This window comes from Haliea salexigens DSM 19537 (assembly GCF_000423125.1).
Taxonomy (GTDB): domain Bacteria; phylum Pseudomonadota; class Gammaproteobacteria; order Pseudomonadales; family Halieaceae; genus Haliea; species Haliea salexigens.
Genome location: NZ_AUHJ01000003.1, coordinates 1 through 115,343 on the forward strand (window position 1 = coordinate 1; position 115,343 = coordinate 115,343).

General features: G+C 54.8%; 114 protein-coding genes (1 of these 114 running past the window's edge). 18 read left to right on the forward strand and 96 right to left on the reverse strand.

Annotation, left to right across the window (positions count from 1 at the left end; genetic code table 11):
- Window positions 1–16: 16 nt before the first annotated feature.
- The 49 genes from tnpC to G533_RS24445 all read right to left on the reverse strand — a co-directional run bounded on the left by tnpC (window position 17) and on the right by G533_RS24445 (window position 49,837).
- Window positions 17–1,597 (reverse strand): IS66 family transposase, encoded by a 1,581-nt coding sequence (gene tnpC / locus G533_RS0104205; RefSeq protein ID WP_027948883.1) that lies wholly within the window; start codon window positions 1,595–1,597, stop codon window positions 17–19.
- An 89-nt stretch (window positions 1,598–1,686) separates the two neighbouring features.
- On the reverse strand, window positions 1,687–2,022 hold the full coding sequence (gene tnpB, locus G533_RS0104210; protein ID WP_027948884.1) for an IS66 family insertion sequence element accessory protein TnpB: 336 nt from the start codon (window positions 2,020–2,022) through the stop codon (window positions 1,687–1,689).
- Complete coding sequence (gene tnpA / locus G533_RS0104215; protein ID WP_035526448.1) at window positions 2,019–2,384, reverse strand: IS66-like element accessory protein TnpA; 366 nt, start codon at window positions 2,382–2,384, stop codon at window positions 2,019–2,021. Before tnpA ends, tnpB begins: the two co-directional genes overlap by 4 nt.
- A gap of 36 nt (window positions 2,385–2,420) precedes the next feature.
- On the reverse strand, window positions 2,421–3,251 hold the full coding sequence (locus G533_RS20475) for an ABC transporter permease (RefSeq protein WP_051229961.1): 831 nt from the start codon (window positions 3,249–3,251) through the stop codon (window positions 2,421–2,423).
- A 1-nt stretch (window position 3,252) separates the two neighbouring features.
- Entirely contained in the window at window positions 3,253–4,347 is a 1,095-nt protein-coding gene (locus tag G533_RS0104225; RefSeq protein ID WP_027948886.1) for an ABC transporter permease, read from the reverse strand.
- Window positions 4,344–6,143, reverse strand: a complete 1,800-nt coding sequence (locus G533_RS0104230; RefSeq protein WP_051229962.1) for an ATP-binding cassette domain-containing protein — start codon at window positions 6,141–6,143, stop codon at window positions 4,344–4,346. The genes G533_RS0104225 and G533_RS0104230 overlap by 4 nt, the downstream gene beginning before the upstream one ends.
- A gap of 6 nt (window positions 6,144–6,149) precedes the next feature.
- On the reverse strand, window positions 6,150–7,112 hold the full coding sequence (locus G533_RS0104235) for an HlyD family secretion protein (RefSeq protein ID WP_027948888.1): 963 nt from the start codon (window positions 7,110–7,112) through the stop codon (window positions 6,150–6,152).
- A gap of 80 nt (window positions 7,113–7,192) precedes the next feature.
- The gene (locus tag G533_RS0104240; protein ID WP_240472366.1) at window positions 7,193–7,597 is read right to left on the reverse strand and encodes an ion channel; all 405 of its coding nucleotides are present in this window, start codon (window positions 7,595–7,597) and stop codon (window positions 7,193–7,195) included.
- Between the two features lie 70 nt (window positions 7,598–7,667).
- Window positions 7,668–8,369: a lycopene cyclase domain-containing protein gene (locus G533_RS0104245; RefSeq protein ID WP_027948890.1), complete on the reverse strand. Its 702-nt coding sequence runs from the start codon at window positions 8,367–8,369 to the stop codon at window positions 7,668–7,670.
- Entirely contained in the window at window positions 8,366–9,553 is a 1,188-nt protein-coding gene (locus G533_RS0104250) for a cation:proton antiporter (RefSeq protein ID WP_027948891.1), read from the reverse strand. Before G533_RS0104250 ends, G533_RS0104245 begins: the two co-directional genes overlap by 4 nt.
- 35 nt (window positions 9,554–9,588) lie before the next feature.
- On the reverse strand, window positions 9,589–11,883 hold the full coding sequence (locus tag G533_RS20480) for a fatty acid cis/trans isomerase (RefSeq protein ID WP_084638795.1): 2,295 nt from the start codon (window positions 11,881–11,883) through the stop codon (window positions 9,589–9,591).
- A 14-nt stretch (window positions 11,884–11,897) separates the two neighbouring features.
- Complete coding sequence (locus G533_RS0104260) at window positions 11,898–13,052, reverse strand: phospholipase D-like domain-containing protein (protein WP_205622542.1); 1,155 nt, start codon at window positions 13,050–13,052, stop codon at window positions 11,898–11,900.
- Window positions 13,045–13,704 (reverse strand): methyltransferase family protein, encoded by a 660-nt coding sequence (locus tag G533_RS0104265; RefSeq protein WP_027948893.1) that lies wholly within the window; start codon window positions 13,702–13,704, stop codon window positions 13,045–13,047. The genes G533_RS0104260 and G533_RS0104265 overlap by 8 nt, the downstream gene beginning before the upstream one ends.
- 197 nt (window positions 13,705–13,901) lie before the next feature.
- Complete coding sequence (locus tag G533_RS20485; protein WP_051229965.1) at window positions 13,902–15,140, reverse strand: SAM-dependent methyltransferase; 1,239 nt, start codon at window positions 15,138–15,140, stop codon at window positions 13,902–13,904.
- 11 nt (window positions 15,141–15,151) lie between these two features.
- A complete protein-coding gene (locus tag G533_RS0104275) occupies window positions 15,152–16,147 on the reverse strand; it encodes a type I glyceraldehyde-3-phosphate dehydrogenase (RefSeq protein ID WP_027948894.1) in 996 nt (331 codons plus the stop codon).
- A 46-nt stretch (window positions 16,148–16,193) separates the two neighbouring features.
- Window positions 16,194–16,811 carry a TPM domain-containing protein gene (locus G533_RS0104280; RefSeq protein ID WP_027948895.1) on the reverse strand — a complete coding sequence of 206 codons (618 nt, stop codon included), beginning with the start codon at window positions 16,809–16,811 and terminating at the stop codon, window positions 16,194–16,196.
- Window positions 16,811–17,500, reverse strand: coding sequence for a TPM domain-containing protein (locus tag G533_RS25225; RefSeq protein ID WP_027948896.1), 690 nt, complete (start codon window positions 17,498–17,500; stop codon window positions 16,811–16,813). The genes G533_RS0104280 and G533_RS25225 overlap by 1 nt, the downstream gene beginning before the upstream one ends.
- On the reverse strand, window positions 17,493–18,125 hold the full coding sequence (locus tag G533_RS0104290) for a LemA family protein (protein ID WP_051229966.1): 633 nt from the start codon (window positions 18,123–18,125) through the stop codon (window positions 17,493–17,495). The genes G533_RS25225 and G533_RS0104290 overlap by 8 nt, the downstream gene beginning before the upstream one ends.
- Before the next feature lie 29 nt (window positions 18,126–18,154).
- Window positions 18,155–18,880, reverse strand: a complete 726-nt coding sequence (locus G533_RS23310) for a DUF4010 domain-containing protein (RefSeq protein WP_051229967.1) — start codon at window positions 18,878–18,880, stop codon at window positions 18,155–18,157.
- 12 nt (window positions 18,881–18,892) lie between these two features.
- Window positions 18,893–19,414 (reverse strand): MgtC/SapB family protein, encoded by a 522-nt coding sequence (locus G533_RS23315; RefSeq protein WP_051229968.1) that lies wholly within the window; start codon window positions 19,412–19,414, stop codon window positions 18,893–18,895.
- A gap of 32 nt (window positions 19,415–19,446) precedes the next feature.
- The gene (locus tag G533_RS0104300) at window positions 19,447–20,796 is read right to left on the reverse strand and encodes an NAD(P)/FAD-dependent oxidoreductase (RefSeq protein WP_205622543.1); all 1,350 of its coding nucleotides are present in this window, start codon (window positions 20,794–20,796) and stop codon (window positions 19,447–19,449) included.
- 76 nt (window positions 20,797–20,872) lie between these two features.
- A complete protein-coding gene (gene ftsH, locus G533_RS0104310) occupies window positions 20,873–22,735 on the reverse strand; it encodes an ATP-dependent zinc metalloprotease FtsH (RefSeq protein ID WP_027948899.1) in 1,863 nt (620 codons plus the stop codon).
- A gap of 10 nt (window positions 22,736–22,745) precedes the next feature.
- On the reverse strand, window positions 22,746–23,243 hold the full coding sequence (locus tag G533_RS0104315) for a YHS domain-containing protein (RefSeq protein WP_051229969.1): 498 nt from the start codon (window positions 23,241–23,243) through the stop codon (window positions 22,746–22,748).
- A gap of 10 nt (window positions 23,244–23,253) precedes the next feature.
- Window positions 23,254–24,207, reverse strand: a complete 954-nt coding sequence (hflC, locus tag G533_RS0104320; RefSeq protein WP_027948901.1) for a protease modulator HflC — start codon at window positions 24,205–24,207, stop codon at window positions 23,254–23,256.
- Window positions 24,204–25,184: an FtsH protease activity modulator HflK gene (gene hflK / locus G533_RS0104325; RefSeq protein WP_027948902.1), complete on the reverse strand. Its 981-nt coding sequence runs from the start codon at window positions 25,182–25,184 to the stop codon at window positions 24,204–24,206. Before hflK ends, hflC begins: the two co-directional genes overlap by 4 nt.
- A 53-nt stretch (window positions 25,185–25,237) precedes the next feature.
- The gene (petA, locus tag G533_RS0104330) at window positions 25,238–25,819 is read right to left on the reverse strand and encodes a ubiquinol-cytochrome c reductase iron-sulfur subunit (RefSeq protein ID WP_027948903.1); all 582 of its coding nucleotides are present in this window, start codon (window positions 25,817–25,819) and stop codon (window positions 25,238–25,240) included.
- Window position 25,820: 1 nt separating this feature from the next.
- Window positions 25,821–28,187, reverse strand: a complete 2,367-nt coding sequence (locus G533_RS0104335; RefSeq protein WP_027948904.1) for a phosphoketolase family protein — start codon at window positions 28,185–28,187, stop codon at window positions 25,821–25,823.
- A 9-nt stretch (window positions 28,188–28,196) separates the two neighbouring features.
- Window positions 28,197–29,366, reverse strand: a complete 1,170-nt coding sequence (locus tag G533_RS20495) for an acetate/propionate family kinase (protein ID WP_051229970.1) — start codon at window positions 29,364–29,366, stop codon at window positions 28,197–28,199.
- Window positions 29,367–29,377: 11 nt separating this feature from the next.
- Complete coding sequence (locus G533_RS0104345; protein WP_027948905.1) at window positions 29,378–29,641, reverse strand: DUF5676 family membrane protein; 264 nt, start codon at window positions 29,639–29,641, stop codon at window positions 29,378–29,380.
- A gap of 47 nt (window positions 29,642–29,688) precedes the next feature.
- Window positions 29,689–30,147: a hypothetical protein gene (locus G533_RS0104350; protein WP_027948906.1), complete on the reverse strand. Its 459-nt coding sequence runs from the start codon at window positions 30,145–30,147 to the stop codon at window positions 29,689–29,691.
- Between the two features lie 34 nt (window positions 30,148–30,181).
- On the reverse strand, window positions 30,182–31,537 hold the full coding sequence (locus G533_RS0104355) for an MBL fold metallo-hydrolase (protein WP_027948907.1): 1,356 nt from the start codon (window positions 31,535–31,537) through the stop codon (window positions 30,182–30,184).
- Complete coding sequence (locus tag G533_RS0104360; RefSeq protein ID WP_027948908.1) at window positions 31,534–32,460, reverse strand: ribose-phosphate diphosphokinase; 927 nt, start codon at window positions 32,458–32,460, stop codon at window positions 31,534–31,536. Before G533_RS0104360 ends, G533_RS0104355 begins: the two co-directional genes overlap by 4 nt.
- Window positions 32,457–33,965 (reverse strand): thymidine phosphorylase family protein, encoded by a 1,509-nt coding sequence (locus G533_RS0104365; protein ID WP_051230004.1) that lies wholly within the window; start codon window positions 33,963–33,965, stop codon window positions 32,457–32,459. The genes G533_RS0104360 and G533_RS0104365 overlap by 4 nt, the downstream gene beginning before the upstream one ends.
- 74 nt (window positions 33,966–34,039) lie before the next feature.
- Complete coding sequence (locus G533_RS0104370) at window positions 34,040–35,392, reverse strand: APC family permease (protein WP_027948910.1); 1,353 nt, start codon at window positions 35,390–35,392, stop codon at window positions 34,040–34,042.
- A 111-nt stretch (window positions 35,393–35,503) separates the two neighbouring features.
- Complete coding sequence (locus G533_RS23855; protein ID WP_027948911.1) at window positions 35,504–35,872, reverse strand: hypothetical protein; 369 nt, start codon at window positions 35,870–35,872, stop codon at window positions 35,504–35,506.
- Between the two features lie 12 nt (window positions 35,873–35,884).
- Entirely contained in the window at window positions 35,885–36,232 is a 348-nt protein-coding gene (locus G533_RS0104380) for a hypothetical protein (RefSeq protein ID WP_027948912.1), read from the reverse strand.
- A gap of 47 nt (window positions 36,233–36,279) precedes the next feature.
- A complete protein-coding gene (locus tag G533_RS0104385) occupies window positions 36,280–36,705 on the reverse strand; it encodes a hypothetical protein (protein WP_027948913.1) in 426 nt (141 codons plus the stop codon).
- A gap of 10 nt (window positions 36,706–36,715) precedes the next feature.
- On the reverse strand, window positions 36,716–37,366 hold the full coding sequence (locus G533_RS0104390) for a methyltransferase family protein (protein ID WP_027948914.1): 651 nt from the start codon (window positions 37,364–37,366) through the stop codon (window positions 36,716–36,718).
- A 25-nt stretch (window positions 37,367–37,391) separates the two neighbouring features.
- Entirely contained in the window at window positions 37,392–37,685 is a 294-nt protein-coding gene (locus G533_RS0104395) for a DUF2933 domain-containing protein (RefSeq protein WP_027948915.1), read from the reverse strand.
- 8 nt (window positions 37,686–37,693) lie between these two features.
- Entirely contained in the window at window positions 37,694–38,032 is a 339-nt protein-coding gene (locus G533_RS0104400; protein WP_027948916.1) for a P-II family nitrogen regulator, read from the reverse strand.
- 13 nt (window positions 38,033–38,045) lie between these two features.
- The gene (locus G533_RS0104405; RefSeq protein ID WP_027948917.1) at window positions 38,046–38,399 is read right to left on the reverse strand and encodes a cupredoxin domain-containing protein; all 354 of its coding nucleotides are present in this window, start codon (window positions 38,397–38,399) and stop codon (window positions 38,046–38,048) included.
- Window positions 38,400–38,423: 24 nt separating this feature from the next.
- Window positions 38,424–40,769: a heavy metal translocating P-type ATPase gene (locus tag G533_RS0104410; RefSeq protein ID WP_027948918.1), complete on the reverse strand. Its 2,346-nt coding sequence runs from the start codon at window positions 40,767–40,769 to the stop codon at window positions 38,424–38,426.
- Between the two features lie 15 nt (window positions 40,770–40,784).
- Complete coding sequence (locus tag G533_RS24970) at window positions 40,785–41,102, reverse strand: heavy-metal-associated domain-containing protein (RefSeq protein ID WP_205622544.1); 318 nt, start codon at window positions 41,100–41,102, stop codon at window positions 40,785–40,787.
- Between the two features lie 20 nt (window positions 41,103–41,122).
- Entirely contained in the window at window positions 41,123–41,527 is a 405-nt protein-coding gene (locus G533_RS0104415; protein WP_027948919.1) for a MerR family transcriptional regulator, read from the reverse strand.
- A 1,260-nt stretch (window positions 41,528–42,787) separates the two neighbouring features.
- The gene (locus tag G533_RS0104420) at window positions 42,788–45,916 is read right to left on the reverse strand and encodes an efflux RND transporter permease subunit (protein WP_027948920.1); all 3,129 of its coding nucleotides are present in this window, start codon (window positions 45,914–45,916) and stop codon (window positions 42,788–42,790) included.
- The gene (locus tag G533_RS0104425; RefSeq protein WP_027948921.1) at window positions 45,913–47,505 is read right to left on the reverse strand and encodes an efflux RND transporter periplasmic adaptor subunit; all 1,593 of its coding nucleotides are present in this window, start codon (window positions 47,503–47,505) and stop codon (window positions 45,913–45,915) included. Before G533_RS0104425 ends, G533_RS0104420 begins: the two co-directional genes overlap by 4 nt.
- Entirely contained in the window at window positions 47,502–48,839 is a 1,338-nt protein-coding gene (locus tag G533_RS0104430; RefSeq protein ID WP_027948922.1) for a TolC family protein, read from the reverse strand. Before G533_RS0104430 ends, G533_RS0104425 begins: the two co-directional genes overlap by 4 nt.
- A gap of 11 nt (window positions 48,840–48,850) precedes the next feature.
- Complete coding sequence (locus tag G533_RS20505; protein WP_023659436.1) at window positions 48,851–49,351, reverse strand: DUF411 domain-containing protein; 501 nt, start codon at window positions 49,349–49,351, stop codon at window positions 48,851–48,853.
- 132 nt (window positions 49,352–49,483) lie between these two features.
- Window positions 49,484–49,837 (reverse strand): hypothetical protein, encoded by a 354-nt coding sequence (locus tag G533_RS24445; protein WP_144079790.1) that lies wholly within the window; start codon window positions 49,835–49,837, stop codon window positions 49,484–49,486.
- A gap of 263 nt (window positions 49,838–50,100) precedes the next feature.
- Between G533_RS24445 and G533_RS0104440 the strand changes: the two genes are divergently transcribed.
- A complete protein-coding gene (locus G533_RS0104440; protein WP_027948923.1) occupies window positions 50,101–50,310 on the forward strand; it encodes a hypothetical protein in 210 nt (69 codons plus the stop codon).
- Between the two features lie 7 nt (window positions 50,311–50,317).
- Here the strand turns inward: G533_RS0104440 and G533_RS0104445 are convergent, their stop codons facing one another.
- Genes G533_RS0104445 through G533_RS0104465 form a run of 5 tightly spaced genes read right to left on the reverse strand, consistent with a single transcriptional unit; the run spans window position 50,318 to window position 55,057 of the window.
- Complete coding sequence (locus tag G533_RS0104445) at window positions 50,318–51,886, reverse strand: conjugal transfer protein TraG N-terminal domain-containing protein (protein ID WP_027948924.1); 1,569 nt, start codon at window positions 51,884–51,886, stop codon at window positions 50,318–50,320.
- Window positions 51,887–51,902: 16 nt separating this feature from the next.
- A complete protein-coding gene (locus G533_RS0104450; RefSeq protein WP_027948925.1) occupies window positions 51,903–52,220 on the reverse strand; it encodes a hypothetical protein in 318 nt (105 codons plus the stop codon).
- Between the two features lie 40 nt (window positions 52,221–52,260).
- Window positions 52,261–53,601, reverse strand: a complete 1,341-nt coding sequence (locus G533_RS0104455) for an integrating conjugative element protein (protein ID WP_027948926.1) — start codon at window positions 53,599–53,601, stop codon at window positions 52,261–52,263.
- The gene (locus G533_RS0104460; RefSeq protein ID WP_035526455.1) at window positions 53,598–54,623 is read right to left on the reverse strand and encodes a TIGR03756 family integrating conjugative element protein; all 1,026 of its coding nucleotides are present in this window, start codon (window positions 54,621–54,623) and stop codon (window positions 53,598–53,600) included. Before G533_RS0104460 ends, G533_RS0104455 begins: the two co-directional genes overlap by 4 nt.
- On the reverse strand, window positions 54,620–55,057 hold the full coding sequence (locus tag G533_RS0104465) for a TIGR03757 family integrating conjugative element protein (protein ID WP_240472367.1): 438 nt from the start codon (window positions 55,055–55,057) through the stop codon (window positions 54,620–54,622). The genes G533_RS0104460 and G533_RS0104465 overlap by 4 nt, the downstream gene beginning before the upstream one ends.
- A 162-nt stretch (window positions 55,058–55,219) precedes the next feature.
- Between G533_RS0104465 and G533_RS0104470 the strand changes: the two genes are divergently transcribed.
- The gene (locus G533_RS0104470) at window positions 55,220–56,047 is read left to right on the forward strand and encodes a nuclease-related domain-containing protein (protein WP_027948929.1); all 828 of its coding nucleotides are present in this window, start codon (window positions 55,220–55,222) and stop codon (window positions 56,045–56,047) included.
- 14 nt (window positions 56,048–56,061) lie between these two features.
- Here the strand turns inward: G533_RS0104470 and G533_RS0104475 are convergent, their stop codons facing one another.
- The 24 genes from G533_RS0104475 to G533_RS0104590 form a co-directional block, all read right to left on the reverse strand.
- Window positions 56,062–58,785, reverse strand: coding sequence for a conjugative transfer ATPase (locus G533_RS0104475; RefSeq protein ID WP_027948930.1), 2,724 nt, complete (start codon window positions 58,783–58,785; stop codon window positions 56,062–56,064).
- 8 nt (window positions 58,786–58,793) lie between these two features.
- Window positions 58,794–59,264 (reverse strand): TIGR03751 family conjugal transfer lipoprotein, encoded by a 471-nt coding sequence (locus G533_RS0104480; protein ID WP_144079792.1) that lies wholly within the window; start codon window positions 59,262–59,264, stop codon window positions 58,794–58,796.
- The gene (locus G533_RS0104485) at window positions 59,209–60,645 is read right to left on the reverse strand and encodes a TIGR03752 family integrating conjugative element protein (RefSeq protein ID WP_027948932.1); all 1,437 of its coding nucleotides are present in this window, start codon (window positions 60,643–60,645) and stop codon (window positions 59,209–59,211) included. Before G533_RS0104485 ends, G533_RS0104480 begins: the two co-directional genes overlap by 56 nt.
- A gap of 32 nt (window positions 60,646–60,677) precedes the next feature.
- The gene (locus G533_RS0104490; protein WP_035526461.1) at window positions 60,678–61,511 is read right to left on the reverse strand and encodes a TIGR03749 family integrating conjugative element protein; all 834 of its coding nucleotides are present in this window, start codon (window positions 61,509–61,511) and stop codon (window positions 60,678–60,680) included.
- Window positions 61,508–62,185 carry a PFL_4703 family integrating conjugative element protein gene (locus G533_RS0104495; protein ID WP_027948934.1) on the reverse strand — a complete coding sequence of 226 codons (678 nt, stop codon included), beginning with the start codon at window positions 62,183–62,185 and terminating at the stop codon, window positions 61,508–61,510. The genes G533_RS0104490 and G533_RS0104495 overlap by 4 nt, the downstream gene beginning before the upstream one ends.
- On the reverse strand, window positions 62,157–62,537 hold the full coding sequence (locus G533_RS0104500; protein WP_014704110.1) for a TIGR03750 family conjugal transfer protein: 381 nt from the start codon (window positions 62,535–62,537) through the stop codon (window positions 62,157–62,159). The genes G533_RS0104495 and G533_RS0104500 overlap by 29 nt, the downstream gene beginning before the upstream one ends.
- 38 nt (window positions 62,538–62,575) lie before the next feature.
- Complete coding sequence (locus G533_RS0104505) at window positions 62,576–62,953, reverse strand: TIGR03745 family integrating conjugative element membrane protein (RefSeq protein WP_027948935.1); 378 nt, start codon at window positions 62,951–62,953, stop codon at window positions 62,576–62,578.
- Window positions 62,954–63,064: 111 nt separating this feature from the next.
- Window positions 63,065–63,295, reverse strand: coding sequence for a TIGR03758 family integrating conjugative element protein (locus G533_RS0104510; RefSeq protein WP_027948936.1), 231 nt, complete (start codon window positions 63,293–63,295; stop codon window positions 63,065–63,067).
- Window positions 63,296–63,303: 8 nt separating this feature from the next.
- Window positions 63,304–63,606 (reverse strand): integrative conjugative element protein, RAQPRD family, encoded by a 303-nt coding sequence (locus G533_RS0104515; protein WP_035526468.1) that lies wholly within the window; start codon window positions 63,604–63,606, stop codon window positions 63,304–63,306.
- Between the two features lie 525 nt (window positions 63,607–64,131).
- Window positions 64,132–67,143 (reverse strand): DEAD/DEAH box helicase, encoded by a 3,012-nt coding sequence (locus tag G533_RS0104520; RefSeq protein WP_027948938.1) that lies wholly within the window; start codon window positions 67,141–67,143, stop codon window positions 64,132–64,134.
- 4 nt (window positions 67,144–67,147) lie between these two features.
- Window positions 67,148–68,632 (reverse strand): EH signature domain-containing protein, encoded by a 1,485-nt coding sequence (locus G533_RS0104525; protein WP_027948939.1) that lies wholly within the window; start codon window positions 68,630–68,632, stop codon window positions 67,148–67,150.
- Between the two features lie 2 nt (window positions 68,633–68,634).
- The gene (locus tag G533_RS0104530) at window positions 68,635–69,426 is read right to left on the reverse strand and encodes an OmpA/MotB family protein (RefSeq protein ID WP_027948940.1); all 792 of its coding nucleotides are present in this window, start codon (window positions 69,424–69,426) and stop codon (window positions 68,635–68,637) included.
- The gene (gene zorA / locus G533_RS0104535; protein WP_027948941.1) at window positions 69,423–71,435 is read right to left on the reverse strand and encodes an anti-phage ZorAB system protein ZorA; all 2,013 of its coding nucleotides are present in this window, start codon (window positions 71,433–71,435) and stop codon (window positions 69,423–69,425) included. Before zorA ends, G533_RS0104530 begins: the two co-directional genes overlap by 4 nt.
- A 63-nt stretch (window positions 71,436–71,498) precedes the next feature.
- Window positions 71,499–72,089: a 3'-5' exonuclease gene (locus G533_RS0104540; protein WP_027948942.1), complete on the reverse strand. Its 591-nt coding sequence runs from the start codon at window positions 72,087–72,089 to the stop codon at window positions 71,499–71,501.
- A 5-nt stretch (window positions 72,090–72,094) separates the two neighbouring features.
- Window positions 72,095–72,799: an RES family NAD+ phosphorylase gene (locus G533_RS0104545; RefSeq protein WP_027948943.1), complete on the reverse strand. Its 705-nt coding sequence runs from the start codon at window positions 72,797–72,799 to the stop codon at window positions 72,095–72,097.
- On the reverse strand, window positions 72,796–73,197 hold the full coding sequence (locus G533_RS0104550) for an MbcA/ParS/Xre antitoxin family protein (RefSeq protein WP_027948944.1): 402 nt from the start codon (window positions 73,195–73,197) through the stop codon (window positions 72,796–72,798). Before G533_RS0104550 ends, G533_RS0104545 begins: the two co-directional genes overlap by 4 nt.
- Before the next feature lie 98 nt (window positions 73,198–73,295).
- Entirely contained in the window at window positions 73,296–74,024 is a 729-nt protein-coding gene (locus G533_RS0104555; RefSeq protein WP_144079800.1) for a TIGR03747 family integrating conjugative element membrane protein, read from the reverse strand.
- Between the two features lie 5 nt (window positions 74,025–74,029).
- Window positions 74,030–76,159, reverse strand: a complete 2,130-nt coding sequence (gene traD / locus G533_RS0104560) for a type IV conjugative transfer system coupling protein TraD (RefSeq protein ID WP_205622546.1) — start codon at window positions 76,157–76,159, stop codon at window positions 74,030–74,032.
- A complete protein-coding gene (locus G533_RS0104565; protein ID WP_051230006.1) occupies window positions 76,156–76,674 on the reverse strand; it encodes an integrating conjugative element protein in 519 nt (172 codons plus the stop codon). The genes traD and G533_RS0104565 overlap by 4 nt, the downstream gene beginning before the upstream one ends.
- Before the next feature lie 37 nt (window positions 76,675–76,711).
- A complete protein-coding gene (locus G533_RS0104570; RefSeq protein WP_027948948.1) occupies window positions 76,712–77,272 on the reverse strand; it encodes a lytic transglycosylase domain-containing protein in 561 nt (186 codons plus the stop codon).
- A 12-nt stretch (window positions 77,273–77,284) separates the two neighbouring features.
- The gene (locus G533_RS0104575) at window positions 77,285–78,103 is read right to left on the reverse strand and encodes a TIGR03759 family integrating conjugative element protein (protein WP_027948949.1); all 819 of its coding nucleotides are present in this window, start codon (window positions 78,101–78,103) and stop codon (window positions 77,285–77,287) included.
- The gene (locus G533_RS0104580; RefSeq protein ID WP_027948950.1) at window positions 78,093–78,320 is read right to left on the reverse strand and encodes a hypothetical protein; all 228 of its coding nucleotides are present in this window, start codon (window positions 78,318–78,320) and stop codon (window positions 78,093–78,095) included. Before G533_RS0104580 ends, G533_RS0104575 begins: the two co-directional genes overlap by 11 nt.
- On the reverse strand, window positions 78,320–78,727 hold the full coding sequence (gene pilL2 / locus G533_RS0104585; protein ID WP_035526475.1) for a PFGI-1 class ICE element type IV pilus protein PilL2: 408 nt from the start codon (window positions 78,725–78,727) through the stop codon (window positions 78,320–78,322). The genes G533_RS0104580 and pilL2 overlap by 1 nt, the downstream gene beginning before the upstream one ends.
- A gap of 201 nt (window positions 78,728–78,928) precedes the next feature.
- Entirely contained in the window at window positions 78,929–79,795 is an 867-nt protein-coding gene (locus G533_RS0104590; RefSeq protein ID WP_027948952.1) for a phage integrase N-terminal domain-containing protein, read from the reverse strand.
- An 866-nt stretch (window positions 79,796–80,661) separates the two neighbouring features.
- On the opposite strand from G533_RS0104590, the gene G533_RS20510 reads away from it, so the two are divergent.
- Entirely contained in the window at window positions 80,662–80,946 is a 285-nt protein-coding gene (locus G533_RS20510) for a helix-turn-helix domain-containing protein (protein WP_035526478.1), read from the forward strand.
- Window positions 80,939–82,189: a type II toxin-antitoxin system HipA family toxin gene (locus G533_RS20515; RefSeq protein ID WP_051229972.1), complete on the forward strand. Its 1,251-nt coding sequence runs from the start codon at window positions 80,939–80,941 to the stop codon at window positions 82,187–82,189. Before G533_RS20510 ends, G533_RS20515 begins: the two co-directional genes overlap by 8 nt.
- A gap of 114 nt (window positions 82,190–82,303) precedes the next feature.
- Here the strand turns inward: G533_RS20515 and G533_RS0104605 are convergent, their stop codons facing one another.
- The 9 genes from G533_RS0104605 to G533_RS0104645 all read right to left on the reverse strand — a co-directional run bounded on the left by G533_RS0104605 (window position 82,304) and on the right by G533_RS0104645 (window position 90,158).
- The gene (locus tag G533_RS0104605) at window positions 82,304–82,729 is read right to left on the reverse strand and encodes a DUF6573 family protein (RefSeq protein ID WP_027948953.1); all 426 of its coding nucleotides are present in this window, start codon (window positions 82,727–82,729) and stop codon (window positions 82,304–82,306) included.
- A gap of 93 nt (window positions 82,730–82,822) precedes the next feature.
- Window positions 82,823–83,338, reverse strand: a complete 516-nt coding sequence (locus tag G533_RS0104610) for a JAB domain-containing protein (protein WP_027948954.1) — start codon at window positions 83,336–83,338, stop codon at window positions 82,823–82,825.
- Between the two features lie 104 nt (window positions 83,339–83,442).
- Window positions 83,443–83,871 carry a DUF3577 domain-containing protein gene (locus tag G533_RS0104615; RefSeq protein WP_027948955.1) on the reverse strand — a complete coding sequence of 143 codons (429 nt, stop codon included), beginning with the start codon at window positions 83,869–83,871 and terminating at the stop codon, window positions 83,443–83,445.
- A gap of 189 nt (window positions 83,872–84,060) precedes the next feature.
- Entirely contained in the window at window positions 84,061–85,167 is a 1,107-nt protein-coding gene (gene parM / locus G533_RS0104620) for a ParM/StbA family protein (protein ID WP_027948956.1), read from the reverse strand.
- 433 nt (window positions 85,168–85,600) lie between these two features.
- Complete coding sequence (locus G533_RS0104625) at window positions 85,601–86,350, reverse strand: PFL_4669 family integrating conjugative element protein (RefSeq protein ID WP_027948957.1); 750 nt, start codon at window positions 86,348–86,350, stop codon at window positions 85,601–85,603.
- Between the two features lie 178 nt (window positions 86,351–86,528).
- Window positions 86,529–87,785 (reverse strand): STY4528 family pathogenicity island replication protein, encoded by a 1,257-nt coding sequence (locus tag G533_RS0104630; RefSeq protein WP_027948958.1) that lies wholly within the window; start codon window positions 87,783–87,785, stop codon window positions 86,529–86,531.
- On the reverse strand, window positions 87,775–88,377 hold the full coding sequence (locus G533_RS0104635; RefSeq protein ID WP_014704087.1) for a DUF2857 domain-containing protein: 603 nt from the start codon (window positions 88,375–88,377) through the stop codon (window positions 87,775–87,777). Before G533_RS0104635 ends, G533_RS0104630 begins: the two co-directional genes overlap by 11 nt.
- Complete coding sequence (locus G533_RS20520) at window positions 88,364–89,881, reverse strand: ParB family protein (RefSeq protein WP_051229973.1); 1,518 nt, start codon at window positions 89,879–89,881, stop codon at window positions 88,364–88,366. The genes G533_RS0104635 and G533_RS20520 overlap by 14 nt, the downstream gene beginning before the upstream one ends.
- Window positions 89,871–90,158 carry a hypothetical protein gene (locus G533_RS0104645; RefSeq protein WP_240472369.1) on the reverse strand — a complete coding sequence of 96 codons (288 nt, stop codon included), beginning with the start codon at window positions 90,156–90,158 and terminating at the stop codon, window positions 89,871–89,873. The genes G533_RS20520 and G533_RS0104645 overlap by 11 nt, the downstream gene beginning before the upstream one ends.
- Before the next feature lie 29 nt (window positions 90,159–90,187).
- Here G533_RS0104645 and G533_RS0104650 point away from each other — a divergent pair, with 29 nt between their 5' ends.
- The 3 genes from G533_RS0104650 to G533_RS23865 all read left to right on the forward strand — a co-directional run bounded on the left by G533_RS0104650 (window position 90,188) and on the right by G533_RS23865 (window position 91,595).
- On the forward strand, window positions 90,188–90,928 hold the full coding sequence (locus G533_RS0104650) for a LexA family protein (protein WP_240472370.1): 741 nt from the start codon (window positions 90,188–90,190) through the stop codon (window positions 90,926–90,928).
- 46 nt (window positions 90,929–90,974) lie between these two features.
- Window positions 90,975–91,238 (forward strand): helix-turn-helix transcriptional regulator, encoded by a 264-nt coding sequence (locus G533_RS23860; RefSeq protein WP_035526484.1) that lies wholly within the window; start codon window positions 90,975–90,977, stop codon window positions 91,236–91,238.
- Window positions 91,239–91,370: 132 nt separating this feature from the next.
- A complete protein-coding gene (locus G533_RS23865; protein ID WP_084638797.1) occupies window positions 91,371–91,595 on the forward strand; it encodes a helix-turn-helix domain-containing protein in 225 nt (74 codons plus the stop codon).
- 110 nt (window positions 91,596–91,705) lie between these two features.
- Here the strand turns inward: G533_RS23865 and G533_RS0104660 are convergent, their stop codons facing one another.
- Entirely contained in the window at window positions 91,706–93,067 is a 1,362-nt protein-coding gene (locus G533_RS0104660) for a tyrosine-type recombinase/integrase (RefSeq protein WP_027948963.1), read from the reverse strand.
- Between the two features lie 558 nt (window positions 93,068–93,625).
- Here G533_RS0104660 and G533_RS20525 point away from each other — a divergent pair.
- Both G533_RS20525 and G533_RS0104670 read left to right on the forward strand, forming a co-directional pair.
- Window positions 93,626–94,108: a DUF4112 domain-containing protein gene (locus tag G533_RS20525; RefSeq protein ID WP_240472371.1), complete on the forward strand. Its 483-nt coding sequence runs from the start codon at window positions 93,626–93,628 to the stop codon at window positions 94,106–94,108.
- A 38-nt stretch (window positions 94,109–94,146) separates the two neighbouring features.
- The gene (locus tag G533_RS0104670; RefSeq protein ID WP_027948964.1) at window positions 94,147–94,545 is read left to right on the forward strand and encodes a DUF2177 family protein; all 399 of its coding nucleotides are present in this window, start codon (window positions 94,147–94,149) and stop codon (window positions 94,543–94,545) included.
- A gap of 41 nt (window positions 94,546–94,586) precedes the next feature.
- On the opposite strand, the gene G533_RS0104675 is transcribed toward G533_RS0104670, so the two are convergent.
- The 3 genes from G533_RS0104675 to G533_RS0104685 are packed head-to-tail and all read right to left on the reverse strand — an operon-like array spanning window position 94,587 to window position 97,573.
- A complete protein-coding gene (locus G533_RS0104675) occupies window positions 94,587–95,957 on the reverse strand; it encodes an MBL fold metallo-hydrolase (RefSeq protein ID WP_027948965.1) in 1,371 nt (456 codons plus the stop codon).
- A 42-nt stretch (window positions 95,958–95,999) separates the two neighbouring features.
- Window positions 96,000–97,181: a phospholipase D-like domain-containing protein gene (locus G533_RS20530; RefSeq protein ID WP_051229974.1), complete on the reverse strand. Its 1,182-nt coding sequence runs from the start codon at window positions 97,179–97,181 to the stop codon at window positions 96,000–96,002.
- A gap of 11 nt (window positions 97,182–97,192) precedes the next feature.
- Entirely contained in the window at window positions 97,193–97,573 is a 381-nt protein-coding gene (locus G533_RS0104685) for a hypothetical protein (RefSeq protein WP_027948966.1), read from the reverse strand.
- Window positions 97,574–97,835: 262 nt separating this feature from the next.
- Here G533_RS0104685 and G533_RS23320 point away from each other — a divergent pair, with 262 nt between their 5' ends.
- From G533_RS23320 to G533_RS0104700, 3 genes are read left to right on the forward strand one after another with little or no spacing between them, the layout of a single operon-like run.
- Window positions 97,836–98,675 carry a glycosyltransferase family 2 protein gene (locus G533_RS23320; protein ID WP_027948967.1) on the forward strand — a complete coding sequence of 280 codons (840 nt, stop codon included), beginning with the start codon at window positions 97,836–97,838 and terminating at the stop codon, window positions 98,673–98,675.
- A complete protein-coding gene (locus G533_RS20540; RefSeq protein ID WP_051229975.1) occupies window positions 98,672–99,091 on the forward strand; it encodes a sugar 3,4-ketoisomerase in 420 nt (139 codons plus the stop codon). The genes G533_RS23320 and G533_RS20540 overlap by 4 nt, the downstream gene beginning before the upstream one ends.
- Complete coding sequence (locus tag G533_RS0104700; RefSeq protein ID WP_027948968.1) at window positions 99,088–100,311, forward strand: FAD-dependent oxidoreductase; 1,224 nt, start codon at window positions 99,088–99,090, stop codon at window positions 100,309–100,311. Before G533_RS20540 ends, G533_RS0104700 begins: the two co-directional genes overlap by 4 nt.
- 30 nt (window positions 100,312–100,341) lie before the next feature.
- On the opposite strand, the gene G533_RS0104705 is transcribed toward G533_RS0104700, so the two are convergent.
- Entirely contained in the window at window positions 100,342–102,687 is a 2,346-nt protein-coding gene (locus G533_RS0104705; protein WP_027948969.1) for a TonB-dependent receptor, read from the reverse strand.
- 231 nt (window positions 102,688–102,918) lie between these two features.
- Between G533_RS0104705 and G533_RS0104710 the strand changes: the two genes are divergently transcribed.
- A complete protein-coding gene (locus G533_RS0104710; RefSeq protein ID WP_027948970.1) occupies window positions 102,919–103,347 on the forward strand; it encodes a lipocalin-like domain-containing protein in 429 nt (142 codons plus the stop codon).
- A 24-nt stretch (window positions 103,348–103,371) separates the two neighbouring features.
- Window positions 103,372–105,570 (forward strand): NAD(P)/FAD-dependent oxidoreductase, encoded by a 2,199-nt coding sequence (locus tag G533_RS20545; RefSeq protein ID WP_084638799.1) that lies wholly within the window; start codon window positions 103,372–103,374, stop codon window positions 105,568–105,570.
- Window positions 105,571–105,583: 13 nt separating this feature from the next.
- Here the strand turns inward: G533_RS20545 and G533_RS0104720 are convergent, their stop codons facing one another.
- A complete protein-coding gene (locus tag G533_RS0104720; RefSeq protein ID WP_027948971.1) occupies window positions 105,584–106,828 on the reverse strand; it encodes an MFS transporter in 1,245 nt (414 codons plus the stop codon).
- A gap of 309 nt (window positions 106,829–107,137) precedes the next feature.
- Between G533_RS0104720 and G533_RS23325 the strand changes: the two genes are divergently transcribed.
- The 4 genes from G533_RS23325 (at window position 107,138) to G533_RS23330 (ending at window position 112,396) form a co-directional block, all read left to right on the forward strand.
- Window positions 107,138–107,437 (forward strand): hypothetical protein, encoded by a 300-nt coding sequence (locus G533_RS23325; protein ID WP_051229976.1) that lies wholly within the window; start codon window positions 107,138–107,140, stop codon window positions 107,435–107,437.
- A 107-nt stretch (window positions 107,438–107,544) separates the two neighbouring features.
- A complete protein-coding gene (locus G533_RS20555) occupies window positions 107,545–108,516 on the forward strand; it encodes an ELM1/GtrOC1 family putative glycosyltransferase (protein ID WP_051229977.1) in 972 nt (323 codons plus the stop codon).
- 35 nt (window positions 108,517–108,551) lie between these two features.
- The gene (locus G533_RS0104735) at window positions 108,552–110,084 is read left to right on the forward strand and encodes an FMN-binding glutamate synthase family protein (protein WP_027948972.1); all 1,533 of its coding nucleotides are present in this window, start codon (window positions 108,552–108,554) and stop codon (window positions 110,082–110,084) included.
- On the forward strand, window positions 110,081–112,396 hold the full coding sequence (locus G533_RS23330; protein ID WP_051229978.1) for a putative bifunctional diguanylate cyclase/phosphodiesterase: 2,316 nt from the start codon (window positions 110,081–110,083) through the stop codon (window positions 112,394–112,396). The genes G533_RS0104735 and G533_RS23330 overlap by 4 nt, the downstream gene beginning before the upstream one ends.
- Before the next feature lie 52 nt (window positions 112,397–112,448).
- Here the strand turns inward: G533_RS23330 and G533_RS0104745 are convergent, their stop codons facing one another.
- The 3 genes from G533_RS0104745 to G533_RS0104755 form a co-directional block, all read right to left on the reverse strand.
- Window positions 112,449–112,721 (reverse strand): DUF3144 domain-containing protein, encoded by a 273-nt coding sequence (locus G533_RS0104745; RefSeq protein WP_027948973.1) that lies wholly within the window; start codon window positions 112,719–112,721, stop codon window positions 112,449–112,451.
- Window positions 112,722–112,805: 84 nt separating this feature from the next.
- Complete coding sequence (locus tag G533_RS0104750) at window positions 112,806–113,822, reverse strand: amidoligase family protein (RefSeq protein WP_051229979.1); 1,017 nt, start codon at window positions 113,820–113,822, stop codon at window positions 112,806–112,808.
- Between the two features lies 1 nt (window position 113,823).
- Window positions 113,824–115,343, reverse strand: partial view of an efflux RND transporter permease subunit gene (locus G533_RS0104755; RefSeq protein WP_027948975.1) — the final stretch only. The gene runs 1,657 nt beyond the window's last position; the window shows 1,520 of its 3,177 coding nt (coding positions 1,658–3,177); its start codon lies beyond the right edge, outside the window; the stop codon is at window positions 113,824–113,826.

Sequence of the window (115,343 nt, forward strand, 5' to 3'; positions counted from 1 at the left end):
TGTATGCGTCCGGTGATTACACCTTGATCGGAGGTGTCCAGTTATACGGCAGCAGCTCATCAAGGTCTGACTGCCGGGCGCTCGGCAAGCGCTCCAGGACGTCGCGCAGATAAGCCTGCGGATCCAGACCGTTGATCTTTGCCGACTGGATCAGGGTCATCACATTGGCACCACGCTGGCCACTGCGTAGTGAGCCTGCGAACAGCCAATTACTTCGGCCAAGGGCCCAGGGCCGGATCTGGTTTTCCACCCAGTTGTTATCGATAGGCAGATTGCCGTCATCCAGGTAGCGAACCAGGGCGGTCCACCGTTTAAGCGTGTAATCGATCGCCTTCGCAGTTCGCGTGCCGTTGGTCAGCTGGGATCGCTGGCCCGTCAGCCACTCGCGCAGATGCGTTATTACGGGCCGCGCCTCGGTGTCGCGCAGCCGCTGCCTCTCCTCTGGCGGCAGGCCGCTGGCCTGTCGCTCAACGTCATAGAGCATGCCGATGTACGATAGCGCTTTCTCGGCGATGGGGCTTTGGTTCCGCTCCAACAGCTCGTGGAACTTGCGTCGGGCGTGTGCCCAGCAACCGACTTCAGTCATGCCCGTGGCGAAGCCGGCCTTGTAGCCAGTGTAATCGTCGCAGACCAGCTGACCGCGCCAGTCCGCCAGGAAGTCCCTGGAGGCCTTGCCGGAGCGCGAGGGCTGGAAGTCGTAAACGACACCTTGCACCGGGGCATAGCGCGTGGTTGCGTAGGCCCAGATGTAAGCCTGGTGTGTTCGCTTCTTGCCCGGCGAGAGCATGGGCACCGGCGTCTCGTCAGCGTGCAGCACCGCGTGCTCAAGCAACTTGCTCCGCAGGTGCTCCACCAGCGGGGTAAGTTCCACGCCACAGCGCCCCACCCAGTCCGCCAGTGTGGATCGTGGCAGTTCAACGCCGGCCCGGGCGTAAATCTGTTCCTGACGGTACAGCGGGAGGTGGTCCGCATACTTGCTGATCAGCACCTGCGCCAGCAGGTTCGTGGTGGGGATGCCCTTGTCGATCACGTGCGGTGCTACCGGGGCCTGCGTGATGGTCTCACATTGCTGGCAGGCCCACTTGCCGCGGATGTGACGTTCCACCGAGAAGCTGCCGGGTTCATAATCCAGCTTCTCGCTAACATCCTCGCCAATCCGGGTCAGGGTGCAGCCACAGTTGCAGGTGGTGTGTTCCGGTTCATGATGGATCTCGGTGCGTGGCAGCTGGGGCGGCAAGGGCCGGCGCTTCGGTGTGCGGGTTTTGGGCTCCGGCCGCGGGCGACTCTCCGCCAGCCGCTCCAGCTCTTGTTCAATGGCCGCCGTGTCTTCGTCAACGAGTTCTTCAAGGAGGTTGTATTGCTGCCGGTTGACGCCTTCGCTGCGTTTGCCGAACCGATGGCGCCTAAGCAGGGCAATCTCGTGGGTCAGCTGCTCCTCGCGCATAGAGTAGCGGCGAATGGCCTCGTCACGTGCAGCAAGCTCGGCGTCCTGCGCCACGAGGCGCGCATCGCGTTCGCCCAATTGCGCCAGCATTTGCTCCGCCATCTGGCGGAGTTCGGTCTCGTTGAGCTGATTGAGATCGATAGGCGCTTGCATGGGAACACTTTGCCAGCACCAGCAAATCGGTGCCAGCAGCAATCATCGGCAATCGTTCTCTGGAACTGCGAGCGGGATTCTGGTGTTATCTAATGTCGGTCCATAAAGTGCCCAGCGCCGGCATGCTGCCAGGGTAAGCCGACCACCAGGGCCTGCAACTGCGGCATATCAATGCACAATGGATCGCCGGTGCGGAGCTGGCTCCAGACGAACCGACCCTGGTGCAGCCGGCGCGATGCCAGCCAGATACCGAAGCCGTCACACACCAGCACCTTCATCCGGTTGGCGCGCTTGTTGGCAAAGACATACGCGCAATGCGGACGTGCTTTGCCAAAGCGGTTGATGACACGTGCCAACGCCGTGTCCGGTCCGGCGCGCATATCCAGCGGCTCGCGGGACAGCCAGATCTCGTCAATCTTGATCACTGAACGAGCGCCTTGAGCCAAGCGACCGAGTGGTCAATCTCACTCAATGGCCACTCGACGGTGATCGGACCGCGCGGCGTATCCAGCCGGATGCTGACAGTGGGCAGAACTCGCGCTACGCTCCGGCTTGGACTGGATTGGTCTTTGGCCGGCATGGGTAGCCGCACAAACTCTCCGGTGTCATCGACAGTCATCAACTGGCGCCACTTGTGTACCAGGTTGAGGTTGAGGCCATGGCGCAGCGCAACTTCGGCCACGGAGGTGTTCGGTTGCTGGCACTCGGCCAACACTCGATTTTTGAACCCCGCAGAGTAGCGACGGCGCCGCTTGATGATCCTTGGGGGAGACGCTTCGTTATCCATATCAGGTGCCCACTTAAGATTAGGTGGGCACCTAGCTTACGCAGTTTGCGGGGCGCGAACAGATGGGTTTACCGGACGGTTACGGAAGAATCCCGTAAGGATCAGAAACAACGCGAGGCTGCCACGCATTGGCACGTCAAAGGCACGCACAATCAACAGGCTGGGAAACACGGCCAATAGGCCTATGATCATGGTCGGGGCAATTTTGGCGAGGAACAGCTGGAACGTGGAAATCGGCGCAACTAACAGTTGCTCTAGGGTACCACGTTCCTTCTCACGCACAATCGAGGCGGCGGGATGAATGACGCCCACCATCATACCGGCCAGGGCAATCATCGACAGTACCATGAAGCTCGATGTGGTCAGTTGCGGATTGTACCAGACGCGTGTCACCGCGATTGCACCGGTGTTCGCTGCAAACGGCAGTTGTTCGCGGACCAGCCTGGCAAGAACACCTCTCGCGTTATACAGCGAGTTAGCGGCAATATTGGAATCGGTGCCGTCCAATAACAATTGTAGTGTCGTCTGCTCACTGGAACGAATCGACCGCTCAAATCCCGGCGGTATCACGAGGATGGCAGTCACCTTGCCGTGCGCTAAGTGCGTTTCCGCAACCGATACCGCGCTTTCCTGATACTGAAGGTCAAAGGATTCACTCAGGGCAAATTTTTGCACCAACTCGCGACTGATAGTACTGCGGTCCTGGTCAACAATGGCCAGCGGCACATCTTCCACGTCAAAGCTAAGCGCGAGGGTGCAAAACACCGCTTCGACGGTGTATAACCACAAAATCAACACCAGGATCACTCGATCGCGAAAAAACTGGATAACTTCCTTGCGCAGCAGGCCAATCATCGCTATGGACATATCAGGCCACCTTCTGCTTCATACGCCAGACAGCAAACACGAATACCACCAGGGTGTACCCTATCAACAGCAGCAGATTGGGCAACACTGCCTCAACACCCAGCCCTTTTAATAAAATCCCTCGCGACACCTCCATAAAATAACCGGCGGGGAATAACCGACTGTAGAGCTGCAGGCTGTAAGGCATTGTAAAAATGGGGAACAAAAATCCGGAAAACAGGAAAGACGGCATCAGGGTGACGATCAGGGTAATCAGCATGGCGGCAAGCTGCGTTCGCGCCAGGGACGAAACCAGCAACCCGATGCCCACCGTGGTAAACACATAAACCAGTGAGGCGACAAACAACAACGGCAGGCTACCGGCGATAGGAATCTCGAACCAGACAAAGCCGACCAGGATGACCATCAGGATTTCGAGAAAAGCCACCAGGGCATAGGGCAGCAGCTTTCCCAACACATACTCAGCGGAGCGCAATGGCGAGGCATAAATCTGTTCCACGGTGCCTGTTTCTTTTTCCCTGACGATGGCCAAGGTGGTCAGCAACGGCGGAAAAGCCATCAAAATCACCGCAAACAACCCGGGAATGACAAAGTTGATACTGTTCAGGGACGGGTTGTACCAAACGCGGGTCTGCATCTCAACGGGCTCGGGCCGCGGCGCGGGAAAATAAGCGATGACGGCGTCGATATACGCCATCCCCAACCCGGCAACCATTGGATAGCCGCCATCGACGATCACCTGCACCGGCGCCGGCTGATCCCTTAGCAGCGCCCGGCCAAAACCGGGAGGAATCACAATGCCTGCGCGGATACGGGATTGCTGCAGGCTGCGGTCAAGGTCGCGAGTATTGTGACGGTATTCGATGATGTCGAAATAGGGAGAACCAGCAAAGCGCGCCACCAGCGCACGACTGGCAGGCGTATTGTCCTGATCGTAAAGACCCAACGCCAGCTCATCAACATCCATATTGATGGCATAGCCAAACAAAAAAAGCATGACCAGCGGCATCACCACGGCCAGCGCCAGCGTCACTGGGTCCCGCACCAGTTCCCGAGTTTCCTTGAGCAGCAAGGCAACAATGCGACGCGCGTTCATCCCTCACCTTCGCTCAATGATGCGCTATCGGCCCGTGCAACTGCGGTGAGAAAAAGCGTTTCCATATCGGTATCGGGCGACAAGGCGAGAGATTCAATGAGTGCATCGCGGCTACCATGTGCGATCAGGCGACCGTTCATCATCAGCGCCAATCGATCGCAGTAAGCGGCTTCGTCAAGATAATGGGTGGTCACGGCCACGGTCATGCCTTGTGACGCCAATACCCGGATGACCTCCCAAAAGCGGTAGCGCGAGGCGGGGTCAATACCGGATGTCGGTTCATCGAGAAACAGTACTGCCGGCCGATGCAGAATACTGCCAGCGAGCGCCAGCCGCTGTCGGATGGCGCCGGACAAATCCCCGACCATGGTCCGAAGAGGCACCGTCAACCCTGTTACTGCACTGGCCCATGCCACGGCGGCACGCGCGGTATTGCCCGACAATCCGTAGAGGTTGGCAAAAAACGCCAGATTCTCCCCCGCCGTCATATCCAGATAGAGCGAAAATTTTTGCGACATATAGCCGATTTGCCGTCGCAGATTGCGATTTTTCAAACTCACTGCTTCGCCACCGACAACCGCCCCGCCCTCGGCAATTGCCGTCAGACCACAGATGGCCCGGATCAACGTGGTTTTGCCCGCGCCGTTGGGTCCCAACAGCGCCAGCAACTCCCCTCTCTCAATCGTCAGATTAATGCGATCGACGGCGGTGAATTCGCCAAAACGGATACTGAGGTTTTGCGTTTGCACGCCGTTGCGATCTTTATCCGCATCAAGTTTGGCTGCTGCTACAGGGAATCTACTGGCCTGTTCACCATTCCCCATAGCAGGTGGTTCAACACAGTCCATTTCAACCTCCGTACGGCTATCCAGCACGAACAGATCTTCAAGCTGTGGTTCAGCTGGCGTAACCACGGTATTGGCTGGCAGCTCGCGCATGGCTAGTTGTTTGAAATCGTCGGCATCAGTGACGCAGCGCAGACGATCCGGCAGCCGCTGTATGGCGCGCATCCCTTGCAGTCGACGCAGCTTTACCGAGACATCGTCAAGCGGCTCGGGCGATGTCGAAAATGTTACACTGAACACCCGCCCCCTGAGCTGTTCCAGCAGTGCCCCGGGTGTCCCATCCGCCAGCACTTGACCTTCCCGCAACAGAACCACACGGTCGCAGCGCATGGCCTCATCCATATAGGAAGTCGCAATAACGCTGGTGACTTGCCGCTGCTGAAAACGATCCAGCATTTCCCATAACTGGCGACGCGACAGTGGATCGACGCCCAGACCCGGCTCGTCCAGAATGAGCAGTTCAGGCTCATGAATCAGGTTGGTACAAAGGGAGAGCTTTTTGCGCATGCCACCGGAAAGCTTGCCCGCCGGCCGCTGCGTAAAGGTCGTGAGGCCGGCCATCTGTAGCAAGCTGTTGCGTCGCGCAAGGTATTGATCTTGAGGTACGTCGCGGATGCGAGCGGAAAACGCGAGGTTTTCATCCACGCTCAAGCGATCATAGAGGGTAAAGCCCTGCGACATATAGCCGATGCGAGCGGCAATGATTTTGGACTCGCGGCGTGTATCAAGGCCAAACACCCGACAGTCACCGCTGCTGGGGTCGAGGATGCCCGCCAGCATTTGCAACAGCGTGGTTTTCCCGGCACCGTCTGCGCCGACGACACCGACACGCTCTCCCCGTCGCACGGCAAAGCTGATATCACCCACTGCAACCGTCTCCCCGAACCGCCGCGAAAGTTGTTCAGTCTGTAAGATAAGTGCCTGGGGCTGTTCAACAATGGCGTCAGGCATGTTGTATCAACTTGCCGGAACCGGTAGCGAAGCCGGCCATTGTTGGGTGGCGTCCCAGCGAATCCAGGCATCGGCCGGCATCCCCGGTTTCAACAGGCCATCAGGATTGTCCAGTGCCAGGGTAACCCCGTAAACCATGCGCTGGCGTTCATCCGGCATATGTACATCCCGCGGGGTGAATTGAGCAAAATCATCAATACGGCTGACATTGGCGACAAACTCTCGATCGACACCATCGACGCGAATACGCGCCTCATCACCCAGGTGCAGGCGGTTCAGGTGGTTGGCGGAGACATAGACTTTCAACTCCAGACGGTTGAGATCGACAATCAACGCCAGCGGCTGGCCGGCGGCGACCACCTCGCCGGTCTCCACTGCACGAATCAACACCGTGCCCGACAAGGGGGCTGCCACCTCCAGTTTGTTGCGTTGGGATTCGGCCAACGCCAACGTAGCACCAGCGGCTTCCATCTGTGCGTTGAGCGCGTCGCGCTGCTTCTGCAACGCCTGCAAGCGCCCCATTGCTTCTTTAACAGCATTTTCTGCCGTATCGACATCCTGCTGCGTACCCAGTTTCTTTGTCTGCAGGGCGCGTACACGTTCCAATTGGCGCTTTGCAGTCGCGGCGTGGTGGCGCCAGGTATCACGTTCACTGTCAATTACGGCGATGTTCTCCTTAAGTGACTCAAGTTCGCCCTGGGCACCACGGATCTGTTCGTCGGCATCCACCGGATCGATCTCGACAAGTACGTCACCCGTAGAGACCGCTTCGCCTTCCAACAGGCGATGTCGCAGCACCCGGCCACCGCGTTCAGCGGCAAGCTTTACATCACGCCCCTCGATATGCCCGTTACCATAAACGAAGCCCTCGGGTAGCGGTTTACCCTGGGTAAGCCAAAAGAGCCCGTAAGAAACAACGGCAACCAGTACTATCACCGTTAACGACCAGATCCAGGATGGATTTTTCATCTTTTTTTCCTTGGTTCGCACATCAACTCAGTCGGGCAATAGCCCTCGTATCAGGGTGCCATAGACCACCATGCTAATTCTCACTCTATGGAATCGCTCTCTGAACAGGGCTGGCAAAATTTCATCCGGTTCATCGCCAGCAACGAAAAAGAGGCCGACCAGGTGATCAGCACCAGTCCGTTAATGGCCTCCAGCCCATAGAGAATTTTAAACCATCCCGAGGCCGACAAATCGCCGGCACCCAGCGAGCTGTAGGCAACAAATGAAAAATACAGGGTATTGATCCAGTCTTCGAAGCTGGAGCCCGGCAGTTCGCCAAACCCCGGAATAAGATGCGCAAAATAATAAACAAAGGCATAAACCACTACTTCGACGACATGGGCAACAAACAATCCGCAAATGATGGCAATCAATTTAATCGACTGCGCCCATCCGGTATCCAATATTGCCATCAACCGCGTCAAAAACCCATAATGCACCGTCACGGTTAATACCAGTAGAAAAGGAAATAAAATTATCAGAACCATCACATTACCTTATCGAAAATAACCAGGGTTAGGATGTTTTTACACGCAACCAGTGTCGGTGTTCATAAAACGCGCTCCACATTGCGCCAAGGGAAAAGGCAAATAACAACTCCTCTACCGGAATCCCGGCAACCTGTATACCGCTGATATTGGCATGATTCCAATACAGCGCCACAAAACCCGGATGTGAGGCCGCCATGGCGCTAAAAAACAGAAAATACAATCCCGTAAACATCATGGCACCTTTTATTGCCTGCGATAACAAATCCGGCCGGCAAACTATCGTTGTCATTGCACCTCCCAGCAAACTCAACGAGGCGGTATAGATGGCATTCCATGTGGTAAGTCCCTCAAGCCCGAGAAACAGCCACACCGGCGAGCTGAGCAAGAATTTATGGTAGCGATGACGCCTGCTGGATTTCTCGCAATCAGCCAGCGGCTTGAGCACGTATTTATCCGACACCCCAAAGAGACTACTTGCCAAACCACCCACCGCGAAGGAAAAAATGAGGCTTTCGATATCGAAGCCAGTGGCTTCGCCCAAACGAAACAAGGTCGGTGGAAACCAATAGTCCGGGTAAAACAGCGGTTCAGACAGTCCCAGCGGTGCCGTCCCGATACTCATCGTCATCATCTTTACATGCTGGCTCTTTTGCACAATAAAAACGACCAGCCAAATCAGCAACAGAATAAGACTCCAGACGAAGTAAGTGTATTGCATATCCATCATTGACCGTTTTCACTCCGGGGATCGAGATGATTCGCCAGCACCGGTATGACACTGGAGGCGATAATGGCGGTCGCCAGCGTCATCAGTACCAGCGCGATCATGGCGTGGTGGGACAAATGCCCTTGTTGAAGCCCTACACTGGCAACAACCAGCGCAACCTCTGCCCGAGGCAATAGCGCAAACCCAAGCAACCATCGTTCACGCAGTGACAGGAAAGAACCCATTACCCAGGGCGCAAGCAACTTACCGATAACCGCCGCCGCGATGACCAATAGCACGTACCCAATCAACTCATCGTCCGCCAGAGCGAGCTCCGTAATCTGCATACCGATGGCCAAAAAAAACAGCGGCGAAAAAAACCTGCTGACGCTGGCAAAAAATTCACTGTCCGTTGTTTTGGCCGCTTTTGTTGATTGTGCGAATCGCGTTTTAAATACGGCGGCAACCGCACCCGCCGCAAAACCACCGACCACCGGTGAGAGTTCAAAACTTGCCGTCACCCATGCAGCCAGCAGCGCCGTCAAAACGGCAAAAACCCTGCGCAAAAGTGTTAGTCGTCTTAGCGATGAGCGCACCAGCAAGGTATTCAACAGCCACAGAAGAACACTGAGTCCGGACAAGACGAGCAAACTCATTAACAGCGAAAACAAGATGAGGCCCAGACCATTGTCACTGCTCAGCCCCGCATGGGTGGCAGATAACAAATACAACACCAAAATGTCATCGCCGATCGCTGCCGCCAATAATATTTGGCCCACCTTGCTCTCAAGCACCGCAGCATGATGCATCAGGGCGACACTGAGTCCGATACTCGTGGCTGACAACGCGATACCCACATACAGGGCTTCATCAATGTCCTGCGATACGATATAAGCGGCTGCAAATCCCGACAGCAGACTTAAGATTATTCCCGCCAACCCCACCAGGATTCCCGGCTTGATTGCAGCGGCAAAATGTGACCATTGAATATCGTAACCCGCTGAGAACAGGATCAGGATAACCGCCAGTTCCGATAGAACGTGCTCAGCCTCACCAATCCGAATCAGGCTGAAACCCGCCGGCCCCAGCAGCACGCCAACGACAATAACCACCGCCGCCTGCGGCAACCTAAATCGCTCAGACACCCCATCACAGGCGACCATCAACAGTGATGCGGTTAAAAACAATGTCAGGTTAAAAAACAAAGCTGAATTCCCTGTAGCGTGGTTTCATTGCTGTCTCAAAGATTGTCATAACGACTCACATCGAGCAGACCTTCGCCACCACCCATACGGCCTCGATAGTGATGAAGCTTATCCAGGATCAACCAAATTCGGCGGTCTGTCCTGCGGACACCATAACGCTCGACCCATCGATCCATAGTCACCGGGTCGGTGATTTTGTTTGCTTGGCTGGTAAATTTATCAAGCTCGCTGCGCTCTACCCAAAAAATAAAATTCGGATAACTGCCGATAGCCCCGTCCACCAACATCAACATATCTTCATCAGGTATACGACGATCTTCCTCGCCGAAAATAAATGACACATTCGCGTGAGCCTTATTGATAATCATCGACACCACCTGCTCAATCTCACCGTCTTCGTTATGAATCACCAAATAACTCAGTTCGGGCAGGTTGCGTATCCAGGCTGACTGCTTTGCCGACAGGTGATCCAGAGGTTTAAGCGCGTTGGGCACGCGATCACCGATGGGAACGGCTTTATCCCGCGTGAATGAAGATCGATCACGGATCATCTCGACCAGTTCGCTTTTGACATCATGACCGGCATATCGGATGGCTGCCGGGGTATCAATCAACAACTTGGAATGGCCGTAAAATACCTTGGCCTGTGCCAGCGCCCCCCGATACCAGCGTTTAAGAATGGGTTCTCTATCGGCAATGGGTAGGAAGGAGAGAAACAATCCCTCGCTTTCCATGCGCAGATAATCCATGTACATGCGAGTCAATATTTGGTGTGACACACTGCCGAACACATCGAAGTTCACCACCAGGTCGTAGTAAATGCGCTCCAGTGTCGGGTAATCAATGACCCAAACGGTATTGGGATCCTCGCCAATCAAACCCTCCGACACAGAAGCACTGTCGAAATGTCTGAACACAGTGAGCACCGGCGTCGATTGACTTTCGCCCTTCCAGATGGCTGTGATTGGTAGGCCCTGCCGGGTCAGCTCGTGAGATCGATAGGCGTTGTCACGGAATTCCAGGTAGCGTCGGTGGGCATGAAGCCCCTCGTGCCACAACGCGGTAAAGTCCAGAGGACCAGCGCTTGTCGGCGGAAGATCCAGAAAGGGTATTGTGTTAAAAAGATAGGCGTTATCGACCACCGACAAGTCATACTCCGGCGACAGGAAGGCCACAAAGAAATAATCGTTAATCACATTCAACGCGACCTGCCCGCGACAGACCGGACCTTTGATAAAGGATTCAACAAAAAATTGGACGTTATCCAGCATAAATCGATAACGGGCATCGGCGGGAATAGCACTGAACGTCAAGAACGGATTGGTCGCATTTTTCGTGGTGTAGCCAGCCGACTCAGAAACCTTCCAGTCACTGTAGAAAAACAGGGAGTTCCAGCGAGCCATACGACGCTGATCGAGTGGATAAACGCTATGTGTTTTATCCAGGAGTGTTTCCCTGACAGGAATGAGCCGGTAGTAAAACGGCTTTTCCCCAGGGTCACTGTTAGGACGACGAGCCGCGATTTCATTCGGCGCAATAGCCGTCGGTGTCGATGATCGGATCAACCGAAAGTAATAAGTTTGCTCCTTATCGGAAATCGCCAAATGCCCCAGAAACAAATGTTCATACAAATAGCGGGAAACCAGTTTATGCCGGGGTGATTTTTCGTTGAAAAATGCCTCCCACTGGTCGACTTGCGCGATCACACTGGATGGCAGATCAAGAGGTGGATCAAAATCCGGATAGCCCTGCTTTATCCAGTTTTCCAACTGCAGTTGTTCCTGGCGCGGTAAGGGCGCCATGCCATAGGGCATGGCGGCCATCGGCTGTTTGGCAAGAAAATTATCAACTTCTTCGATTGTTGCCGCACAGGACAATTCACGGTTGATATCCAACGGAAAGTCCGTGGGCAATTTTCCTCCGGAGGGAAAGGTATTCTCGGGTTTGCGTGTAACAAGCCTGTATAACGCGTCGTCCAGATAGTCGGTATTTTTGGGCGAAGCTGAGGTGGCGGTAATCACCTCGTGAAAGCCTAGCTTGCGCCAGTCGGTGACGGACCGGCCGTCAATAAACAGCCTTGTGGTGACGTCTTCTGAGAATCTGGAGGGGTTATAGACAGTTTGAGGGGTCGCTCCGCGCAAGAGCCCCTCATAAGCACCAAGTTTTAATTGACAGGGGGCGTCATAACAGCCATGGCACACCACGCAGCGTGTATCCAGGATGCGCTTTACGTCGGTGCTTTCCGAATATTGGGTGGCGTCAGCCCAACCATTGCCGATCATCAACAGAAAGGCGGCGATCAATATTGATATTGTTTGTATTGGAATCATTGGCACCAACCTGTTCACAGCCAGCGTTTAACCATCATGGCAATCCGCTCCAACCATCGCGATACCCCATCGCGCCGTTCCCAATCCTGAGACTCGATGCTTTCCGACTGCGATAAATCCTGCAGGAACTGCACTTTAAGTTCGGCGGCCAATCCCCTATCGGCTGTTGCCAGATTGAGTTCGTAGTTAATAAATAAACTGCGGTAATCCAGATTGGCCGTTCCCACCATCGACCAGTTGTCGTCGACTACCACCGTTTTTGCGTGCAGCATTCGCGGCAGGTACTCAAAAATTCGCACACCGGAATCGAGCAAGGAGGCATAAATATGACGGGCGGCCCAGCGCGCAATACGCACGTCACTCTCACCGGGAACCAGTAGCCTGACATCCACGCCACGCTCAGCGGCCTGACGCAATTGGCTGAGGGTATGACTATCGGGGACAAAATAAGGGGTGGTCAGATAAATAAACGTCTTCGCCTTGTCGAATGCCGCGCCGTACACACATCGCAAGCGGTGGCGACAGGTCAGCGTATGATTGTGCAGCAGTCTGCTGCCCGCTTCCTTTTGCATGGGCTGCCAACGCAGACGACCTTGCCAAAATGCGTCAAACAATTGCGCGGCCACGTCGACAAGTGAACCGCCAAAACTCACATGGGTATCACGCCAGCGCGCATCCCCGTAATACTCCCTGGAATTTTCCTGATGTATATTGAAGCCACCGAGAAAGGCGACACGACCATCCACAATCAGCATTTTGCGATGATTACGGCGGTTATAGCGCCAGGGCCTGCGCCAGCTCCAGCGGTGAAACCAGCGCAATTTCACGCCGTTACAACGCAGGTGATTTTGCATCTTGCGCGAAAACCAGAACAGCGAGCCCGCCGCATCAATATGCACCTTTACCGCGATACCCGCCTGTGCCCGTTCAATAAGCGCCTGACAAAACCGATTGCCTACTGCGTCATCGGCAAAGATATAGCATTCCAGCCGGATACTCTCTTTAGCACCCGCTATCGCCGAAAGCATGGATGCATATAAATCATCGCCCTCGGTAAACAGCTGAAAGGTTTCCATAGCATGAACAGGTAATGTGGCGCAATCGTTGCCGTTACACTGGTTTTCCAGTCCGTCCGGCCTCACGTTCAACCCGGCGCAATATTCAATCATCAGAATTCAAACTGGAACTGCCGACAAACGCTCGCCATTGCTCCCGTCGAGGAATAAACATAGGCACCCGTTGCTGGTAGGCGCGATAGGTTTCGCCAAATTTCGCCAACACCTGGCGTTCTTCCTTGCGGGCCAGCATGAAGTAGGCAAATACGATCACGGGGAAAAGCCCCACGGAAAAAAGAGTGGGCCAGTGCACTACACCCTCGCCAAACAGCGCGATAAACAGGCCCGTGTATTGAGGATGCCGGACAAAACGGTACAACCCATCGGTCACCAGCGTGTTTTGTTGACGTGCGCGATGCACCTGTCGCCAGCCCTGGAAAAAAATGCCAATCCCGAGTAGCACCAACGCATAACCCAGAATCATCGAAATCATCATGCCCGTCTCGCCCATGCCCAATAAGGTGGACCATAGGCTGGCATTCAGATCGTACCGATCAAGGCCAAAGAACCGTGACAGCAAATATATGGTTAATGGGAATCCATACATTTCAGCGTATAGCGCGATAATAAATGCCTGCACCACGCCCGCACTGGCCCATTCATGCCAGGATTTGGGTGCCAGATAGCGATAAAAAAACCAGGAAATCACCACGATCATAATGATCGCGAGCGCCCACGCGCCTGAATGTTGTATCGTTTGTTCCATCTTTAATCCTCCAACTCACGTGCTGTTATGGTAAATTTCATATTTGTTCGACAATAGCCTGTCCAGCACCAGACAAGCGGTAATATCGCCGGTGACGTTGATAGCTGAACGCTTGAGATGTCTTTTCTTCATGCGCTTTACTTATGTCGTAAATTGCATAGACCTTATCTACCAACGACCGAGGCAGAACCGTGCTACTACGGTCGGCCCAATTCCACCTGCATCACATTGATCCCCCCGGCACGAAACATGCCAGCACAACTGGCCAGGTAGAACCGCCATTTGCGTATAAATTTTTCGCTGTAGCCTAGCGCCTGTATTGCCGGGATGTGTTTATCAACGTTTGCCAGCCATTGTTCCAACGTAATGGCATAATCCAGACCGAATTCAAAAACATCATTCAGCACCAGGCCGCTGTCCACAGCAATCGCTTCAAAGCGTTCCCTGGAGGGCAGCATACCGCCGGGGAAAATATGCTCTCTGAGAAAATCACTGCCAGCCCTATACTGCTCAAACCGCTCTTCTGCGATGGTAATCGTCTGTATCATGGCCTTGCCCGCAGGTCTTAGGTAGTTGTGCACATCCTTCATATACGTGGACCAATACGACTCGCCAACGTGTTCAAACATCCCAATCGATACCACGTAATCGAACGATCCCGTCAGTTCGCGATAATCCTGCAATCTAACCTCGGTATTCGCGTCCAGTCCGGCAGTGTAGAGTCGTTCAACCGCAAATTGCGCCTGCTCATTCGATAGCGTCACTCCCATAACATGGCAATCACTCGCAGCCGCGACTTCCATAAATCCACCCCAACCACAACCGATTTCCAGCATGTGGCTTCCGGGTGCCGGGGCCAATCGCTGAAGGATCCGTTGGTATTTGGCTTTTTGCGCATCAATCAGTGGAACGGAGGCATCGCCGTTAAAGAGAGCGCTGGAATAGGTCATGCTCTTATCCAACCAGAGCCGGTAGAAGTCGTTGCCCAGATCATAGTGCTCGTGCACGTTTTGACGGCTACGTTTGAGCGTGTTGGAGAATAGGTGGTGTTTGCACCAGTACAGTAGTTTTAGCCATAGGTTGGTCTGTAAATACCGGTCGAAAACGGCCAGATTGGCGGCGGCTAAACGCATGAGCGCCAGCAGATCGGGCGTGGACCACTTGTCCGCCATATAGTCCTCTCCCAGACCCACGTCACCGTGGGTGATCAGGCGATCAATCACACCCCAGTGATATACAGTCATTTCTGCATTCACACAGGCACTTTTCCCTTCATGGTATGTCGTCTGTCCATTGGGCCAGGTAAGCGACAGAGAACCGAACTGAAGCGACTTCAAAGCCTGCAAGAAAAGCTTGCGGTGGATATTGCTCACTTTTCCTTTATTTGCTTCAGGTATCTCAGATTCACTGTTTTCGGAAAAATATGCTTTGTCCATGCTTCCCCTCCTCACAGTGTTTCCAACAAATCCAGTAGACGACAGGCATAGGCGTATTCGTTGTCGTACCACACTTGAAGCTTTATGGTTCGGTCACCGATGAGTCGTGTGGATAGCCCGTGAACAATGGCAGAATGGGCGTTGCCGATAATATCGCTGCTCACCCACTCCTGCAGAGTAAAATCCATGACACCTTTAAGAGCGTTTCCACAGGCATCCAACAAGCGTTGATTGACTTCATCAACCGTCACTGGTTGTTGCAATCGCACCGTAATATCGGTCAAGCCACCATCAGCTATCGGCGCCCTGACCGCCAGGGCGGAAAACTTCCCGGCAAGATCGGGCAGCACAGCCGCGACCACCTTGTCCGCACCGGTGGAAGTGGGCACCAGGTTGAGGGCCGCCGCGCGACCGCGAATGCGCTTTCGGGAGGCGACATCCACCAGCCCCTGAGAGGAGGTGTAGGCATGAATGGTGGTGGCCGACGCCGTCTCAATACCCCAGGCTTCCAGCAGCACCGCCAGCGGCGGCACCAGGGAGTTGGTGGTGCAGGAGCCACTGGAAATGATCTGGTGTTGCTCCGGGTTAAATGCACCCTGGTTAACGCCATAGATAATGGTTAGATCAGCCGATTCAGACGGGGCGCTGATTAACACCCTTCCCGCCCCCGCCGCCAAGTGCTTCGCCGCATCGTCGCGCTTTCTGAATACGCCCGTGGCTTCGAGCACCCAGTCCACCGCCAAATCCGACCAGGGCAACTGCCCGGGATCAGGCTGATGATAAATCGGAATGGACACACCGGACACGCTCAACTGATCACCGCTGGTTTCAACAGGAGCTGCGAGGCGACCGTGGACCGAGTCATATTTCAGCAAATAGGCCAGCGTCTCGCAGTCGGTCAAGTCATTAAGCGCAACCAGTTGCAGGTTTTCAGGCATGCGCCGCAGGTATTCGCGAATAACTAACCGGCCGATTCTGCCGGCGCCATTGATTGCAAATCGTTTCATGGCTCTTCTCCCTATTTGCGTATGAATTTCAGTTAGTGGTACTGATTCAATCGGGCAATACCACCAGCTTGTTGGGCAACTCATTTTTGTCTTGCGTTGCCGGGTAATGCTCTGCCAGTAAGCGACCACAGGATTGAATGCACTGAATAAATCCCTCAGCAATTTGCTTGCGCTTTACCTGTTGGACAAAGGCAGAAACAATGTCCTGCCATTGCTCATCCGCTATTTTTTGGGCGATACCCCGGTCGGTAAGGATTTCCACATAGCGTTCCTGCGCTGACACAAAAATCAGTAGGCCCATCCCTTCCCGCGTATGATGCAGACCGTTCTCCAGAAACTGCCGCCTCGCCATATTGGCAGCGCGCCAGTAGCGAACCGGTTGGGGAATAATCCGCTGAAAAAATGGCTGCCAGCGAAATAGCAGCCAGGACGCGACGAAGACCAGCAACTGCAACAGTGACACTGCGCTACTGTGTCCCCACCAGGGTGTTAATACCAACAGCAGAGGTGACACCAACGCGAGCAACGCTGCCCAAAGGGCTGGAATGTAATAATAATCATCGCTGCGTGGCGCAAGCACGCACACCACTTCCGCATCGGTGAGTTGTTCGACGTCACTGATGGCCTGACTGATCTGTTGCTGTAACCGTTTTGAATACTGCATCACCAACCTCCCGAGGCGCCGCCGCCACCAAAACCACCGCCACCGCCGCCGAATCCACCGCCCCGGCGCGAACCACCGTAATGGCCACCATGGTGGCCATAAAATCCCCCCATGCCAAAGCGCCGTAGAAAGATCAGGGGAAGAAAGAAAATCACCCACCAGGGTGGCAATTCATTGGATTGATTCTGGGGCGATCTGAAACGGTATTGTCCACCCATGGCCTGAATAATGGCATCCACACCTTCGGTAATACCCTGGGCGAAGTCGCTATCACGAAACTGCGGCAGGATCACCGCCTGTATAATGTTGGCGGACAATGCATCTGTCAGCACACCTTCCAGCCCATAACCTACTTCGATACGTACCTTGCGAAGACCTGGCACCACGATCAGCAAGGCGCCATTGTCCTTACCTTTCTGTCCGATACCCCACGCCCGTCCCAGCTGGTAGCCGTAGTCCTCGATTGCCAGCCCTTGCAGGTCCTTCAGCGTAACCACCACCAGTTGATTGCCAGTCGCGGCCTCGTGGGCCTGCAACTGCTGCTCAAGCTGTTGTGCCGTGCCGGAATCCAGCAACCCGGCCTGATCGACCACCCGACCGCTGAGCGGGGGGAAGGAGACCGCCGCGAAGAGCGGCAGACTGGCCCAGAGCAGCAGTAGGCAGGTACTGATTCGCCATACGCTAGTCATTGAAATCTACCTTGGGCGCCTGTTCTGCATTCTGGTTCGTAGCCTCATAGGTTTCCCGTAGCGGCATATCACTGTAAAGAATCCAGTGCCAGATCCTGCCGGGAAAGGTTCTTATCTCCCTGTTGTATTGGTTGACTGCCTGAATAAAATCGCGACGGGCGACGCTGATTCGGTTCTCAGTGCCTTCCAACTGGGATTGCAACGCCAGAAAATTTTGATTGGCTTTCAAATCGGGATAGCGCTCAACGACGACCATAAGACGCTGTAGCGCACTTCCCAGCTCGCTCTGAGCTGCCTGAAACTGCTGTAGCTTCTGTGGATTATCAAGTAGATCTTTGCCCGCCTGAATGGAACCGACTTTGGCGCGGGCCTCAGTCACCGCTATCAGCGTTTCCTGTTCATGGGCGGCATAACCTTTGACGGTGGCGACTAGATTGGGAACCAGATCCGCACGCCGCTGGTACTGATTCTCCACCTGGGCCCAGGCAGCTTTCGCCTGCTCATCGTAGGTGGGGATGTTGTTAACGCCGCAGCCGCTTAACCACGGCAGCGTAAATAACAGAACCAGCAGAGCGCGGGGGAATAATGGTCTGAGTTTCCATCGAGCGTTTATCAACGTTGTCATAATCTTCTCCATCGTCAGGGTTATAGGGGTTACAAGAAACGATCCGCAGCGAGACCCAACGCGATGCCGATCAACAAGGTTAAAAAGCCCATGGCCACCGGAAGACGCAACGTCTTAGCCCCCGCCGTCAGGACAATCGCGTACTTAAAAATCAGGTTGGCTACGAAGGCGATAACGATGGCGGTTACCGCCACTGGTGAACTGAGTGTCTGGCTCGATACCAATTTAAGATTGGAAATGGTAATGGCATCCAGGTCCGTCAAACCTGAGATAAAGGCCACGACATAAACACCGGTATCGGCGAAGTTGTCGTTCATCCACGATACCAGTAGCAATACCACAGCGAATGCCGCCGCAAAGCCCAGCGCCGTTTTCAGCTCCGCCGGATTTCTGACCTCCAGATCCGGGAGGGCTTTTTGTGCACTGACAGCACGACGATAAGCCCAAAGCCCATAAACACCACCCACTAAACCGCCGCCTAATAACCAAGGCAACATGGGCCGCAACATCGAAGGCTCTACCACTGAAACCAGGATACCAACGCGAATGAACAGGACAATGTGCGAGAGCAGGATGATGGTGCTGGCAACGGTGGAAAATCCCCGTAGGCTCTTACTGTGTCGCGCATAGACGAGGGTCGTCGCGGTGGTGGAAACCAGGCCACCAAACAAGCCGAGAATCAGCAGCCCTGCCTTGCCGTCCAGACAGCGTAGCGCTACGTAACCGGCGAGACTGATACCGCTGATCAACACCACCAGCCAACCGGTTTAATACGGGTTAAACACCGCATAGGGACCATAGGTGGTATCAGGCAGGATGGGCAACAAAATAAACGCGACCGCCGCAAACTGGAAGAACGACCGGATATCCTTATCCGTCAACTGCTGCGGCACCTGCCGCAATTGCTCGCGGAAATACAAAATAGCGGTGATAGCGATGGCTAAAGCAGACGGCAACAACGGATGGCCAAGCCACAAACTGTAGCCCAGTGCAAAAGCAATCAACCCGGCCATCACCGTGGTCGTATCCGACTCTTCGGATGTGGACTTTGCCTGGGCAACGACCAATGAAAGACCGACCAACAGACCAAGCACAATGGCCAGCCCCACATTCTGATCAGGTGTAGCAATATAGCCGGCCAGACTGCCGGAAAGCGCAATCAGGGTAAACGTGCGCACACCGGCAATGGCGTTATTGTGGCGCTCACGTTCAAGCCCGATCAAAAAGCCGATGCCGATACTTTGCGCAAACAACATCAGATGGGAAAGTTGCGTTTGGTATTCATTCATTAATCTGATAATTCATGGTTCACATAAATTTCCTAGTGCAGTTTCAACACAGGCCGCAAGCGTCGATTGATGCGCCCAACCAGTACCAGTAGCGCTGTCTTAACGTAACCGTGTAAAGCAATTTGGTGCAGGCGATACAGCGATATATAAAGATATTTGGCAATACCTCCCTCCACAAATATGTCGTTTTTAAATAACCCTGCGAGAACACCAACGGCATTGTAGTCCGCAAAAGAAACTAATGAACCGTGGTCTTGGTAGGCAAACGTAACAAGCGGACGATTTTTCAGTTGCCTGACTATATTTCGACAAACAGCATTCGCCATTTGGTGAGCGGTCTGGGCACGTGGCGGCACTAAAGCTCCATCGCTTAGCGTGCAGGCAGCACAATCACCCAATGCATAGATGGCGCTGTCATCAATTGAGCGTAGATTCTGGTCTACCACTACCTGGTGGAGTTTATTAGTTGTCAGCCCATCGATATTTTCCAAGACTTTCTGGCATTTCACTCCCGCACACCAGATAACAACATCAGCTGGTATCCGCGTGTCATCGTCGACTAGGATCCCCTCATGATCAACGGCTTTGACGGTGACACGGGTGAATATCCGTGCACCCAATTTCGACAATACCTTGGTCGCTTTTTGCGAAATATGCTCCGGCAATACACCGAGGAGACGATCCGATGCCTCGATGACATTGACCTCCAAAGTGTTCCGGTTTACGGACCTAAATCCGTACACCTTCAATGCATCAGTGGTTTTATACAATTCCGCAGCCAGTTCAACGCCGGTGGCACCACCTCCAACAATGGCGACTCGCAATGGCCCCTCAGCACCCGACGCTTTGACTTTCAGAAAGGCATTGAATAAGCGCTGATGGAGGCGGCTGGCCTGGTCAGTGTCGTCAAGTGTGAAACAATGCTCTCTAACACCGGGCACCGAAAAATCGTTAATGACAGAACCCACTGCCAATACCAGGATGTCGTAGTTCACGCATCTGGGGGGCACCAGCACTTCGCCCGATTGATCACAGATTGCTTCGAGCGCCACTTCCCTGCTGGGTCTGTCCAACCCTCGCAGTGTCCCCAACTGAAATTCAAATCCGTTATTGGCTGCATGAGCACGATAGTCCACCCCATCCATATCAACATCGAGAGACCCCGAAGCCACTTCATGAAACAAAGGCTTCCAGATATGAAACGGATACTTGTCGATCAATAGAATGGATACACCCGGTAGTTTTTGAGCTGCACGCCCAAGGCGCGTCGCCAATTCCAGGCCGCCTGCGCCTCCACCCACAATCACAATCCGTGAGCTTGTTGTCATCGGGCCACCACCGGCCGGTACTCGAGCTCCCGGTGGTTCAACCAGCGCTGCCATTGACCGCCCAGCCAGAACGCAGCTAATAGGCCAATAAACAGATAAACCAGAACAACCCAACTCACTCTTCTCTGCATTAACGGTGCTCCCCAGAAAGATAACGGGAAAAAGCCGCCTGTTCGATTGCATCGGATACGCTGATTTTCTGTTTAATGGTCGCTAAGACGTGGTCATCCAGGGTTTCCTCCGCCAGTAACTGCTGAGCGGTTTCCTCCAATACTGACTGGTTAAGCGACAAGATATCCGTTGCCAATTGGAACGCCTCGTTCAACAGTTGATTGACGGCAGCCGATACCCGTTGTGCCATGTCAGGGCCGAAGCGCAGACCGGAATCATCGATAGATTGATCAAGAAACTGTGACTTCTGTGATTCGATGGACAACATACCAATCTCGTCCGACATGCCATACTGGGTCACCATGGCACGGGCAATATCAGTGGCTTTCACCAGATCATCGGCGGCGCCGGTGGTCACTTCGCTAAATATCAATTGTTCTGCTGCCCTCCCCGCCAACAGCACGGCAATGCGATTCTGCAAATCTTTTTTGCTCATTAAATAGCGATCCTCCGAGGGGCGTTGAATGGTGTAGCCAAGCGCCCCCACTCCACGGGGGATGATGGAGACTTTTTGAATCGGTTGCTCCGGGCTGAGCGCCATACCCACTAAGGCATGACCCATTTCGTGGTGCGCGACGATGGCTTTTTCCTGAGGGTTAATCAGTTTATTTTTCTTTTCCAGACCGGCAATGATGCGCTCAATGGCATTGACAAAATCCTCCATGGAGACACTGTCGGCACCGCGCCTCGTAGCAAGCAAAGCCGATTCGTTAACCAGGTTCGCCAGATCCGCGCCACTGAATCCAGTGGTTAGCGACGCAACTGCTTCTATGCTGACAGCCTCATCCGTTTGTATCTTTACCATATGAACGCGAAGTATCTGTTCACGGCCGACTTTATCCGGGCGGTCGACCAATACCTGACGGTCAAAGCGGCCAGCGCGTAGTAAGGCCGGGTCGAGGATTTCGGGCCGGTTAGTGGCCGCAAGAATGATCACACCTTCAGAGGGATTAAAACCATCCAGTTCGCTGAGTAACTGATTCAGGGTTTGTTCACGCTCATCGTGGCCCCCGGACATGGGGCCTACACCGCGCACACGACCCAAGGCATCCAGTTCGTCGATAAAAATAATGGCGGGGGCATGTTGCTTGGCCTGTTCAAACAGATCCCGCACTCTGGCGGCACCAACACCGACAAACATTTCGATAAATTCCGAGCCGCTAATGGAAAAGAACGCCACTCCGGCCTCCCCCGCCACGGCGCGGGCGATCAGTGTTTTACCGGTACCCGGCGGGCCAACCAGTAATACCCCCTTGGGAATATGGGCACCCAATCGGCTATATCTCCCCGGTTCTTTTAAGAACTGCACCACTTCCACCAATTCTTCCTTGGCCTCATCCACCCCAGCCACGTCATCAAACGTGACGCCCGTATCTTTCTCAACCAACACCTTGGCTTTGCTCTTACCGATATTCATCATGCCGCCCATGCCCTGCTTGTCGGCAAATTTACGGAACATCAAAAACCACACCAGGAAAAACACCAGTGCCGGAGCGATCCAGCCGATTAATGTGGCAAGCGGCCCACCGGAGACAACACCCTTGTAGTCCACGTTATAGGGGGCGAGTTTTTCCGCCAGGTCGATATCGACCCGGGGTGTAACGAAGTGGTCTTTGCCCTCAATCGGCTCCTTGAAGCTGCCGCGAATGGTTTGCTGATCAACCACCAGGTCTTTTAACCAGCCCTGTTGCAGGTAGCGCTCAAACTCGCTGTAACTCAGTTGAGCCTGACTAGCTGTGTGTCCCCAGAAGCTCTGAAACAGCACAACCCCCCACAGCGCCACAAACAGGTAGACCAGATTCAATTGCTGCTTTTTATTCATTGCATTTTCCTCAGTGACAACCACCGTCCTTGGTCAGGTGTGCAAGGTTGTCGAGTTCACACTCCTCGCTGTAATGAATCAGTCCCCGTTTAACCTGATCCAACACACCTTTGCGAAACCCAACTGCCGCTTTCTCGATGGCTTTTTCAATATCCTCCAGAGAGACTTGAATGAGGTCGTAAGTCACGTACAAGTCTTCACCTTCAAACACAATTGCTTCAACACCCATCAGCATCTGCAGTGAGGCTTCCAGTTCTGCTTTAAGGGGATCGCTGATGGCTTCGCAAAATCGAATGCGACGCTTCTTTAACACCACCTGGTCTTTCTGCTTGGGTGACTTGCCATGTTGGGGGTCACCCACAAACAGATGTGGATGGGACTTAAATCGCTCCAGACACTGGGTCGAACAAAAATAGTGATCAACGCCCTGATAGTTCACCAACAGTGATCGGTTGATTTTTGTCATATAACAAACAGGGCAGTGAATCGTGAATTCCAGTTTGTTCATCAAAACCTCCTCAGGGTTGCTGGCCCACGCCATTCAACAACTGGTACAACTCGCTTTCGGTGGTTAATACCAGCGTGGTGGAAGGATCAATCACCTGCTTGTAGGTTTCCAATGTCTTCACAAGGTCATACAGTTCACGTGACGACTTGGTTTGGTTGTAGGCCGCCGCATAGATTTCTGTGGCTTTGGCATCGGCCACACCTTGAATAGATTGAATTTTTCGGTACGCTTCGGACTCAATACGCTGCAGGTCTTTTTCCTTGTTGCCGATAATTTTGGCGGCCTCACCGGCACCTTCGGAACGAAACCGCTCAGCAATCTGCTGGCGTTCACTGATCATTCTGGCGTAGATTTTCTGCCGGACGCTTTCGTTATAGTTAATCCGCTTAAACCGGATATCGAGCAACTCAATACCGAATTCCGCCAGTTTTACGGACGCGGCGGAAAAAATATCCTCTTCAATTTGCCGCCTGCCGCGCTTAATCGGTAGCAATTTTCCAACGTCCGCTTCTGCCAGCAGGGGATCAACAGCAGGCGTTCTGTCTTTGGTGGTTCGGACAATTTCAATCAATTCGTGTTTGGCGACGGCATTGCGGGTTTCACTGCCGAGAATATCCTCCAGCCGGGACTGGGCACTGCGCTCGTCCCGTAACCGCAGGAAGTACTGCAGCGGATCTTTGATTCGCCAGCGGCCGAAGGTATCAACCGTGATATAAAGCTTGTCCTTGGTCGGCATATCGTTGGCGGAACCATCCCAAAGCAATATCCGTTTTTCGATACGATTGACTTTCTGGATAAAGGGAATCTTTAATTTCAGGCCGGCTTCATTAACAATTCCGCCCACGGGTTTACCGAACTGCGTCATGATCACCTGCTCGGTTTCGTTCACGGTATAGAACGCTTCATAGGCAACGATCAGTAGCGGAAATAATACCGCCAGCGCGATGTAGATGAATCTGTTCATCGGGGTTCTCCTTGCATGGCGTTGAGTTGCAGCAACGGCAAAACGGACGCTGCTTTATCGTCGAGCACAATTTTGTTTTTCACGACTGGCAATACCTCCTGCAGGGTTTCCAGGTAGAGTCGCCGCTTGGTAACCCCCGGTGCCTTGATATATTCAGCCAGCAGCGCGTTAAATTTGGCCGCGTCCCCTTCCGCCTGATTGACACGCTGGATCGCATACCCTTCCCCTGCCTGGATGGAGCGTTCCGCCGTACCCCTGGCTTGGGGTACGGCCTTGTTGTACTCGCCGCGGGCTACATTAATCATGCGCTCACGTTCCTGCTGCGCTTCGTTGACTTCATCAAAGGAAGCCTTTACCGGTTTCGGCGGATTGACGTTCTTGAGCTGCACCTGATCTATGCGCAAGCCCATTTCATAGAGGTTAACCACCTCCTGCATCTTGGTCTGGGCATTGGCCTCAATGTCCTGACGACCGATGGTCAACACTTCATCTACCGTACGATCACCGACAACTTCGCGCATCACCGATTCGGAAATGTCCCGCAGGGCATCCCCCGGATCGCGCACTTTGAATAGGAAGTCGAAGGCGTTCTCAATGCGAAACTGAATCACCCACTCCACCAGCGCCGCATTCAAGTCTCCGGTAACGATGGTGGTTTCCAGCTCCCATTCCCTGGGATCGGACATCTGTGGCGTAAACGTCGCGCCGGGTGTACCGAAGCCAAATTCTTCTTTGAGCTGACGTTTCACTGGGACCTGAACCACCTGATCAACACCGAAGGGAATTTTGAAATGCAGGCCAGGATCGACGACATAGTGGTAGTGACCAAAGCGCTGTACGACGCCGACGGATTCCGCCGAGACTGTGTAAAAACTGCTGTAGCCCAGATACACCGCGAGCGCGATGACAATACCCAAAGCAATCTGACGCGGTGAAATGGGTATGTCCGGCAATGATTGTTCAAACTTATCGTTCATGGCTGTTTCCTTTTCTTTGATTGCTTAGGTGGCGCGGTTTTGGCTGAATGGCGCTAGCTGGTGGTGGCATCGGAACCGATCTCCAATACGTTGTTTCCCAAGTACTGATGCGGAGGAATAATCAGGTTGGTAGGGGCCGGCACCCCTTTAAATACCCGCCCGGCCAGATCGAACTTGGAGCCGTGACAGGGGCAGAAGAAAAGTGCGTGCTTCACCTCTGCTCTGCCATCCGGCTCATAGTTGGGTACACACCCCAAATGGGTACAAATACCCACCGCCACAAAGATATCGTCCCGGATACTGCGAACGGCATTCCTGGCGTAATCCGGTTGTTGATTAACGTCGGAATCGGGATCTCTTAATTCGCCGCTATGCTCTTCCAGAGCCAGGTTTTTTAAATTTTCGGCAGTGCGCCGAACGACCCACACAGGTTTTCCCTGCCACGCCACGGTAATCATGGCACCTGGGTCAATTTTGCTGATATCCACCTGTACCGGAGCTCCGACAGATTTGGCCTTGGCACTGGGATTCCAGGATTGAACAAAGGGCGTGGCGACTCCGACCACACCCGCACCTGCAACAAAGGAGGTGGCTCCTATCAGAAACCGGCGCCGAGGTTCATTCACTTCAGTCATTTCATGCCTCTCCTCTGCCTATTTTCTGCATAACCACTGTGGCAATGGACTGCGCATCAGACTGATTCGCCCGTAATAAACCTGGCGTATCCAAGGTACCGCCTTGATTGCGGTAACCAAAAGCGATACATCGATCAACGCCAAGATCCAAAGGGCGGCAGACACCGAGCAATATTTCCGGTCGCAGGTGCGATACAAAAATGCGCAAACGAATGTCATCGGGAAACAGGTTTATGCGGGTAGCCACATCGCAGACATAAGTCTTCTCATAGGGATCTCGCGGCTGCCGGAAGCGACCCGGTTCTAACAGGTACGTTATGTGGCATTGAATACCTTGTTTAGATAAAGTGCGTTTTACTTCCTGACAAACGCCTAATTGATAGGCACCTACCGCGACAAGTTGTACCGGTGCACCGTCAGTCTTATCCAACGTCAATGCGCCCTGCTCTGCCAACTGGGCTGCCTGCTTGGGTGTGAATGCTGTAACAACCTCATTTTTGGGAATCGTCATCCCCCAGATTTGACCCTGGGTCTGGTAACAGGCATCGAGGCAGGCTACAGCACTATTGGCATCGGCGGGATACACAACTCTCGTCATATCGCTCATTTCCCCCAGCAACACCTCGCCAAAGGCGGAATCCTGATGGGATTGCTCATTCTTGCCGTTCTCCCATAAGTGCGAGGTGGCAATCACCGGCACCGACAGCCAGCCCGGCGGGCGCCCCAGCGCTTTTTGATGGCGCGCAAAAATGATTTCCTGGCGCAGCGCACCGATCATTTTCATGGCGAAGGCTTCATAGCTCACCACCAGGTTCAGACCGCCTTTGTTTCCCAGCGCCGCATTTACGACCGCCTCTTCATTGAGTGCGGTAATCACCGAGCCGTGAATGGATTCGGCCACACCCTGTTCCGGCTTCAGCACCCGGTGCTTAAGCAGATCAAGCGTCTTGCCCATGCGATTACTGCGCAGCTCATCCGGGTTGCCGATCCGCACCCGCCTATCGGGATTAGCGAGGTGCCATTCACAAAAGCGTGTGTCCACCGCTGCCATCGGGGATGTCGGGTCACCCTCGGTATGCCATTGTGGCTCTGTGGGAGATTGAAGCCTGACGTTGCGCATACACAGGGCATGGTGTTTTTCCGGCACTCGATTATCCGCCTCATGCTGCGCAATTTGTGAGATAGCCAGTTCCAACTCACTTCGTGGAAGAAATAATTTGGCCGCGTGTTCGTTAAATAGGTTGCGGGAGCGTTCATCGCTACCGGGGTTACCCGGTAGCGGTGTGCCATGAGCAGCATTGGTACCGGCGCCGTAGAATCCGTAGCCTTTTTCCGTTTCAGCAATCAGATATGGCAGTTTCACCGGATAGTGCATATGGCCTTCACGGATGTGCGCACTGCAGGCTTCGAGCCGCGCTTCGGATTCAAAAATTCCCCAGATAAACGCCGCCGGATCACGCCCGTCGATGGCGATGGGGTGAAAATCATTCTGTTCCAGGTGCTCGTAGAACCAGGACAAACCGCCTTGCTGGTACATGGTGGAGCGCTGGTCAATTCGCCTGCCATTGGCAATCATCACCGGTGTCACCAGCCCGCAATCCTCGGCGCGCCACCAGCGACTGGCCCAGTCGCTACCGCGCTGTTCTTCAAAAGCACCGTCACTTAAAAACGCCACTAGCCGTTCCCCGGGCAGCGGCATATGCACATATTGCAGTTCGGCAAAACCCAGATAGCCGCCTTCAATCAATCCGCCAGCGGTCTGCGGGTTTACGTGACTACCCAATGGAACACCAGGACGACCATCATCCGCCATGGCATAGCTGTAAAAATCCCGCGCCAACTGCGTCAAACCCTGCTCACTCAACGGATAGCGTTCGGCCTGTTCCGGATAAAGATTTTGCAACAGCACATTGACCGCATCGATGGCGGCCACACAGTGCCCCTGTCCCATCAACCAGCTGCGGGTGATACCGGCCAGGCGATTGGCAACCATATAGCCCGCATAGGCAGGCACCATATTCAGGGAACCGCCGGTATGCCCCTGTGGGTTGGATTTAAAGTCGTCTGCATCGAGTGCGCTGCCGTTGAAATTCACTTTGTTGGTGTAGGTCATATGCACCACCAACCACATGGCCGCAGTCGCCAGGCGGTCAGCGGCAGATAGTATCTCCAACACTTCATCGATCTGTCTAAACCGTCCTGTACACAGCAGTTGCTGGCAAAGATCGAACACTCTCACCTGCGTTTCATCCCGGTGTTGGATCACGCCATAACCTTCCGACCAGCGCGCAAAGGCAGGATATGTATCGCGATATAACTTTGCCCGCTGTTGTGTCCGATGATCGTTTTGTTGATCTATGGCATACATGGAATTTCCTCAATCAGCCAACGACTGAAATTCATTCTCAAAAGAAAAGTGATGGTGTACGGATCGCAACATGGCCGCTGCCTCATCGGCGACCACTACCCAACACTGCACCGGCGATGCCGGTGACGATAAAAGTAATGGTAAAGGGGAGCGAGCCAGGGGATCTTTTAACGTAATGCCTAAGTGGGAAAGACCGGACAACAAGCGACAGCAAATATCGACGTTGTTTTCCGCAATACCGCCGCTAAGAACGACACCGTCCAGCCCGCCCAGAATGGCGAAATACGCGCCCAGTGCTTTCTGGAATCGATAACGGAAAAAATCAAACGCCAGTTGGTGTTGCGGCTGTTTACTCGCAAACAAATCCGCCATGTTATCGATTCCGCCGGACAGACCCCGCCAGCCGGATTCGTGATTTAAAACATGATCAGTCTCTTCCGGCGTCCACCCCTCCTGCCGCTGCAACCAGGTCAGTAATCCGGGATCGATATCACCGCTGCGCGTGCGCATCAACAACCCTTCATTGGGTGTAAACCCCATGGTGGTATCGACCGGTTTGCCATCGCGGATGGCAGCCATGGAACAGCCGCTTCCCAGTTGCGCAGTCACCAGGGTGTAGTGTTCGATATCGGGATTCACTGTCTCCCACTGTTTGACCATGGACTCATGAGCAAAACCGTGAAACCCGTAACGGCGTAATCCATATTTCTCAGTGAGCGCGACGGGCAGTCCATAAATCTGTGACAGCACCGGCAGGTCGCTGAAAAACTCACTATCGAAAACCGCAAAAACGGGAATGGAAATTCGGGTATTCCGAAGCTGCTCAATCAGTTCAATGGCCGCTTTATTGTGCAGTGGCGCCAGTGGTATCAGGGTTTGCAGTTGCCGAAAGTTATCGTCGTTGATGGGGAGAGGTTTAAGATATTCAGAGCCCCCGTGTACGACTCTGATAATCACCGCGCGAACATCATGATTTGTCAGCACATCGGTCAGCCAAGGGGGTGCGCCAGGATAAGTCTGCGCAGCTGATTGGCCGACACCTGCTTGCCCAATAGCAACAGGCGCCGTTGCACCCGCATATTCAAGCGCCGAGACGTTATGCGTGCTCCACTTGATGGATGAACTACCCGGATTCAACACCAACAGAACCGGTTTGTCATAGCGCGGCAAACTGCTCATCAGCCGGATAATCAGTCGGATGACTGCAAGCGGTTATAAATGGCCGCCAGCAGCCAACCGGCGATACCCGCTGCCACGAACCAGGCCACCAGCCCGATAACGACACCAGTGAGAGTCAAGTGCCAACCCATCTCATTCAGTTGCATATGCACCATTTCTCCAGACATGGACAACATCATGGAAGGCATTAACATCACCAGCAGACTGCAAGCCAGCCACAGTATCGCCGCGGTAATCGCGCTGGCCATCCCGAATTTGAACGCATTAAGTGTCATGATTATTCCTCCGTTTATGGTGGTGTATCTGTGAGAAATTGGTGTCTCTACAAATCCTCGAACCGATTGGCAGACTGCGTCATACGCATCATTTCGTGCTCTTCCAGCGACCGGAGTGATTCCATCAACTCTTTGGCAGAGGGGATCTCCGCCCTGGAGGCGAGATAGCGATACAGTTCAATCACCTGCTGGTGTTGATCGACTATCACCTCCATGATTTGCGTGGCATCCAGCTCGGCAAAGGGCGCGTCGCAATGCGCATGCCGAACGATGGGGTGCTTTGCCACATATTCGTAACACCAGGTATTCAGTGCATGCTCGTCGCCTGAGGTTTCAAACCCGCTGACTACCTTGGTCAGTGCCTTCTCATGATCGGACAGATACCCAAGGATCATCCGGGCCCGTTCACTCGTATTCTTGTCCGCACAATGAGATAAACACTGGCTGAGGTGTTGGTGGAATTCCTGAGTCCAATGAAGAACATCTTTTAAGGTTTCGATTTGCATAGTATTTTCCTCTTGTTCTGGCCTGACTCAATTGTCACAAACGCAAAATGTCGCGGTATCCCGCCACTGCAACTTTATATTTTGTATTTTCCTGTAAATGCACTCGCAGGCCCTCTAACGCTTCCGGATCACCATGAATTAATTGAATCGATGTGGTATCTGCTAATTCTGATTGCGTTAACCATTGAGTGAGTTCGAGGTAATCGGCATGACCTGATAGGCCTGAAATGACCTCAACCGTGGCGCGAAGCGGTATCCACGCACCGTGAATTTTTACCGCATTGACGCCCTCCAACATTTTTGCACCACGAGTACCGCCCGCTTGATAACCGGTAAACAATACAGTGGTTTTCGAGTTATCTAACAGGCGTTTAAAATGGTGAAGAATACGCCCACCTGTGGCCATGCCACTGCCTGCAATTATGATGTGTGGGAAAGCCTGCCCAGCAATAGCCTTAGATTCATCCACTGACCGGGTATAGGTCACGGCATCACACATGCGATGGCATTGTTCGTGGCTTAGGCGATGTTGATCACTGTACTGACAAAAAATATCCGATACTTTGATTGCCATAGGGCTGTCGAGATAGATCGGCATTTTAGGGATATCGCCCTGATCCATCAGGGTCGCCAACAGATGTTGCAAGGCCTGCGCCCGCCCTACCGCAAAGGCCGGGACTAGCAGCACGCCGCCGCTTTTGGCGACACGGTTAACAATTTCCGCCAACTGCTGAAACGGATCTTGGGTGTCGTGCCGGCGGTTGCCGTAGGTGGACTCCATCAACAGCAGATCCAGCTCCGGCAATGGTCGAGGGGGGGGCATCAGCACATCATCGAAGCGACCGACATCACCAGAAAAGCCGATTCGTTTCCCTTCCGCTTCAACGATAATGCTGGCGGCGCCGAGAATATGACCGGCAGGCTGTAAATAAAAACGGATATCCCCGACCTCGATCTGTTCATCAAACTCCACAGACTGAAATAGCCTCATGCTGGCTTCCGCCGTTTGACGGTCGTAAAGCGGCTCAGGGTGCGCGTGCTTGCCCAATTTATGTTTGCTGTAATACTTAGCGTCTTCCTCCTGGATATGGCCGCTGTCGGCCAATAAAATCTGACACAGGGCCTTAGTGGCGTGATGGGTAAACACCGGGCCGCGAAAGCCGCGCTTGTATAGCACCGGGATATAACCGGAGTGATCCAGATGTGCGTGAGTGAGCAGCACCGCATCCAGTTTGTCGATGTCCAGGGGCAAGGTTTGCCAGTTGCGTTCCCGCAGCCACTTGTAGCCCTGGAACAAACCGCAATCGACTAATACGGTTGTCGTTTCAGTTTCCAGCAGAAATTTTGAGCCGGTAACGGTCTCGGTGCCGCCGACAAAGGTAATTTTCATAATGATTTTCCTGGCAATTTAAGCATGCTGATAACGGGCGCAATCAGTTGCGACGTAATATCAATAGCGTTGGAAGGATGGGGGATGGTATTGGATGTGACCAGTTGGCTCAGGCCTGAGGCCAGTAAGGTTTTATCGGAGTGATCGGCAAATATGCCGTGCACCGCCACGCACTGAATGTTGTCGATACCTTTGGACCGAAGTGTTTTAACGCATTCCAGGATTGTTTGCCCGCTGGAAATAACGTCGTCGATAATCACTGCCGTTCTATCCCTGAATTCGTTGATGTCGGGCAGCATCACTTCGACTTGGCGATCCCCGAAGCGCTGCTTTTCTCCAATCACAAAAGGATGTTGACTAAAGGCAGCAATCTCATCAACCCATTGCTCGCTTTCGCTGTCGGGCCCTACCAACAGTAGGTTGCTTTGCGTTTTGAGCCAGTGCGCCAATGCCGGAGCCCCTTGCACAACACGACTGGGTATGGAATAGATTTCATCCAGAGAATGATAGCGATGCAAATGTGGATCGACCGTAACCAGCCAATCAGCATGTTGAGAAAGGCACTTGGCAAAAATACGTGAAGTAACCGCTTCCCCATCGACAAAACGGCGATCCTGACGCATATAACTGAGGTAAGGCGCCACTAACCCCACTTGCGACGCTCCCAGCTCCCGCAGTGTTTCCAATAAAAACAACAACGGCAGATATTTGATGTTTGGGTGTGACAGATCAGCCACCACAATACAGGCGCGATTTTCTACATCAGATTGAATACGCAGATAGGACTCCCCATCAGGAAACTGCCGAGCGTTAAACTCGCCAGGTTGACCACCAATCGCGTTACTGAGTGACTCAGCCAACGGATGATTGTTCAGGGAAAACACCACTGGAGATTTATCTTTCACAGCCATCGTCTCGCTCATCGTTCCTTCTCGACCGTAAAAATTGTCGATTGGCGATAAAACGCCATCGCATACTGTTGCTCTCCGATCGTATCGGAACAGAGCGTAAATAAAGGTTGTCCGACGGTGACCTTGTCGCCGACTCGAGCATGTAGACGCAACCCCGCAGCCGCTGTCGCCGGAGCGCCTGCCAGCTTCGCCAGACGCGCGAGTTGACGATTGTCGATAGCGGTAAGTGTGCCCGCTGCTGTGGCCGCTTCGGTATGTTGGTAGCTGGCGTCAGGCAGGGCTTTCATCCCACCCTGCGCGGCCAAAATGCGCTGGAACTGCTGCCAGGCTTTACCTTCATCCAAAATCGCGATCGCTCTTTCCAGCCCTTGTTCATAACGCTCTTGATAAGCAAGTGAAAACAGATGTGCAGCCAGAAACAAGGCACGCTCCCGAAGATCCTGTGGTGCACTGTGCTCGCGCTGCAATACTGCCAGCACATCCCGCGCTTCTTCTACCGGGCCGATACCACGCCCAACCGGTTGGCTACCATCCGTAATAAGGCAGCGAATTTGAATACCACAGGCGGCTCCCACCTGGGTAAAGAGTGAGGAAAGGCGATCGGCGTCGTTCTGGGAACGCACTTTAGCGGTGGGGCCGACGGGAATATCTATCACCGCATGAGTGGAACCGGCAGCGATTTTTTTTGATAAAACCGAGGCGATCAACTGCCCTTCACCATCCAAATCCAGGGCCCGTTCAATGCGAATCAACAAATCGTCGGCCGGACTCAGGTTGACAGCGCCACCCCAAACAAGACAGGCATGGGTCTCAGCCACTACACGTTGAATCTCATTGAGCTCCAGATTGACGGTAGTCAGTGCCTCCATAGTATCCGCAGTACCGGCGGGAGAGGTGATCGCCCGCGAGGAGGTTTTAGGGATGGTGAGTCCCGCAGCGCTGACAATGGACACCACGAGCGGTGTGGTGCGGTTGCCCGGCAGCCCACCGATGCAGTGTTTATCAAGAACCATGGCTTCGTCTGGCCAGTTCAGCCGCTTACCACAGGCCACCATGGCCTGGGTGAGACTGATGATTTCATCTACGTCTAAACGGCTACCCGCGCACACACTGAGGAAGCTGGCGATTTCGATATCCGAATAGCGGTGGTCGCCGATGTCCTCGACAATAGCGGTAATCTCTTGATCACTGAGTTTGTGTCCAAAGATTTTTTTGCGCACGGCGGCAAGTGATGTCACTACCGGTGCGTGGTCGACACTAACCGCGGCGCCATCATCGACGTCCAAGCGCTGCATGGCACTTTTAGACAACCCTGCACTCCCGGAACTCAGTACCTGTTCGTCCACCACATTCAGCGTGGCGATAACGCTGTTTTCCCCGTACCGCAGCATGACACGGCTGTTGGCAGTGAAACCTTCAGAGCGGCAGATGTGACAATCACTGCGCATATACACCACCGGTTCCTGGTGGGTGTCGATGCCCATGTCGATCACCTTAAGTGTGTTAATTTGATCCATTAGCATTTCCTGAACAACAAAATTTAGCCATTGCCTTTCTTTCAGTGGCCAGCAGGCTTTCTCCACCACCATTTTTAATGGTGATGTTCATTATCCTGACTCAGGTGCACAACCTGCTTTCGTTTTTTAGATCCCAGAAATAGTTGCTCGCCGATAGCGATTAGCATCATTGTGACAACGGCCACACCCAACACAAATGGGTCTGAATTCAACTTCACCCAAACAAACCCGCTTAGTGCAAGCAAATCTAATATAATCGCAGTGACGGGAACCCAGCTTTTAGCTTTAACATCGTCCAACAAGTAGCGCAGAACACCCCAATGAATGGCGATATCCATCACTAGATAGAAAACGATGCCAAGTGCTGCTATACGGGAAAGATCAAAAAACGCTGTGAGCACAAGACCGAGTACCACGGTGTATACCAATGTATGTTTCTGAATGCTGCCAGGCATACCGAAGTGTCGGTGAGGCACCAACTTCATCTCTGTTAGCATCGCGAGCATCCTGGAGACCGCAAAAACACTGGCAAGAATCCCACCCGCCGTCGCAAGCATGGCAATCGCAACAGTGAACCACACGCCATACTCACCGAGTGCGGGTCGAGCGGCTGCAGCCAGGGAATAATCACGGGTCTCGATAATCTCACTGAGTGAGAGGTTACTGGCCACCGAAAAACCAACCAATGTATAGATGACGACACAAGCAGCAATCGAAATAACAATCGCGCGACCAACATTGCGGTGTGGATCGATCACCTCGGAACCACTATTGGTAATCGTGGTAAAGCCTTTGAATGCCAGAATCCCCAGCGCTGTGGCACCGAGGAAATTACTAGCTGAACCGGTCTCGCTTACATGGTCAAAGTCCACCGCCAGGCCATCAGCCAACCAGATTCCGACGAGGCCAATAATCAGAATGCCGCCAATTTTCAGTAGACCGATGAATCCTGCAACTCCTTGAATCAGCCGATTACCCAGCAGGTTCACAATGAACGCCGCCAAGATTAGGGAGACGCCGAGTATAGGCGTCATTTGTCCTGATGGGTCACCGCCAAACAATTGCATGGTGTAGGAACCGAACGTACGCGCGAGAAAGCTCTGAGCGATGACCATCGAAAAATACATAAGTAGTGCATTAAATGCAGTGGGCAACCGATCGCCATAGGCCTTATGCAGATACATGCCAATACCCCCTGCTGATGGGTAGGCATTGGATATTTTGATGTAAGAGTAAGCGCTGAAACCAACGATGATTGCGGCCGAGAGAAATGCCAATGGGAACAATGCACCAGTCATCTCTGCCATTTGACCGGTTAGCGCGAATATTCCCGCCCCGATCATCACCCCAGTCCCGAGCATCACCGTACCTGATAGAGTGAGGCTACCTTCGTCGTAATGTGTCGAACGATCGTCTTTTTCCTTCATTCAGGACTCCTAAAAATAATGGTTAATCCCCTTTCTGGGCTTTCGGTGCAAGGTATGCAGGCTGCTTAACTGCAATTCTCTATTTATCGACATTCACCATGGAGGTATACACTAGCGCTTGCGGCCAGCGCCCGGGGGTATTTGATGACAGCTCCACGGTTCGTGACTGGCGTTGTTTTTAACGTTCTGATCGACAAATTTGTAATAACCTTCTTTAAAATGCGTCCACCAATCATGGCTTACTTCGACGCCATGCTTTTTCAACACATCTTCGATACCATCCAGACAAATCCTGGAGGCGTCATAAGCAAGATTCAGCACATGACTTTTTTCATCAAAGGAAATGGCGTCGAGCCCGTAAAGCTGATCGACTTCAGCAACCACTGCTTGCAGGTTGTTCTGATCGGCAGGTTCCAGTTTTAAATGGCGTACCACAAGATTGATTTCTGATACGCCTAGCCGATGTTCTTTTTTGCTCATTTTCGATTTCCTCTAGTGAGGCGGCATCTTGTTGCAACAATGCGTTTCATGCTTGGCGTTATCCTTGATATTTTCATCTGTCTGCCGTTGCCAACCCAGCTTGGTGCGGCTCCACCAATTGTTTTTAATTGCCGCGCCATGTTTTTCGACAATGGCAATCATTTCATCGATATTGTGGTGAGAGGCGTCGTATGCGATTTTGAGAGTACCTTTCGTCGTGCTCAGCCAAACACGGTCAACACAGGGGAGCCCGTCCAACTCCTCTGTAATGGCCTTCGCGTTGCTTTCATTCACCCCACGTAAACTTAAGCTGTGCTTCGCTAGAAAACCTGGATTGATTCCTAATCGATGCTCTACCATCACTTCCTCCAAAATATCGATTACTAACGATCAATAGTCCGCTTCGCTTATTTCTTAATGTGTTTAGGACGACCCTTGCGAACTTCTATCATGTTGTCCATCATCTGCCCCATCATCATCTGCATCATCCCCATACGCTCCTCCATCATTTTCATGCGCTCTTCGGTAGAGCTGGATGCCATGTCGCCTTCACCCTGATTTAGCATCATCATGCATTGCTGCATCTCTTTCATATGTGCTTCGATGAGTTCATCCCGTTTGCCTTGGTCTGCTTCCTTTTTCAGCTGACCCATCAGGCGCTCCATGGATTTTTTGTGTTCTTGCATCATTGGCATCATTCGCTCATGGCTCATCATCATGCTGCCTTGCTTACCCTGTGTGTTCGGGTCACCGTCATGTTGATGCTCACCTTCGGCGAAGACTGGAGATGCCAATAATGCGGAAATAGCGAGTGCTGACATTAAATTTTTCATTGTTTTATCCTCAGACAGTTTCGGGTTCATTGATTTTAAATTTTGGAATCCACGCAGGCGTAGATTCCATATAATGGCGATAAACTTCGCCAAATTCTTCCAGCGCCATCCGCTCCTCACGCTTTGCGAGTCGCACGTAAACCATTACCAGTATCGGAAACATCACCAGCGTTGGAATGGTCGGCCACTGCAACAGGAAGCCGAACATAATCAGGATAAAAGCAACATACTGCGGATGGCGACAACGAGCGTACCAGCCGGTAGTGGCCAGCGACCGGGTCTGCTGTGCCTTGTGCAGTACATTCCACGCTGAGGCAAGCAGGAAGAAACCCAAAATGATCAGGACATTGCTGGCGATATGCAGCGGATCAAAATGAGGGTTACCTTCAAAACCGAAAAGGGTATGCAAAAGATGGCCGTTCTCGTGGGACAAGAAATCAATACCTGGATATTTTTCCGCCAGCCAGCCGGAGAGGAAATAAATGGTTAAGGGAAAGCCATACATCTCGGTAAACAGTGCAATAATAAACGCCGAGAAAGCACCAAAGCTTCGCCAGTCAGTTTTGGTTTTCGGTTTGGTAAAACTGAAGGCAAAGAAAATAAATATTGCTGAATTGAGTATCACCAGCGTCCAGAGGCCGTAAGCGGATTCACCGTGCATACTTCATCTCCTGTTATGTATTGGGTTAATGGTGATGACGATGTTCGTTTTCCCGGCGACCTTCTTCCAAGCCACGTTGATAAGCATCCTGGTCGGATTCATCCTCGTGCTGGCCATGGTCACCGTGGCCGCCGTGCCCCCCATGTCCGCCGTGCATAAACAGATGCATAAACGGGCAGGCCAGGAGAATCAGGAAAGGTAAAAACTGCCAGACGTGTTGCCGGTGCTCGATCAGCAGAAAGTAGCTCGCCGCTGCAATTAAACCCAGGGCGGCCAGGCCTTTGGGGGTCAACCAGAATGATGATTTTTGGGTTGCCATGGAACACCTCACCTGTGAAATTGAAAATCGTTGTCTGTTGCGCTGCGTTTATCATGTATCCAAATCAGATCGTTGACTGGCACGATGCAGACCAGCCCTTCGCTATCGGCATTAACATGCGCCGCATCCACAATCAGCTGCGCAATTTCCCTCGCCTGCTCAGCCTCGGCATAAATCTCCATTTGAATATGCTTGATCAAGTGGTTTTCGTTAAAACTGTCGAAGTAATAACCCCGGCCGCGAACCGGGTGTAAGGTAAAACCCGTCACCCCGTGTCGTATCAAGGCCTCTTCCACGTCTTTCAGGCGAAACTCATCAAAAATGGCCGTGACTTTATTGATGTTCATCAGATCCTTCTACTTATTTCACCGTGATCAGTCCACGGTACATCTGCATCTGGCAATGAAACGCGTATTCACCTGCTGCCAACGCGGGTAACTGAATGGTTTTCAATTTGTTCAGTGGCAGGGTATCGCTGATTTGCAGGTCAGGGATCAGTAAAGTCTCAGAACAGGGTGATTGATCTTTGCGGATAAATTTGATTTCGACAGGTTCTCCGGTCGACACTTTAATCCGAGAAGGGGAATAGGTGCCATTTTCAACAGTAATCACCAGATCGTTTTCCCCCAGCTCAGCTTCTTTCGGCTTGTAAAGCCAGAACCACCACACAATCAGAGCGATTAACGCAAATCCGGCTATATTGATCAGTAACATGTGGTATTTCTCCTGGTGTTGGGCTTAGTGTTCCTGCGCTTTAAACAAACGCAATCGATTGGCGTTGGTCACGACAGTGAGTGATGAAAACGCCATCGCGGCCCCGGCAATCACCGGGTTCAACAACAAGCCCAAGAATGGGTACAGCACGCCAGCCGCAAAAGGCACGCCGGCCACGTTGTAAATAAAGGCGCCGAATAAATTCTGTTTGATATTGCGCAAGGTCGCTTTACTCACTGCAATGGCATCGGCCAAACCATGTAACGAACCCCGCATCAGGGTGATGTCGGCACTTTCAATGGCCACATCGGTACCTGTGCCAATAGCGAAGCCGACATTGGCGATGGCCAGGGCTGGCGCGTCGTTGATGCCGTCACCGGTCATGCCCACCACTTCACCTTCCATCTGCAGTTCCTGCACTTTTTTGGATTTTTCTTCCGGCAGCACTTCGGCGAAAAATTCCTTGATACCGGCTTTTTCCGCTACCGCCTTGGCTGTGGCGCGGTTATCGCCGGTGAGCATCACCACCCGGATGCCGTTATGTTGCAGGCGCTTGATGGCAGCAATGGAGTCTTCCTTAATTGGATCGGCTACTGCGATAATCGCTGCGAGCTTATTATCAACGGCGAAATACATCGGCGTTTTAGCCTCGGCGGCCAGCATCTGGGCCTTTTCAACAAAATCACCCAGTTCGATAGTGCGCTCGCGCATGAGCTTTTCATTGCCGAACAACAGTGTTTTTCCGTCCACCTCCGCCTGCACACCGTGGCCGGCAATGGCGTTAAAATTTGAGACCTTGCCCATTTCGATCCCTCTTTCCTGAGCACTTTCAACAATAGCCATGGCCAACGGATGCTCGGAGCCGGATTCAAGCGTTGCTGCCAATCGCAACACCGCCTGCTCGTCATGTTCACCTGCCACCAACACATCGGTAACCTTCGGCGCGCCCAGGGTGATGGTGCCGGTTTTATCCAGAATCATCGCCGATATCTTCGACGCGGTTTGCAAGGCCTCGCCGTTACGAATCAGCACGCCCGCCTCCGCGGCCTTGCCCACGCCCACCATCACTGACATCGGTGTTGCCAGGCCTAGCGCACAGGGACAGGCGATAATCAATACAGTGGTCGCCGATACAATCGCAAAAGCTACCGCTGGTTCCGGCCCAAAATTCAACCAGGTCAGGGCGCTCGCTACGGCGATAATCATGACCACCGGAACAAAATAGGCTGAGATGACATCAGCCAAACGACCAATGGGCGGCTTAGAGTTTTGTGCGCGCTTGACCATATTGATGATTTGCGCCAGCGCCGTGTCTTTACCAACGCGGGTAGCTTTAAACAGAATTGAGCCTGACTTATTGATGGTGCCCGCCGCCACGGTATCCCCAGTAGCTTTTTCTACCGGCATCGGCTCGCCGGTGAGCATGGATTCGTCAATAGCGGTATGCCCTTCGATTACCTCGCCATCGACGGGAATTTTTTCACCTGGCCGCACACGGACCACATCGTTCAGTAGAACCTGTTCGATAGCAATATCCAGTTCTTTGTCATCGCGAATGACCCGTGCTGTTTTTGCCTGTAAACCAATCAGGCGCTTAATGGCCTCCGAGGTACGACCGCGGGCTTTCAGTTCCAGTGCAAGGCCAAGATCAATCAAGCCGATAATGATCGCCGTAGCCTCGAAGTAGACATGGCGCGCCTGATCGGGAACGGCGTCTGGGAAAAACACCACCACCATGGAATACAACCACGCCGTGCCAGTACCCAAAGCAATCAGCGTATCCATATTGGCAGAATGATTGAGAAAGGACTTCCAGGCGCCGACAAAAAAGTGCTTGCCGGAAAAATAGAGAACACCAAAAGTCAGAATACCCACGACCAACCAGGCGATGCGTTCTGTGGTGGTGTTGACGTTGACTTCACCAGTGATCAGCGCATAGGCCATCAAAGGGCCACCCAGTGAGAGAGCAATCCAGGTTTCTTTCATCAAGCGCTTGTAATAAGCCTGATCCGCCTTCTCTTTTTCGGCCAATGCATCATCTTCATTCTCAGCAGCCGCAAGCTTGGCGTTATAGCCCGCCTTCTCCACCGCCTTAAGCAAGTCAGACGCGGCTGCATTGCCAATCACGCTGACGGTGCGCTGAGCGAAATTCATTTCCGCGTTCTCCACACCCGGTACCGCCTTCAGAGCTGATTCGATTTTTCCCACACAGCTGGCACAACCAGCACCCTCGATAATCAGTTCCTGGTGCGCCGCGCTATCAACATGAACATGGGGATCAGAACCGTGTTCATGATTATGATGCTGTGCGTTGTTATCGGTATCTTTATGACAACCCGGTTTGCCGGATTCCGTGTTCACTGAACTCATGGGATCACTCCTGAATTATTTGATGACCGCCGCAGGAAAACCCGCTCGATTCAACGCCTCTATCAGAGCGTTAGATTCGACCATGCCAACGACCGAAGCGACACCCGTCGCCAGATCCATACACGCATCGCTTACACCGGAAACAGAGCGTAGCGTTTGCTCAATGCTTCTTACACAACCACCGCACGTGGCGCCTTGCACCTGTAACCGCTGCAGCGGGATATCGCTATCTGAGCCAACACTGCTCCGAGTGTTAGCTGCAGTGGATGACTTGCTGGCGCAACAGCAGCCGCCCCGGTGATGAGTAGGGCTCTCGAATTTCTGTGTATTCATGGCAAATCCTCTATGTTGATTTACTGGGCAAACTCTTCAATCAGGTGACAGATCATATGGCCAGTCGGCACCTTATCTGGCTTTTGGCTCCACTCAACCACGGCCTGCTGCATGCGTTCCCGCAGTTGCAGAGTCTCCGCGAACCGTTGTTCAGTTTCATTCAGGCGTTGGTCAATCAAGCGGCGTACCGTCGGGCAAGGCGATTTCTTCTTATCCGCGTGGTTCAAAATTTCCTGAATATCCTCAACGGAAAAGCCCAGTTGCCGTGCACTCAGCACGAATCGCAAGCGGTTGTAATCATTTTCGCTGTATTCCCGATATCCATTGGTTTTGTTCTTCCCCGGTTTCAGAATCTTGATCCGGGTATAAAACCGCACGGTATCGGCCGTAACCCCTAAACGCCTGGCCATTTCGATCACTTTCACACAGCTCTCCTCGCAGCTCAGTCTGACTATCGCGGGATTCAGATTAACCCCGAAGATCTGTTCCTTGCCTCGATATGAGTTAATCATCAGTTTTAAACCCGAGAGTAAATCCGAAGAATTTATCCGGCTTTTTGTCACCTTACACCTGTGTCCAAGACACAGGTCAAGCAATTTTCATTCACAGGTATCCGGTTTCTCGTATTCACTATTACACGCTCCTCGATCTTTAGCCTGTACGCCATCAACCGTTAATATTGGCAAGATATCCTGTCACTGCGTTTCTGCATTGAATCGGCCCGCACACAACTCCCAAGGTGCACCTGGACTTATCCATTGTCATAGTAGAGCGGTGTTTCTGACCTTAAGATGACCCATGTATTACATTGCTGTAATGTATGTGTAATCCTGTTTACCCTGGCTAGTCGGAAAATGGGTTGCTCCCAGCACAAAGCGGGAGAACCGCCAGCAGGGATTTCAAAGGTTCAGGAACCAGGATCCGCAAAGGCGGAACCATTCAAGAAACAGGTATCGCGGTTGTTATACCAGCGGGATTACCGGCCTGATCAGGCCGTTTTGGGAGGATGGAAAATGCGTGAGGGGAGCCGCGCCAACAGTGGTTCCGGGGCGGTATTGAACACATCGCAGGCGGCATGATTCAAAGTATTTTTATAAAATGAACCGACAGCCCCAACTGTTCCCGAGGCTGAACAGGTTGGCGCACAGTGACTGGCCGATAGACAGCCTGAGTCGCAATGACCGGTTAAGCACTTACCGCAGGGTTTGGGCGAATTGCTGCCGACACCCTGGTGACAGGGCATTGTCGAAGCAGTGAGGCTATACCCGGCCGCCTGTTCACCGTGGTCATTCGGGTTGAGAGAATCGGAAGTGGGCGCTGGGACTGGGAGCGTATGGTCCAGATCCGATATCGAGACGATCGAGCCATGGTTGAGCGCGTTTGCCGACACTGGAAGGTGAACCTGCATATCCTTGGGCAATGCAGCCATCAGTGGTTGCGCAAGCAACCCCCAAATGACCAACACAATACCCAGATAATGAACCATCTCGGCCCCTCTTTATTGACCGTTTTAATCTAGCAGATCCGATATTGCTAGTTCTTGACCTGAATCAATTGTTTGACACCGATGAGTATCTCATCGGTTCCAAAACCAGAACCAGAACCAACGGAGAGGCCAAGAATATAGGGTTAGAATTCAGAACGGCGCACCCGAACTTTATAACCGGGTACGCTACGCTCATCGCTTATGCTTCACCAATGCACTTGCTCTGCTTCCAAAGCAGATAAACCGCCGGCAATACCAACAATGTCAATACCAAAGCACTGAGCATGCCCCCCACCATAGGTGCAGCAATTCTGCTGACCACTTCCGCCCCTGTACCGGTACTGAACATGATCGGCAGTAAGCCGACAATAGTAGAGACTGTCGTCATCATCACCGGTCTAACACGTAAGCCTGCACCGTGAAGAACAGCTTCCCGTAATCCTTTCATACTCGGTGTGATGCCCCGCTCCTCACACTGAAGCAAGAAAAGCGTATGTGCCTGGTTGAGATAGACCAGCATAATGACGCCAATTTCTACCGCCACGCCCGCCAACGCGATAAAACCCACACCCACAGCAACGGAAAAGTTGTAACCAAGCAAATACATCAACCAGATGGACCCAATCATTGCCAGTGGTAAGGTGCCCATAATGATGGCGACCTCGGCAACACTGCGGAAATTTAAATAGAGCAGCACGATGATAATTGCCAGAGTCAGAGGCACCACGTAGGAGAGCTTCTCTTTGGCCCGCAACATGTATTCATACTGTCCCGACCAATTCAGGGAGTAGCTTGTTGGTAGTTCGACCTGATCGGCCACCACTTTCATAGCGTCTTCCACATAACTGCCGACATCCACTCCGTCGATATCGACAAAGGTCCAACCATTAAGACGGGCGTTTTCACTCTTGATGGCAGGCGGCCCGTCTTCAACATAAACACGAGCAACATCCCCCAATGCAATGCGCTGACCACTGGTCGTGACAATAGGCAGCAGAGCTAACTGCTCGGGAGAGTTGCGATAATCTTGTGGGTAACGCAGGTTGACGGGGTAACGTTCCAGCCCTTCGATAGTCTGCGCTACGTTCATACCGCCTATAGCGGTGGCAACCACTTGCTGCACATCGGCGATATTGAGGCCATAGCGTGCGGCTTTTTCTCGCTGAATATCCACCTTGATATAACGGCCACCCGCTACTCGCTCGGAATATACTGAGGCTGTGCCAGGTACATCTTTGAGCACCTGCTCCAAACGCTTGCCGATTTTTTCGATCTCCTTGAGGTCGGGGCCAGCCACCTTAATACCCACCGGGGTTTTTATACCGGTAGCCAGCATGTCGATGCGGGTTTTGATGGGCATCACCCAGGCATTGGTCAAGCCGGGAAACTTCACCAGCGCATCAAGCTCCTTCTTGAGTTTGTCGGTGGTCATGCCATCGCGCCACGCCTCTCTGGGTTTCAACTGAATAAAGGTTTCAATCATGGTTAGCGGCGCCGGATCTGTAGCAGTTTCAGCCCGTCCAATTTTGCCAAATACGGTTTCTACTTCCGGAACTGTGGCAATCAGCTTGTCAGTCTGTTGCAGGATTTCCCGCGCCTTGCCGATGGACAGGCCCGGATAGGTAGTGGGCATGTACATCAGGTCGCCTTCATCCAGATCGGGTATGAATTCGCTGCCAATCTTGTTAAGCGGCCAGATCCCAACAAGAAACACAACGCCAGCCATGGCGAGTGTGATTTTTGGAAAGCGCAAAACACCCTTGAGCAGCGGCATATAGCCTGCAATCAGCAACCTGTTGATGGGGTTTTTTCTCTCGGCGACCACCTTGCCCCTGATAAAATACCCCATCAACACCGGCACCACTGTCACTGCCAACGCGGCGCTGGCGGCCATGGCATAGGTTTTAGTGAAGGCTAGGGGACTAAACATTCGGCCTTCCTGAGCCTCCAGGGTAAATACCGGCACAAAGCTGACGGTGATAATCAGCAGACTGAAAAACAATGCCGGGCCGACTTCGCTGGCAGACTCTGCCACCACTTTCCAACGGTTCTCTGGCGTCAACGGCGTACGTTCCATATGCTTATGCATATTTTCAATCATCACAATCGCACCATCTATCATGGCACCGATGGCAATCGCGATTCCTCCAAGGGACATAATGTTTGCATTAATGCCTTGCCAGTACATCACAATAAAGGCCGTCAGGATTCCCAGCGGCAGGCTAACGACTGCCACCAGTGATGACCTGACATGAAATAAGAAAATGACACAGATCAACGCGACGATAGCAAGCTCTTCAACCAGACTTTTCCATAAACTGTCAATGGCGCTAGAGATCAATCGAGATCGGTCGTAAACCGTGACAATTTCTACGCCTTCCGGCAAACCCACCTTGAGTTTTTCCAACTTTGCTTTGACGCCATCAATGGTTTTCTGGGCATTCTCGCCAAAGCGCATGACGACAATCCCACCTACCACTTCTCCCTCACCATTAAGTTCAGCAATACCACGGCGCATTTGCGGACCCAGTTCAATATCGGCCACATCCTTTAATAACAGCGGTGTGCCATTCATATCCAAACCCAGAGGAATGGTTCTCAGATCGTCAATACCCTGGATATAGCCACTGGCACGCACCATATATTCCGCTTCACTCATCTCCACAACAGAAGCACCAACTTCCTGATTACCACGTTGGATGGCCATCTGGATATGAGAGAGAGGAATATTAAAAGCACGAAGCTTGTCCGGATTTACTTTGACCTGATACTGTTTGACCATACCGCCAAGCGCAGAGACTTCTGACACCCCCGGCACCGTTTGCAGTTCGTATTTCAAAAACCAATCCTGCAGGCTGCGCAACTGACTGATGTCGTGCTGACCAGTTCTATCTACCAACGCGTAGAGATAAACCCATCCCACGCCAGTCGCATCCGGTCCCAATTGTGGTCTGGCACTGGGTGGCAGCGTCGGCGCCACCTGCGACAGGTATTCCAATACCCGCGAGCGGGCCCAGTAAGCATCGGTATCTTCATCAAAAATGACATAGACATAGGAGTCGCCAAAAAACGAGTAGCCGCGTACGGTGACCGCACCCGGTACTGACAACATGGCAGTAGTCAGCGGATAGGTGACCTGATCTTCCACCACCTGCGGCGCCTGCCCCGGATAACTGGTTTTGATAATCACCTGCACGTCCGACAAATCGGGAATAGCATCTACCGGTGTATTTTTAAGGGACCAGCCACCAATTCCCACCAACATCAAGGTGGCCAACAGAACAAAAAAACGGTTATGAACGGACCAGCGAATAATTGCTTCGATCATTGTCCGGCCTCCTGCTGGTGCTCACTGTGATCCATCCCGCTATGATCCATCTCCTGATGATTCATACTTTCAAGATCACTGTGTTCCATGGCATCGGTTGGCTGGACATTGTCTGGATCCATGTCGGGAATATGCACTTGGCTAATCACGAAATTATTGTCTTCCCGGCGAATCTCCACATGGATATTCATTCCAGAACCAAACCGGCTCATATCCACCGCTTCGTCGACCGTAAAGTCCATTACCATAGCCGGCCACTGCCAACCTTCGATGGCTGCATGCGCCAGAGTTACCATTCGATGCTCTGTCATCAGGCTTTCAACACGTGCACTTACCCAGACCGAGTCGGAACTTGCGGTTATCCGATCATCTGCATGGGCCATGCGCTTGAAGTCTGAGGTTTTGCTGGATTCGGAATCAATCAGGAACTGGGCAGACGTAACAATACGCTCACCGTCTTTTAAACCAGAAAGAATTTCCACCTTATCTTCACCAATTCTGCCTACCTTCACTGCGATGGACTTAAAACGCCCTTCACCTTTTGCCAATACCACTCTTGATTGGCTACCGGTACGAATCAGTGCTTCACGGGGAATGAGTAAAGTCTCCCGCGAGGGCTTGGTAACTATTGTCATTTGCGCAAACATGCCCGGCCTCAGGAATCTATCCGAGCTGTCAAAATGCACCCTCACCTGAGCGGTACGCGTTTTGGCGTTCAGAGAGGGGTAAATATAATCAACATTTCCTTTCCACTCGCGACCGGGTAAATAATCCAGTCGCATGCGCACTGCATCACCCACTTGCACACTGGCCGCCTGCCGTTCGAATATTTCACCAATCACCCAGATATGCTCCAGTTGGCCTATGGCCATCATCTCCATACCCGGCTTAACAAACATCCCTTCCCGAGTGTTCAGATTATCCAATACCCCAGATTGAGGTGCAGTGATGGTAATGGTCTGACTAACCTTGCCGGATTTTTTTAGGCGATTGATTTCTGAATGAGGCACTTGCAAGGCCGATAGCCGCTCCATGGCAGCCGTGATTAGTGTTGGATTATTTCGTTTTAATGCCAGCAACAGTTCTTCCTGGGCATTGACCAAAGTCGGCGAATACAACGCATACAGCGGCTCACCCTGTATAACCGGATCACCCGCAGCTTTGACATGGAGTTTTTCAATCCAACCCTCCACCCGTGGATGAATGTGAACTAGACGGTCTTCATCATATTGCACATAGCCCACGGTATTGACAGAGACGTCCAGCTGCCCCCGAGTGGCAGGCGCTGTACGTACGCCGAGGTTATTGACCACATCGGGAGAGATGGTGACCGTGCCAATCTCCTGATCGCCGCCCGCGTCTTCATACACTGGTATCAGATCCATCCCCATAGGGGATTTACCCGGATTATCGCGCTTATAGTTGGGGTCCATCGGCGCGACCCAGTAGAGTGGTTTTTTCTCGGCAGCAACGTCATCACTGCCTGTGGTCTCTTTCATACGCCATAGGGCCGAGTAGTGCGAAAGGGTCGCTGTCGCAATCAACAAGGCAACTGTAATGAAAAAAGATTTATTCAATTGAATCTTCATGGGGTTAATCCTTCAGCGTGTTCTCTGCTGGTGGCGGGAAACGGTTCTGAACCATTTTTGGACAAGAGGTAATTCAACTCGGCAATCATCTTCAGCCGATCAATCCTGATCGTTAAAAAGTCGATCTTGGCATTTAACTCAGCAATGCGGGCGCGCACCGCTTCGGCAAAGTCGCCGTCGTCGTTGTTGTAGGCGGCCAGGGCAGCTTCGGCCTGCTCTGACATTTGCGGCAATAACTGCCCGGCGTAGAGCGCGCGACGATCATTCAGACGCTGTAGCTGGACCAAGGCCGTATCCAGGTCCGCCATCAGCTTTCGCGCCATCAGTAACTTGTCAGTTTTCAAGGTCTCGGCCCGAGAAGTGGCCGCACTGACGTCTTTATCCTGTCGCTTGCCGGTGAAAAGCGGCAGGTCAAAGGTCACACCGACAGAGAACAAATCAGCGCGGTCGCGACCCATGGGATCATCGTCCCTATAGCCGTATTGGGCGGAAAGACCCCACTCAGGTTTATATTTCTGGCGCGCTAATTCGACCCCGGTCTCCATGGCATCAATACGCTGATCAAGTGCCAGCAAGAGTGGGTGCCGATTGACCTGTTCATAGAGCCAACGATCACTATCCGGCTGACCTCCCACCGACGTCGGCTCATCACCGTACTGACTGGGCACAAGCTGCGCTAACGGCAGACGGGCGCGACCGCCGACCCACTCGGATAAACGCTGTTGGGCTGACTCCGACTGTTGCCGCAGCACCGTCAAACGATCGTCCAACCGAGTAAGCTCCAATTGGGCCCGGATAATATCCTGCTGGCGGGCACGTCCCAGTGCCGACGAATAGCTCGCTTTGGTTGCATCTACCAAATGTTCAAACAACGAGCGATCCCGCTCAATCAATCGAATGCTCTCCTGGGCCCTGAATGCTTCCAGCCACAGCTGCGAGACAGTAGCCGCTACCTTGGCCTGGCGATTCTGCCTGAGCAATGGCTCCTGTTCCGCCAACTCCTGTTTCTGACGGCTGGACAGCGCCAGACTATCGCCGCGAGGAAACATCTGACTAACACCTACAGTGAGCTGCGTCATAGGCTCCTGGTTGATATCGAAGCTATCGGTAGGAAAGTTAGCCGCCATCAGGCTGACCTTGGGGTCTGGCAGCGTCGATGCTGAAATTGATTCGCTGGTCAAAGCGTCTTCGCGATGCCGGCTACCGTTCAGCCAGGGATCCGTGGCAATGGCATGGGCGATGGCCTCATCCAGACTCAACGTATTAGCCGGGCTCTGCGCAAATACAGGAAGCCCCACCAGCAAAAACAATAAAAATACCCATTGAATGTTCATCGTTATATGTCCTATTGCTGATCGCGACTATTCACAGATGCAAACACGTCAGCCGAACCGTCTTTTTTAAGCAGCCATACCTTGTAAGGCGTAAACCTGTCACCCATCTCCATACCCGGGCTGCCTGCCGGCATGCCAGGCACACTAAGGCCGATGGCGTCATCGGGAGGGTTTTCCAGAAACTGCTGAACAAAGCGCGCAGGGATATGGCCTTCGAACACATAACCGTTACTCGTCACTGCTGTATGGCAGGACTGGAACTCAGGTGCTATGCCATAGTCATTTTTAATGCGATTCAAGTCCGACGGGTGGTGGGTTTTTGTGTCAAAACCAACATCTTCCATATGGTGAACCCATTGCTGGCAGCATTGACAGGTGCGGCTTTTATAAACATCCAACGTGGCAATCGTTGCGCTTTTAGTTGCGTGATTTTCGCTTTCTGAACAAGCGGTAAGAAATAACAGGAATACGATCAGCGCCGGAAAGCGCAGATAGGTATGTAACGGCTTCATGATGACTCCCAATCAAGAGTTGCAGTGAACGCGCTCGTAGCGATGGCGCGTTTTAAACATACGTTATGGGAGTTTTGATCTCCCGCTTATCGAGTCGTCAGACGCCTGAATTTCAGGCGTACCAACCCTACTTCAGCGGGAAATGGGGGGGCGAAACAGCGAGGAAGCTGCTTGGGAGAGGAAGGAAACCGAATACGCTGTATTGAGGGTTTGAGAAAACTGAACGGAAAACGGCGACAGTGTACTCACCACCGCAACGCTTGCAGAGATGCAATCCAACTGAGAGCAGTGATCCTGGCTGCAACAATCAGCGGCATCAGCCGTAAGGGCATTATTGATCTGGATATTGTTTGCCTTGGTATGGCTTCCATGATCCATTGCCCCCGTCATTACTGGAACATCGGGTTCGTGACTCATCTTGTGGCAGGGCAATTTCGCAGCAGCAAACGACTGGCTGGTGAAAGCCAGTAACGCGAAGATTGCCATGTAAAATCTGAATCTGCTAAGCCACATAATCTGCAAATGGTTATATTAACCTTAGGAAAGATACCTTATTCTCTCGAAAGTTCAAACATAGCGCCCTTGATGATTGACATAGATCAATCAACGGATTGTTCCATTAAGCGCCAGAACTGCAAATATTGACTTGAGGCCCACCCCGTCAGGATTGAGTGGCTGAGCTAAGTTTTTTTGTTCAACGGCGCTATACTTATATCCGGACTGGAGTAACCCGCAGATGGAGTCTGCCGATGAATACTGTCAACCACATTGCCAATATCCTCAGAGCCAGTGCTGCTTTGCTCGTAACCGCTTTGGGCATTCTATTCAGCGCCGATGACGACGAAAGCGAAGACCGCCCCTTAGGAGATGGCTCAGACCGATTTGGGGATCACAATTTTCGTACCGGACGTATGGACTCTGGAGCTGATCCAGATGGCTGGTATGAGGAGGACTTGTAACAGCTCCCTATTTCTTTTTCATCCCTTTTGAGACGGCCATTTTACCCAAACTGCCGCCCTGCCTTCCTGCATCATCAGCAGGCCTTGCGAGCGGGGAAGTAGCTGCAGTGATAGAGCGCCCTATATTCACCCCCGCCCACGCCATCATCCCACTCCACAGCAGCGGCAATCCCAGGTAGAGGCTGGTTGTGATCATATTCAACAGCATGCGCTTGGCATCGTGTTCACCAGGGTTGGCAAAGATCTGCAGGAAGACATTGACGTCCGGGTACATGGACAGAATCAGGTTCTGATCCACCCACATGGCCAGGTACCAGAGCACTGTCCAGAACTTGATGGTGAAGATGGCCATGCCACCGACCACCATCATGGCAATGGAGTAGCGGGACAAAACCACCACCAGTGGCAGCAGGGCATAGATGCCCAGCAGCATAATGGCCTGGACCATGGGCAATGACTGCAACACGGCGGTCATGGTGACGGAAAACAGGGCCGATGCGGTGACCACACCACCGGTCGCCAGGCCGCCTTTGACGATGGATCCAGCGGTGTTGACCAATCCTGCCCCAGATGCATTATTGGCGATCAGATCATTGCTCGACCAGGAGGGGGGCGCATTGGTGAGAACCGTTTTGGCGACGGCGTCGTTTTGCTGCTCGCTGGCCAGTGCCGGCGCGATAGCGACCACCAGACCGGAGAAGCCGGCCGATGTGGCATCTGCCTCATTGATCAGTTTCTCCCGCAAGCCGATGGCCCCATCTTCCCACCACTGTTTGCAGTAGGGTTTGCCCCAGGCTGGCGGAGTCGTCGGATCGTATTCCGTATCCCTGGCCGCGTTGTAAGCCCAATCGGTGATTTGATTGGCCGGGCGCAGAGTATCGTAATAGCCGGCGGTATCCCGATAGACGTGTGAGCCCATCCAGTCGGGGTCATCGGCGCCATAGGTGGTGATAATGCCATTGATGGCCGCTGTGTTTGGTCGTTCAGTCTGGTATTTGGAACGGGCCGGAATATAGCACTGGCTGAAGAAATCACTCACCTCCTGCCGGAGTCGCGGATCGGCAATGGTGGCCAGGTGTGCTTGTTGCTCGAAGGTGCGCATATCTGCCACGGTTGGCAGGCCTTCGACAATGGCATGATTCAGGCCGGAGCTGAGGGCGATCACGCCGTACCACCAGACGGGAACATTGACGGTTGCGGCAGAACCCGTGAATCCGGTCGAACCATAGGTGCTCTGTGGGGCAGCGACGGTCGCGGTTGTTGGCGCTGGATTCAGCAAGGTCGGCGGCGGCGAGTAGGACAAGGTACCGGCATTGAGTGGCGTGAGGGCAGCGGGTTGCCCGGCCAGCACGACTACCAACAGCGCAATGAACAGCTCGATCTCCATCCGCCGCAGTGAGAGGCCGCTGGCATGGCCCACCTCACCGCCCTGCGCCGGTTCGCGCCAGTTGTCGATCAGGATGCCCAGAAACGGGAGATAGACGATGCCGGTACTGACCAGCACATCCCACAGAATGCCGTAGAAGGTCCAGCCGAAAAGGGAAGTAAAGAGTTCCAGATAGCTATCGACACTCATTGCCCTGCTCCAATGATCAAGCTCTAACCATCAAGCCAATGGCATTGACCAATACACCCTGCCCTAACACCAGTTCGAGCAAAACCAGCCAGGTGACGGCGCGCCAGCGTAATCCTGTTAGTCGGGTTGCTTTGGCCCGGCTCAGGATCTCCGCCTCAGCCAGCCAGGCAACCAGATGATTCCAGCCAAAGGCAATGACGGCGATCACTGTCCAGCGCATGGCTGTTAGTGTCGTCCGCCAGGTATCGATGCATTGTTGGACGGATTGCACGGAATCCGTTTGTAATCGATGCATCAGGAGATACCCCACCAGTCCCGTCAGCAACACAGCCATGGTGGTGAATAGCAGAAAGTTTTTTCGCCGTGATCGGAGGTTATTGAACACGCCCACCTCGCAACGGATTGGGATCCAGGGTCGGCACTTCCGGTACCGTAAGTGAACTCTGCCGTTTGGCAGCCGCTCGCTCCAGTAATGTGGCAACGGTGTCGGAGACCACTTCCTTGCGCACACGGGTTTCAAACAGCAGGTTTTCGATTTCTCTATCGAGCTCGGCGATGGAGTTGTCCGCATGTTCGCGGGCGACTTCGGTGGCGTAAACCTCAGGGACCTGCCGCCCCGACAGCAGCAGACGCCGGGCATACAGGGCTTTTTCGACCGTGCGCGCGGTGCTGATTTCGGAGACCAGGCGGCCCATGATCAGACTCTGCTCTGAGGCCGGCATCTCGCGGATCGCTTCGATCACTTGGCGAGTGATGGCCACGCCGGGGGCGGTGATCTGCTCCAGGTTAGTCAGAGTGGGTGGTGTCGCGCCACTGACCAGGTTCTGGATCTCGGTGGTGACGGTGGCGGACTCCTGATAGAGCTTCGGCAGCAGACCCGTACCGGGAATGCTGTCTTTGCGGCAGGTATCGCAGGTAGTGACGATGTTCTCGCCCACCACATCCACGGTCCAGTCCCGGGCTTCGCCGGGCGTGCTCCAGATTTCCGACAGGCGCGTTGCCGATGCGGCCGGTACCGGACTGGTGTCGGTCACGGTGCGATTCATATTGATGTTGTAACCGGCCTCGACGATGTCGCCGGTGAACTCCAGAACTGGCTGGCCAGTTCCTCCGGCCTGCCCACCGATCCAGGGCACACCATTGTCACCGTTAGAGGATTCCACCGTGTCTTTGGCAGTGACGGCATCATTGCCGCCGATACCCATTTGCACCTTCCAATCGTTACCTTTGGACAAGGTGATCAGATCGGCATAGGGGTTCTTGCCCTGGGCGATTTCCGTCTCCATCTGCTCGCAGGACTTGGTCGCCAGCTGCATGGTTTCTTCGGCCTTGATCAGGGCATTCTGGAAGAGATCGTACAGGCCGGGGTTGGCTCGCTGCAGAATGAGTGCGGGTAACGACGCTATGGCGCTGGTGGCCGCTGCCGTCATGGCGTTCATCATGTTGTCGACGCCGGAGCCGATGTCGTTCAGGGTATTGGTGACCGCCGCCACCGGATCGAACTTGCCGCAGCTGTAGCCGAGTCCCAGTTGGGCAGAGCCTCCCAACGTCGTGGAGACCACGGCGGGGTTCGCCGGTACCGAGACCGGTTCAGCGCCACCGATCTCGTAATACCACAGCCCATCTTCCGTGGGCGCCTGAGCGGCATAGCTGTCGGGGACAATAGCGACGGCCAAAGCGATCAGCAGACAGTGAATAGGGTTGTGTTTGATCATGGCGGGTAATCGATCCAGTTGATGTCGAACAGAAAAAACTGGCCTTCTTTTTCACAGCACTGATAAGGCCTCCACAGGTTCCAGGCGTAATCACCCTCCTCGTCCACGCGGCCACCACCCCAACCATTGGCGCTGGCGAGATCGTTCGTGCCAAAAACAGCGCAGCTTGATTCTGCTTTGGGCAGCAACATCTGCCACTCACCAGTGGCGGGATCGTCTTCAACCAATGGACCCGGCGACCAAATCCGCTGGTCGGAGCTGGAAGACGGTTCGATCTGATCGTAAATGTGCGGCTGACCGTTTCGGGTCACGATATCCCCGGCTCGCTGCGCATTGATCGCCGCGGCCTTGGGCTCCTCTGCCTGTGTGGTCCAGCCTGTTCTGGGATAGACACCACCCCAGGTCTGCAGAGGCCAGGTGCCGATTTCCCGCATGCCGGGTATCAGACTCGCTGGATAGAACATCTCCGGGATTTCCATCCGCCAGGAGAGTGCATCCAGGCTCGACATGAAATAGGGATAAAAGGAGGTGGTTTCCGATTCACACAAATAGCCGGTACCCGCCAGGACACCTGACAGCGAACCTAAAGGATGGCCGATGACATCGGTCTCCCGAAAGATCAGATTACGGTGGTCCTTGTTGCCCTGCCCACCTTCCGTTCGATTCCCGGCGCTCTCGATGGGCACGGCCAGCAAGCTGCCGAGCAGTCCTGTCGCGGCGGAACTTTGAGCGGCCCCAAGAATACTGCGGATCTCTGTCCAGGGATTGCTACCGAGTTCGTTGTAACTGCTCACCACCGCATCCGGCTGGTAATGGCCAACTTTGATTGAGGTCTCGACATCGCATTCGTAAATGGAACAGCGCAGCCAAAAGCACATCCCCACCGGCATCCAGCGCATACAGCTGAGTGCGGCACTCGTGGTCTGGGAAACGATTTCCGTGGTGGAGATGGTTCCAGCATTGCTAATAAGGGGCATCCACATCAGCAGGATGAATCCACAACGGCGGATAGCGCACATCATGGTCGAGCCTCCCCGGCCTGCCACTGCCGATACCGTTCAGTTGCTGCTCGAACATCGGTGATACCGTAAACCACCGCTTTGCCATCGAAGACCATGGCCGGATAGCGATCAATGCCGTATTGCATCGCCTGCACCAGGCCGTTAGCGGCGTTTTCCAGTTCATGGCTGAGTTTATTGTCCATACGCTGAAAGCGATGGAGGGCTGTCTGTTTTGCGGCTTCGGGATTCGCTGGCAAGTCTTTGGAGAGCTCTTGCTGAAGTCGATCAATACGGTCTATGTGGTACACCGTTATACCATCCGCACCATTCGCGACCGGGTTCATTGAATCGGTAAATACCTCGATCGCAATTGATGGTTCGTCAGCCAAAACCGGCTCACAGAGCACCCCTATTAGAACGATCGAAAGAATGAGATGAGCTCTTGCACTATTCACTGGCGGCCATCCAGATCCACATATCTTTGACAGAGCATTCATGCTGAAGGATTGACGGTGGGGGATAAACGGAAAATCCAGACATGAAGCGTCGATGTTTCTGGCCGACCAGAGGCGACATTCCTATAATGGCGGGACATTCGTAACGGAAGAAATACAGGAATGGATTTCAGCCCCATCATCCAACAGGTCTACGGCGCGCTGTGGTACCTCATACCTCTCGCCATCCTGGCAGGTGTTCTCAAGTCCCCCTGGTTCAAAGGCATTACCGGTGAGTTTCTGGTGAATACGGCCGCACGACTGTTTCTTCCAAAGGACGAATACCGCCTGATCAAGGATGTGACATTACAAACCGATGATGGCACCACACAGATCGACCACATCATTGTGTCGCGCTACGGCGTATTCGTAATTGAAACCAAAAATATGAAGGGCTGGATATTCGGCTCGGCCAACCAGAAAACCTGGACCCAGAAAATCTACAAACACACCCATAAATTTCAGAACCCACTGCACCAGAACTATAAACACGTCAAAACCCTGGAAACCCTGCTGGATATTCCGGCTTCCGCGATTCACTCGCTGGTGGTGTTTGTCGGTGATTCGACGTTCAAGACTGAATTGCCCGAGAATGTGGTTTATGCCGGTGGGTATATCCGGTATATCAAAGCGCGGCGCGAAGTGATCCTCAGCCAGGCCGCCGTGGAGACTGTGACGGCACAAATCGAACAGCTGAGATTACAGCGGGGGTTTACCACCAACCGACAGCACGTCAACCATTTGCTCCAGAAGAAGGCTCCCTCACCGCCAGCCGCCCCCGCAGTCATGCCGCCAGTCACAGCGTCAACGACGCCCCAAAGTCGAAAACAGTGCCCAAAGTGTGGCGCTACGATGGTACTAAGAACGGCCAGAAAGGGACAAAACGCGGGCAATCAATTTTGGGGATGCGCAACCTATCCGGCCTGCCGTGGAGTCGTGAAACACCCCTGAGATCAGTAAAACTGCTACGCACGAGACTGTTCGATACGCTTGGCGATCTCGTAAACCGCCTCCAGCTCCGAGCAGTTCTTCTCACGCATAATCGCTGCACGTTCAGCCTTCTCATGCTTTTCGGTCATGGCCAGGGCGAGCGATAAGGCTGGCGGCACGTTGCGGAACAGCGCTTCGACCTTGTCGGCCAAAACGACTCCTTCCACGTATTTTCCCGGCTCCTTGCGGGCAGACAACAGCAGGTTGCGCTGTTCGTCATTGAGATCCTTGAAGCGGGCGATCTGCTCCACCTCCTCTTTCGGCATGACCAGGCACAGCCACCACTCCATCATGTTGAGCATCTTGCGGCTGGCATCCGGAAAGTCTTCCAAATTCTGGGTGGCGATCCAGAACCAGGCACCGAGCTTACGCCACATTTTGGTGATCTTGACCACGTAGCGCGCCAGCAAGGGATTGGTGGTAATGATATGGCCTTCGTCAGTCACCACCAGCGTGGGCCGATCGTCGTGTTGATGACGTTCCACCAGGTCATTGATGTGGCTCATCATAGACAGGTAGGCAACGGTGAGCTGATCCTCGTAGCCTTCTCTGGCCAACATGCCCATTTCGAGGATGGTGACATCGGCTTCTGGCCAGGACTGCCCCGGCCGATTGAAAAAGTGGCCCGCCAGGCCCGAACAGAATAGCGCCATGCCGTCGCCCATTTCCAGGGCTCGATTACGTCGGTGTTCGGGCAGTTCCCTGTTGGTGGCGATGGTCTGGAAGGCGTTGACCACATCCTGGGTAATCACCTGGGTTCGACTGGTCTCTTTCACGGTTTTTGCGGCAAGGAATATGGCATTGCGGATCAGCAGTCGGTCGGCCCGGGTCAATCGCGCGTCTTCGCGCTCATCGCCGCCGGTGATCATGATCCGTGCAGCAATCTCCATCTCGCCGAGAATATCGCGGCCGCCCCCTTCCTCCTCGATCTCATCATCTTCGTCTAACGTCTCTTCCATTGTAGATTCATCGACACTGAGCGGATTAAACGCATGGCGCCGATCCAGAAGTCGAAGCGCATCGGCAAAGGGCGGCAGGCTGACATCGACATTGGGGTTCAGGGTGATCTGATTCACTGACAGACCGTGGTGCGCAAAATGCTGCCCCAGCAACGAAAACGAAGCCCCGGCCTCGATGATAAAAAACCGTGGCCGATGCCGTGCCATCATTTGCTGCAGCAGATACACCAACAGTGCCGACTTGCCCGCCCCCGTCGGCCCGAGGATCAGCATGTGGGCATTCTTCTTGCGGTCATCCCGGTGCAGCGGGTCGAAGACCAGCGGTTCGGCACCCCGGTTGTAGAACACCAGGCCAGGATGACCGGTGCCACGGGAACGACCATAGAACGGTACCAAATTGGCAATATGCCGGGAGAAGATCAGCCGCGAGCGACGGCGGGATTTGTCCAGGTCGGCGTCGTAGGCCATGGGCAGGTTACGGATGTAACTGTCGAGCGACAGCAGGTCAGCTTCCTGGGCAATGGGCTGCAGACCATTGGGCAAAAGCAGCGCGTGGAGACGATTCAAATTGTTCCGTAGCGCCTTTTGATTATCTCCGCGCACATAGAAGGCCATGCTCACGGGATACAGCTTGTTGCCCTGCGCCATTTCCCGCTCCACTTGTTCGGCATCTTCCCGGGTGATCGATGCCTCAGCGGAATCGCCTACCGCTGCGCGCTTGATCTGGGCAATGTGATTGCGGGTGGTGTCTTGCGGTTTGAGCGTGAGGGTTATCGCCATAATGGTGTGCTCGGGCAAACGATCGAACAGCGAATACACCTGATCCCCGGCTTGGCGCTCCGCCGTGAAGTGCCCGATGTCCGGGGCCCGCCGCAAGCTTTGGACGGTCACGACGGTGTGCGGCAGTTTATCGAAAATCCAGCTCGAGGTTGCCTCGTCGGAGTGTGGCATCGACAGGGTCAGCTGTTCGGAAAAGTCATAGCCGAAGGGTAAATTGTCATCACCCGGATAGGGTGCCAACTGCAGAAGCACTTCCGGGTTACCATCTGCTAACGGTGGATTGGGATTGAACCAGCTCAGCAACCACTGATAAAACGCCTGACCATTGGCCCGTTGGGCGTTGATTCCAGCAGAGGCCAGTGAGGCGATCCATTTGGTGGCCACGTCATTGAGCGCCTCCTCCACTTCAACAGCGGGTGGCGCTTTACCGTTGTTTTTCAAACGGCGGTAGAGCACAACGCGGATCCGCCGTTGCTGCCCCTGCCAACGCGAACCGGTGACGGTGGTATCGTCAAACAACCCACCCGGTCGGGAAATCGCTTGCAGGTGCTTCGACATCACCGACTGGTAATGTTGAGAATAATCCGATGCGCGAACCTTTGGCGACGAATAACTGGCCAACGACTCATTGAATTGGGTTAACCTGGGCTCGTCCTGCACATAGATCTGTAAGACCCAGGGCGCATCGTCGCGCTCGGGAATGGCCTCGTTGATTGACGTTTGAATGGCGTCACGTAGCTGGGTCATAAAGGCCGGCGTCCTCGCTTCGCAACCGACCGGCTGCACCTCGAACAGGGCGCCGAGGCTAACCCCGTCCTCTAACAGAAAAGCTCTACTCTCGGGAATGTATTCCATCCAGGGCAGCAAATCGGTAAACGACGGCGGGCGGGTATAGTGCTGCTTGATCATCACGTTGGTTAGCGGTGATGTATCCGAATCATCAGGTTGGTTAGCTGGCATGGGTACCCCTACTGGTCTGACGGCGAATGACTAACTGCCGACGACGCCTCGCCTGACACTTCCCCCGGCACTTCTCCCGGCACTTCTCCCGGCAAGGCGTACTCCGCCTTTTCATAAAAGGGAAAGGTGGTGACATAACCCGGCACCGGGGTGCGCTCACTGCCCGACAGGTGAGGAAAGATATACATCACCAGCGTAGGATTCGGCAGACGGGGAAATACCGTGTCGATTTCATTAGCGGCCTCTCGCACAAAGCCCTGGTAGTGGTCGATACCAGATTGCGGTAACGGTTGACCACCGATGACTCGCCGATGGTCTGGTTTCTGAACATCTACCATGTGCTGATCGTAAATGGACTTCATGGTCGGTCCGTCCTGCGGTAGTACTGTCTCTTTAGTGCTGGCGCAGCCGACCATCAAGGCGCTAGTCCAGACCAGAACCAGTGGTAATCGTCGCTTGCTGGAAAAGATTGGTTTCATGATGAAGTTTCCTGCCGTTGGAATGGAAATCGATGGGGAGTTCATGATCAACGTGGATTGCCAGCTCGACACCGGCGGGCACGAAAACCGCATCGAAACTCTGTGCCTGACGCTCCCGCAACCACTGGGCGACTTCGTCGCTACCGCCGCTCAGGGTTTTGCCCAGTACGTATTTACCCGTCTCCCCGGAGACCACACTGGTGGCCGAGCCTGAATCATTGATCAGCGTTGTGGTTTCGGCCTGTGCTGCCGCTTCACCAGCCGCTTCGAGGGCCATCACGCCAATGCGTTGTGTCAAGAATGCGGGAGCGTTGGTCTTGCGTTCGCCCGTGATACAGGGGATACCCCGCGCATCGGAGATCCAGCCCAGCGGTCTATCGCTGCTTCCACTGGAACCACCCAGTTGGTTGCCGCCACTGGAATTTTCATCAGAGGAAATGGTCTGAATGGTGCCGTCCTCGAATACGAAGGTCACCGATTCCAATTTCCCGGTCACACAGGAGAGCGTCCAGTCGCCAACAGCCGTTCCACTCCAGATCATGCCCTCAATACCGGGTATGCGCAGTCCATTGGCGGCCAGGTTTTCTTTACCGGTAATCACCTTGAACGGCATGGGGTCGCGCACCTGTCCCTGAATTGGCACCCTGCCCACCAAGGCGGTCATGCCAGTTGATCCAATCAGGGTGGCATTGCGCGGCACGGTGTACACCGGCAGCGCGGTATTGAGGGCTTCGGATCCTTTCGTTACCAGCGATTTCATTTCCGGACCGGCGCTATCTAACGCATTGCGACTGCCGCGGCTGAAGCGGTTGAGCAACGTCTCCTTATCATTGTCAGCTGACGGCGTGAGCTCAAGAGGGCTAACCCACACCAACGCTTCCGATTCCGCCGCCGATGTGCTGACTCCATCCAGACCGAGCCCGACCGGAATATCAGAACCCGTGGAAGTCCGCTGTGTCGATGACGTCCCAAAGCGGTTGGCCAGGGAATCCACCCTCGCCGTCAACGCGGCGATGGCCGACGTGGTTTCGCTTGGCGCGGCATCCATACGTTTTGCCTCCAAAGCTGTCTGCACTCTCGACAGCACGTTGTTTTCGATCTGCTTTCGGTCTTCGATCAAATCGCGGTTTTCCTGTTTGAGTGCGGTGTTATCCCGGCGCAAGGCGTTGAGCTCCGAAGTCATGGCGCTGACATTGGCCGTCAGTGTCTTGATGGTATCCGCTGGGGTATCGGCATCCGGTTTCGGTGCCTGTGGCACGGCTTCCAACAACTGAGGTTGTTCGTCGTTCCGGGAACAGGACTTCACCGCGACGAGCACTGCCATCAGCACGACGGAACCGGCAAGAAGTGGTAACAAACGATTACTGGTGACCATCGACATGGTGGATTCCTATTCTCTCTCAAAGCGCCACATCAAAAGGCCGCATCAAAGCGCCGATCCGACACCAGATAGACGGCTGTGGTATCGGCCTCACTGCCAGCGGGTAACAGGCGATTGTGCTGAAAGGTCGCCGCCAGCCATGACCCGCGCAGTTCGCGTGGATCCAGCACGACGGGGCTTTGGGTACGATTGATCAGCTTGACGGCAGTGACGTACCGCAAACCCGCCTTCCAGGCAGCAATCGGCACGGCTTCGATCTTGCCGCCCAATACCAGATCGACCGGTTCGGGGTTCACGGGTATGGCTACCACGCCCGGCTGCCGGGGGATCAGCCGTGTTGGCGCATAGAGTTGTTGCGCGGCATAACGGGTTAAAGCGGCATAACCCACAGACTGTGATCGGTTGTCCGATGTCGACCGATCGGCACCGGCGTCTTCCGACAAATCCTGCGGTGGCTTTTGTGATGCTTGGAGCAGTACCTGCACATCCGACAATGATCGACTGTCTGATCCGCCTGGTGCCGCTGAGATATCGAGGACGTAGATTGGGCCGTCGATTTCCGAGCGCACCATGACACGGGTGGGCTCAAAGGCTTGCCTTGCCAACAGGTATAGGGTGCCGTTGATGCTTTGGCTGCGCAGCAACGGTGTCAGTGACTGCGGCAGGCCGATGCTCACCGAATCTGGAAAATGCACTAGACGCTCTTCACCAACGACCAATGGAATTGCGATGGGCGCTTTGTTCCAGACAACGCGTTCCGGAATGTTCGGCGCTGCATCATCGACTTGTGCGAAGGACAGCAGCGGGAAACAGAGACCGATCAAAGCGATCAAACTCAATGACACAAAGAAATCACGAGAATTCATTGGGAGGATTCCTTATTGGTAATGGCGCCAGTCACGCTGGATTCAGCCAGCTCGGCATCGGTTAATCGACGCGGGCCTTCACTGGCATAGCCATCGAGTGCCAGGCCCCAGGGATTGGCTTCCGGATCGATGGCCTGGCGCACCACGCGAATCGGGTAGCGAATCGTGGTTTGCTTGACGGTCATGCCTTTCACGGACTCCAGCAGATCGAGATCAAGCCAGACAATCCAGACATCGGGCGACAACACATCGACGCGGCGCTCCTCGTAGCCGTGCCCTGGCACTTCATGGACACCGCGCACCCGGTAGGCCAACTCGCCGCGCCGGGCTTTGAGTTCCATATCGGCAATCAGGTCTTTGCGGTAGCGCGGTGTCAGGTAGGGCGAGATCCGGAAAATTGCGCTGCCGTAATCCGTTGCGCCATTCTCGGGCCAGCGATTGAGCTGCTGAAAGATATAGAACGCAAAGGCATATACATTGGCCGGAGGCACTTCTTCGGCCGCCAGAACAGCGCCCGACCGCAGATCGGGAGGCACATAAACCCGCAGCTGCTTGGGTGCCTGGCTCCAGCCAATCCAGAGCGCGAGAATGATCAGTCCTTGCAAGCCAATCACGATCCACAGGGAGCGCAAATGGGACCGCACGTTATCGATTTCGAGTCGGTAGCGGCGCATAGTGCGTTCTCCCTATATCCCAGGACCCGCTGCGTAGCACCCAGGGCGTGCGATACAGCCCCATCGTCTGCAGCCGGATACGCAGCCATTGTTGGTAATAGCCTTCAGGCCGGCCGCGTTTGATACGCTGAAACAGCGTCGCCAGAGTGACCACAGTGGCCACCACACCGACACCGGCGATACCAAAACCCATGGTGATGGCACCCAGCAACCAGGCCAGTAACAGACTGAGGGGCAGCCATATCACAATGGCCAACCCCACAATCATGCCCAGCTCTGAAGAAGAGCAACCTTTAAAGATGGCGGGCTCGGCATTGAGCCGATCCGCCAGAATTTCATGGTCGTTGGACATTCGCGTCTCCTACGGCAAGTTGATATTGACGCTGGCTGTTAAATCACCCCTGCCGCTTCTGTGAGCAGATAGCTGGCGAAGATCAGCACGATCGCGCCGACAATCCCCAGCACACCGACTTCAGCCCACTCTGCCTTGCCCTGGCGAGCTTCATTGAATTTTGCGAAGCCCAGGTAGGCGATCCAGAGAAAACCCAGCACTGCAATGGCCAATCCGAGTACCAAGCCGCCATCCTTGATGTAGCCCTGAATCAAGCCGATCCAGTCACCCGCCGGCGGCGCCGTACTCGGCGCAACCGGCGTCGGCAACGCCGCCCAGAGCGGCATTGGTAGTAGCACCGCGACCGCTGCCGATAGCGACTTGCGGATGGCAACAGATTGCTTGTTGAAATCGTTTTTTGTATTTGATGTGTCCATAACAAATGTCCTCTTCTGTAATGCTGATAAAAAGGGGAACTACCCCCGCATCCCACTGCGCTGCATCGCCGTTTGCCCTTACCGGACTTTCTCGGTCTCAACTCGATCGACTCACCGCAAATAGAAGCCCAGAACCATCAAAACAAGGCTTGCCCGCAGAGTGCTCCAGGTCAGATCAAAGAGCGTGGCCTGCCCTTCCTGCCATGCCCTAAAAGTGCCTAAAGCCACCCAAATCACCCAGACAAACGCCAACACCAACACCATCGACGCGATGGCCGTCAGCATGGTGGCTGGGGTAATACCGGAACCGGCTTGAAAAGCTGTTTGTTGTGCGGCGTTCATGACAAAACCTATCGACGGTAATCGCCGCGCAATGGCGGAAATGAGCGAGGCTGAGCACGGGGAGAGTCGATGTGTGACTGGATGCCGTCCTTGATGTTCTTCAGGTCCTGACGCAACCAGTCATAACGAAATCGGATACGGGAATCCTGCTCGGCGTTGGCCTCAGCGCGCTTGATCAACAGTTCAAGAGCATTGAGCTCATGAATGATTTTCGCCAGCGCCTCGCGCTCGGCGTCTGCATCGGCAAACGCCGTCGGCGCGACGCACAAGCCTAGAATCAGAAAAGTCGAAGGCCAGAATTGGCGTTTCATGGCACTGTTGCTCCCGTGTTTTGGTACGGGGCATAGTGCGAGCTTTAGTTGGGAAGAACGATGGAAAATCTATTCGGTGGGTGGTGTGGTTTTAAGATTCCCTGGAAAAACTATTTGAACAATTAACCTGTTCATAATGACGAACATTTACTCGAATGCCGAATTTTCTCATACCCAAGAAAGGGAATTTAGTTCTTTTGGGGGATAGTATTTGCGATTGTGTATGTTATCTGGTTTTGTTTAATCATGCCGCCACTATATGTGGCAAGCTCTTAAATGTTCAGTGCTATGCAGGCCTAGCCGTAAGGCTCCCTTTCAGACCTTCCTACATGAGCTTTTGCCCCTGCAACTGGGGCTTTTTTCGTGTACGCCAGGCATGGCGCATAGCGCTGTGATAGGGCAAGTGTTGGCAAAAACAGGGCAAAACCTACTCACCCATAAAGTAAAAAAACCGAAAAAATCAAACCACTATGATTTTCCGGGCTTTTATTTCTTAAACTGCCGATTTGAGAACCTTTTGGGCTGTCAAAAGCACCCAGCCAAATCATTTGCTTCAATACTTTGATTAGCGACGACCGCATCACTAAGATCGACCTTATTAGCGAGAAGCCCGTTTAGTTGCTGATCGAAAGATCGAACACTTGGATGAAGCGCCATTGGAATATACACATTAACCTCCCGCTCTTGCCCGATCCGATACACCCTGTCAGTCGCCTGGGCTTCTTTAGCCGGATTCCAGTGGCGCTCTAAATGAATAACATTATTTGCCCCCACCACAGTCAAGCCTACACCTGCCGCCACAGGAGACATGACAATCACGCCAAAACCTTGCTCCGACTGAAAGCGGTCGATAATAGCCTTTCGGGTCATCGAATCCTGTTTGGTCGCTACCGCCTTGGTCTCACCATTGATAATCTCAACAGGGATTCTAAAGATCGTTGTAACTAGTGCGCAAACGTAGGCCTGCACAGCCTTGGTTTCTACAAAAACAAGCACCTTTTCGCTTCTTTTTTCAATTTCTTTAAGAACTGCTACCAAAGATTGAATTTTTGCAGACAACTGCGCCTGCTTCAAAAGCTCATTCTGTGCACTGGGTATTGTCGACCGAGCGTCTATATCGTGATGAATACTGGCAACTTTTAGACGTCGTAAACTGGGAAGAATTATGCTTCTCTTGTCTTCTGGCTTGCTGCATTTAACCTTAGCAATAATTTCGTCGTAATACGCTAATTGGGAGCCACTCATAACTCCTGAGAGTATGGGTAAAAAACCACCTCCCTCAGAGTCTTTATCTCCTGAGAATATCCGTTTCTCTGGTAAACCTTCCAACTTTTCTGCTTTAGTTCGCCGCAACATATAATCACCAACGCGAGAGCGAAGCTGTCTGCCAACGTCGAGTCGAACTTGCCCCAACGATTCAGGAGATGCAGCTAAAATTGGTGCGATAAAATCCCGCCTAAAGTCCTGCCAAGCGCCTAGCAAACCCGGCACTGCAGTATCAAAAAGACACCAAAAATCTTTGAGCGAATTCTCAACGGGAGTGCCTGTTGCTAAAAGCTTGAAATCTGCCTTCAAGCCCTTGGCTGCCCGCGTAGCTAATGCATTTGGATTTTTAAGATTCTGAGCCTCATCAAACGCAACAACACTCCAATCTATCCGACTTAAAGAAAACTGATAATCCCTAAGGGTTTGATAGGTGGTCAAAACCAATCGACTGGGAAGATCCAATCTCTCAGATCCGTAAACCCCACCCACTTTAAGTGCGTAACGAATTTTATCTTGATCTTGAATCACGTATGACTCTGGAAACTCTTGTAACGTTTCACGGCCCGCTCCCTTTATTCTGTATCGAGACAGTTCAGCTCCAGACTGTAGAACAACCATATCGGTAAAAGGTGATTTATTAAATGTTGCATCCACTTCGGCTTGCCAGTTCTCGATTAAACTTAGTGGGGCCACAATCAATGTAGGCTTCTGCGACATATTCCGCTTCTTACAACGCAAGTACCACTCAGCAATGGCAACCAACGTCATGTAGGTTTTGCCAAGCCCCATATCATCTGCAAGCAGAGCTCCACCGACTTCAGTAGCTTGTAAAATGTGATCAAGATGAGCCAGCATCCAACAGATGCCCTCCTCTTGGTGAGGATAAGGTAGGCGTTTCAGATTGCCCCTTTCGAATGTCTGCTGCGCTAAATCCAAGCCTGTTGCACGGGCATCTTTACTGAACTCAATGCTATCGTCATTACTGTCTATCGCAACAACAGCTCTTTCAGGCGTCGCATTTTCTTCGCCTTCAGAAAATCCAGGTTCTTCAGGCGTGCGATGTATACTCCCATCTTCTATTCCTGATCTAATGGCAGACAGGGAACTTTGCACTTTATTTTCGTCAGAAATATCGAAGATCCTATCTTCTATCTCGACTAACTGAGCACCAGTTTTCAGAGCATCATTAATTAATAATTCAACTTCCTCAAGCCTTTCCGCGCTGTCAACAATATCACTCAGCTGCTCTGGAGGCTCAACGAAATCAGAGGCTTTCGAGAACCAATCTACACCAGACTTTTCGACATCGCCAAAATATCGATGGCTGAATCTTTCTGCTCCGTGCACTCTTAATGAAAATCCAGTATCCAAATCAACCAGTGCCGCATTCAAATAAGCAGTAGGTGATTTCAAAAAGGAAGATACCTGCTCCTTAGGAATTCTTTGGTTGGTCAATATTTCCTTTGTTGCTTCGAGGCGCTTTTCATCAAGAAGTACGAACTTGTTTTTCACACGTAAGATACAATGCTCATCTCCATCTGAAATTTGGCCTAATCGCGCTTTAATATCATCAATGCCAATTCCTGACCCGAATGACGGGGTCAGCACTATATCTCCATTAGTTAGAGCGTCGATCGAGATGCCAATGGCATCAGGGCTAATAATTTCGAGATTGTTGAAATGGGCCAAGTCGATTGCCATGCCAGAGCGCTTAGCGAACTGCAACTGGAAAACCAGCCAATTATTTTCATATTCTCCGCGGCCCTCGGGGCTTAGCGCTCGATGATTGCTTAGAGCCGTTAGCGCCCGCCAATCTGCTGGTGTCAACATGTACATTTCATTCTCAGCCAGCTTGAGAAATGGCCCGCATACAGAATATCGCTGAACAATGCTTCCATCTTTCATAAGCAAATCAATGGATGCCTTAAAAGACGACTTGCCTGTATTGCCGTCAAACTTGCCAAGGTACTTACCAGAGTAGAGGTCAGGAAAATCGAAGAGCGATATAAAATCATCCCCAAGCTCTACTGCATCAGCCGACATAATTGTAAAGCCGTTTGAATTTTTCACTGCTTTAGATTGCTCAGCCATGCCTTTCAGGTAGGCAAGCTGCATCCCGAAATGCGGATTCTGCATTGCGAATCGCTCGGGCTCGGAAAGCACTTTGCGATCCATAATAAAGTCGATGCCTTCTCTGGGATCAACACGCCAGGTGATTAACGTTTCGTTCTTGGTTGACTTTAAGCTGTTGATGAAGTCCCTGATTCCCATGTTATTAAGCCCCGAACTTAGATTTATATTCCCGGTATCGATTTTTACCAATCAAATCGCAGGGATTCACGGCAATACCGTGACCAACAATGAATTGGATAGCCTTATTCTGCCAGCCTAGGTGAACGTCATGTGTCAAATCTCTATATCCATCGACGTTCTTAAATTCCCGATAGTACCTGTTTAAGATCCCAGTTCTTAAATCGCTATCAGAAACAACCTTTACCCCATAGTCCAAGATGTTAGTGCCCGTCGGGAGGCGATCTAAAAGCTTAAGCTTAAAGCTGTGGCTTCCCTCAATCATGTGAACATTTCCGGACAAATTTAAGTAAATCATCGAGGTCTGCTGCGACGCCACAAGCGCATACTCGGGAAGCTCGTCCTTTTTGTAGTGGGACTTTAGATAATGTTCAGCGTATCTACTCAAAAAAAGACGGGAATGAATAACAATTCCTTGCTCCAGCAACCCCTCCATAAACCTCTTCCTAGACTCAAACATCCTTTCCATGTCTGTATTACTTCCATCCTTGGCGCTTTGCTCAAGCACCCTTAAAAACAGGGCTAAATCAAAACGACTGAGCCATCCACGCATCAGTGCAATGCGCTTTTCACCAAGCAGTGTCCACCATTGTTGATAGTTCGAGCTGGATTTTGGCACACGTGGATCACCCGCGATGGTTAGAATCGATCCCTGCCACGCCTGACTTATGGATTGCCCTTCTGAGCGGTCAATCAGCACTTCCAATATAGCGTGACCAAGTAAACGATTTCCGTCAAAAGGTGCGTTAACGACATCTTTCTTCACGATTTCATAAAGGATTTGATGCTCGGATCCGGCAGGAATGGTTTTCAAGGTATCCAGGTAATACTGGTACCGACAGAGCGTTAAGAAACGACCGGCGCTAAACCCTGTAAGACCTAATATATTTAATGCACGATCAAAATCCAGATCCCTTTTTTTGGCGAAGGCCACTACATCAGCAGGCCCGGAAGAAGAGAACAGAATGGACGAATATTTTACGTAAGAAGATAAATCACTTGTGCCAGAATTTAAGCCCAATTGATTCAACTGCCCTTGAATGAACCCCTGCCAGTGTTTCAAAGCTTCCTTTTCTGCAACCGTATCGTACCGAACAAAATACGCCCTGATGAGCTGAACTAATGAAAGTTTGCTGATAGGCATACGGGGAACTAAAAGAACATCTAACAAACCCCGATTCAAGGATATTCGACGTGCAAAATCATCAGATGAGGCCAGCAGAAATGTAAACGCCCGCACATCAATACAGCTTGTAATGCTCGCACTTAATGTTTGTGTATTGCCGTGCATTGACGCATTGAGTAACATCCTGCATGAGTCCTTGAATTTACCCGACCCCTTTCCTGCACCACGGGCAATGGATACCACTGTCTTTTCTGCCTCTCTTATAAGGCGGAAATCTGCATCCTGCCACTCTGGCAGGTTGATTTGCAAATCCGGCAGCCTCATGTCTAATCCAAAGCCTGCTTAATTGCCTGATAGTCTTCAAGCGCGGGGCGTCTTACTGTAAAGCGAATATCAATGCGCCGGTTTTTACGTAGCGACTCCTCTTCGTCCAAAACACCTGAGGGACAAAGCGTGGCATCACTCACGTCAGAACTTGCGTTGGAACAGGGCACTGGGCGCGTTTCAGCATAACCGCTGACTGAAAAGAGCTTCTTGCCTAAATGGTTACTCAGCATATCAAGGCGAGCGCCGTCATCCATCGCCTGATTCCAGTAATTCCATACGGAGATCGCCCGAAATGTTGACAGCCCCCAATTTCCCTTTATTGAGCGATTGCGATAAGGCACACGGTCGGTATGACCTTCAACAAAAATTGTATCCAGATATTTCCATCGATCCTCTTTGGTAATACTCGCGAAAAGCACTTTACCAATATCCAGCGCAATACGCTGTGACCTTTCATCGCCAGAAATATCGAAGCGACCCTGCTCAAAAGTCAGTACATCCTCTGGAATCCGCAACACCGTATCGTTATCGCTTATTTTTACGGGAATATTCATAGCATTGAGCTCCTGCTCAATCTCTCGCAACAAGTCTTTCCTTACTTCTTCTGCTTTAGCAATCTCCTTTATTGCCTCGTCCCACTGCTCACTCTTTTGCGTCAATTCCAGAATCAGCGCTACAGCCGCCAGAACAAAGATAACTAACAGGCCTGCCATGATGTCTGAAAAAGAAATCCAATAAGGATTTTCCTCATCCACCTGGTGATTGTTGTAGCGGCCGTTTAGCGTTCTCATATGTTGCTACCTGCATGGTGTGGAGACACCTTGCCATCGATTTCATCTACCACGCTGCTGAGTGTACGTACAGCATCCGTCATTGAGGAAATATAACTGTTTGTTTGCTCATTCCAAGTATTCAGGCGAGTGACGGTCTGCGACTGCACACGTTCGCCGTAGTCGGAAAGCAGGTCTGCAACTTGCTTCTGCACCGCAGCCAAGTGCGTTTGAAGTGATTCCGCCAATGTGTTGAAGTGCCTATCTACCGACGTTAATCCGTTTTCCGCTTTCGAAGCCGCTTCATTCAATGTACCAGAAGCATTTACGATTCCTTCCCCAGCACTGCGCAAATCTTCCACTACCGTTTTAAATAATGCAGCCGTTTCAGCATTACTCTTGGTTACCACATCGGCATGATTCAGTGCAGCCGATAGCTGCTGCCCAAAGCTATCAATGGTGGCTTTGAGATTCGAAGACAGAATACCCAACTGATTTGAACCTGCTTTCAATTCAGACGAGGTGGTCTGCATGGCAGAGGTTGCACTTTGATGGCTTACCGAAAGCTGTTCGAAACGATCAATAACAGAACGTAACCCTGATAATAGTTCGGCGTTCTGCTCCTTTTGCATGGAAAGCATGCTATCAATTCCGCCGGTAACATGCTCCTGCGCAGATTGGAAGCCCTTTAACTGATCATGAAGAACTTTCTGTCGAGCAATTTCTCTACCTTGCTGCTCTTCAATCTGGCTCGATAATTCGCCTTGCACAGTTTTGAGCGTGGTCGCATTCTGTTCCGCCAATGCCGCCAGTTGCGTTTTCAGGTTAGCCATAAACTCGCCCATGCTGGCTGTTAATTGCTCCTGGCGCTCTTTTTCCTGTTGACTTTGTGTTTCAAGCTGTTGCTTCACCACACCATTAACCTGATTTAGTACATCAGCGTTCTTCTCCATCATGCTATTCACCTGGCCTTCCAGCTTACTAGAAAACTGATTTAGCCCCTCAGCCATACCTCCAGATGCGGTCGCAATATCCTTTGCTGCCTGTTCCATCATGGCCTTTTGAGAGTCGCCCGCTGAACCCACACCCTGTAAAAACCGCTCCAACAGTGACTCTAAAGCCTTTTCTGAACCCGATTGAGCATTATCCACCAAGCGTTCGATTGCTGGCCCAAGAATCGTGTTTAAACTTTGCGCGACACTTTCGCTGATCACGCCCGAGGCTTCGCGCATGGCCTCCTGCATTTTATGACCGATTTTTTCATCCAATTCTGCTAACCGATCATTGCTCTGGCGGGTGAAATCTTCAATGTTAGAAAGACTCTGCTCTGCTGTTATGCGAGGGTAGAGATAATCTACTTCGTTTTGGAAGGACGTAATGGAGCCGCGAATATTTCGCTCCAGAGACTTTTCAAAGAAATTGAAAAGAACACTGGTTAATACACCCCAAACCGAGGTCATGAAGGCAATCGATGCGCCGCCTATCATGCCAAAGATGCCATGGGTCAGGTCGTCTACTTTGGCATTGGTTGGGTCCAGACCACCAAGCGGCCCTAAACCCAGCTGCAAACCGGAAAAGGTGCCGATAACGCCAATTGCCGTCAAAAAGCCCGGTACCGCAGCCAACAGACGGTTTTCAGTAAGGCCTCTGGCAATGGTGTGAGTATTAAAAAAGTGTGCAGCATCCAGTGTGTTACACAAGCGCTGTTTTTGGGGAATATGTACCAACGATTCATCAAACTCACGCCACAGACGACCGTGAGTTGGGTTCTCTAAAGCCGTATTCACCAGCTCTCGGCGGCGATCCAGCAACTGTTCTACCGTAAGTCCCTTCAGTAACCCCTTATAAAATCGCAGATGTTGACTTGCCCGAATATAATTGATTATCGACCACACCGAAAATAGTAAAGCCAACGCAAACAATATCGCGACAATTGCCGCGCTCAAGCCTTCTGGTGATGTGAAGTCACCGGCAAACAGCCGAGCAAACTCTGGCCATAATTTTGTTAAGCTGTAATCCGTTTCAAGCATATCATTTCCCCAAAGTTATAATTGCGTTTTCCAAAGTAGTCCTGACACTTTCCTCGTTTCACTCTAATCCGCATCCCCATATCGCCGCATCATCTCGACCACCCGAGCTGCCTGCCGGCTATCAATTTTCGCTCCATGAATCCCATTACGCTTAGCTCTAAGATCTTCAACGCCCAGTACTTTCGTCAGCACATCTAACGATGGACCTCTATGACTACACGGCAAATCTGTTGCCTGCGCCCAAGCAATGGCGGCTTTCTGACTGCAAAACACACCTTGAACTGGCGGCATTGTTAAACCGTATCGGGCGACGTGATCCAGCAGGATCGGCCAGTCAAAACTGGCGTTGTGAATCACGATGAGCTGATCTTTCAGATATTCGGCAATCTGGTTCCATTGGGAATCAAAGGCATCAAATCCTGCAGCCTGTTCATTGGTGATCCCGTGTATTCTTTGTGCTTCTTCTGAAATGTGTTTTTGTGGCCGCGTTTTAAACTCGACGGATTCCGCTATCTTTCGATTTCTTACCACGGTGATACCGAGTGTCACGATATCCGGCGGGCCGTTTTCGTCAGGGAGTCCGGTGGTTTCGGTATCGAGGACGATGTAATCGTCCGGGAGTTGGGTGAAGATCCACAGCAGCTCGTTATACATTGCCATCACCTCCTGCCACTGCCGCCACTATTGCCATTGATGGATTCAACGTCAACGATCGTCCCTTGGTCATAGTGGTAGCGCAGATAGCGCCAGTGGATCGCATCGGACAGCACTCGGGCACGCATCACCCCGTAACACTCCCCTTTTGCTCTCACGCTGTGGTAGTGAACGCCGAAACTTTTGGCATCACGTAACGCGTAACCGAGCTGCTGGGCTTCGCCGTAATTCTCGGGATCGTAGATGGCGTCTTCGGCCAGGTGACGTACATCGTGAAGGGTTGTCGGACCCAGCTGTGCGCGAATCACGCGCATTTCCTGGGTGGTCTTGTCGATTCTGGACTCACGCAGGAAGCGCGCTCGGTGGTAGGACGATTCGGCGATGGCGACCGCTTCATCGGCAGCGCAGTAATAGATGCCGAAATCCCGGTTGAAGCGACCACCTCGCCCATCGACCGGTGGGTGGGTAAAGGCCGCCATGATCCAGGATGCACCATCGCCATAGACGCGGTCTTCCGGCGGCACCAGGCGAATATCACCGACTTCATCCCGTAGCCTGGGATTCGTCAGGGACTCGACAGCGTAGAGCACCTCCCAATCCTGTGGGTTGGAGACGCGCTCGAACAGGTGGATCTGCGGGTAGCGCGACAGGATGATCCGATAGACCGGTTCATTGACCTCGCTAGTGGGTAACGTATCGATAGCGATCACCAGCCACCCCGCTCCGCATCGAGAAAATCCCTGACCACCGCCAGGTCGACCACCTGACCGGCCAGCAAGCGATCCATCGGCGCCGTGCCATTGAACAGCGGGTTGTCGTTGGGAGTAGCCAGCCACTGGTCAGCCAGCACCTGATCAGGCAACAGGATTTGCAGGGACTTGTAGATCCCCAAAATGTAGCTGGCCCGTTCCAACAGGTCTCGCGTCAGCTTGGCCTTCTCGGGTTGGCTCTTCCAGTTATAGAGGGTCTTCTCATTGCTGAGGCCCAGTAGCGTCATCTGCTGGGCACCAGTGAGGCGCCACTGGCTGAAGATATTGAAAATCGCCGGCAGCAGTGAACGGGTGACACTGGAACCACGTTGCAGCAGTTGTTCGGCTTGAGCGATCATGATTACCTCCTAAGCAGCATTCAGACTGTACCTTTACAGTGCTTAAATGCAGCCTAGCAGACTGTAACGGTACAGTCAACTGGTTCAATGACTTTGTCTTAAAGGTACTTTTTAAAGGTACTGGCGGTGATGGTGACGGCGAAGGCAAAGGCCAGCGCGAATGGCAGGATGATCCAGGACGGATGCAAACTGAACGGCAGCGCCAGGTAAAACACCCAGGCCATGATGATCAGCGGTATGGCGGCTCTCTTGGCGTAGTGGTACACGAAAGAGCTTTCCCTGCCGCCGCCCCAGCGCCGCAGGTCGCGCCGCACCAGTCCATCCACCAGCGCCACCAGGGTGAACAGTCCAAATACTGGCGTGGCCAGCGTCAGGATGGCGAGTCGCACCGCAAAGACCTGGGTGATTTGCATACCCGCCAGCACATAGTCAACGACGGGCCGGTAAAACCGGTGCAGCACCGGTCTGAGACCGGTTTCCTCCGCAGATGGTACCGGTGTGATCCAGTGAATCAGATCCACGAGCCCCGTCCACTCGAAGGCAAACTGGTAGACGCGATCCGAGAGGTTACTGGCGAACACCATCGGCTGGGCGGTTAACCAGCTGCGATGAAAGTCGGTGCCGAGGAACTGCAATTCGTTCACCAGCATCTGTCGACTGTGGCCAAGTCCTTGCTCTTCCCACCAGAACGCCATGCCGATCCACTCCACCAGAATGGAGAACAACAGGGAGAGAAACAGCCATTTGAGGCACTGGGCGATGCCCGTCAGCAGCCGGGATACAGTACCCGGCTGTGCAACCGGCCGTCGGGGATCGCGAGGCTCCACCGTGCTCAAGCCTGCTCACCGGCGTCTGAGGGTCGAATCGCGGCCTCGGAGACGGCGTGCCACCAGTGGTCGGTGACCCGGTACCAGTGATCGTTGGTGATATAGCTGCGGCGCATGGCCTCGGCTATCGCCTCAAAGTCATCAGGCATGGCCGTATCCTCGCGGTCACCCGGCAGCGGGATACGGATTTTCCACAGCTGGCCGCCTTCCAGCAGGGCGAAGGCCTGCCCCTTGGGCATCGTGACCATATCCGCGGCAGTCAGCATCGGTACTTCCGAGACACTGATCCGGTCTTCGTTGCGGGATTTGAAGTCGACCCCGGAACCGGGATCCGACGAATCATCGACGCCGGAGACACTCATCAGGGTGAAGACCTCAACCCGCGGCAGCTGTTCGGTCAGCATGGCGGCGGTATCCAGCTCTTTCACCCGCAGCATCAGCAGGGTATTGAAGTTACCGGCCACCTGCCCCGCTTTCGCCCGACTGCCGATTCGCGCTTCCACGTCCGACCAGGTCTGGGTATAGGCCGTGACCTGAAAGCCTGCCCCGCCGGCCTTGTTCAGCAGTGGCACGAATTCATCACCGATCAGCTCGTTGAACTCATCCGCATGCAGAGAGATGGTGGGGGTTTTGTGTGTTGTGGTTTCCGGGTCTGGCGCATCAGTACCCTTAGCCGCGACACCGTGCTTGTAGATATGCCCCGCGACGGACACCAGATCCGCAAACATGGAATTGCCCACCGCACTGGCCACGGTAGTATCGGTGAGTGCATCCAGTCCCACATACACGATGCCCTTGCGGCGCACCACATCCATCCATTCAAAGATCGGCCTGGCGTCGTGCTCATCCTGGTAGTCCGGTGAGATCAGCCCGGCAATGGTGCCGGTGGTCAGCTTTTCCATCAACGGGCCGACGGAGCTGACGATCTTGTCGAAATAGGTCTTATCGTATTTGAACGCGGAAATCAGCCCGTCCAGCACGGGATCGTAAATGGCCTTCTCCTGCAGCAAGCGCATGCAGGCGATGGCTTCCATCGACCGGCCACGCAGGGCATTGGGTAAATTGCGCTCTTTGATATCCGCCGCGCGCGCTTCAACCAGAGACGCCCAGGCTTCGATGCCAGCAACGCCAGCACAGTGGCCGGCGTATTCCACAAACAAGGGCTCGATGTCGTTGATGTAGCGACGGATCTGCTGGTAGTCCGGCCGGCGTTTCAGGGCCACCAGCGCCCGCGCAATGATATTGACGAAGCGCCAGGCGAACTCCTTAAAGGCAGCGGAGTTGCCCTCGTTGGGCAACTGATTGGCGATACGGGTCGCGACCTCGGTAATGCGGGAGAAGTTACCGATGGCGTTGTAACGTGCCGACAGTTCCGGAAAGCCGAGATGAAACAGATAAAAATCCTCTAGCCGACCGGCGCGCTTCGCCTCAGCGTAGATGCGACGCAACAGATCGGCATCCCCTTTGGGGTCAAAGACAATGACCACATCACCCCGGCGGATGTCCTGGGTAATCAGCAGTTCCGCCAGGCGTGTCTTACCGACGCGCGTGGTGCCCAACACCAGCGTGTGCCCGACCCGTTCACCCAGATCCATCCACACCGGCTGCTCTTGCGGTTCAACCGCGTGCAGGGCGGGCTTGCCGCCGACGGCCGGTAGTGGCGCCAACGGGTTCCAACGGCTGCGACTGCGTAGGGCTTTGGCCAGCAAAGACAGGACAGGAATCGATTCCCAGGCCACTTCCTTTTGTCGCGCCCACTGGTAAAGCGGGCCCGGCTGAACGTAACGTTGAACCTCGGGCTTCAGGGTATCGCGCAGGCGCTGGGTGTGTTGCTGGGTCCAGCGAAAGCCTTTGCCCAAAAACAGCTTATGGCGACTGACGGGGATCTGGTTGGCCCGCACTTGGTAATCCGGCAGCCGCTTCATGTGATGCTGATAGCGCAATACGCGCCATGCTTGACGGCCCCGCCACAAGCCAAAGCCGAAAAAAGTCAGGCTGGTGGCCATTGCGATACCCGGTGGCATCATCAAGGCCCAGGGGGCGAGCCAGGCCAGCGTACCCGCCGCGAACGCTGTCGCGGTGGACCACAACTCGACGGGGGGCCGCAACAGCGCTTCCATCGGATGCGAGCTCATTGCCGGATGCCATCACGGGTAATCAATACCGGGTAATGATGGATACCCAGTGCGGCGGCCAGATCGCTCCCGGAGCCCAGGGTGATGGATAAGCCCTGCGCCGCCTCGGCAACCCGTCGCACATCCGCCTCGGTATCGGCCTGTACCAGCATGCCCACCGCACCCAGGGCTTTGAGAGTGTCGTGGTGAGTCACCAACCATTGCACTGACAACGCATCCGAGCCGATGAGAAAGAAGGGGCGTGGATTCCCTTGCGCCAAACGCGCCAGGGTCTCGGGATTCAGTTGGCTATCGGTGGTATCGCCGACGGCCAATCCGGGTGACCGTATGGGCAATAAATTGCTGAGAGTCGCCGGACCGAGCAAGGACTTTGAAGATGGATTCTGGTCGTTAGATTCAGCCGGGGCGGTCGATTGAGTCTTCTTTGACAAAAGTGGGCTGAGTAACGGCGCTAAGGGTCGTGTCTCACCACTGTCATAAATCACCGCCAGCTCAGCCAATACGGAGGAGTTCATGACCAGCCCGAGCACGAGGACTGGCAACGATCGTTGTCTACGGATTCTCAAAGCGAACCTCCTGTGGTGTATCGGTCAACCGCATCCAGTGCGCCTTGACCCGCTGACCGTATCGATCAGCCCGGGCAGGATCGTTGGGTGCGTGATAGCAGCCGGCGCTTTGAATCCAGTGGCTGTGCTCGACGAAGCAGTCGCGCAGGATCGCGGCCGCCACACGCAGGTTGTGGTAGGGATCCAGTGCTTGCCAGGATGAGCCCAGGACCGAACGATGGTAACGCCAACTGATTTGCATCAGCCCGATATCCACCGAAGTTTTGGTTTCCGTCAATACCGTCTCCAGCGCCAGCCATGCCCTCTGACGCGACGGGAAATAGTGCCCTTCCCCATCAATATTGAGCGCCCACGGCCAGGGGCGGAACTGTCCATCGCTGAGCGAGCTTTGTCCGCTCTCGGTCAAGGCCACCGCGTAGAGCAGACCCGGAGGCAGGCCGTATTCGCTCGCGATTTGCTGATACCCCACTGGCACGGATTGCGACTGCGCGGCCGTCGACCACCACAGTAAACCGATGAGGCAAAGTGTGATCGGCCAATTAGCCATGACCGGCGCCCGCTAGAATCGTGATAGCGGCAAGGGCATCAAGTGATCATCCCGCCGCAGTATCAGTACGGGCAAATCGTGTCCTTGTACGCCCGTATGTGCGGAGACCTTACCTAGCGCACCGGCGTCGATGTTCAGGGTAATCTTGTGCTCGCTCACCCATTGGGGATTGATCTGTTTCGAGGCCGCCCAGTCACGTATGCGGGATTCCTCACCGGCAAACACATCGATCAGGTACAGATCGATGCCAGAGAACTGTTTGATCTGGCTGACCAATCGCTCCAGCACCGCATCGCAGGTCGGGCATTGGGTATCGGTAAAGAACAACACCCGGTCCGACGACTGCCACACGAATTTTCCCGCCAGACCTTGATCCGGCTTGGTGGACGCTACAACACCGGGGTCGATCAATAAACCGTTGGGGAACAGGCGCCGCTGGGCGTCGTCGTAAGCCCGCTGAAACGCCAGGATGCGCTCGGCATCGTCACGCATCATCACTGCCCACTGCTCAGCGTAGCGCCGACGTTCATCGGCACTGCGGGCGTGGATGCCCAGCACTTCTAGGGGTGACAAGGTCGCAGGACTCACGCTGCCCCTGATACCCTGCAGCAAAGATTGGTAACGCTGCCATTCCGATTCATCTAATCCCCACTGGTCAGCACGAAACGTTTGAGAGTCGATACGTTCTATTGCAGATTGCTCAATCGCCAATGTGTTCGAAGATGGTGATTCGGCTACCTGCCGGGTATCCGCGTTAACAGGCAACGTGATGCAAAGACAGAACCCGATTAATGCGATGGCAGGTTTTCTCATGTGATGCTCAATGGTCATCTTCATTGACCTTTTGATCAACGGGCACGGTCAGATCGCGCTGAATGATCAGCTGATACTCCTGATCACAAATACGCACGGAGCATTCTCGATCCTCTACCTGATCGCTGATCGAAACTGCCTTGCTTTCAGCACGCGGTTCCGGATCAACTTGCCTGGACTCAGCACCCCAAAACCATGCGGTAACAAAAACGATGGCAATGACAAAGGCTTCCATTACTGCGCACCTCCCGTCGCATTGGGGGCGGAAATATCCGCGCAACGCTCGAACGCAATGAGGCGGTGAACGGGATCCTGGATAAGGTGAAAAGCAGGACCGATCATAAGTCCCATCACGGTTTGGAGTGGCATGGGCTCAAAGCGACGATGCACCGCTGGCAGTGGCAGCGCCAGCATGGCTTTCGCCTCCTCCGACAGCACAACATCGGCCGCCAGGCGATAGCCGGAATCTCGCAACATCCAGTGGAAGGCCTCCCCCACACTTTCGATGTCGCCTGGAATCGTGATCGCTCTCGTCACCGATAACAGATCCCGCTGCCCGGTGGTCGGCTGAGCGGCCATCACTGAATAGCGACCCGTTTGTATCAGCGTGGTCATCGTTGTGACGGGCTGGTCTGCCGCCACTACCGAATGGCTCCCGACGGCAGCACCAGAACAGCACACCAGTATCGTTAGGAGACGAGGGATTCCGTGATGTTTAAACGAAGACATGTTTTGGCCTCGATCGTGATGAATGGCATCATGATCGCCAAGTGATCTTCTGGCGTGAATGGTTAATCCACTCGGTGAGTGTCGTGCTTATCCATGAGACGCCTCGGCCAAAACTCATCGACCTAAATAAACAGCGCTGATCTGCTCGCGGGCGTGGCCCAATTCGCGACTGATGGTGAGTCGTGCCTGATGGTCCTGCTGTCGTTGCTCGATGCTCAAACTGTTTGCGACCGGTCCACCCGCCGCAGGACAGGCCCAACCCGTCAACGCCTGATAGCGTGACTGGGCATACGCATGGCGCAGGCCATGCAGTTTCGATAAACCTGCCTGAGTGGTATGACGTTCATAGGTCCGCAACTGTTGGATGTAGGTTTTCTGCGGTGGAATCAGGGAACCAGATCCCACCAGTCGGTGGGCACGATTCAAGACGGCACGCTGTTCCTGGGTGAGCACCGGCACGATCCGCATCTTGCCCCCTTTCGTCCAGGTAGCTTTCAGGCGAACGTGATCACCCTGGTCGGCATAAGCTGGGATAAATTTGATCGCCTCCTCCCTGCGCAATCCGAAGGCGCGCTGTAACTCCAGAGTCATTCGCACATGCTCATCTTTAACGCTGGTCAACGCATCGTTACCGACAACCACCGCCTTGGAGTGTTGACTGACGAACTGCCGATCGGGAATGCCGTAGAACTCATTCGATCGGGCAATAACATTGCGCCTATCCACCTTGGCGGCCCACCAGCGCAGGCAATTCATACGGTTTTTGATGGTACCGGCCGCCATGCCCTCGCTGAACCAGCGTTTCACCAGGGCGTCCACGTGCTTCGGCTTTAGGGATCGGGTAGTCATGCGCCGATACCCCATCTCCTGCAGTTGATTGGCAATCTGGTTAAGTATGCGCGCGCGATTGGCTTGCGTACTGTAACTGCCATCGCGATTGCGTTTGCACAACTGTTTCAATTGGTAGTTCAGGTCTCTCATCGTGTACTTTCCAGTCTGGTAAGTGTTTCTGACCAACCACAGGCTCGTAGCCTGACTGGGTCCGCCGAAGCGGATGGGTCAAGGGACACTACTCCCCTTTCGACCTGATAAGCCTGGTCGCAGGCAACCTGGCTGCTCTTCTGCTGAAGATGGTGCCGGGTAAACCAATGGACTCTAAGAGTCAGTTGCGATGGTGAGTACTTCACCTCCTTTTAAATGAGCGGAACCATCGGTCCGCGAGTTGAAAGAAACCGTCGGTGAAACGGCGCGTTGGTAGTCGGCTACTTGCAAGCCGGGTTTGAGGTGGCATTAGCCAGATTGAAGCGAGGACGAACGTCCTGCTCTTGAGGAAATATTGAAGATGAGCTGCAGCTGATGCTGTGCGCCAGGGTAGCTCGGCTGGCGCCGTTGCCGTTTTTGCCATTTTTGATGGCGAGGGCGACAATCCTCATCCACGTTACCGCCGTGGCCGCGTATGGAACTGTTTACGTTTCTTGGCCGCTAGTATAGTTAGAGCGAACTCGCTGGGAACGCATCAATCCGAGCGCAATCCGTTGTCGTTCCGTGCTCCGCCGCCCTCGTCACTACCCCGCTTCGCTAACCAGTGACGAGGGCTTCGTTCGCATCAACCACCACGCCAGGTCTGCGACCTGTCATGGCAGTTGAACAGACAAATCTGTTCGACCCACGGTTACAGTGGAACCACCATGGGGCTGTACGCTGGCGGCCGACAATTTTTACCGTACGGGATATATTCTTACTCAAGCAAGCCAATACTCTAATATTTATCCCGTACGGTAAATATTTGTTGATTTAGCTGCGTCTGCATGCTAATTTTTACCGTACGCTCATTTTTTGGATAGATTATGGCTCACGATCAGGTGCAATACGGTGCAATCCGATCCGCTGAGGATCTCGGCAAGCTGGTGCGTGCTCACCGGAAACAGAGAAAACTGACGCTGGAAACGATCTCGGGACTGGGTAACCTGAGCACCCGCTTTTTATCCGAATTCGAGCGTGGCAAGGAAACTGCGGAGCTGGGCAAAGTGCTAAAAGCGCTGCGCACCCTGGGACTGGAGGTGGTCATCCAGCCGCGCAGGGTTGCCGTGCCCAAGCCGTCGTCCTCACAAGAGGGAGAAGGCCATGCTTGATCCGGATGGTCTCAACGTCTGGAATGATCAGCGACTCGTTGGCTATTTGTGGCGCAACACCCAAGGCCTGATTGGCTTCCGCTACGAAAAGGAATGGCTTACCCAAGGCGGATTTGCCATCTCCCATAGGTTGCCATTGCGACAGGAAGACTTTGTGCCGGAAGAGGGACTCGCCCACCGCTTCTTCGCCAACCTCCTGCCGGAAGGTGGTGCTCGTGATCAGGTTATCCGCGATCTAAAGATCGCCAATACCGATTTTGATCTGCTCAGAGCCATTGGCGGTGAATGCGCCGGAGCCTTGTCGATTCTCCAGGCAGAACAGAAACCTTCCACACAATACGCGTATTACGAACTCTCGGAACAAGAACTCGCCAAGCTGGTGAAACGCCGTGGTCAGGTTTACACATGGACTGAAAACGAACGTCCCCGTCTGTCTCTGGCCGGAGCGCAAGACAAGTGTCCGGTGTTGATCAAGAATGGTGCCTGTTGGTTGCCTAAAAAAGAATCGCCTTCCAGCCATATCCTCAAATTCGAATTATCCGATTACCGCCACCTGCCCGCTTACGAAACCTTCACGACACTGCTGGCAGGCGCTATTGGTTTGCCTGTAGTCGATATCCAACTGCGCTCGATAGCAGACACGCACTATGCATTGATTGAGCGCTATGATCGGCACCTGTTGGGTAGCGGTCAGATGGTGAGACTGCATCAGGAAGATTTCTGTCAGGCGCTGGGTTTCGGCCACGAACGCAAGTATCAGGAGGATGGCGGCCCTTCCTTCGCAGATTGCTATCGGCTCGTCCAGGATGTCTCTAGTGATCCCGCCAACGATCTGCAGTATTTACTGCGATGGCAGATTTTCAATGTCCTGGCGGGTAATTCAGATGGTCATGCCAAAAACCTTTCGCTGCTATACCGGGCCAATGGCGAAATACAGCTAGCCCCTTTTTATGATCTCGTTTGCACTCGGGCCATTGAACGTATTGACTATCATCTGGCATTTTCCGTTGGCAATGAAAGAAATCCAGGCATCGTTTCCACAAAGCACTGGGATGACCTGGCGCAACAATGCGGTTTGCGTGCTCGGTTTCTACAAGGCCAGGTGCAGGATGTTGCTGTCAGTCTGTTGGAGCACCTGCAGCCGACGAGAGAAAAGTTTGAAACGTTGTACGGGAAATATCCCGCGCTGCAACGGATCGAAAAGGTCGTGAATAAACAGTGTCGGCGCACGATCAGCGAATAAGTGCGACTGGCAAGGTTCTCAACGAACAACGAGCTATGCATCGGCATTTTAATGAAATGGGGGTGCCACTTTATCCCAAGTGGCCAGGGCAAGGAGCCGATTCGATCGGCGACATTAATCTTCGTTGGGCAGCATGATCGTGACGACCGGTTCACCGGTATCACCGGGGCCAACCATCAGTTTCAAACTCACCTCGCCGGCTTCTGTCGAATGCCCGTCTTTCGGCACGCGGTACAACGAGAACAGCAACCGATCACCAGGAGCAGTAGCCGTTCGAATGGCGTAGAACGCCATAAACAGCACGTCCCACAAACGGCCAGACTCGTCCTGGTGCACTTGAAAGCGGTTATCCCGCTCTGTCCAGGCAACGCAATCACACCAAGCGGTGTGGGTAAGTGCGACTGGCCATTTGAAGCCAGCCTCACGTGCCATAGCGGTAACATCGATCAGGACGCCATCTTCGATAGCCTGTGCACGACTGTAACTTGCGACGACAGGGCCGAAGACATCTTCCAGCGACTTGTGCTCTGAATTTTTCATAAGGTTTCTCCCTGGAGAAATGAATTAAGAAATTCAGGGAGCACCTCCTTCCCATTGGGGAAGAAGACTCCCCAATGGGTTGATTGAATGGATTTACAGCAATCCGCGTTCGGCGAAGGAAACTGATTCCCCCACCGTGACCACAAAGTGATCCAGTACACGAATATCAACGAGTGCCAGCGCATCTTTTAAGCGCCGGGTAATCGCTTCGTCCGCGTGACTGGGCTCGGCGACACCACTCGGGTGATTGTGAAAAAACATCACCGCTGCCGCGTTGAGCGTCAGCGCCTGTTGCACCACCACGCGGGGGTACACCGAGGCGCCATCAATGGTTCCCTGGAACAACTCTGCGGCTTCGATTACCCGATGCCGGTTATCCAGGTACAGACAACCAAAGACTTCCGCTTTGCGTTCAGCCAACAACATCCGCAAGTAGTCACGGGTGTGGTTGGGACTCGGTAACTCAAGGCCCGGCTGGTGCAGGTCCTGCAATATCGCAAAGGCCAGCTGCAGCAGGGATTGCTTTTCAGGATCGTTCAACGACGCCATGCGAATGGCCGCAAAACGGTTTTTAGGAATCACCCGGGAGGGTGAGGATTTGGAAGCCATGAGCGGTCTCCTTGAAGAGTCGAGGAGACCTGCCCGGCAAGGGAGAATCTCCCTCGCTGGGTTGAAAGATTGATCGCATCAAAAGATGCGATCAGATTTGGTCGTCAGGCTACAGCGTTGTGGGTCTCAGCCGTCGGCGCCGGAAAGGGCCGACCTTCGACTTTGATCCACTGGAACCGCAGTAACCGGGACTTCAGGCTGATGCCCGTCGTACCGGCTCGATCACCGTTTTTGAAGATGAAGGTTTCGGCTTGCAAATCACTGAGGTGAAAACCCACCAGCACTTTAAAGTCAGCTTCCACCGCAGGCATTAGCTGACGCACCAGATCCTTCGCCTCTTCACCCACCACCACGCACTCGAAATGCGTGTGCTGAACGTTATCGGCTGGCCCTCGTAGCGCCGCGATGGTGACACTGAGAAAGGGGAACCCATTCTCGGGTGTCACTTCGCGAACCCGGTTGAGGTAACCGATGCCGTGGATATCAAGATCGAAATACTTCGGTTTTTCAGGGGTAGATTGTCTACTGGTCATAACAGTTTCTCCTTGAACATAATGGGAAGCCGGAGAACACGATTCCCTGGCGGGAAGGTGTTTCCCGGCAGGGTGAGTAAAATCAGGACAAGCCCTGATACTGGATTGACGGTAAAACCGCGATGTCACTTGCACAATCCGCTGACATCTTCTTCGCCACTGAGACCGCAGTGGCCACGTACAAAGTCGTTACCCCTCCCTCACCGGGGCGTCGCAGACAAACTGCAGGTACTTGAGCATGCCCCTTGCGTTAGCAAAAGCGGCATGGTCGGCAATGCTTTGATTGGGAAACCAGTTGGCAATATCAGCGGCTAACGCAGCACTGCCAGCGCCGACGAACAGCACACGATCCAACTCCACACCGAGTCCAAGCTTGCGGCGGGTTTCGGTATAGAGTCGTTCCACCAACTCGCGTTTTGCTTCCGCCACCATGGCCGAGACATCGTGATCCTTGCCATGCAGACGCAACCGATGTGTATCGACGGCCCGACTGATACTCTGCTCGCCGAGCTCGTTGATATCGAACTGTTCCTGTATACGGTTCGCCACGCGAATCTTGACGTTCAGCATGCCGCGATTCAGAGAGCCGGAGGAACCGTGCACAATGCCCTGATCCTGAACCACCACATAATCCGTGGTGCGGCCACCGATATCGACAATGGCGATGGGCGCGTTGACGCGATCCGCATCCAACGTCACACCATCATCATCGGTCATAACAATCACATAGTCGTACCAGGCTGCCAGCGCCTCCGGAATAACCTCATGAAAAGCGATGCTCACTTTTAGGAGCCTCTGTTGCGCTAACTTATGCGACGTTTTTCTGGCAACAACAGGCTCAACCGCCAATTTCAAACCATCCCTTTTGGCCTGGATCGCTTGTCGTCGTTGCTGACCATCGTTGCGGTAAAAGGCGGAGACCGGCAACCCCGTCACCACATGGACGGATCGGCCCGACAAACCCGCCTGTTGCAGTGCATGCTGGACGATCACCCGATTCAGTGCCGAACCCGGGTATTCATCGAATTGGGTGGGTTCACCATCGACCGCACCGACGGAATACACACTACCGCCGGTTTCGTACTCAAAAATTTTCTGCTCCTCATCCCGTATCCAGGTGACACCGGCCGACCCCATACGTGCCCGCGAAGGCACCGCCAGGAGGCGACCATCCGGTAATGCCACTTTGGTATAGGCATAACCGTCGTCGAGGCCCACCTGTCCCACCGCCATGGGATGAGTGGTCACGGGTGGTTTGTCTTCGTCAGAAAATTTCTCATCGGTCAGTTCTGTCATGGTGCGATTCCTGATGTCTGGGTTAGATGTCTTTACTCACCGATCACTCGTCTCAGGTGCGTAAAGGGTTTTCTGGCGTCATTTGGGGGAGCAAGCTCAGAGTGTTCGCTTATGTGTGAGCTGCCAGGTGACCGCGCAGCATGATCGAGCATCGTCTCGGTTGTTCGCGGCTGGACGGAACCCGCTCCGCGACTTCCGTTTATCTGGGTGGATGTACACGGCTGGCTCATAGGAATTGTGTGTGCCGGCAGCGCTTGCTCAGATCTGATGGCCTGACACTCGCTTCGAAATCCCAGCAGCAACAGCTGCCGCAACCACTCGTTTTGTCTGCTGTTAGGCAGGCGGCGTAGACGCTGAAGCACCATCGCTTCGAGTGGAATTCGCGTATCGAGCGAGATGACGAGCTGCTGAAGCGTGCTGGTGGCCACGGCGGTCAGGCCTCGTCAGAATCTGCGATGGCGTTGCTATTCAGCTGCTGAATTGCCAGGGGACGCAGAGACGGCAACCGCTCGCCATTGAGGATGTCCGGGGGAATCTCGCCCATCCGCTCTCTCGCTTTGATGGCTGCCGGTGTTCCTTGCCGGATATCGGAGCGACGAACGTCCAGGCAGTGATACCCCTGGGGCAACGCAAACACCCGGCGCACCCATCGCCCACTACCCGACACCTGCTCAATGAGGTCAGTGGGCATGTCGAGACCTAAGTAATGCAACGTCATGTCTGCGCACATCAACCGGTCGTACTCACCCAGCAACTGTGCAGCGCGGAAGGCGTAGGGATTGGCGAACTGTAACGATACGCGCTGTGGTCGACTCGATTGTGCGACGCTGAATTCGAGAGCACTGTTGGATTCAGTGATAAGGGCGTCCATCCTTTGCTGCAATCCCTGCAGCTGTGCGCGGATATCGGCAACGCCCTCTTCCACTTTGAGCAACCACCAGTCGGCATAAGGGTCGTCGAAGCGGACGGCCTGCCATAGCGACTTCAGCCGATCTGCAAAACCGATCAATCCCATAATGGCAGGCTTGCCATCGGCTGCACGGCGGCCGCGGATCAGGCTCTGGGCCTGATAGGTCTGAATCGTCAACCAAACTTCACCCTGCAGGGAGCCTGGCACTGACTCGTTTTGATTTTCGGCTGTACTCTCGTGTGACTGCTGTGCATCTGAATTCATTTGCGTCATTCCCTTCAAGGTCAACTCTGACGTTCTATGAATCCACGAATGGGAAAATGACACCACGGAATATCCATCCGACTGATGCAGTGTTTTGTGTTGTTGCGATCAGATGGTTCCAGTGGAAACAGTGCAGGGAAGTAACGACGGAGGGGTGTCACATCGTGTGTGATAACGGGCGGTCGCGCTATTTATCCATATTCAATGATGCTCGTAACTTGGCCAGCTGCTCACGCCCATAGGCTTGGTTTCGTGCTCGCTCTTCAGCCGCTTTGCTTTTCTGTTCTTCGTTTTCTGGCGGCGGGACGTGAAGTACCCGATCTTGTCTTGCCTCGGCCACCTTGATCCCGAGGTTGGGCACAAATTCGCCTTGTTGTGCCGCCTTGCAGAGCGAATGCAAGAACCGCAGCTCGTCATAAACCGGCTTCATGCCTTTTTGCTCAGACTCCAGACGACCCTGAAGTTCGTCGAGCACCAACTGCCGATCATCAGGATCGATCATGGCAAGATACCTGTCCGCCAGGTGTTTCTGGTTATCCGACAAGCGCGGCGGATAAATCAGCGCTCGCTCTGTTGCCGACGGGACTGATGGATTGGATTCAGAAAATGTTTTCTCTTCATGGTTTGTATTTTGTGTAGTGGTTGTTGTAGTTGTTTTTTTATAATGACTACTACAACGACTACTGTAGTGTTCCTTAGCCTCCGCCTTTGAATTTTGGTCCTGGACGGATTGTGCTGATGCGCTGGCCTCGGATGAATTTTTCAGTTTCCCAATGGTCGCGGCGTGAAAGGTAAAATAACGACCGCTTTTGCTGTGGTTTCCGCTGGAATCCGACAATTGTTGGGCGGCCTGCAGTCGACGCTCAATAGTTGACTCCTTCCGTCCTAACGACTCACCTTCCTGAATATCCTTATCCAGACTCTCCAACACAGCTTGCGCCACGCGCCGGACGCGGGCGTGATGATGTTCCTGGGATTGGGTGACGAATGCCATATAAGCCTCATCCAGGTACAGGGCATCGACCAGAGGCAGGGGTTCATCGTGAAGACTGTAGACATTGCCGGTGAAACGGCCGCTTTTTTGACGCACTCTGGCGCACAGCGTGAGCCAACGCGTCAAGCGCAGAATGGCAATAGCACGAGAGACAGTGGAGGTTGAGGAAACGTTAGTTTTAGCCGCAATGGTATCGTAATCGGGAAACGCCGTTCGTCCTCCAGTCTCTCTGGCATGGAGCATGATAACCATCCATACCAGTTTATCGACGGGTTCCAACACCGGGTCCTGGATGACCATGACCGGCACGGCCTGATGCCAATTCCCCATGAACAACATGGCATCCGGTAACGATGGATCACTCTGGGCACGAACCTTGGCAACAGTTGCCTTGATTAAAGCGTCGAGAGCAACAGTTTCTGGTCGCAGCGCATCCGCTTCATGGGCCATTCTCGACAACCCGCCCGGACGTCGCGGCACTGCTTCCCTCACCGTAGGTTTCCCAACGCTGCACCAGCGCCCAAATCGATCGCAATCCAATGCCTGTCTGTTGCTGTAGGTCGAGATAGTCCTCTGCAGTTAATGTAGATTTGTCATCCGCCTGTACCTTATCCTGCCAGGCATACCAGAGCGCGTGGGTATCGGTTTCATTCAGTTCGGGAGGCCTGCCCACGGCCGGCGCCAGCGTCAACAATCGGCGCCATCGCGTGTACTCCCGAGAACTCACACCAAACAGCTGCTGCATCATCTCTAACGGTGCGTCCGCGACCAGCAATGTTCGCTGCAGATCCTCAGATTCCCGCTGATGACGCAGGTGATCGAGCATCGGCCAAAAAACATCACGATTGAGACCAATCTGCAGACAGTGCACACGCAGTGCATCGGCCCGATAGAGATCGGCCAGATTCATCTCTTTCAGGGCGTCCAGTTCTTTGGGGCCAAAGTTCATGGCGCGCAATGCCTGCTGATCCCCCTCTGCCAGACATCGCATGGCGTACAACAGCACGGCGGTGGTGAGGTCGGCTTCCTTATTGGACGACACCGCTTTCACCTCCTTGTTGCGCCCAAAGCTCGACCCCGGTATCGAAGGCTAACCGTTTAATGCTCCGGTAGGACTCCATCATTTGCAGCAAACGCTGCCAGTCTGGCGGGTTCAATTGTTGCCAGAGCTGGCTGTTGAGATGGCCGGGATCAGGCGTCCAGACACTGCCAAAGAGCAGACCGGCATCATGGGATGCCAAGGCCTGGTATAGGGGCGAGTCTTTATCCAGGTAGGCCAGGACAATGTTCGTGGGAGCGACGGTCAACTCTGAGCTCGCAGCCAACTGCCACCAGAGTGCGGACACTAAATCCAGCATGTCCTGGTCAAGGGATTCCCGCAGCTCCGGTGAAGGCACATCAATCAGCAGAAAGCCCAAGCCCTGATCCGGCAGACGAATGACTGTCTCGTGCAGACCGTGGGATGTCGCCAGGGTTACTGCGCAGTCCCACAACTGGCTCCGCAAAACTTCAAGATTTCTTTGCTGACCGCCTTTTTGGGCATTCGGCGCAGAGGTCAACTCTGCCGCCGTGCTGTGTTGGTCTTTGCTTTTGTCATGACCACTCGTCGGTGAATCGATGTCAGCGGGCTGCTTTTCCAATGTCATCGTATTCGATAACGGTCCACTATCAGAATGCTCCGGGTGTTCCGAGTCCCTGTCCGCCCCCGGCTCTGTATCCTCTTCGGTATGAGCGGGAAGGCTGAATGCGCGGCCCGATAGTTGCGCCTCCATCTCCAGATGAATCACTTGGCGATTCAGTTCGGACTCCACGGCGATCTCATTTTCCAATGCATCGCGCAGTGGCTGAATGTCCCATTCGGCGCCATCATGACGGCGACACAACTCGGCAAAGATCGCATCGAAGACGGTGTTATCCCCCAATTGGCGACGATCCCAGATCGCTCGGGCAGCGCGTTCAAGGGCTCGGATCTTTTCCACCTGTGGCCGACCCAATCCGGCAGCCAAGGCTTTTGGCATCAATGGCCACAAGGTCTCAACGGCATATCCCATTTTGGAAATCATGCTGTGGCTGAGCCCGAAACCTCGCTCTCTGAACAACTCTTCCAGTTGGCGCTGAGACAGGCTCTCAACCTCCATCTCGCTTTCGAGGAGATTCTTTGCTTCGAATACTGCCAACGCTTTATCAATGAAAGGCAAACCGCCGCGCAATTCGTTTTCGCGGAGGTGGGCAAAAAGTACATTGGACTCCTGCGACCAGGGCTTGACGACGCAATCGATCCAGCGAAATCGCTCATCGCCCGTTTCATCCAAGAGCTCTTTCAGTATCCTCAGCCGAGTATTTCCACCACTGTGAAGTACATAGCCTATAGTCCCCGGCTCCTGTGATAGCACCAATGGTTGATCTAGGCCTTCAGCCTGGATCGACGCCTTTATTCGATCATATTCCGGGTTCTGCTGCCGGCGGGGATTGCGGGAGTAATGGTGGATACGAGTGACGTCTACACGGGTGATCTCGTGGACGGATGGCGATCTCTCAGGCGTCATCGTTACCACCTGCTTCTTGTGCACCCGATTCAGGCACGACGCCGTAGAAAATCTCTGGATGTCGAACCATGCTCGCCCGAGGCACAGGCTCCAGTCGACCATCCGAAAGGTCCGCCACAGTACGGGTGTAATGCTCGATTTGCGTCGCCATCAATGGGCTGGCATATCGATGCTGGCCGGCAATCTGATACAAGTAAGAGACTGAGTCGCCACACGCCGCAGCGACGTCGGCCCGCTCCCGCTTGGTTGCCATCTTGAGGAAATCCTTTAGCTCCATGCGCAGAAACATTAGCACCGTGCGAATCATTGAACAACGCGCAATCGCCGCTTTTTGTTTATCACTCTGCTAAAAATTATGCTAAAGTGTTTCGCATGACGCTAAAACTTAACCAGATCCGGCTCCACAATCTTGAGGTTCTGATTGCCGAAGCGGGGTCAGCTGCCAAGTTGGCGCGCGAGGCTGGGACCAATAGCTCCTACCTCAGTCAGGTGCGCAACCAGCTGCCGACCAAAAAAGGAACGCCCCGCTCTATTGGAGATGAGCTGGCGGAGAAACTGGAAAAAGCCATGAATAAAGACCAAGGATGGATGGATACCCCCCATGGAGACGGGGCAAGACAAGAGGAACACAACGCCCACGACGGCCCGGATTTGCGCAGTCTCCACCCGCTGATATCCTGGGTTCAAGCGGGAAACTGGTATGAGATTTCTGAAAGTTTCGTGCCGGCCTACGGTTCAGAACTTTTACCCTGCCCGGTGTGCTGTAGTCCTGAATCCTTTGTACTTAGGGTCCGCGGCAGCAGTATGGAACCCAAATTTCATGAGGGCGACCTGATTTTTGTTGACCCCAATGTTTCACCTGACCACGGCAAGTACGTGGTTGTTCGACTCGATGAATCCAATGAAGCCACGTTCAAGCAGTTAATTATTGAAGAGGGCAAGCAGTACCTGAAGGCGCTCAACCCTGACTGGCCGAATCGCATTATCGAAGTGGATGAAGAAGCGACAATCTGTGGAGTCATTGTCTTCAAGGGGGAGGTAGTCTGAATACTGATCGTAGACTTAACCGCCTACACCAAAAGATGACAAGAGAATGATTTGTATAGACAGCACGCAAAAGATAACAACCTTGATTAACCGAGAAACATTGTTGGCAATGATACCGCTTTCAGACCGCGCCATTTACAACATGGAAAAACGTGGAGAATTTCCCCGCCGTATCGTTTTAACAAGCCGCAAGGTGGTCTGGGATTTAGCTGATGTAGAGCAATGGATCGAGGAACGAAAGCAGTCCAGCGATAAAGCCACCAGACCGGCCTCTACTGCCACATCAGAAATCCCATGCTTAACAAAGTGACGGCTTTCACAAAGGCCATGTTTAGCTCCCTGATAAAAAGATAGCTTGGATTCTAGCTTGTAATAACAATTAGCTTAATGCTAATGTTTTTACAGACTAACATGAGCTTCTGACTCTTTCGGGAACTAAAATATGAACGACAGCGCAGCGGTTATTTACGACCGCGAACTTACAACTAAAGAGGCGGCTTCGCTACTAGGCTTATCACCCAGCACACTGCGAAAATGGCGCTGTACAGGAGAGCGTCCAGAATTGCCGTGGTGTAAGCGGTTTCGAAAGGTTTTCTACCTGGAATCCGAAGTTATCCTTTTCAAGAAACAAAATACAACATCCAATTGTGAAGAAACTTACGTCTAGCCGTTATTTCAACTATCCAGCTTCATATCTGTTAGCGTTTATCGGGCTTGTCTAGATTCGCTAGTCACTCATTCCCAATTTAGAACGCCCTAGAATTTTGGTTTAGCAACTTACCAAGCAGCTGTTAGCTCTTTCATTAGATCCAAACAGGATTTTCCAATCATATAATCAGCGACCTTCTGACTAGCCTCTCGTAGTTTTGTCATGGATGGATGAATATAGTGTGCATCCACACCTTCCCGGGCATGACTCAACAGCTCATCAATAAGGATTGGACTGATCTCCAATTCGGCCCCGATAGATTTGTAGGTTCGGCGCAAATCATGATTAGTGACAGATACCCCAGATACCTCCTTGACGATCTTTCTGACATCTTTTGTATCCCTGTAATGCCCGCTGCCAGTAATTCCCGGAAATAAATACTCCGTCTGTTCAGGCAAATTTGCCAATCGATTACGAACAATCGCTTCCGTGGCGGAGTTCAGGGGTAATTCCGCCTGCTTTCCGCCTTTCTTGATAATTTTGAAAGTATGCCTGTTAAGATCAATATCAGCGATTCGGATAGTCATAGTACCCATCAGCCTTACACCAGAGAACAACATAAATAGCAAAGCGTCCCGTCCATTGCGAAAGGCCGAAGTGTGATCATGCTCCCGGAGCCCTAGCACCGCTCTGAGATAGGGTTTGAAGTCGCTGTCATCCAGGCGTTCTGTGCGACGGTTAGAGCGGTTAATGTTAACGCCTAGCTGTTTCATCGCTCGACTAACCGGGTTTCGGATAAAAAGGTCAGACTCATCATATTTCGCCTGAGCCCAATTCCATACCGACCTCAAAATACGCATTGCATTATGTAGCTGGGTTTCGCCCTTACCTACTTGCTGGAGATATACGGCCTTTACCTGCTCTGCCGATATGCGGTAAAGATGCTCATCTAGTAAGTCCGCCAACAAAACCTCACATTTGTTTTTGATATCGATCAGGTAACGGTCACCGGGGCGCCTCTCCGCGACAAAACCATCAGGCAAAAACTCCCCGTCCTTACCTGTCGGCGACCCAAAGATCATATCTCTGAACGTTCGCTTAGCCTCGGATAGTTGTTGCTCATTTGCTTGCTCAGCAGCCAGCTGTTGAGCAAGCAAATGAGGATCGCGTCCCTCTTGTATTTCCAGGAACAGGCTATCTGCTTTTTGTCTCAGTTCTGAAATCGGAACTTGTGCATTTCTCGCTTCACCAACCTTCATGATTTGCCGCTTATACAACTTACTTTTTTGCTGTCCGCGAATACGAATCCTTTCGTATAGACAGAACGCACTGTCTGAATACGATTGACTGGGTCTGATTCTTATCGCCAGATGGCTGGCATTGTCGTAAAGGTAGGATTCTTTTGTAAATTCACCGTTATTAATTCGGCGCTCAATAACGGTTAAGGTCGGCTTGCTAAACTTGACCCTGTTCTCTGATGATCTTCCCATGAACAAGAACTCCTTTTCAGGCGATGGTAAGGTTAAATCTGGGATACACCTGGGATACAAAACAGCGTAATTTTTGTATCCCAGAGGAAATATCAAGTAACAGTGAAAATTGAAGAACCAAGAAAGAATAAAGGATTAAATACTAATATATCAACAACATGGGTATCATAAATCAACTTTTAGGAGCATCAATTAACACTGAGAAATGATTATACGAGAAGGATTCAAAATCCCCCGCCGTAAAAAGCGTGCCGGTTCGAGTCCGGCCTCCGGTACCAAACAACATCATGCGGCACGCTGGCGCGTGCCGGCCGAAATGTCGGACCATCGACTCCGGCCTCCGGTACCAAACAACATCATGCGGCTCGCTGGCGCGTGCCGGCCGAAATGTCGGACCATCGACTCCGGCCTCCGGTACCAAACAACGTCATGCGGCACGCTAGCCGAGAGCCAACAACATCTACTCACAAACTCCGGTATCATCTGAACTGACCAACCACCGTGCGCACCCCACCCTGAAGATCAGATGCGCTACTGGCAGGATCAGCGGAGGCCGTGATGATGAGCAGCTCAAATACAGGAAAAAGCGGCCGCAACCCTCGCCTCGCCCGCTTCGCATGGCTACTCGACAGCAGCATTCCCCTGCCCTTCGGGCGCAGCATTGGTCTCGACGGCATCATTGGCCTGATTCCGGGTATCGGCGATGCGGTCGGTGCGGCCCTGTCGTCAATCATCATCTTTGCCGCCTGGCGCAGCGGTGCCCCCGGCGCCGTATTGCTGCGCATGACGGGCAATGTCGCCGTTGAATCGCTTGTCGGCACCATACCGCTCGTGGGCGACCTGTTCGACTTCGCTTTCAAGGCCAACCAGCGCAACGTCAAGCTTCTACAGCGTTGCGAACAGGACGCCCGTGGCGCGCAGCGACGCAGCCGCTGGGTCATTGCAGCAACGTTGGCCGTCGCATTGTTGTTCTTGGCGGCGCTACTGGCTGCCGTCACCTTTATTGGCGTGACCTTGTTTCAACTGCTCACCGGGAGCTGAGCGCCCGCGTAACAGAAAACGCAATGGAGTAACCAATAATGATCACACTTCTGAAGCCTTACCTGACCGTCCTGATCGCTTTTCTTGCCATTGATGCTATATGGATAGGGGCCGTCGTGAGCAAATATTATCGTCACGAGTTGGGCGACCTGATGCGGGGAAGCCCGAACTTTGCCGCCGCTGGCATTTTCTACCTTTTCTACGCTGCAGGTATCGTCATGCTGGCGGTCACACCGGCGGTGAACGCGGGGCAGTTACGCATCGCACTCATCAACGGCGCGGTGTTGGGTGCGCTGGCCTACGGCACCTATACCGTCACCAATTACGCCATACTACACCGCTGGAGCCTGGGCCTGGTTGGCTCAGACATTCTCTGGGGCGCCTTTCTTACCGCAATAACGGCAAGCCTGGGTTACTGGGCAGCGGCTCGGCCATAGCCGCACCTCGAGAGAAGCCGCACCCTGGGGGGAGCGGCTTCCTATTCTCCTTCCTCTACCGGTAACCCCATTGCCAGCCAGGCGCTCATGCCGCCAATGAGGTTGCGAACGTCCTGAAATCCGGCACGTTGCAGAATACTCACTCCCAGCCCTGCGCGATGACCTACGCCGCAGGTCACCACTACCGGCGCCTGTTTATCGAGGTCCAGGCTGGCAACGCCATCCTCAAGGTGACCAACGTATAGCGACTTTGCCCCTTTGATGTGGGCGGCAGCAAATTCATCGGGCTCACGCACATCGAGGATCTGGCAGGCGCCGCCCTCAGCGCTCAATTCAGTGGGAGTAATGGCACCGGAGCGCTGCACCGCTTGCCCCGACTTGCGCCAATTCCCAAAGCCATCTGCCAGTGCGCCAACAACGTTATCCAAGCCGATACGGGCAAGATGCACGGCAGCCTGGGCAACATCTTCTCCACGGTCGGTTACCAACATGACAGGGTCATTTTCGTCTGCCATCCAACCGCCAAACACCGGCAGGCCACCCAGCCAGATGCTGTAGGCACCTTCCACATGCCCGCCGGCAAAGGCTTCCGGCTCCCGCGTGTCGTAGACTGTAGTGCCGGTCATGCCCCGCGCGAATTTTTCCGGGTCCATCATGCTGACCATACCCAGTGGCTTTTCCAGTGGTTTGCCGCCTTCGAGGTTGACCCGTTCCATAATCCTGAAATAGGGAGGCCGCGGCAGTCGCTCACTGCCCTTTTCACGGGCGAATGTGTCGCGGTCTTTGGTGAACACCACGTTGTACAGTTTCTCCTCACCCAGTGTGGACATCGGTCGCTCCGCCATACCACTGCCGCAGACCGAACCAGGGCCATGCGCTGGCATGACCAATGCGGTATCACCGAGGTCGGCCAGCTTCTCGTGCACCGAGTCGTATAAGAGCGCTGCATTCTCTACGGACTTTGCTGCATCCGGCAGGTCGGTGCGGCCGGTCTCGCCGAAAAACAGGGTATCCCCCGTGAAGACACACCATGCGGCGGTGGCATCATCGCTGAATACCGCGTAACACATGCTCTCCGGCGTGTGCCCCGGCGTGCTCAGCGCTTTCACACGCAGCGAGCCGAAGTCGAACTCATCGCCATCCTCCAGGCGCACATCACCTCGCCCAAAGCATTCGTGTGTTCCGTTGGCCACTTGAGCCCCCGTCACACGCGCCAGATGTGCCGACCCCATTACAAAGTCTTCCTGCCGATGGGTTTCCAGCACGTGGGTGATTTGCACTCCAAACTCCTGCGCTTTGCGCAGGTAAACGTCGATGTCTCTGCGCGGGTCAACCACCAGCGCGCGGGCCCCGTCCGCCAGCAGGTAAGAGAAATGGGCAATGCCCGGGGTTTCGAGTCGTTCCAGCTTCATGATCACATTCCTCCTGAATCAAGGGAGTGAAATGGGGACCTGCTACAACTGGGGGCGAAGCAGGTCGGAAAAGAACTCCTTGACGCGGGTGAGAGCGCCGCGCTTCCGCCATCGGTCGTAATCCAATGCTTCACACCGCACCAGATTCTCGCGAAAAATTGCCGAGTGTGCGGCAGCAAACGCATCACTGAAGACATTCACAAGGATTTCGTCATTGAGCGCAAAAGACCGGTTATCGAAATTTGCCGAGCCAACAATTACCCACTCTGAGTCGACGATTGTGGCCTTCGCATGCAGCATGGTCGGGGTAAACACGTGAATGCGCACCCCCGCTTGCAATAACTCCCCCCAAGAGGACCGCGAGCTGTAACGGACCACCTGGGAATCGATATGCGGGCCCGGAACCATCACCTGTACGCTCACCCCTCGCTTGACAGCGGCAATGAGTGCGGCAATCGTTTCCCGGTCAGGCACGAAGTACGCCGTGATCACAAGGAATGAGTCGGTCGCGGACTCAATGGCGTACCGGAACAGCTCATAGACGCGCTCACTCCCGCTCCGGGGCGCACTGCTGAGCACTTGCGCGGCGTCGCCACCCGCCTGCTTCGGGCTCGACGAAAGGGTAGAGGCTGCCGGCAGGCAAGGCTGCTGCAACACCTCGCTCCAGACTTCAGCGAACGCAGCACGCATCTCCCCCACAGCGGGACCCGTCATCCGATAATGAAGGTCATACCACTCATGCGGGCCTCTTGCGTTTCCGCACCACTCTTCCGCAATGCCGACCCCGCCGGTGAACGCGACTTCCTCGTCGACCACCAGTATTTTGCGATGCGTTCGGTAGTTCATGCGCTGCAGCTGCCACCAGCGCAGGGGGTTGAAGTGACGCACAAGAACACCTGCATCCCGCATCTGCTCGATCAAGTGTTCATCCATCTCCTGGGCGCCCCACCAATCCAGCAAGACATAAACCGATACGCCGCGCCGTTCAGCGTCGCTGAGCGCGCTGGCAAACCGTTGCGCTATATCGCCTGACCAGTAGATGAAGGTTTCAAAACAGATTTCACGCCTGGCACCCGCGATGGCCTGCAGCATGGCCGGGAAAATCTCATCGCCATTGATCAGCACGTCCATCCCATGCCCGGACTGCACCGGAAGCCCCAACAATTTGCTGACTTCACGCGCAACTGCCGGCAGCGCGTGCTGCTCAGGAACGGGATCGACCACGGGCTACCCCGCTACGCGCCGGCCTGCAACCGGTTCTTCAACCACTCGACGTCGAGCTTCCACGGGTCCTCAATATATTTTTTCGGGTTCTGGTTGATATCACGCAGATAATCCATTGACACTTTCCAGTCGATATCCGGTGCATCCTTGCCGTGAGATGCCAATTGCAGCTTGCTGTTATGCATACGCACCGTGAAATAGTCGTGCGGGTTCTCGGCATCATTTTCGTACACCGCCACCCCGAACTTGCGACCTTCCGCCTGCTTGTCCATGAGTTCAACGATGCTCTTGATGACCGGTGTATCGCGCAACTCGGTGAGCGCGTCGTTGGTCACCTCAAGGGCCCCCATGAATTGTTCGTAGCTGTCTTTCTCATTGCCTGTGCTTGTCATATCGCCTCCAGATAGTCATTACAGTAGCGGCAGGCGTCCTGCCCTTACCCCGGTGGTGTTGCAATTGCTGTGCCAGTGCGCCTCGATGGCGCAGGCCGCGCCCAATCGACACCCACCTGTGAACATCGCGTGTACTTTTTGCACCTGCGCTGTAAAATTTACCGGGTAAAACGACATTAAAGGCGACCAGCGTGCTTAAATGTCGAGCACGTACCGGACTTGCCGGGAAATCAGAAACCACCCGCCAGGGATTCAGCGGACCATGAATCAACACCCCACAACGGCACACGCCTCCGTCTGTGCCCTGTTGCCTGCCTGGCAGGCAGCTGACTTCATCCAGGCAACCCTCGATTCCCTCTCCGCGCAAACCTATGCACACTTCAGCGTTATTGTGTCGGTAGACGACTGTGACGATGACACGTTTGAACTCTGCTGCGCACATGCTGAAGCTGACTCGCGCTTTCGTGTGGTCCGGCAAGAGCAACGCCTGGGTTATGTCGGCAATTGCAATGCACTGCTTGCACTGGCGGACGCCGACTATGCACTTTTCGCGTTTCACGACGATGTGATAGCACCCACCTATGTAGAGCGGCTGGTCGCCGCGCTGGATAGCGACCCCGATGCCGTAGTGAGTTTTTCGGATGTCCACCTCACACACACCGATGGCCGCGAGGAACACTGGGTGCTGAATGAGCTCGACGGCATCACCAATCCCGCGGAACGAGGACACCTGATGTTGGCCGGCGGGCTCAAATGGTGGGTTCCCAACCGCGGTGTTTTTCGCCTGGAGAAAGTACGCCAGATCGGTGGACTGAAGTTGCACGGCGCCGGGGAATTTTCTACCGACATGCCCTGGCTGTTCCACATGAGCCTGCTGGGCAACTTCGTGCGCGTGCCGGAAACCCTGTGCTTCAAGTACTATAAACCCGGTAGCCTGTCACGCAGCTGGGCCTTCACGCCCCACCAGCGGTTTGAAGTGCTCTGCGCCTGTTTGCGCGAGCTGTGGAACTCCGGCCTCAGCAGTACGGCCAAGCTGGATATCGGCGCGCCCCTGGTGCACTACCTGGACCAGAACCGACCGCAGAGCGGTTCACCCGCATGACACTTGCTGCCACTACGCAGGACTGCTGGTTTGATGGCAAAGCGCACCTGTTGCACCTGCAGCGACATCGCGATGCAAGGGGATGCCTGCTGCCGCTGGAGTTCGACCAGCTGCCTTTCGCACCACAGCGCCTATTTACCGTATCGGAAGCAGATCCCGGCACACAACGCGGTGGACACGGCCATCGTCGCGGCCAGCAATTACTGGTCTGCCTCGCGGGGCGAATCGATGTTGCGCTGCAATACGGGAGCGAGCGAGCGGAGGTCACGCTGGACAGCAACGGTCCAGCGCTACTGGTAAGCGCAGGGGTGTGGGGCGAGCAAACTTATGTCGAGCAGCATAGCGTGCTTCTGGTGCTCGCCAGCGACCCCTATGACGCCAGCTCTTATTTCCTGCAGGGCGAACCCGCCCCGTGAAGGCAACACGCCATATCGCCGTTCTGGGCGCCGGCATCATGGGCTGCTCGGTTGCCTTGTATCTGGCGCGCAAGGGTATTGCGGTCACGCTGTTCGACGAAGCCCCTGAACCCTTTACCGGAGCCAGCCGCTGGAATGAAGGCAAAATTCACCTCGGCTATATCTATTCGGCAGACAGCTCCCTGCACTCCGCACGGCACGTATTGAGCGGTGGATTGCTGTTCAAACCACTGGTTGAAGACCTGCTCGCAACGTCTCTGGACCCCGTTGTTACCGCACAGGATGACATCTATCTTTGCCATCGCGACTCAGTAGTCACCGCCGATGATATGGCGCAGTACCTCGATCGGGTCAGCGAGCTGGTGCGAGCACACCCCGATGCGCACCACTATCTGACCGATGTCTCAGGCGCCACCAGCAACCGGCTCTCGGCGGCAGAGCTGGCGGCCAACGGCGATTCGAGAGAGATTGTGGCAGGGTTTCACGTGCCCGAGCGCTCCGTCGAGACGACCTGGATTGCAAACCGTTTCCAGGCGGCGGTGGCTGCTGAACCATTGATTCACCTGCGCATGGGGGAGCGAGTGCTCGCCGCCCACCCCGCTGGGGAATCGGTACACGGGCCGTGGACGGTGGCAACGAATGCCAGTCACACAGAGACCTACAGCCACGTCGTCAACGCGCTGTGGCAGGGCCGCATGGCTGTTGATGAAAGCGCTGGCATCATGCCGTGCGGGGTCTGGTCCAATCGCTATCGTCAATCGATATTCCTGCGTACCCGACGGCCTGTTCACACGCCCTGTGCCATTATCGCAACGGGGCCGTTTGGCGACATCAAGAACTACAACGGACGCGACTTCTATCTCTCGTGGTATCCCGCGGGCCTGCGGGTCGACAGCTCGGCAGTGGAACCACCGCCCCTGCACACCCTCAATCTGCCGGACCCCGCCCTGTTGACCAGCACCGTGCTGGACACGCTGCAGTCGCTGTTGCCCTGGGTGGGCGATATTCGCGCGGAAATGGAAAGTAGCCGGGTTGAGGGCGGCTGGGTATTTGCCGCCGGCCGCGGCGAGTTGTCGGACCCGGCGGCGTCACTGCACAAGCGCTATGACTATGGTGTCACACGCTCGGGCAACTACCTGAGCATTGACACCGGCAAATACGCTACAGCGCCCTGGACCGCGCGCAGCCTTGTGCAGGCACTGTGCGGTGAGCTGCCCTGAGAGCAGGGCAGGCTCACCTGAGCGGTTCCTCTAGAAGGTGATATTGAAATCAATGCCGTAAGTGCGCGGCATATTGTACTGGGCGGTCATGTTAATGACTTCGTTGCCGAACACGTTGATCTCATCTTCATCCAGCAGGTTCTTGACCCAGAAGGATACACTGCTGACCGCGGAGCCCATGGGAATTTCCATCACACCGGCACGTGCATTCAACAACCAGTAGGCCTCGCGCTGTGACAGGCGGTCAGCCTCGGGGAAGCCACTGGCAAAGGCCGTGTTCTCACCTTCTGCCAAATAACGGCTGTCCAGGCGCATAAAGGGCGAGCCACCCAGCATCTTCTGGGCAAAGTCGTACTGCAGCGAGATACGGGTATTGAAGTCCGGCGCACGTATCGGGCGCACCTGATCGGCTACATCAACGCCACCGCGAATGTATTCCTTGTACTCGTAATCGTAGGCACCCAGGGTGGTGCTCAGAGTCAGGCCTTCACCAAGTATGGCGTCCAGTTCCAGTTCAATGCCGGTCACTTCCACCTGCCCGGCATTCTCGAAGCTCTGCACGCCATCCTCGAACAGCTGTACCTGCAGATCTTCGTAATCCATGAAGAAGGCCGCGGCGTTCAAGCGCAGGCGATTATCCATAAACTGCGACTTCAGGCCCAGTTCGTAATTGGTAATGGACTCAGGGTCATAGGAGATACCGTTGAGAATACCGCCGGCAACAAAACCCGTGCTCACCTTGGCGTAGGTCATTACGTCATCCGCCCAGTTGTAGCTAAGCACGACGTTGTAGTTGGTCTCGCCGTATTCGAGCGTGTATAGCCCTTCGCCGAGGTTGCCGCCACCCGATGTGGCACTGATATCCACGAGGTCGATTTCACGCTCGTCTTCCGTACGCCGAATACCCAGCGTGACGTCGAGTTTCTCTGTGGCGTGGAACGTACCCTCGGCGAATACCGCCCAGGAACTGTTGTCGGTGTCGGTTGAGTTAACCCCGCTGCCGAAAATGGCGTCGAAGGGCGTGGGAATCACGACACCATTCGCTACCGGCTGCAGCACACCGAGTACGTTGCGTGCTTCGGCTTCTTCCTGGAAGTAGAACACGCCACCCACCAGGGTATAGCTGTCAGTGGCCCAGGTTAACTGCAGCTCCTCACTGAACTGCTCCTGCTTGAGCGACCGCGCGGTCAACAGGGTAAACAGCGAGTCGTTGGGGCCGGGCGGGTTAGCCAGAATGCCCCCGACATCACCCTGCAACAGCGCACCGAGCTGTGCAGCGGTGAACTTCCAGCCGCCGGTAGCGCCCAGGTCGTAGATTGCCGGGCGCTGGTCCATTTCCCGATACGCGGTGATGCTCTTCAGGCTCAGGTTGTCGTTGATCTCCCAGCTCAGGGTCACGTTATGCCCCTGAATCAGCAGCGGCTCCTCGCTGGTCGCAGCGGCAACGTCCTTGAGGGGCGTTGTGCTCAGGTTGGTAATGCCGCCGTACAACGGCTGGAACTGGTTGATCCCGCCAACCAGCGGCGCCGTCGCACCGATAATACCCACCTGCTGCACAGGCGCACCGACGGTTACGCTGTCCGTGTAGTCGAAGCGATAGTCTACGGTCACCGTGTCAAAATCGAGGTTGGCGGCCAACATGAAGGCCTCGACATTCTTGCTGCCCAGGTTCTCGGCGTAGGTGAGCACGCCCATATCAGGGTTGCGCAGGCGCAGATCCAGTGTGCGCCCGGCGATCAGGTTGTCAGAATAGCCGTCATTCTTGTCATACAGGTAGCTCAGCTTGACGCTCAATGGCCCCATGGACGGCAGGTTCAGAATCGTGCGGAACCGCTGAGCGTTGAGGTTACCTACCGAGACGTCCTGTGACAGGCCAAACTCGCCGGTAGGCGCCGATGTGGTAATGCTGATGGCGCCACCGGTGGCGTTGCGCCCGAACAGCGTGCCCTGCGGCCCCCGCAGGACTTCAACACGCTCGATATCGGCCATATCGAAGATTGACCCAATGGTACGCCCGATGTACACGCCGTCGAGGTAGGTGGCGATCTTCGGATCCACTTCAGCCGCCGACACGCCTGAGGACACACCGCGAATATTGATCTGGGGGATGGTGCCGCGGCCCTGATTCTGGATATTCAGGTTCGGCGCCAGGTTGCTGAGGTCCTCGGTGTTGGTCACGCGGAACATGTTCAGCGTTTGTGCATTGAGCGCGGTCACCGCAATGGGAACGCTCTGCAGATTCTGCTCGCGTTTTTGCGCCGTAACGATGATTTCTTCCAGCGCAATATTGCGCTGGTTTTCCTGGGCCGCAACGCCGCCGCTGATGGCCAGGGCAATCGACGATGCCAGCAGGGATACGGACGAGATATGACGCATGGGCAAAACCTCCAGTAATAAAAATTATGCTTATTAATATTCCGACTGTACCCCGCGCCTCAGCGCTGGCGTTAGCAGAAACGACCGCGACTGGGAAGGCACAGCTGCGCGGTATAAATAGCTGGTATCCGCTGCCTGTTGCACCCCCGCCGGCGACGGGAAACCCGGAGCCCGCTGCCTTATGAAGTATGCTGGCGGGATCGACCCGTTGAGTACAGGTTCAATACCACGATGCGTGACGCGCAAGCACTGGCAGGGTGCTGGGAGTTGGTGTCCTACACGCTGACCACAGCAGACGGCTCCACCCTCCACCCCATGGGGCTCACGCCGCGTGGCCTGCTGTTCTATGGCACAGGCGGTGAGCTGTCGGTGCACCTGATGCAACCCGGCGCCGCGCCCCCTTCCGCCGACGATCTACCGGCCGGCGTGACGCCGGACCTGGCCCTTTCCTATGGGTGCTATTCCAGCTACTTCGGGCGCTTCGAGGTCAACGAAGCCCGCAGCGAAGTGACGCATTTCGTCCAGGGGGCTTCCGTATTGAGCTGGGCCGGTGCCGTTTTCCCGCGAACCTACCACCTCGACAACCATCAGTTGACGCTGACCGCCGCCGCCAACGCACAGGGCTACGTGCCCACCTTGCTGTGGCAGCGCACCGGCTGAACATCAGCGCACGGAGACCCCCGCATGAGCACATCGCAGTACCCCACACTTCTGTCCCCCGCCCGAATCGGTGCGCTTGAACTGAAAAACCGCATGATCGTCACGGCCATGGGGGTCAACTTCGCCGAGAGCGATGGCAGCGCGGGTGAACGGCTGATCGCCTACCACGAGGAACAGGCACGCGGCGGTGTTGGCCTGGTGATTACCGGCGCAACCGGTGTGGCTTTGCCCGTGGGCCGGGTGCAGCGTTGGCAGGTCGGCATTTCCGAGGACCGGTTCCTGCCCGGCCTCGAGAAGCTGGTCAATGCCGTGCATCGCCACGGTGCCAAGGCCGCTGTGCAGCTGCACCACGGTGGACTGGTCGCGGGGGACAGCGCCCGGGATGGCCACCCACTCTGGGCGCCGGCCATGCCGACACCTGTCAAGGATGCAGATTTCCTGAGCTACTTCCTGCCCGAGGAGCTGGCAAAAATGTCTGCCGGCATGAGCAGCCCTCCGCAGATCAAGGTGCTGGAACAGGCGGATATCGCACTCGTTGTGCAACAGTTTGCCGAGGGCGCACGGCGCGCCAAACAGGCAGGTTTTGACGGCATCGAGATCCATGGCGGGCACGGCTATATCCTGTCCTCCTTCATTTCCCCGAAAACCAACACACGCACCGATGCTTACGGCGGCAGTGTAGAGAATCGCGCGCGCCTGCTGCTGGAAGTCATCCATGCGGTGCGTGCTGAAGTGGGGGCAGAGTTCGCACTGTGGGTCAAACTCGACTCGCGTGAAGTCGGCAAGCAAGGCGGGATTACACTGGAGGATGCCAAGCGCACGGCACAACTCGTCGAGCAGGCGGGCGCCGACGCCATCACGGTCAGCGCCTACCATGAAACCGCCTACGGCAAGCTGCACTCGGAATCCAATATCCCACAAATCCCCGGGGCCAACCTGCCTGCCACCGCCGCGTTGCGACAGGTCGTCAAGATTCCGCTGATCGCCTCCGGGCGCATTGAGCTGGATGTCGGCGAGGCGGAACTGCAGAAGGGAACCTTCGACTTCCTGGGACTGGGCCGCAAGCTGCTGGCAGACCCGGAGCTCCCCAACAAACTCGCGGCGGGCGACATTGCGGCCATCAGGCCCTGTGTCTATTGCATTACCTGCGCCAGCGCCATCTACACCGGCGATTCCACGCGCTGCGCGGTCAATGCGGAGATTGGCGTGGAGCACCTGCGCATCGCCCGCCCGCGCTCCAGCGCCCCGCTTCACATTGCCATTGTGGGCGGCGGCCCCGCCGGCATGGAAGCAGCGCGCCTGCTTGCGCGCGATCAGCACAAAGTCACGCTCCTGGAGCGCGGCCCACGACTCGGGGGCACCCTGCAGTTCGCCTCACTGGCCTACCAACCCAACCAGCGTTTCCTGAACTGGCTGCGCCGGGAAGTGAGCCAGGCGGATGTTGACTTGCGCCTGAACACCGAGGCTACACCCGAGTTGCTGCGTTCACTGGGCGCGGACGCTGTCATCGTCGCCACCGGGGCCAAACGCGACCTGCCAGAGATACCCGGGAACGAGCAACACCACGTCTTCAGTGGCGATGACATGCGCAAGCTGATCCTGGGGGAGAGCTCAGCCAGACTCAAATCCCGCACGTCAGGCCTCACGCGAATGGCTACCCGCATCGGCGCGGCCACCGGCCTCAGCGCCAATCTGGACCTCGTACGCAAACTGACCCACGCCTGGATGCCGTTGGGAAAGCATATTGTCATCATTGGCGGTGAGTTGGTCGGTGTGGAACTGGCTGAGTTTCTGCTCGAGCGCGGGCGCGTGGTTACCGTAGTCGACGAAGCGCCGCGCTTTGGCGCAGGCCTGCCCATCGTGCGCCGCATGCGCCTGTTGGCCGAACTGCGTGAACACGGGGCTGTTCTGCAGCCCTCCGCGACCAATATCCGCATCGAAGCCGATGCCGTGACCTTTGAGGACGCCGCGGGCAATGCGCAGCGTGTAAAGTCGCAACAAGTGATCGTGGCGAAGGGCGCCAGCGGCGATTCCAGCGTCGCGCAGCTGCTACGCAACAATGGCTTTGCCGTGCACGAAGCGGGCGACTGTACCGGGGTGGGGTATATCGAAGGGGCGATACGCAACGCGCAATCGGTGGTCGACGCCATCAATGGGGGCCAGAGCCCGGCCGAGGCAGCCACCTCAAGCGATGGCACCAGCGGTGCTCAAGCGACCGGCTGATACCGGTCGTGGTTTACCCCTCGGCAGCTGAGGCGCGTCGCGACGTGGAACCACTGCGCTCGATCAACGGAATCATCGCGACGGCCAGCAGCAACAGCAACACGAACCCCATGAACGCCAGGTCATAAGAACCACTGATGTCGCGCACCCAGCCTGCCAGCGGCGGCGTCAGCAGGTTGAAGGGCAGCAATACCGGCGCCATGAGCCCCATGACCCGCCCGTAGTTCAATACCCCGTAAACCTGCGCCAGCAAAGAGCTCCATACCGGTAACATGCCGCCGCCGCCGAGGCCCATAATCAGGCTGCCCGCGACCAACCTCGGCATATCCGGCTCTCCCCAGAACAGCGACAGACCAATCCCCATCAATGCCATGACCGCCGCAAGGGCAAGACGCACATCGAAGCGGTCGGCGCACCAGCCGAAAAGCAGCGTGCCCGGCACCGCTGCCAGCGCCAGATTGGCAATCAGCATCGCCCCCTGCTCGCGCGTCGCCCCGGTATCAAGAATGAAGGGCATGAGGCTGCCCACCGTCGCCGTGTAGGCGGCAAACATGAAACCCACCGACACGGCGATCAGCCAGAAACCGCGGTGGCGCAGGATCGCATCGGTGGAATTGAAGCGTTCACCGCTGTGCGCTTCATGCTCGGCGGCACCATCAGCCGGCGGGCTAAAACCTTTGCTCGCCGGGCGGTCCACCGCCAGCAGTGCCACGGGAACAGCAATCAGCGCGATCACCCCGGCGAAGACCTGCAGCGCAAGCCGCCAGCCCAGCAAATCGGTAAGCCAGGTAATGAGCGGCGGAAACAGGAAGCCGCCAAACGACGTGCCCGCTCCTGCAATACCCAGTGCCAACCCACGGTTGCGGGTGAACCAGCGAGCCAGCAAGGTCGAGGCCGACAGCGGCCCCAGCAGCACGTAACCAAAGCAGAAGATCAGGCCGTAAATGGCCGGCACCTGCCACATCGCGGTAGTGAGGGATAGCGCCACAAACCCCGTGGCCGTCATCAAGATCGCGAAGATGATGATCAGTCGCAGCGACAGGCGATCAATTGCGACCCCCGCCAGCGGCGACACCATGCCGGCCCCCAGTGTCATGCAGGTGAGCCCCAGCATCAGCGTCATGCGGCTGGCATCGTAGGTCTCGGCCAGGGGTACCGCAATCACGCTGTAGGAATAGCTCAGGGCGCCTGTGCCTGTGGCCTGGATCAGAAAGGCGACGACAAGCTGCAACCACGGCCAGTGCTGCGCACGGATCATGCGCCGAATACCTCAAACAGAATGAACACCGTGGCAACCTCTGCGTTTGAATGATTTTTATACCGCGGTTAATTTTAATGAGCTGTTCGCGCGTGGGTCAAGGTAAACCGCTCAGGCATGTCCAATGGCGCTTCCACCTCCTGCGAGGATTCGCCGAGGGGGTCGGGGCGTACCCGGTCAGCGCGGCCCACGGTACCGTCGGGCAAAGCGCGCTGGCGCTCGCGGTCGCATTCCGTCAAATACGCCCACGCCGCAGTGGCGACACGCAGCCGCACCTACACTGTGCAGACCATACCGGAGGAAAACGCCATGCCAGAACGATGCACACCCAATTTATCTGCAGCCCTTCCAGGCGCGCCCAGGCACGGCCGCCGCGCCGCGCTGCTCGCCCTGTTGCTGCTCCTGCTGCCGGCGCTGTCACAGGGGCAAGAGCCGGACGCCAGCCTGCAGCTCTGCCGTAAATTGCAGCAACAGATAGAACGCCTGGACGACCGCCGACAGCACGGCGCCTCTGCAAGCCAGATGGATCGCTGGAAACGGCAGCGGCGGGAACTAAAGGACCGTTTCAATGCGCTGCGCTGCCGGCATTGGGGAAACCAGCTGCGCTAGACAAGCGCCGGGTTTTTCCCACTTTTTTGTCATTTAACGTCTACAAGCGGCGTCTGCAGCGCTAATCTAAAGCCCGGAGATTTTTCGCCAGCCACCGGGAGCCACATGTGTCCATATTGAGGACCGCCAGGCACACGCCACTGCCGCAGGAGACCCGCCGCAGAGAGCAGGGACGTAGCTGGCCGCGCGTTGTCTGGTGCATACACGACGCCACAAGCGGTCACAGGCGGCAACTGGAAGGCCTCGCGAGAGCACTGCAAGAGCAACAAAACGCGGCGGTATACTGGCTTCCCTACCGGTCTGGTGCCGCTGACCTGCCCCGGCCCGAGCTGATTCTGGTGTGTGGCAGGCGCACCCACTGGGCGGGGCTGAAAGCACGCTGGTGGCATGGCGGCAAACTGGTTGCCCTGATGAACCCCGGTGTGCTGCGCCCGCTGTTCGATGCCTGCATCGTACCGGAACACGATGGGCTAGAGATGTCGCGCCGGAATATCGTCACCCGTGGGCCGCTCAACCCCCTGCGGCCCGCAACCCGCGTAGACCCCTCACGGGGACTGATACTCATCGGTGGGCCATCGCGCCACTTTCACTGGGACGCTGAGCAGGTCGTAGAGCAGATTCAGCGCCTGCGTTGCAACCTGCCCGACGTCAACTGGCAGATTGCGACATCGCGTCGCACGCCGAACGACTTCGTGCCGATGCTGAGCACGCTGCACGATGACCGGTGCCACGTACTCCCCGCAGCTGAAACGTCATCCGCAGATCTGAGGGCGCAATACGATCAATGCGGCATTATCTGGGTGACCGCGGATAGCGCCGCGATGCTCTACGAGGCGCTGAGCAGTGGCGCCGCTGTCGGCGTGCTCGACCTGCAGGCGCGCAAACCGAACCGCCTGCAGGCTGGGCTGGACAAGCTCATCGCCGATGGCCACGTGACGGAGCTCGTCACCCTCGAGCACAGCAAGTCCATGCCGCCCCCGCGGCCCCCGCTGCGTGAGTCACAACGCGCTGCGGCCGCACTCCGCGCCCGCTTTATCGTGTGGAGCCATCAAGGCCATTGCTCCACACGGGGCAAATAACGTACCTTTAAACCTGCACAGAAAAAGGGCAGCGCATGGAAACCCTGAAACACTTTACCGCCGGTTTTCTGGACGCCTTCGCCTTCATTTTTGCGCTCGGGTTGTTGGGGCTGGTGGTTGCGGTCTGCTGGATGTACGTTGTCGACGTTCGCCAGACCACCCACAGCATTCGCCGCAACTACCCGGTCCTCGGCCGCTTCCGTTATTTCTTCGAGTTCATTGGAGAGTTTTTCCGCCAGTATTTTTTCGCCCAGGACAGGGAAGAACTGCCCTTCAATCGCGCTCAGCGCTCCTGGGTGTATCGCGCTGCCAAGAATCTGGATTCGACCGTGGCTTTCGGCTCCACCCTGCCGCTGAATCAACCCGGCGATTTCATTTTCCTCAATGCGCTGATCCCTCCCCTCGACGAGGAGGTGCCGGCCCGCACCGCAATCGTGTTTGGCGAAGGCTACACCCGCACGCCCTACAGCACATTTTCCTTCTTCAACATTTCGGCCATGAGCTTCGGTGCCATTTCCGAGCCCGCTGTGCGCGCCTTGTCCCGCGGCGCCGCCAGAGCAGGACTCTGGCTGAATACCGGCGAAGGCGGCATTTCTCCCTTTCACTACGAGGGCGGCTGCGACATCGTTTTCCAGATAGGTACTGCCAAATACGGGGTGCGCGACGGCGAAGGCCGACTGAGCGATGAGCGGCTGCGCGACATTGCCAGCCACGAACAGGTGCGCATGTTTGAAATCAAGCTTTCCCAGGGCGCCAAACCCGGCAAAGGTGGCATTCTTCCCGGGGCAAAGGTCACCAGCGTGATTGCCAGCACACGTGGCATTCCCGAAGGCGAGGATTCGATAAGCCCCAATCGACATCCGGAGGTTCGCAACATCGACGACCTGCTGGACATGATTCGTCACGTACGTGAGGTCACCGGCAAGCCGACCGGCATAAAGTTCGCACTCGGCGAAAGCAGCTGGCTGGATGAATTCTGTCAGCGCATCAATCAGCGGGGGCTGGACCACGCCCCGGATTTCGTCACCATCGACAGCGCCGATGGCGGTACGGGAGCGGCGCCGCAAAGCCTCATTGACCTCATGGGCCTGCCCCTGCGCAGCAGCCTGCCGCTGGTGGTCGACAAGCTTCTGCAGTATGGCCTGCGCGACCGCGTGCGCGTGATCTGCTCCGGCAAGATGATCAATCCCTCCGGCGTGGCTGCCGCCCTCTGCATGGGTGCCGATTGCGTCAACTCTGCCCGCGGCTTCATGTTTGCGCTGGGATGCATTCAGGCACTGCAATGCAACAAGAACACCTGCCCCACCGGGGTCACCACACACGACCCCGACTTGCAGCGCGGCCTGGACCCGAGTGACAAGGCCGTTCGCGTAGCGAGTTACGCCACCAACCTTATGCATGAAGTGGAAATCATCGCTCACTCCTGCGGTGTACCCGAGCCACGCCTGCTCAACCGGCGTCACGCCCGGGTCATCAATCCGCAGGGGCTGCCAGTACCACTGTCCGAGGTGTACACCTCGCCTCAGTCCGATACCGGCAACGGTAGCGGCAAGGGAGCAATCCATTGACTGTCGCCGGCCGCATCAACCTCATGGTCGTCAGCACTGCCAGTGTGATGGCACTGCTGATCCTTACCGCTACGGGTATACGGGAGTACTTCCTGCTGCGCGATAGCCTGATCAGCACCCTGACGACCGAAATCACGCGGGAAACTGCACTGGCCGCCGACCTGCAACTGCGGGAGCGCCGCACGCTGCACAACTTTCTCGAACGCCTGCAAACCCTGTCGCCCGCCATCAGCTATGTGCGTATTGATACCGTTGACGGCATCGAGGTGGTAGAACAATCCGCCATTGAGGATATTGAAGGCAAACTGCCAGCGCTGAACGTACTGCGCGGGGGGGCCAGTCACGACAAAACAGGTTTAACAGTACAAGAGGGGCTGCCACCCCCGGATGCGGCGGAGCTGATGGCATCGGTCACCGGCGGCGAACAGGTGTTGAATGCTTCCATCCCTATTCTGTCGGGCCTGAATCCCCTGCGCGAGGACCTCACGCGGCGCGACTTCGGGGCGTCGCTCGCTCAGCCGACGGGCAGCCAGTTTGTGGCCGGCTTCGTGCACGTGGGTATCAGCCGCAGCATGCTGCTCGTGTCGCTACTGCCAACGCTCGGCACCATTGCCGGCATCACCCTGCTCCTGCTGTTGATTGGCAGTCTGATTGTCACACGCTATACGCGCAAACTGACCGGCCCCCTGGCCAAACTCGCGCGCATGGCGGATGACATCACTGCCGGCAACGTGGGCGAACCCTTGACCATAGAGGGCGAGGGCGAAGTCAAGGAAATTGCCAATGTACTGAACGCCATCATCGGCGGTCTGCACAATTACAAGACACAGATCGGCGTTGACCACCAGCTGCTGAGCATGAAGGTCGAAGAGCGCACCGCGCAGCTTTCGCAGCGTAACCAGGAACTGAACCAGGCCGTGCGGCAGGTCACCGAGACCAAAGACCGCCTGCGGCAGATGGCGTATTTCGACAGCCTCACCTCGCTGCCCAACCGGCGCTTGTTTACGGAGCAACTGGACCTGCTGCTGCGCCTGAGCAAACGCAACAATGAAAAGCTCGCCCTGCTCTTCCTCGACCTGGACAACTTCAAACGCGTCAATGATTCACTGGGCCACAGTGCAGGCGATGCGCTGTTGAAGGAAGTCGCACGGCGCCTGGCCGCCTGTGTGCGGGAAAGCGACGTGGTCGCACACTTTGTCGACTCGGATTCCCGCATTGATGTGTCGCGCCTGGGTGGCGATGAGTTCACTGTGGTACTGAACCAGGTTGAGGATGAACAGGCGGTGCGCACAGTCGCGCAGCGCCTGCTGGATACCCTGCTGCAGCCCGTGGTGATTGATGACCACGAACTGGTGATTACGCCCTCCATTGGTATCGCCATGGCGCCCGACCATTCCAGCGAACTTGAGGGGCTATTGAAAGCAGCCGACACTGCGATGTTCCACGCCAAGTCGCAGGGCAAGAACACCTATGTCGTTTACACGTCGGACATGGACGCCGCCGGCGTTGAGCGCCTGCGTCTGGAGACGGACCTGCGCAAGGCGCTGGAACGGAACGAGCTGCTATTCCACTATCAACCGCAGGTAGACACACTCACCGGCACGGTGATCGGCGCGGAGGCCCTGATTCGCTGGCAGCATCCGGAGCAGGGCATGATTCCGCCTTTCCGCTTTATTCCGGTAGCCGAGGAAATTGGCCTGATCGGAGAGCTGGGGAGCTGGGGTATCCGGCAGGCCTGCCGCGACCTGGTCGACCTGCGCCAACAAGGCTTCACTCTGCCGAAGATCGCCGTGAACGTATCGGCGCTGCAATTCACCCGCAACTTTTGCCCAACGGTACGCGAAATACTGCAGACCAGCGGGTTGCCAGCCTCCTCCCTTGAACTGGAGCTCACCGAGAGCATTCTGGTGGAGGACAGTGAAACCACGGTGCGCGCACTGCGTGAACTGAAGGCTATGGGCCTGCGGCTCTCGATCGACGATTTCGGCACTGGCTATTCTTCGCTGAGCTACCTGAGCCGTTTCCCTCTCGACGAACTGAAAATCGACCGCAGCTTTGTGATCGACTTCGACAAGAGTGACAACGATGCCAGCCTCGTGCGGGCCATTATTGCCATGGGCCAGTCGATGAACCTGGACTTGGTCGCCGAAGGCGTGGAAACCAGCGAGCAGTTCAACTTCCTGACGGACCAGGGTGCGAATGTTATCCAGGGCTATTTGTTCAGCCGCCCGGTAACCGCCGAGGAATTGAAGGCCATGCTGGCGCCGGGCCACTTCCTCGAGCAGATCCGCGAAATCCGCGCGGAACTATGAAACGGTGCAGATCCCGGACACGGCGCAGTTCTCTTAACCGGCGCCGATCGCTTCAGGCGTCGCCCTGGTCCTCACCGGACTCAGCACGCTTCAAACGCTGGATGTTCTCCAGGTTCTGCTTGTAGGCGGCGGCAACTTTTTCGACCCCCGACTCATGCAGGCCACCGGAGTTGCCGGCCACGGAATAGGTGGCATACACCCCGGAGGCAGTCATCAATGCGGCGGAAACCACTCGCGTGGATACCCCTTCATTCTTCATGGTATTTGCCAGTGCGATAAAACGTTCCATGCACTGTTGATGATTTTCCGCGTCAGCTGCACTCATGGGTCGGCATTCTCCTTAACGTCATTTGCGCCAGTTTAGCACCAGACACGCCCGGCTTCACCGGCGCGCGGCCAGAATCGCTCCTCAACACAATTCCGGTAACAGGAAATCCGCGCTGGACAGGGCCCAGTCGCCAAACAGTCCGCTGCTGAACCCCCCCAGATGTTTGCGATAAGCTTGCATCGCAGCTTCCAGTCGCGGCGGGTCGCAGGCCAGCGCCTCTACCTGCAGCCAATCGCGCCAGGGCCGCGCGAGCGACCAGCTGGGGTCATCAATCTCGCAGTTGGGCAGCCGGTAATGCAGCGTAGGCCGCGAAGACACGCGGCCATCCGCAATGGCGTCACGCACACGCGACGCGTCGAGGTGGGCAAACAGGGGCAACATGTCCAGGGCGCGGTTGCGCGTGGGGTTCGCCGCCAGATAGTCAGCAATCAACTGCGCCTGGTCGGGCGCATAATCGGCTGCGAGCAGTTGGCTCACATAGTTTTTGTCGTAGGGATCGATATAGGGCGTGATGCGGCGGCTCAGATTGACCTTGCTGCGCACACGGAGCCAATCGGACAGACAGCAGAACGCGCGCAGGTAATTCAGAATCGTTGCGGCATCAAGGCCCGGCAGCTCCGGATTCAGGTGCAGGCCAAAGGCATAATGCGGCGCGTCAGCCGTACCGCGGGCACCGCTGCTCTGCAGTACCCGCAACAACGCACCCAGGCGCCAGAGGTCCGCCATGGCAATGGGGGGGCTCACCACTTCAAACGGCACCAGCTGTTCGGCCGCCAATTTGAGCACGCTTTCGCCGAGCATACTCAGTTCGTCAGTGGTATCGCTGACCCGCTCCCGGCCGCGGCGCTTGAGCCAGGCGGAATCGAGCTCGACCTTGAAGTCGCCGAGATCGGTGTTGCGCACCACACTTTCATAGGGCGAAACGGACTCCAGCTCCCCGCCGAGTTGCTCGCGTATCAATGCCGCGATCTTCTCCAGCCGAAGCCCCGAGAACTCGAGCTCCACACCCACCCTGCGCGCCGCGCCCTCAGCAGTGAGCGCCTCAGGTGGCATTGGCCACTGCGCAGACCGGTAGTGGTCATCCAGTGCGGACTTCATGTCAATCAACTCCTGCAGATCTCGCAAGACGACGCTGCTGCCACTGCAACACCATCACCGTCAGGGCGGGTAGCAGCGTCAGGGTAACAGCAGCAGAGCCCAGAATACCAAACATCACAATCACACCTACCCCGCGATAAAGCTCGGTACCGGCGCCCGGCAGCAGCACCAGGGGTGCGAGGCCGCTGAGCGTGGTAATGGTGGACATGGCAATAGGCCGCAGCCTCGCCTCTACGGCTTCCTGCACCGCCGCAACCACCTCCATACCCGCGTCGGATACATTGGCGACCGCACGGTCGACAATAAGGATGGGATTGTTGACCACCGTGCCCATCAAGATCAGGAAGCCAAGCATGGAGATCATGTCAAATGGCTGCACAATTTCCGCGAGCCCGAACAGCGGCAACCAGCCGCCCACCACATTCAGCAGCCACAGGCCAACCATGCCACCAGCAATACCCAGTGGAATCGACGTCATGATCAACAGGGGATACCCCCAATGGCTGAATATTGCCACCAGCAGCAGGTAGACGATGAGCAGCGCCACCAGGTAATTGCTCAACAGCGAGGCACGGGTTGCATCAAGCTGGTCCGCAGCGCCGGAGATCGCCAGGCTCACACCGGCGGGCACTTCACCCGCAGCCGTCAGGGCATCCACCACCTCTTCTCGGACAATGGCGACCCCGGTTTCCAACGGCACCGACCTCGGGGGGATGATGTTCAGTGTGACCGTGCGCCGGCCATTGACTCGCCGCACCTGTGCGGTGTCCACCGTCTCGGTGATCGTTGCCAGGGAGCCCAGGGGAACCACCGTTCCCACCGGGGTGTAGACGGGCAGATGAGGCAGCGCGTCGAGTGAGCCCGACTGCCCGGCGTCGCTGTAGAGGTAAATATCCACCTTGTCATCGGCGAGAAAGAACTCATCGATGTAGCTGCCATCGGTCAATGCCGCAACGGTGAAGCCTATCGCCTCCGCATCGAGTCCCAGTTCGGCAGCGCGCTCCCAGTCCGGGTGCACCTCAACCAGCGGCTGGGCCAGGGTCAGCGACGACGGCCGGCTCTGGATGCGCGGGTTTTCGAAAGCCGCCTCAGCACGCCGGTACGCGGCCAGCGCCACCCTGTAGATATCGGTCAACTCGGCCCCGGAGACATCCAGATTCACGCTGCGCGTGCCCCCGTCGTTGCTGGTGATAATGGAGCCTCGCGCCGCGAAGGCGCGCATGCCCGGGTAGCGCTCAAATGCGGTGCTGAGCGCGTCCATCAGAGCATCCACCTCGGCGGCGTTGAGCGGTTCGGCAATGATGCGCAACTGGTCCGGCGCCACGCGCATATTAATGTAAGCAAGTGCCGGCATGCTGGTTTCACCGCGGGCGAACGCATCCGGGTCGGCATCCACATACGGCAACAAGGCAGTGCGTACTTCCTCGGCGATCTCCGCCATGGCATCGAGGTTGTAGCCCGGGGGCGCACTCATCAGGGCAAAAACTTTCGGCTCTTCGCCCTCGGGAAGGTACTCGGCGG

Bases quoted from the DNA above. Each gene is read 5' to 3' on its own strand.
- G533_RS20485 (WP_051229965.1), bottom strand. From the start codon at position 15,140: ATGGACAAAGCATATTTTTCCGAAAACAGTGAATCTGAGATACCTGAA.
- G533_RS0104520 (WP_027948938.1), bottom strand. From the start codon at position 67,143: ATGGGAATCAGGGACTTCATCAACAGCTTAAAGTCAACCAAGAACGAA.
- G533_RS0104290 (WP_051229966.1), bottom strand. From the start codon at position 18,125: ATGACAACGTTGATAAACGCTCGATGGAAACTCAGACCATTATTCCCC.
- G533_RS0104475 (WP_027948930.1), bottom strand. From the start codon at position 58,785: ATGCCAGCTAACCAACCTGATGATTCGGATACATCACCGCTAACCAAC.
- G533_RS0104500 (WP_014704110.1), bottom strand. From the start codon at position 62,537: ATGTCCAACGACCATGAAATTCTGGCGGATCGGCTCAATGCCGAGCCC.
- G533_RS0104685 (WP_027948966.1), bottom strand. From the start codon at position 97,573: ATGACAAGCACAGGCAATGAGAAAGACAGCTACGAACAATTCATGGGG.
- G533_RS20515 (WP_051229972.1), top strand. From the start codon at position 80,939: ATGCTTGATCCGGATGGTCTCAACGTCTGGAATGATCAGCGACTCGTT.
- G533_RS0104710 (WP_027948970.1), top strand. From the start codon at position 102,919: ATGCGTGACGCGCAAGCACTGGCAGGGTGCTGGGAGTTGGTGTCCTAC.
- G533_RS20505 (WP_023659436.1), bottom strand. From the start codon at position 49,351: ATGAAGCCGTTACATACCTATCTGCGCTTTCCGGCGCTGATCGTATTC.
- G533_RS0104410 (WP_027948918.1), bottom strand. From the start codon at position 40,769: ATGAGTTCAGTGAACACGGAATCCGGCAAACCGGGTTGTCATAAAGAT.
- tnpC (WP_027948883.1), bottom strand. From the start codon at position 1,597: ATGCAAGCGCCTATCGATCTCAATCAGCTCAACGAGACCGAACTCCGC.
- G533_RS23315 (WP_051229968.1), bottom strand. From the start codon at position 19,414: ATGAATGAATACCAAACGCAACTTTCCCATCTGATGTTGTTTGCGCAA.
- G533_RS24970 (WP_205622544.1), bottom strand. From the start codon at position 41,102: ATGAATACACAGAAATTCGAGAGCCCTACTCATCACCGGGGCGGCTGC.
- G533_RS0104515 (WP_035526468.1), bottom strand. From the start codon at position 63,606: ATGAAACGCCAATTCTGGCCTTCGACTTTTCTGATTCTAGGCTTGTGC.
- G533_RS0104230 (WP_051229962.1), bottom strand. From the start codon at position 6,143: ATGCCTGACGCCATTGTTGAACAGCCCCAGGCACTTATCTTACAGACT.
- tnpA (WP_035526448.1), bottom strand. From the start codon at position 2,384: ATGGATAACGAAGCGTCTCCCCCAAGGATCATCAAGCGGCGCCGTCGC.
- G533_RS0104360 (WP_027948908.1), bottom strand. From the start codon at position 32,460: ATGAGCGAGACGATGGCTGTGAAAGATAAATCTCCAGTGGTGTTTTCC.
- G533_RS0104370 (WP_027948910.1), bottom strand. From the start codon at position 35,392: ATGAAGGAAAAAGACGATCGTTCGACACATTACGACGAAGGTAGCCTC.
- G533_RS0104550 (WP_027948944.1), bottom strand. From the start codon at position 73,197: ATGATCGCTCAAGCCGAACAACTGCTGCAACGTGGTTCCAGTGTCACC.
- G533_RS0104265 (WP_027948893.1), bottom strand. From the start codon at position 13,704: ATGGAACAAACGATACAACATTCAGGCGCGTGGGCGCTCGCGATCATT.
- G533_RS0104625 (WP_027948957.1), bottom strand. From the start codon at position 86,350: ATGACGCAAATGAATTCAGATGCACAGCAGTCACACGAGAGTACAGCC.
- G533_RS25225 (WP_027948896.1), bottom strand. From the start codon at position 17,500: ATGACTAGCGTATGGCGAATCAGTACCTGCCTACTGCTGCTCTGGGCC.
- G533_RS0104670 (WP_027948964.1), top strand. From the start codon at position 94,147: ATGATCACACTTCTGAAGCCTTACCTGACCGTCCTGATCGCTTTTCTT.
- G533_RS0104510 (WP_027948936.1), bottom strand. From the start codon at position 63,295: ATGAACGCCGCACAACAAACAGCTTTTCAAGCCGGTTCCGGTATTACC.
- G533_RS0104420 (WP_027948920.1), bottom strand. From the start codon at position 45,916: ATGATCGAAGCAATTATTCGCTGGTCCGTTCATAACCGTTTTTTTGTT.
- G533_RS0104395 (WP_027948915.1), bottom strand. From the start codon at position 37,685: ATGGCAACCCAAAAATCATCATTCTGGTTGACCCCCAAAGGCCTGGCC.
- G533_RS0104750 (WP_051229979.1), bottom strand. From the start codon at position 113,822: ATGAAGTCCGCACTGGATGACCACTACCGGTCTGCGCAGTGGCCAATG.
- hflK (WP_027948902.1), bottom strand. From the start codon at position 25,184: ATGAACGATAAGTTTGAACAATCATTGCCGGACATACCCATTTCACCG.
- G533_RS0104445 (WP_027948924.1), bottom strand. From the start codon at position 51,886: ATGAGTGTCGATAGCTATCTGGAACTCTTTACTTCCCTTTTCGGCTGG.
- G533_RS23860 (WP_035526484.1), top strand. From the start codon at position 90,975: ATGATTTGTATAGACAGCACGCAAAAGATAACAACCTTGATTAACCGA.
- G533_RS20545 (WP_084638799.1), top strand. From the start codon at position 103,372: ATGAGCACATCGCAGTACCCCACACTTCTGTCCCCCGCCCGAATCGGT.
- G533_RS0104490 (WP_035526461.1), bottom strand. From the start codon at position 61,511: ATGAATTCTCGTGATTTCTTTGTGTCATTGAGTTTGATCGCTTTGATC.
- G533_RS0104315 (WP_051229969.1), bottom strand. From the start codon at position 23,243: ATGAACAAACTGGAATTCACGATTCACTGCCCTGTTTGTTATATGACA.
- G533_RS0104455 (WP_027948926.1), bottom strand. From the start codon at position 53,601: ATGATCAAACACAACCCTATTCACTGTCTGCTGATCGCTTTGGCCGTC.
- G533_RS0104525 (WP_027948939.1), bottom strand. From the start codon at position 68,632: ATGAGGCTGCCGGATTTGCAAATCAACCTGCCAGAGTGGCAGGATGCA.
- G533_RS0104720 (WP_027948971.1), bottom strand. From the start codon at position 106,828: ATGATCCGTGCGCAGCACTGGCCGTGGTTGCAGCTTGTCGTCGCCTTT.
- G533_RS0104225 (WP_027948886.1), bottom strand. From the start codon at position 4,347: ATGAACGCGCGTCGCATTGTTGCCTTGCTGCTCAAGGAAACTCGGGAA.
- G533_RS23865 (WP_084638797.1), top strand. From the start codon at position 91,371: ATGAACGACAGCGCAGCGGTTATTTACGACCGCGAACTTACAACTAAA.
- G533_RS20510 (WP_035526478.1), top strand. From the start codon at position 80,662: ATGGCTCACGATCAGGTGCAATACGGTGCAATCCGATCCGCTGAGGAT.
- G533_RS0104480 (WP_144079792.1), bottom strand. From the start codon at position 59,264: ATGAAACCAATCTTTTCCAGCAAGCGACGATTACCACTGGTTCTGGTC.
- G533_RS0104610 (WP_027948954.1), bottom strand. From the start codon at position 83,338: ATGGCTTCCAAATCCTCACCCTCCCGGGTGATTCCTAAAAACCGTTTT.
- G533_RS0104605 (WP_027948953.1), bottom strand. From the start codon at position 82,729: ATGAAAAATTCAGAGCACAAGTCGCTGGAAGATGTCTTCGGCCCTGTC.
- G533_RS20520 (WP_051229973.1), bottom strand. From the start codon at position 89,881: ATGACGCCTGAGAGATCGCCATCCGTCCACGAGATCACCCGTGTAGAC.
- G533_RS0104280 (WP_027948895.1), bottom strand. From the start codon at position 16,811: ATGCAGTATTCAAAACGGTTACAGCAACAGATCAGTCAGGCCATCAGT.
- G533_RS20525 (WP_240472371.1), top strand. From the start codon at position 93,626: ATGATGAGCAGCTCAAATACAGGAAAAAGCGGCCGCAACCCTCGCCTC.
- G533_RS0104380 (WP_027948912.1), bottom strand. From the start codon at position 36,232: ATGGTAGAGCATCGATTAGGAATCAATCCAGGTTTTCTAGCGAAGCAC.
- G533_RS0104735 (WP_027948972.1), top strand. From the start codon at position 108,552: ATGGAAACCCTGAAACACTTTACCGCCGGTTTTCTGGACGCCTTCGCC.
- G533_RS0104300 (WP_205622543.1), bottom strand. From the start codon at position 20,796: ATGGCAGCGCTGGTTGAACCACCGGGAGCTCGAGTACCGGCCGGTGGT.
- G533_RS0104565 (WP_051230006.1), bottom strand. From the start codon at position 76,674: ATGAACTCCTCCGTATTGGCTGAGCTGGCGGTGATTTATGACAGTGGT.
- G533_RS0104430 (WP_027948922.1), bottom strand. From the start codon at position 48,839: ATGAACATTCAATGGGTATTTTTATTGTTTTTGCTGGTGGGGCTTCCT.
- G533_RS0104495 (WP_027948934.1), bottom strand. From the start codon at position 62,185: ATGCGCCGCTACCGACTCGAAATCGATAACGTGCGGTCCCATTTGCGC.
- G533_RS23320 (WP_027948967.1), top strand. From the start codon at position 97,836: ATGAATCAACACCCCACAACGGCACACGCCTCCGTCTGTGCCCTGTTG.
- G533_RS0104660 (WP_027948963.1), bottom strand. From the start codon at position 93,067: ATGGGAAGATCATCAGAGAACAGGGTCAAGTTTAGCAAGCCGACCTTA.
- G533_RS20475 (WP_051229961.1), bottom strand. From the start codon at position 3,251: ATGTCCATAGCGATGATTGGCCTGCTGCGCAAGGAAGTTATCCAGTTT.
- G533_RS0104400 (WP_027948916.1), bottom strand. From the start codon at position 38,032: ATGAACATCAATAAAGTCACGGCCATTTTTGATGAGTTTCGCCTGAAA.
- G533_RS0104335 (WP_027948904.1), bottom strand. From the start codon at position 28,187: ATGTATGCCATAGATCAACAAAACGATCATCGGACACAACAGCGGGCA.
- G533_RS0104385 (WP_027948913.1), bottom strand. From the start codon at position 36,705: ATGAAAAATTTAATGTCAGCACTCGCTATTTCCGCATTATTGGCATCT.
- G533_RS0104450 (WP_027948925.1), bottom strand. From the start codon at position 52,220: ATGGCTGTGTTGCTGACGGGACTGGTGGGGTATCTCCTGATGCATCGA.
- G533_RS0104345 (WP_027948905.1), bottom strand. From the start codon at position 29,641: ATGACACTTAATGCGTTCAAATTCGGGATGGCCAGCGCGATTACCGCG.
- G533_RS0104365 (WP_051230004.1), bottom strand. From the start codon at position 33,965: ATGGATCAAATTAACACACTTAAGGTGATCGACATGGGCATCGACACC.
- G533_RS0104570 (WP_027948948.1), bottom strand. From the start codon at position 77,272: ATGGCTAATTGGCCGATCACACTTTGCCTCATCGGTTTACTGTGGTGG.
- G533_RS0104540 (WP_027948942.1), bottom strand. From the start codon at position 72,089: ATGTATAACGAGCTGCTGTGGATCTTCACCCAACTCCCGGACGATTAC.
- G533_RS0104645 (WP_240472369.1), bottom strand. From the start codon at position 90,158: ATGGAGCTAAAGGATTTCCTCAAGATGGCAACCAAGCGGGAGCGGGCC.
- G533_RS0104440 (WP_027948923.1), top strand. From the start codon at position 50,101: ATGAATACTGTCAACCACATTGCCAATATCCTCAGAGCCAGTGCTGCT.
- petA (WP_027948903.1), bottom strand. From the start codon at position 25,819: ATGACTGAAGTGAATGAACCTCGGCGCCGGTTTCTGATAGGAGCCACC.
- G533_RS0104470 (WP_027948929.1), top strand. From the start codon at position 55,220: ATGGATTTCAGCCCCATCATCCAACAGGTCTACGGCGCGCTGTGGTAC.
- G533_RS0104590 (WP_027948952.1), bottom strand. From the start codon at position 79,795: ATGAGAGACCTGAACTACCAATTGAAACAGTTGTGCAAACGCAATCGC.
- G533_RS0104260 (WP_205622542.1), bottom strand. From the start codon at position 13,052: ATGATTGAATATTGCGCCGGGTTGAACGTGAGGCCGGACGGACTGGAA.
- G533_RS0104485 (WP_027948932.1), bottom strand. From the start codon at position 60,645: ATGTCGATGGTCACCAGTAATCGTTTGTTACCACTTCTTGCCGGTTCC.
- G533_RS0104425 (WP_027948921.1), bottom strand. From the start codon at position 47,505: ATGAAGATTCAATTGAATAAATCTTTTTTCATTACAGTTGCCTTGTTG.
- G533_RS0104675 (WP_027948965.1), bottom strand. From the start codon at position 95,957: ATGAAGCTGGAACGACTCGAAACCCCGGGCATTGCCCATTTCTCTTAC.
- parM (WP_027948956.1), bottom strand. From the start codon at position 85,167: ATGACAGAACTGACCGATGAGAAATTTTCTGACGAAGACAAACCACCC.
- G533_RS0104505 (WP_027948935.1), bottom strand. From the start codon at position 62,953: ATGGACACATCAAATACAAAAAACGATTTCAACAAGCAATCTGTTGCC.
- G533_RS0104745 (WP_027948973.1), bottom strand. From the start codon at position 112,721: ATGAGTGCAGCTGACGCGGAAAATCATCAACAGTGCATGGAACGTTTT.
- G533_RS0104630 (WP_027948958.1), bottom strand. From the start codon at position 87,785: ATGGCCCATGAAGCGGATGCGCTGCGACCAGAAACTGTTGCTCTCGAC.
- G533_RS0104350 (WP_027948906.1), bottom strand. From the start codon at position 30,147: ATGCAAATCGAAACCTTAAAAGATGTTCTTCATTGGACTCAGGAATTC.
- hflC (WP_027948901.1), bottom strand. From the start codon at position 24,207: ATGAACAGATTCATCTACATCGCGCTGGCGGTATTATTTCCGCTACTG.
- G533_RS24445 (WP_144079790.1), bottom strand. From the start codon at position 49,837: ATGGCAATCTTCGCGTTACTGGCTTTCACCAGCCAGTCGTTTGCTGCT.
- G533_RS20480 (WP_084638795.1), bottom strand. From the start codon at position 11,883: ATGATTCCAATACAAACAATATCAATATTGATCGCCGCCTTTCTGTTG.
- G533_RS0104235 (WP_027948888.1), bottom strand. From the start codon at position 7,112: ATGAAAAATCCATCCTGGATCTGGTCGTTAACGGTGATAGTACTGGTT.
- G533_RS0104460 (WP_035526455.1), bottom strand. From the start codon at position 54,623: ATGATGTGCGCTATCCGCCGTTGTGGATTCATCCTGCTGATGTGGATG.
- G533_RS23325 (WP_051229976.1), top strand. From the start codon at position 107,138: ATGCCAGAACGATGCACACCCAATTTATCTGCAGCCCTTCCAGGCGCG.
- G533_RS0104580 (WP_027948950.1), bottom strand. From the start codon at position 78,320: ATGGAAGCCTTTGTCATTGCCATCGTTTTTGTTACCGCATGGTTTTGG.
- zorA (WP_027948941.1), bottom strand. From the start codon at position 71,435: ATGCTTGAAACGGATTACAGCTTAACAAAATTATGGCCAGAGTTTGCT.
- G533_RS20495 (WP_051229970.1), bottom strand. From the start codon at position 29,366: ATGAGCAGTTTGCCGCGCTATGACAAACCGGTTCTGTTGGTGTTGAAT.
- G533_RS0104615 (WP_027948955.1), bottom strand. From the start codon at position 83,871: ATGACCAGTAGACAATCTACCCCTGAAAAACCGAAGTATTTCGATCTT.
- traD (WP_205622546.1), bottom strand. From the start codon at position 76,159: ATGAGCTCGCATCCGATGGAAGCGCTGTTGCGGCCCCCCGTCGAGTTG.
- G533_RS20540 (WP_051229975.1), top strand. From the start codon at position 98,672: ATGACACTTGCTGCCACTACGCAGGACTGCTGGTTTGATGGCAAAGCG.
- G533_RS0104275 (WP_027948894.1), bottom strand. From the start codon at position 16,147: ATGAAACGATTTGCAATCAATGGCGCCGGCAGAATCGGCCGGTTAGTT.
- G533_RS0104355 (WP_027948907.1), bottom strand. From the start codon at position 31,537: ATGAAAATTACCTTTGTCGGCGGCACCGAGACCGTTACCGGCTCAAAA.
- G533_RS0104390 (WP_027948914.1), bottom strand. From the start codon at position 37,366: ATGCACGGTGAATCCGCTTACGGCCTCTGGACGCTGGTGATACTCAAT.
- ftsH (WP_027948899.1), bottom strand. From the start codon at position 22,735: ATGAATAAAAAGCAGCAATTGAATCTGGTCTACCTGTTTGTGGCGCTG.
- G533_RS0104530 (WP_027948940.1), bottom strand. From the start codon at position 69,426: ATGAGAACGCTAAACGGCCGCTACAACAATCACCAGGTGGATGAGGAA.
- G533_RS0104405 (WP_027948917.1), bottom strand. From the start codon at position 38,399: ATGTTACTGATCAATATAGCCGGATTTGCGTTAATCGCTCTGATTGTG.
- G533_RS0104705 (WP_027948969.1), bottom strand. From the start codon at position 102,687: ATGCGTCATATCTCGTCCGTATCCCTGCTGGCATCGTCGATTGCCCTG.
- G533_RS23855 (WP_027948911.1), bottom strand. From the start codon at position 35,872: ATGAGCAAAAAAGAACATCGGCTAGGCGTATCAGAAATCAATCTTGTG.
- G533_RS0104575 (WP_027948949.1), bottom strand. From the start codon at position 78,103: ATGACCATTGAGCATCACATGAGAAAACCTGCCATCGCATTAATCGGG.
- G533_RS0104245 (WP_027948890.1), bottom strand. From the start codon at position 8,369: ATGATGGATATGCAATACACTTACTTCGTCTGGAGTCTTATTCTGTTG.